Source organism: Breznakia pachnodae (assembly GCF_030814225.1).
GTDB lineage: Bacteria > Bacillota_I > Bacilli_A > Erysipelotrichales > Erysipelotrichaceae > Breznakia > Breznakia pachnodae.
In genome coordinates this window covers 115,343-230,685 of record NZ_JAUSUR010000005.1, presented here as the reverse complement: position 1 = coordinate 230,685, position 115,343 = coordinate 115,343, and the positions used below count along the sequence as shown (strand labels likewise).

118 protein-coding genes, 2 pseudogenes and 1 other annotated feature (2 of these 121 running past the window's edge) are annotated in these 115,343 nt (G+C 31.1%); of the genes and pseudogenes, 92 read left to right on the top strand and 28 right to left on the bottom strand.

From position 1 onward, the window contains the following. Positions 1-632: the final stretch of a DEAD/DEAH box helicase gene (locus J2S15_RS14215; protein ID WP_307409456.1), read on the top strand. The gene continues 2,620 nt to the left of window position 1, outside the view; the window shows 632 of its 3,252 coding nt (coding positions 2,621-3,252); its start codon lies off the left edge, out of view; it ends in the stop codon at positions 630-632. Positions 633-740: 108 nt separating this feature from the next. Here the strand turns inward: J2S15_RS14215 and J2S15_RS14210 are convergent, their stop codons facing one another. From J2S15_RS14210 to J2S15_RS14200, 3 genes are all read right to left on the bottom strand, one after another. Continuing rightward, complete coding sequence (locus J2S15_RS14210) at positions 741-1,496, bottom strand: alpha/beta fold hydrolase (protein ID WP_307409454.1); 756 nt, start codon at positions 1,494-1,496, stop codon at positions 741-743. 149 nt (positions 1,497-1,645) lie between these two features. Continuing rightward, the gene (locus tag J2S15_RS14205; protein WP_307409452.1) at positions 1,646-2,149 is read right to left on the bottom strand and encodes a MerR family transcriptional regulator; all 504 of its coding nucleotides are present in this window, start codon (positions 2,147-2,149) and stop codon (positions 1,646-1,648) included. A 1-nt stretch (position 2,150) separates the two neighbouring features. Further along, complete coding sequence (locus tag J2S15_RS14200) at positions 2,151-2,462, bottom strand: hypothetical protein (protein WP_307409451.1); 312 nt, start codon at positions 2,460-2,462, stop codon at positions 2,151-2,153. A 431-nt stretch (positions 2,463-2,893) separates the two neighbouring features. Here J2S15_RS14200 and J2S15_RS14195 point away from each other — a divergent pair, with 431 nt between their 5' ends. From J2S15_RS14195 to J2S15_RS14180, 4 genes are all read left to right on the top strand, one after another. Further along, positions 2,894-4,084: a coenzyme F420-0:L-glutamate ligase gene (locus tag J2S15_RS14195; protein ID WP_307409449.1), complete on the top strand. Its 1,191-nt coding sequence runs from the start codon at positions 2,894-2,896 to the stop codon at positions 4,082-4,084. A 12-nt stretch (positions 4,085-4,096) separates the two neighbouring features. Continuing rightward, complete coding sequence (guaA, locus tag J2S15_RS14190; protein WP_307409447.1) at positions 4,097-5,389, top strand: glutamine-hydrolyzing GMP synthase; 1,293 nt, start codon at positions 4,097-4,099, stop codon at positions 5,387-5,389. A gap of 263 nt (positions 5,390-5,652) precedes the next feature. Continuing rightward, on the top strand, positions 5,653-6,081 hold the full coding sequence (locus tag J2S15_RS14185; protein ID WP_307409446.1) for a MarR family winged helix-turn-helix transcriptional regulator: 429 nt from the start codon (positions 5,653-5,655) through the stop codon (positions 6,079-6,081). Continuing rightward, the gene (locus tag J2S15_RS14180; protein ID WP_307409444.1) at positions 6,074-6,934 is read left to right on the top strand and encodes an NmrA family NAD(P)-binding protein; all 861 of its coding nucleotides are present in this window, start codon (positions 6,074-6,076) and stop codon (positions 6,932-6,934) included. Before J2S15_RS14185 ends, J2S15_RS14180 begins: the two co-directional genes overlap by 8 nt. 137 nt (positions 6,935-7,071) lie before the next feature. On the opposite strand, the gene J2S15_RS14175 is transcribed toward J2S15_RS14180, so the two are convergent. The 5 genes from J2S15_RS14175 to J2S15_RS14155 all read right to left on the bottom strand — a co-directional run bounded on the left by J2S15_RS14175 (position 7,072) and on the right by J2S15_RS14155 (position 12,772). Then, positions 7,072-7,395, bottom strand: a complete 324-nt coding sequence (locus J2S15_RS14175; protein WP_307409441.1) for a hypothetical protein — start codon at positions 7,393-7,395, stop codon at positions 7,072-7,074. Positions 7,396-7,412: 17 nt separating this feature from the next. Next, the gene (locus J2S15_RS14170; RefSeq protein ID WP_307409438.1) at positions 7,413-7,760 is read right to left on the bottom strand and encodes a hypothetical protein; all 348 of its coding nucleotides are present in this window, start codon (positions 7,758-7,760) and stop codon (positions 7,413-7,415) included. Between the two features lie 939 nt (positions 7,761-8,699). Then, positions 8,700-8,864, bottom strand: a complete 165-nt coding sequence (locus tag J2S15_RS14165) for a DUF3173 family protein (protein ID WP_370872548.1) — start codon at positions 8,862-8,864, stop codon at positions 8,700-8,702. A gap of 6 nt (positions 8,865-8,870) precedes the next feature. Further along, the gene (locus tag J2S15_RS14160) at positions 8,871-10,898 is read right to left on the bottom strand and encodes a hypothetical protein (protein WP_307409437.1); all 2,028 of its coding nucleotides are present in this window, start codon (positions 10,896-10,898) and stop codon (positions 8,871-8,873) included. Between the two features lie 521 nt (positions 10,899-11,419). Then, a complete protein-coding gene (locus tag J2S15_RS14155; protein ID WP_307409435.1) occupies positions 11,420-12,772 on the bottom strand; it encodes a hypothetical protein in 1,353 nt (450 codons plus the stop codon). Positions 12,773-12,999: 227 nt separating this feature from the next. Between J2S15_RS14155 and J2S15_RS14150 the strand changes: the two genes are divergently transcribed. Both J2S15_RS14150 and J2S15_RS14145 read left to right on the top strand, forming a co-directional pair. Next, complete coding sequence (locus J2S15_RS14150) at positions 13,000-13,503, top strand: RNA polymerase sigma factor (RefSeq protein ID WP_307409433.1); 504 nt, start codon at positions 13,000-13,002, stop codon at positions 13,501-13,503. Continuing rightward, positions 13,500-14,549, top strand: a complete 1,050-nt coding sequence (locus J2S15_RS14145; protein ID WP_307409431.1) for an anti sigma factor C-terminal domain-containing protein — start codon at positions 13,500-13,502, stop codon at positions 14,547-14,549. The genes J2S15_RS14150 and J2S15_RS14145 overlap by 4 nt, the downstream gene beginning before the upstream one ends. Positions 14,550-14,697: 148 nt before the next feature. On the opposite strand, the gene J2S15_RS14140 is transcribed toward J2S15_RS14145, so the two are convergent. Beyond that, the gene (locus J2S15_RS14140) at positions 14,698-15,126 is read right to left on the bottom strand and encodes a hypothetical protein (RefSeq protein WP_307409429.1); all 429 of its coding nucleotides are present in this window, start codon (positions 15,124-15,126) and stop codon (positions 14,698-14,700) included. A 1-nt stretch (position 15,127) separates the two neighbouring features. Further along, positions 15,128-15,343 (bottom strand): helix-turn-helix transcriptional regulator, encoded by a 216-nt coding sequence (locus J2S15_RS14135; RefSeq protein ID WP_307409427.1) that lies wholly within the window; start codon positions 15,341-15,343, stop codon positions 15,128-15,130. 312 nt (positions 15,344-15,655) lie between these two features. Here J2S15_RS14135 and J2S15_RS14130 point away from each other — a divergent pair, with 312 nt between their 5' ends. From J2S15_RS14130 to J2S15_RS14110, 5 genes and pseudogenes are all read left to right on the top strand, one after another. Beyond that, on the top strand, positions 15,656-16,186 hold the full coding sequence (locus J2S15_RS14130) for a hypothetical protein (RefSeq protein WP_307409425.1): 531 nt from the start codon (positions 15,656-15,658) through the stop codon (positions 16,184-16,186). 122 nt (positions 16,187-16,308) lie between these two features. Continuing rightward, the gene (locus J2S15_RS14125) at positions 16,309-17,646 is read left to right on the top strand and encodes an HNH endonuclease (RefSeq protein WP_307409423.1); all 1,338 of its coding nucleotides are present in this window, start codon (positions 16,309-16,311) and stop codon (positions 17,644-17,646) included. A 312-nt stretch (positions 17,647-17,958) separates the two neighbouring features. Then, complete coding sequence (locus J2S15_RS14120; RefSeq protein ID WP_307409421.1) at positions 17,959-20,010, top strand: metallophosphoesterase family protein; 2,052 nt, start codon at positions 17,959-17,961, stop codon at positions 20,008-20,010. A gap of 633 nt (positions 20,011-20,643) precedes the next feature. Then, positions 20,644-21,234 (top strand): annotated as a pseudogene (locus tag J2S15_RS14115) (recombinase family protein). A gap of 300 nt (positions 21,235-21,534) precedes the next feature. Continuing rightward, entirely contained in the window at positions 21,535-22,569 is a 1,035-nt protein-coding gene (locus tag J2S15_RS14110) for a GNAT family N-acetyltransferase (protein WP_307409420.1), read from the top strand. A gap of 48 nt (positions 22,570-22,617) precedes the next feature. Here the strand turns inward: J2S15_RS14110 and J2S15_RS14105 are convergent, their stop codons facing one another. From J2S15_RS14105 to J2S15_RS14080, 6 genes are all read right to left on the bottom strand, one after another. After that, positions 22,618-23,391, bottom strand: a complete 774-nt coding sequence (locus J2S15_RS14105; protein WP_307409418.1) for an EFR1 family ferrodoxin — start codon at positions 23,389-23,391, stop codon at positions 22,618-22,620. A gap of 4 nt (positions 23,392-23,395) precedes the next feature. Further along, positions 23,396-23,830 (bottom strand): MerR family transcriptional regulator, encoded by a 435-nt coding sequence (locus tag J2S15_RS14100; protein ID WP_307409416.1) that lies wholly within the window; start codon positions 23,828-23,830, stop codon positions 23,396-23,398. 122 nt (positions 23,831-23,952) lie between these two features. Next, the gene (locus J2S15_RS14095) at positions 23,953-24,315 is read right to left on the bottom strand and encodes a rhodanese-like domain-containing protein (RefSeq protein WP_307409414.1); all 363 of its coding nucleotides are present in this window, start codon (positions 24,313-24,315) and stop codon (positions 23,953-23,955) included. A gap of 3 nt (positions 24,316-24,318) precedes the next feature. Continuing rightward, positions 24,319-24,840, bottom strand: a complete 522-nt coding sequence (locus J2S15_RS14090; RefSeq protein ID WP_307409412.1) for a MarR family winged helix-turn-helix transcriptional regulator — start codon at positions 24,838-24,840, stop codon at positions 24,319-24,321. A 196-nt stretch (positions 24,841-25,036) separates the two neighbouring features. After that, entirely contained in the window at positions 25,037-25,759 is a 723-nt protein-coding gene (locus J2S15_RS14085; protein ID WP_307409410.1) for an SDR family oxidoreductase, read from the bottom strand. A gap of 63 nt (positions 25,760-25,822) precedes the next feature. After that, positions 25,823-26,434: a TetR/AcrR family transcriptional regulator gene (locus J2S15_RS14080; protein WP_307409408.1), complete on the bottom strand. Its 612-nt coding sequence runs from the start codon at positions 26,432-26,434 to the stop codon at positions 25,823-25,825. Positions 26,435-26,808: 374 nt separating this feature from the next. Here J2S15_RS14080 and J2S15_RS14075 point away from each other — a divergent pair, with 374 nt between their 5' ends. Beyond that, a complete protein-coding gene (locus J2S15_RS14075; RefSeq protein ID WP_307409405.1) occupies positions 26,809-27,003 on the top strand; it encodes a winged helix DNA-binding protein in 195 nt (64 codons plus the stop codon). A 90-nt stretch (positions 27,004-27,093) separates the two neighbouring features. Continuing rightward, positions 27,094-27,788: pseudogene (locus J2S15_RS14065) on the top strand (SDR family NAD(P)-dependent oxidoreductase). A 38-nt stretch (positions 27,789-27,826) separates the two neighbouring features. Here the strand turns inward: J2S15_RS14065 and J2S15_RS14060 are convergent. Beyond that, positions 27,827-28,732, bottom strand: a complete 906-nt coding sequence (locus J2S15_RS14060; protein ID WP_307409399.1) for a magnesium transporter CorA family protein — start codon at positions 28,730-28,732, stop codon at positions 27,827-27,829. Positions 28,733-29,219: 487 nt separating this feature from the next. Between J2S15_RS14060 and J2S15_RS14055 the strand changes: the two genes are divergently transcribed. Beyond that, the gene (locus J2S15_RS14055) at positions 29,220-29,708 is read left to right on the top strand and encodes a helix-turn-helix domain-containing protein (protein ID WP_307409396.1); all 489 of its coding nucleotides are present in this window, start codon (positions 29,220-29,222) and stop codon (positions 29,706-29,708) included. 179 nt (positions 29,709-29,887) lie between these two features. Further along, on the top strand, positions 29,888-30,535 hold the full coding sequence (locus tag J2S15_RS14050) for a hypothetical protein (RefSeq protein WP_307409395.1): 648 nt from the start codon (positions 29,888-29,890) through the stop codon (positions 30,533-30,535). Between the two features lie 14 nt (positions 30,536-30,549). On the opposite strand, the gene yhfZ is transcribed toward J2S15_RS14050, so the two are convergent. Beyond that, the gene (gene yhfZ / locus J2S15_RS14045; protein WP_307409393.1) at positions 30,550-31,461 is read right to left on the bottom strand and encodes a GntR family transcriptional regulator YhfZ; all 912 of its coding nucleotides are present in this window, start codon (positions 31,459-31,461) and stop codon (positions 30,550-30,552) included. A 168-nt stretch (positions 31,462-31,629) separates the two neighbouring features. On the opposite strand from yhfZ, the gene J2S15_RS14040 reads away from it, so the two are divergent. From J2S15_RS14040 to J2S15_RS14010, 7 genes are all read left to right on the top strand, one after another. After that, positions 31,630-32,787, top strand: coding sequence for an alanine racemase (locus J2S15_RS14040; protein ID WP_307409391.1), 1,158 nt, complete (start codon positions 31,630-31,632; stop codon positions 32,785-32,787). Further along, the gene (locus J2S15_RS14035) at positions 32,780-34,012 is read left to right on the top strand and encodes a phosphopentomutase (protein ID WP_307409389.1); all 1,233 of its coding nucleotides are present in this window, start codon (positions 32,780-32,782) and stop codon (positions 34,010-34,012) included. The genes J2S15_RS14040 and J2S15_RS14035 overlap by 8 nt, the downstream gene beginning before the upstream one ends. Next, positions 34,005-34,379: a PRD domain-containing protein gene (locus J2S15_RS14030; protein ID WP_307409387.1), complete on the top strand. Its 375-nt coding sequence runs from the start codon at positions 34,005-34,007 to the stop codon at positions 34,377-34,379. Before J2S15_RS14035 ends, J2S15_RS14030 begins: the two co-directional genes overlap by 8 nt. A gap of 1 nt (position 34,380) precedes the next feature. Next, entirely contained in the window at positions 34,381-34,749 is a 369-nt protein-coding gene (locus J2S15_RS14025; protein ID WP_307409385.1) for a DUF2620 family protein, read from the top strand. 3 nt (positions 34,750-34,752) lie between these two features. After that, a complete protein-coding gene (locus J2S15_RS14020) occupies positions 34,753-36,069 on the top strand; it encodes a YhfT family protein (RefSeq protein ID WP_307409383.1) in 1,317 nt (438 codons plus the stop codon). Positions 36,070-36,078: 9 nt separating this feature from the next. Continuing rightward, positions 36,079-36,984, top strand: coding sequence for a phosphotriesterase family protein (locus tag J2S15_RS14015; RefSeq protein ID WP_307409381.1), 906 nt, complete (start codon positions 36,079-36,081; stop codon positions 36,982-36,984). 64 nt (positions 36,985-37,048) lie between these two features. After that, positions 37,049-37,780, top strand: a complete 732-nt coding sequence (locus J2S15_RS14010) for a tyrosine-protein phosphatase (RefSeq protein ID WP_307409380.1) — start codon at positions 37,049-37,051, stop codon at positions 37,778-37,780. A 56-nt stretch (positions 37,781-37,836) separates the two neighbouring features. Here J2S15_RS14010 and J2S15_RS14005 read toward each other — a convergent pair whose 3' ends face one another. Next, entirely contained in the window at positions 37,837-38,559 is a 723-nt protein-coding gene (locus tag J2S15_RS14005) for a DUF5131 family protein (protein WP_307409378.1), read from the bottom strand. A 177-nt stretch (positions 38,560-38,736) separates the two neighbouring features. Here J2S15_RS14005 and J2S15_RS14000 point away from each other — a divergent pair, with 177 nt between their 5' ends. Then, positions 38,737-39,135, top strand: a complete 399-nt coding sequence (locus J2S15_RS14000; RefSeq protein WP_307409376.1) for a helix-turn-helix domain-containing protein — start codon at positions 38,737-38,739, stop codon at positions 39,133-39,135. An 89-nt stretch (positions 39,136-39,224) separates the two neighbouring features. Here the strand turns inward: J2S15_RS14000 and J2S15_RS13995 are convergent, their stop codons facing one another. After that, complete coding sequence (locus J2S15_RS13995) at positions 39,225-39,896, bottom strand: flavin reductase family protein (protein WP_307409374.1); 672 nt, start codon at positions 39,894-39,896, stop codon at positions 39,225-39,227. A 161-nt stretch (positions 39,897-40,057) separates the two neighbouring features. On the opposite strand from J2S15_RS13995, the gene J2S15_RS13990 reads away from it, so the two are divergent. From J2S15_RS13990 to J2S15_RS13925, 14 genes are all read left to right on the top strand, one after another. Further along, entirely contained in the window at positions 40,058-40,444 is a 387-nt protein-coding gene (locus J2S15_RS13990) for a hypothetical protein (RefSeq protein WP_307409372.1), read from the top strand. A gap of 207 nt (positions 40,445-40,651) precedes the next feature. Beyond that, on the top strand, positions 40,652-42,100 hold the full coding sequence (locus J2S15_RS13985) for a hypothetical protein (protein ID WP_307409370.1): 1,449 nt from the start codon (positions 40,652-40,654) through the stop codon (positions 42,098-42,100). A gap of 133 nt (positions 42,101-42,233) precedes the next feature. Continuing rightward, positions 42,234-43,331 (top strand): hypothetical protein, encoded by a 1,098-nt coding sequence (locus tag J2S15_RS13980; protein WP_307409368.1) that lies wholly within the window; start codon positions 42,234-42,236, stop codon positions 43,329-43,331. Between the two features lie 586 nt (positions 43,332-43,917). After that, positions 43,918-45,300 (top strand): PTS transporter subunit EIIC, encoded by a 1,383-nt coding sequence (locus J2S15_RS13975; RefSeq protein WP_307409366.1) that lies wholly within the window; start codon positions 43,918-43,920, stop codon positions 45,298-45,300. A 90-nt stretch (positions 45,301-45,390) separates the two neighbouring features. After that, positions 45,391-47,709: a GH39 family glycosyl hydrolase gene (locus J2S15_RS13970; RefSeq protein ID WP_307409364.1), complete on the top strand. Its 2,319-nt coding sequence runs from the start codon at positions 45,391-45,393 to the stop codon at positions 47,707-47,709. A gap of 146 nt (positions 47,710-47,855) precedes the next feature. Continuing rightward, positions 47,856-48,908, top strand: coding sequence for a Gfo/Idh/MocA family protein (locus J2S15_RS13965; protein WP_307409362.1), 1,053 nt, complete (start codon positions 47,856-47,858; stop codon positions 48,906-48,908). A gap of 9 nt (positions 48,909-48,917) precedes the next feature. Continuing rightward, entirely contained in the window at positions 48,918-49,832 is a 915-nt protein-coding gene (locus J2S15_RS13960; RefSeq protein WP_307409360.1) for a sugar phosphate isomerase/epimerase family protein, read from the top strand. Positions 49,833-49,850: 18 nt separating this feature from the next. Beyond that, positions 49,851-50,954 (top strand): Gfo/Idh/MocA family protein, encoded by a 1,104-nt coding sequence (locus J2S15_RS13955; RefSeq protein ID WP_307409358.1) that lies wholly within the window; start codon positions 49,851-49,853, stop codon positions 50,952-50,954. Positions 50,955-50,966: 12 nt separating this feature from the next. Next, positions 50,967-51,401, top strand: a complete 435-nt coding sequence (locus tag J2S15_RS13950) for a C-glycoside deglycosidase beta subunit domain-containing protein (RefSeq protein ID WP_307409356.1) — start codon at positions 50,967-50,969, stop codon at positions 51,399-51,401. 9 nt (positions 51,402-51,410) lie between these two features. Continuing rightward, entirely contained in the window at positions 51,411-52,397 is a 987-nt protein-coding gene (locus J2S15_RS13945; RefSeq protein WP_307409354.1) for a sugar phosphate isomerase/epimerase family protein, read from the top strand. Positions 52,398-52,421: 24 nt separating this feature from the next. Then, a complete protein-coding gene (locus J2S15_RS13940) occupies positions 52,422-53,072 on the top strand; it encodes a histidine phosphatase family protein (protein ID WP_307409352.1) in 651 nt (216 codons plus the stop codon). Further along, the gene (locus J2S15_RS13935; protein WP_307409350.1) at positions 53,069-54,052 is read left to right on the top strand and encodes an ROK family glucokinase; all 984 of its coding nucleotides are present in this window, start codon (positions 53,069-53,071) and stop codon (positions 54,050-54,052) included. Before J2S15_RS13940 ends, J2S15_RS13935 begins: the two co-directional genes overlap by 4 nt. Continuing rightward, positions 54,039-54,530 (top strand): PTS sugar transporter subunit IIA, encoded by a 492-nt coding sequence (locus tag J2S15_RS13930; protein ID WP_307409349.1) that lies wholly within the window; start codon positions 54,039-54,041, stop codon positions 54,528-54,530. Before J2S15_RS13935 ends, J2S15_RS13930 begins: the two co-directional genes overlap by 14 nt. A gap of 16 nt (positions 54,531-54,546) precedes the next feature. Continuing rightward, positions 54,547-55,020, top strand: coding sequence for an IolE/MocC family protein (locus J2S15_RS13925; protein WP_307409347.1), 474 nt, complete (start codon positions 54,547-54,549; stop codon positions 55,018-55,020). 51 nt (positions 55,021-55,071) lie between these two features. Here J2S15_RS13925 and J2S15_RS13920 read toward each other — a convergent pair whose 3' ends face one another. After that, a complete protein-coding gene (locus J2S15_RS13920; protein ID WP_307409345.1) occupies positions 55,072-55,665 on the bottom strand; it encodes a hypothetical protein in 594 nt (197 codons plus the stop codon). A 184-nt stretch (positions 55,666-55,849) separates the two neighbouring features. Between J2S15_RS13920 and J2S15_RS13915 the strand changes: the two genes are divergently transcribed. Further along, entirely contained in the window at positions 55,850-56,824 is a 975-nt protein-coding gene (locus J2S15_RS13915; protein ID WP_307409343.1) for a helix-turn-helix transcriptional regulator, read from the top strand. Between the two features lie 10 nt (positions 56,825-56,834). After that, the gene (locus J2S15_RS13910; protein ID WP_307409341.1) at positions 56,835-57,587 is read left to right on the top strand and encodes a GNAT family N-acetyltransferase; all 753 of its coding nucleotides are present in this window, start codon (positions 56,835-56,837) and stop codon (positions 57,585-57,587) included. Positions 57,588-57,629: 42 nt separating this feature from the next. On the opposite strand, the gene J2S15_RS13905 is transcribed toward J2S15_RS13910, so the two are convergent. Next, on the bottom strand, positions 57,630-58,646 hold the full coding sequence (locus J2S15_RS13905; protein WP_307409339.1) for a LacI family DNA-binding transcriptional regulator: 1,017 nt from the start codon (positions 58,644-58,646) through the stop codon (positions 57,630-57,632). A gap of 281 nt (positions 58,647-58,927) precedes the next feature. Here J2S15_RS13905 and J2S15_RS13900 point away from each other — a divergent pair, with 281 nt between their 5' ends. From J2S15_RS13900 to J2S15_RS13800, 21 genes are all read left to right on the top strand, one after another. After that, positions 58,928-60,259: a PTS transporter subunit EIIC gene (locus tag J2S15_RS13900; RefSeq protein ID WP_307409337.1), complete on the top strand. Its 1,332-nt coding sequence runs from the start codon at positions 58,928-58,930 to the stop codon at positions 60,257-60,259. Positions 60,260-60,300: 41 nt separating this feature from the next. Further along, on the top strand, positions 60,301-60,777 hold the full coding sequence (locus J2S15_RS13895) for a ribulose-phosphate 3-epimerase (protein WP_307409335.1): 477 nt from the start codon (positions 60,301-60,303) through the stop codon (positions 60,775-60,777). A gap of 226 nt (positions 60,778-61,003) precedes the next feature. Further along, a complete protein-coding gene (locus J2S15_RS13890) occupies positions 61,004-62,464 on the top strand; it encodes a family 1 glycosylhydrolase (protein WP_307409333.1) in 1,461 nt (486 codons plus the stop codon). Beyond that, positions 62,464-62,943, top strand: coding sequence for a PTS sugar transporter subunit IIA (locus J2S15_RS13885; protein WP_307409331.1), 480 nt, complete (start codon positions 62,464-62,466; stop codon positions 62,941-62,943). Before J2S15_RS13890 ends, J2S15_RS13885 begins: the two co-directional genes overlap by 1 nt. 1 nt (position 62,944) lies before the next feature. Beyond that, complete coding sequence (rpiB, locus tag J2S15_RS13880) at positions 62,945-63,394, top strand: ribose 5-phosphate isomerase B (RefSeq protein ID WP_307409328.1); 450 nt, start codon at positions 62,945-62,947, stop codon at positions 63,392-63,394. Position 63,395: 1 nt separating this feature from the next. Further along, positions 63,396-63,881: a VOC family protein gene (locus tag J2S15_RS13875; RefSeq protein ID WP_307409326.1), complete on the top strand. Its 486-nt coding sequence runs from the start codon at positions 63,396-63,398 to the stop codon at positions 63,879-63,881. 42 nt (positions 63,882-63,923) lie between these two features. Further along, positions 63,924-65,375 (top strand): glycoside hydrolase family 1 protein, encoded by a 1,452-nt coding sequence (locus tag J2S15_RS13870; protein ID WP_307409324.1) that lies wholly within the window; start codon positions 63,924-63,926, stop codon positions 65,373-65,375. 111 nt (positions 65,376-65,486) lie between these two features. Beyond that, entirely contained in the window at positions 65,487-66,092 is a 606-nt protein-coding gene (locus J2S15_RS13865; protein WP_307409322.1) for a TetR/AcrR family transcriptional regulator, read from the top strand. Then, a complete protein-coding gene (locus tag J2S15_RS13860; RefSeq protein ID WP_307409320.1) occupies positions 66,082-66,834 on the top strand; it encodes a DNA alkylation repair protein in 753 nt (250 codons plus the stop codon). Before J2S15_RS13865 ends, J2S15_RS13860 begins: the two co-directional genes overlap by 11 nt. Positions 66,835-66,927: 93 nt before the next feature. Beyond that, complete coding sequence (locus J2S15_RS13855; RefSeq protein ID WP_307409317.1) at positions 66,928-67,932, top strand: MerR family transcriptional regulator; 1,005 nt, start codon at positions 66,928-66,930, stop codon at positions 67,930-67,932. A gap of 15 nt (positions 67,933-67,947) precedes the next feature. Next, on the top strand, positions 67,948-68,559 hold the full coding sequence (locus J2S15_RS13850; protein WP_307409315.1) for a DUF6273 domain-containing protein: 612 nt from the start codon (positions 67,948-67,950) through the stop codon (positions 68,557-68,559). A gap of 123 nt (positions 68,560-68,682) precedes the next feature. Beyond that, positions 68,683-69,450 carry an ABC transporter ATP-binding protein gene (locus J2S15_RS13845; RefSeq protein ID WP_307409313.1) on the top strand — a complete coding sequence of 256 codons (768 nt, stop codon included), beginning with the start codon at positions 68,683-68,685 and terminating at the stop codon, positions 69,448-69,450. 3 nt (positions 69,451-69,453) lie between these two features. After that, positions 69,454-71,706, top strand: coding sequence for an ABC transporter permease (locus J2S15_RS13840; RefSeq protein WP_307409311.1), 2,253 nt, complete (start codon positions 69,454-69,456; stop codon positions 71,704-71,706). Between the two features lie 17 nt (positions 71,707-71,723). Beyond that, on the top strand, positions 71,724-72,599 hold the full coding sequence (locus tag J2S15_RS13835) for a helix-turn-helix domain-containing protein (RefSeq protein WP_307409309.1): 876 nt from the start codon (positions 71,724-71,726) through the stop codon (positions 72,597-72,599). A gap of 18 nt (positions 72,600-72,617) precedes the next feature. Then, positions 72,618-73,154: a GNAT family N-acetyltransferase gene (locus J2S15_RS13830; protein WP_307409307.1), complete on the top strand. Its 537-nt coding sequence runs from the start codon at positions 72,618-72,620 to the stop codon at positions 73,152-73,154. Positions 73,155-73,229: 75 nt separating this feature from the next. Beyond that, the gene (locus J2S15_RS13825; RefSeq protein ID WP_307409306.1) at positions 73,230-73,478 is read left to right on the top strand and encodes a TIGR04076 family protein; all 249 of its coding nucleotides are present in this window, start codon (positions 73,230-73,232) and stop codon (positions 73,476-73,478) included. A 251-nt stretch (positions 73,479-73,729) separates the two neighbouring features. Next, the gene (locus tag J2S15_RS13820) at positions 73,730-74,581 is read left to right on the top strand and encodes a PRD domain-containing protein (RefSeq protein WP_307409304.1); all 852 of its coding nucleotides are present in this window, start codon (positions 73,730-73,732) and stop codon (positions 74,579-74,581) included. Positions 74,582-74,607: 26 nt separating this feature from the next. Further along, positions 74,608-76,005: a PTS transporter subunit EIIC gene (locus J2S15_RS13815; RefSeq protein WP_307409302.1), complete on the top strand. Its 1,398-nt coding sequence runs from the start codon at positions 74,608-74,610 to the stop codon at positions 76,003-76,005. Positions 76,006-76,014: 9 nt separating this feature from the next. Beyond that, the gene (locus tag J2S15_RS13810; RefSeq protein ID WP_307409300.1) at positions 76,015-76,497 is read left to right on the top strand and encodes a PTS sugar transporter subunit IIA; all 483 of its coding nucleotides are present in this window, start codon (positions 76,015-76,017) and stop codon (positions 76,495-76,497) included. A gap of 16 nt (positions 76,498-76,513) precedes the next feature. Then, on the top strand, positions 76,514-77,995 hold the full coding sequence (locus tag J2S15_RS13805) for a glycoside hydrolase family 1 protein (RefSeq protein ID WP_307409298.1): 1,482 nt from the start codon (positions 76,514-76,516) through the stop codon (positions 77,993-77,995). 48 nt (positions 77,996-78,043) lie between these two features. Continuing rightward, positions 78,044-78,868, top strand: coding sequence for an HAD family hydrolase (locus J2S15_RS13800; protein ID WP_307409296.1), 825 nt, complete (start codon positions 78,044-78,046; stop codon positions 78,866-78,868). 97 nt (positions 78,869-78,965) lie between these two features. Here J2S15_RS13800 and J2S15_RS13795 read toward each other — a convergent pair whose 3' ends face one another. From J2S15_RS13795 to J2S15_RS13780, 4 genes are all read right to left on the bottom strand, one after another. Next, entirely contained in the window at positions 78,966-79,790 is an 825-nt protein-coding gene (locus J2S15_RS13795; RefSeq protein ID WP_307409294.1) for a sensor histidine kinase, read from the bottom strand. An 88-nt stretch (positions 79,791-79,878) separates the two neighbouring features. Continuing rightward, complete coding sequence (locus J2S15_RS13790; protein WP_307409292.1) at positions 79,879-80,622, bottom strand: ABC-2 transporter permease family protein; 744 nt, start codon at positions 80,620-80,622, stop codon at positions 79,879-79,881. Then, positions 80,615-81,529 (bottom strand): ATP-binding cassette domain-containing protein, encoded by a 915-nt coding sequence (locus J2S15_RS13785; protein WP_307409290.1) that lies wholly within the window; start codon positions 81,527-81,529, stop codon positions 80,615-80,617. Before J2S15_RS13785 ends, J2S15_RS13790 begins: the two co-directional genes overlap by 8 nt. A gap of 94 nt (positions 81,530-81,623) precedes the next feature. Next, complete coding sequence (locus J2S15_RS13780; protein WP_307409288.1) at positions 81,624-82,289, bottom strand: response regulator transcription factor; 666 nt, start codon at positions 82,287-82,289, stop codon at positions 81,624-81,626. A 192-nt stretch (positions 82,290-82,481) separates the two neighbouring features. On the opposite strand from J2S15_RS13780, the gene J2S15_RS13775 reads away from it, so the two are divergent. The 14 genes from J2S15_RS13775 to J2S15_RS13710 all read left to right on the top strand — a co-directional run bounded on the left by J2S15_RS13775 (position 82,482) and on the right by J2S15_RS13710 (position 97,988). After that, a complete protein-coding gene (locus J2S15_RS13775; protein WP_307409287.1) occupies positions 82,482-82,907 on the top strand; it encodes a LytTR family DNA-binding domain-containing protein in 426 nt (141 codons plus the stop codon). 1 nt (position 82,908) lies between these two features. Continuing rightward, entirely contained in the window at positions 82,909-83,382 is a 474-nt protein-coding gene (locus J2S15_RS13770) for a DUF3021 family protein (protein WP_307409285.1), read from the top strand. Next, positions 83,382-84,227, top strand: coding sequence for an ABC transporter ATP-binding protein (locus J2S15_RS13765; RefSeq protein ID WP_307409284.1), 846 nt, complete (start codon positions 83,382-83,384; stop codon positions 84,225-84,227). The genes J2S15_RS13770 and J2S15_RS13765 overlap by 1 nt, the downstream gene beginning before the upstream one ends. Beyond that, positions 84,228-84,917 (top strand): ABC transporter permease, encoded by a 690-nt coding sequence (locus tag J2S15_RS13760; RefSeq protein WP_307409283.1) that lies wholly within the window; start codon positions 84,228-84,230, stop codon positions 84,915-84,917. Positions 84,918-85,030: 113 nt separating this feature from the next. After that, positions 85,031-85,537, top strand: a complete 507-nt coding sequence (locus tag J2S15_RS13755; RefSeq protein ID WP_307409282.1) for a GyrI-like domain-containing protein — start codon at positions 85,031-85,033, stop codon at positions 85,535-85,537. 152 nt (positions 85,538-85,689) lie between these two features. Next, the gene (locus J2S15_RS13750; RefSeq protein WP_307409281.1) at positions 85,690-85,989 is read left to right on the top strand and encodes a YciI family protein; all 300 of its coding nucleotides are present in this window, start codon (positions 85,690-85,692) and stop codon (positions 85,987-85,989) included. Positions 85,990-86,049: 60 nt separating this feature from the next. Then, positions 86,050-86,514: a hypothetical protein gene (locus J2S15_RS13745; protein ID WP_307409280.1), complete on the top strand. Its 465-nt coding sequence runs from the start codon at positions 86,050-86,052 to the stop codon at positions 86,512-86,514. A 161-nt stretch (positions 86,515-86,675) separates the two neighbouring features. After that, a complete protein-coding gene (locus tag J2S15_RS13740) occupies positions 86,676-87,281 on the top strand; it encodes a MarR family winged helix-turn-helix transcriptional regulator (RefSeq protein WP_307409279.1) in 606 nt (201 codons plus the stop codon). Between the two features lie 24 nt (positions 87,282-87,305). Next, entirely contained in the window at positions 87,306-89,282 is a 1,977-nt protein-coding gene (locus J2S15_RS13735) for a cation:proton antiporter (protein ID WP_307409277.1), read from the top strand. A 48-nt stretch (positions 89,283-89,330) separates the two neighbouring features. After that, positions 89,331-89,548, top strand: a binding site (T-box leader). Positions 89,549-89,629: 81 nt separating this feature from the next. Further along, the gene (gene ileS / locus J2S15_RS13730; RefSeq protein ID WP_307409274.1) at positions 89,630-92,740 is read left to right on the top strand and encodes an isoleucine--tRNA ligase; all 3,111 of its coding nucleotides are present in this window, start codon (positions 89,630-89,632) and stop codon (positions 92,738-92,740) included. Between the two features lie 236 nt (positions 92,741-92,976). After that, entirely contained in the window at positions 92,977-94,359 is a 1,383-nt protein-coding gene (locus tag J2S15_RS13725) for an RNA polymerase sigma factor (protein ID WP_307409272.1), read from the top strand. 24 nt (positions 94,360-94,383) lie between these two features. Then, positions 94,384-96,252, top strand: a complete 1,869-nt coding sequence (locus tag J2S15_RS13720) for a leucine-rich repeat domain-containing protein (RefSeq protein WP_307409270.1) — start codon at positions 94,384-94,386, stop codon at positions 96,250-96,252. 209 nt (positions 96,253-96,461) lie between these two features. Then, positions 96,462-97,406 carry a hypothetical protein gene (locus J2S15_RS13715; protein WP_307409268.1) on the top strand — a complete coding sequence of 315 codons (945 nt, stop codon included), beginning with the start codon at positions 96,462-96,464 and terminating at the stop codon, positions 97,404-97,406. Between the two features lie 42 nt (positions 97,407-97,448). After that, positions 97,449-97,988 (top strand): hypothetical protein, encoded by a 540-nt coding sequence (locus tag J2S15_RS13710; protein WP_307409266.1) that lies wholly within the window; start codon positions 97,449-97,451, stop codon positions 97,986-97,988. A gap of 57 nt (positions 97,989-98,045) precedes the next feature. Here the strand turns inward: J2S15_RS13710 and J2S15_RS13705 are convergent, their stop codons facing one another. Beyond that, positions 98,046-98,579: a helix-turn-helix domain-containing protein gene (locus tag J2S15_RS13705; protein WP_307409265.1), complete on the bottom strand. Its 534-nt coding sequence runs from the start codon at positions 98,577-98,579 to the stop codon at positions 98,046-98,048. A 410-nt stretch (positions 98,580-98,989) separates the two neighbouring features. Here J2S15_RS13705 and abc-f point away from each other — a divergent pair, with 410 nt between their 5' ends. The 16 genes from abc-f to J2S15_RS13625 all read left to right on the top strand — a co-directional run bounded on the left by abc-f (position 98,990) and on the right by J2S15_RS13625 (position 114,280). Beyond that, the gene (gene abc-f / locus J2S15_RS13700) at positions 98,990-100,528 is read left to right on the top strand and encodes a ribosomal protection-like ABC-F family protein (RefSeq protein ID WP_307409263.1); all 1,539 of its coding nucleotides are present in this window, start codon (positions 98,990-98,992) and stop codon (positions 100,526-100,528) included. 134 nt (positions 100,529-100,662) lie between these two features. Beyond that, positions 100,663-101,055, top strand: a complete 393-nt coding sequence (locus J2S15_RS13695; protein ID WP_307409261.1) for a DUF1801 domain-containing protein — start codon at positions 100,663-100,665, stop codon at positions 101,053-101,055. 82 nt (positions 101,056-101,137) lie between these two features. Continuing rightward, the gene (locus J2S15_RS13690) at positions 101,138-102,082 is read left to right on the top strand and encodes an XAC2610-related protein (protein ID WP_307409259.1); all 945 of its coding nucleotides are present in this window, start codon (positions 101,138-101,140) and stop codon (positions 102,080-102,082) included. Positions 102,083-102,248: 166 nt separating this feature from the next. Next, entirely contained in the window at positions 102,249-102,572 is a 324-nt protein-coding gene (locus J2S15_RS13685; protein ID WP_307409257.1) for a PadR family transcriptional regulator, read from the top strand. A 13-nt stretch (positions 102,573-102,585) separates the two neighbouring features. Beyond that, positions 102,586-103,242 (top strand): permease prefix domain 1-containing protein, encoded by a 657-nt coding sequence (locus J2S15_RS13680; protein ID WP_307409255.1) that lies wholly within the window; start codon positions 102,586-102,588, stop codon positions 103,240-103,242. A gap of 9 nt (positions 103,243-103,251) precedes the next feature. Then, a complete protein-coding gene (locus J2S15_RS13675) occupies positions 103,252-104,379 on the top strand; it encodes a DUF4097 family beta strand repeat-containing protein (protein WP_307409253.1) in 1,128 nt (375 codons plus the stop codon). 80 nt (positions 104,380-104,459) lie between these two features. Next, a complete protein-coding gene (locus tag J2S15_RS13670) occupies positions 104,460-105,857 on the top strand; it encodes a hypothetical protein (protein WP_307409251.1) in 1,398 nt (465 codons plus the stop codon). A 116-nt stretch (positions 105,858-105,973) separates the two neighbouring features. Next, the gene (locus J2S15_RS13665; RefSeq protein WP_307409249.1) at positions 105,974-108,196 is read left to right on the top strand and encodes a glycoside hydrolase family 3 protein; all 2,223 of its coding nucleotides are present in this window, start codon (positions 105,974-105,976) and stop codon (positions 108,194-108,196) included. Between the two features lie 99 nt (positions 108,197-108,295). Beyond that, a complete protein-coding gene (locus J2S15_RS13660; protein WP_307409247.1) occupies positions 108,296-109,231 on the top strand; it encodes a hypothetical protein in 936 nt (311 codons plus the stop codon). 98 nt (positions 109,232-109,329) lie between these two features. Next, on the top strand, positions 109,330-109,794 hold the full coding sequence (locus J2S15_RS13655; RefSeq protein WP_307409245.1) for a DUF8821 family protein: 465 nt from the start codon (positions 109,330-109,332) through the stop codon (positions 109,792-109,794). A 109-nt stretch (positions 109,795-109,903) separates the two neighbouring features. Beyond that, positions 109,904-110,779 carry a hypothetical protein gene (locus J2S15_RS13650; protein ID WP_307409243.1) on the top strand — a complete coding sequence of 292 codons (876 nt, stop codon included), beginning with the start codon at positions 109,904-109,906 and terminating at the stop codon, positions 110,777-110,779. Positions 110,780-110,804: 25 nt separating this feature from the next. Further along, the gene (locus tag J2S15_RS13645) at positions 110,805-111,416 is read left to right on the top strand and encodes a hypothetical protein (RefSeq protein ID WP_307409241.1); all 612 of its coding nucleotides are present in this window, start codon (positions 110,805-110,807) and stop codon (positions 111,414-111,416) included. A 34-nt stretch (positions 111,417-111,450) separates the two neighbouring features. After that, entirely contained in the window at positions 111,451-112,020 is a 570-nt protein-coding gene (locus J2S15_RS13640; RefSeq protein WP_307409240.1) for a hypothetical protein, read from the top strand. Between the two features lie 66 nt (positions 112,021-112,086). Beyond that, positions 112,087-112,704: a hypothetical protein gene (locus J2S15_RS13635; RefSeq protein WP_307409238.1), complete on the top strand. Its 618-nt coding sequence runs from the start codon at positions 112,087-112,089 to the stop codon at positions 112,702-112,704. Between the two features lie 103 nt (positions 112,705-112,807). Continuing rightward, a complete protein-coding gene (locus tag J2S15_RS13630; protein ID WP_307409236.1) occupies positions 112,808-113,332 on the top strand; it encodes a phosphatase PAP2 family protein in 525 nt (174 codons plus the stop codon). 30 nt (positions 113,333-113,362) lie between these two features. Further along, entirely contained in the window at positions 113,363-114,280 is a 918-nt protein-coding gene (locus tag J2S15_RS13625; RefSeq protein WP_307409234.1) for a diacylglycerol/lipid kinase family protein, read from the top strand. 44 nt (positions 114,281-114,324) lie between these two features. Here J2S15_RS13625 and J2S15_RS13620 read toward each other — a convergent pair whose 3' ends face one another. Continuing rightward, the gene (locus tag J2S15_RS13620) at positions 114,325-115,068 is read right to left on the bottom strand and encodes a YdcF family protein (protein WP_307409232.1); all 744 of its coding nucleotides are present in this window, start codon (positions 115,066-115,068) and stop codon (positions 114,325-114,327) included. A 160-nt stretch (positions 115,069-115,228) separates the two neighbouring features. Here J2S15_RS13620 and J2S15_RS13615 point away from each other — a divergent pair, with 160 nt between their 5' ends. Continuing rightward, positions 115,229-115,343, top strand: partial view of a hypothetical protein gene (locus J2S15_RS13615; RefSeq protein WP_307409230.1) — the 5' end (the start) only. 377 nt of this gene lie beyond the right edge of the window; 115 of the gene's 492 nt are visible here — the first part of the coding sequence; the start codon lies at positions 115,229-115,231; its stop codon lies beyond the right edge, outside the window.

The window sequence follows — 115,343 nt, the reverse complement described above, 5'->3', positions numbered from 1 at the left end:
TGCAGGAATATCTGAATATGCAGGAAGAAAATAAAGTGGCAATGTTGAAGATATTACTTCGTTTACGTCAGATTTGTTGTGAACCACGAGTGCTTTATGACAACATAAAAACAGCATCTTCAAAAATGAAGGGATGTTTGGAAGTGATTGAATCATTAAAAGAAAGTAATAAAAAAGTATTACTCTTCTCTTCCTTCACAAGTATTCTTGATTTGTTAGCTGAAGAATTAAGAAAGAAGGATATCTCTTATCTGATGTTAACTGGAGATGTCGCTAAAGACCAAAGAAAGATACTAACAGCTAAATTCCAAGAAGGAAACACTGATGTATTCCTGATATCATTAAAAGCTGGAGGAGTTGGATTAAACTTAACCAAAGCAGAAGCGGTTATCCATTATGACCCATGGTGGAATTTATCAGCTCAGAACCAGGCAACCGATAGAGCACACCGAATTGGTCAGGAGAATGAGGTTCAGGTATTTAACTTAATTATGAAGAATTCCATAGAAGAAAAGATTCTTCAACTTCAACAAATGAAGAAAAGTATCTCTGATACTTTTGTGGAAAATAGTAAGGGAAGTATTGCGACCATGTCGACAAATGATATTTTAGAACTATTAAAAAGAGATTAACTGATGTAAATTCAACTGTCGCAATTTTTGCGACAGTTGAAAAAGAAGGAATTCATTTCTTGTCACAAGAAACCAATTCCTTCTTTTTGTTTATTTAATATTTATTTTCTATGATTGGAAAAATGCTTTTGCAGATAATGCAAATGCTTCTGCATTCGACAATACCATTGGATGTTCTCCATGTGGATACATCTCAATCATACCATGACCGACTTCATCAGCGATTCCATGGTATTCTTCTTCTAAATCATTTCTCAATAACTCATCTTCAACACTTCCAACCATCAGGTAGGGAACTTGAAGATTTTTTAGTGGATGATGATAGATAGGAACATTCTCTTTCACATATCGTACCAAAGCCATCGTATCTTTTTCAACGATATCCTTCCAGTCATCTCCCTGACACCAAGCGTAGAACTGTGATGCCTGTGGATCATGCACTGCCTGTACTCGATCTCGAATCAGACCACTCATCCAACCTTGATGAAAATCTCTTCCATCAAAACTGTCAGCAATTACTTTCTTGATTAAATCAGGTCGCTCCAGAGCTGCGTTTAACGCTGTATAAGCACCACCACTGGTTCCAAGAAGATTTACCTTCTCATACCCCAAATGTTCAATCAGAGCGATTGTTTGAAGTGCCTGGTCATACCACATCTCTTTGGCGAAGTCATCTACACGCTCAGATTTACCATTCCCTAAAAAATCAATTAAGATTACTTTGAAATAAGGTGTATACAGTGGTAACAGTAATTCAAACATTACTGATGATGCAGTATTACCATGTAATAGAATTAATGGTTCACCACAGTTACTGTATTCTTTGTAATATATATCTTTGTTTTTATATTTAAAATACGTCATTATATGTACCTCCTAAGTTTTTTTATTATAAAAACCAGCAAGGTATTCACATGTTATTACCTTGCTAATAACATGCTGTTGTCCATATGCCCATATTGATACCTCCTTATCCCTAAATTAATTATAACATTCATATAATTTATAAACAATTATTTTTGAAGTAAGTTGATTATAAGCGCAATAATGCCTAAGTAAATGATACTATTAAAGATAATTAAGAAATATTTTAACCATACATGAAAAGGTTTTGTGAAAAATGAAGGCTCTTTTAGGGTATCTTCTTCCACCTTTATTTTAAGTAAATTACTTTGAATTTGATCTAATGATTGTGATGATAATATTTGATTAATCATATTTACTTTGTTTAAATAATCATCGGCTTTTTCATTTAACTTATCAATATTGCTATCTACTATATTAAGAAGTTCTTTCTTTGCATCCTTACTTTTCATTATTGATTTTATATCTTCTAATGCAAATCCCATTTGTTTATAGTGCTTTATGCAGTTTATCAAGATAAGTTCATTATCTGTATAAAATCTCTGTTTGTCTTTTTTATATGCAGGAGTTAATAAATCTATTGCATCATAGTATTGTAATGTGCGTATTGTGACATTAGACTTAGAAGCTATTTCTTTTATCGTATAATTCATTTTATTCTCCCATAGTTTTATACAACACAAACAAAATCATAAATAATGCCATTCCAAATAATAAAAGTTTTATTAATATCGTTAATCTGGAATATTCTTTTTTCGTACAGTAAATTGTATAAGGTTGCCAGTTTCCATTTAAACGCATATTCACAGTATCCTCAATATAATCTTCATCAGTTGAAAAGAAGTCATAATCCAAAATATCAATTGATTCATTTGTTTCTATTGTATGTTTTAGAGCTTCTGTAGAAGCAATTTGTTTTAAGGTTTCATTGTAGTCCTTTTGTAATTGCTTTTCCTTTTCTGACAATAACTGATTATTAAAAGTAGGGGATGAAATTAAGTTATGTATTTGATCAACTGAAAAATCCAGATAACGATAAACAACAATCTGATGAATTAATGCTAAATCATTATCATCAAAGATTCGAATTCCATTTTCATTTCACTTTATTGTTAGAAGTCTCTTTTCTTCATAATAGTAAATTGCTTTTTTGGTGATATTAAATTTATCACATACCATTTTTAATGAATACATACGTAACTCCTCTCACTATTGAATATAGTATTGATAGTGTTAGTATAGTCTATTACGTAAGGGAACTGTCAATATATATTCAAAAATTTACTTTGAATTACAAAAAAGAAAATTTATAGTTTTACTAAAGGGAGTTATCCATTATAATTGATATGTATGATTTTAATCAGATATATATGAATTGAATCAGAAAGGAACATTTTATGGAGAGAAAAATAGGAACAGTATCAAGAGGAGTTCGTTGCCCAATTATCAGAGAAGGTGATGATCTTGCTAAAATAGTTGTCGACAGTGTGTTAGACGCAGCTGATAGTGAAGGATTTAGTTTACGCGATAAAGATGTTATTGCAGTAACCGAATCAATCGTTGCAAGAGCACAAGGAAACTATGCAAGTATTGATGCAATTGCTAAAGATGTGAAAAAGAAATTAGGTGGGGAAACAATTGGAATTATTTTTCCAATTCTATCACGTAATCGTTTCTCAATTTGTTTAAAGGGATTTGCAAGAGGAGCTAAGAAAGTAGTTCTAATGTTAAGCTATCCAAGTGATGAAGTAGGAAATGCTTTAGTTACTTACGATATGTTAGATGAAGCTGGAGTAAACCCATACAGTGATGTATTGTCACTTGAAAAATACAGAGAATTGTTTGGCGAGAACAAACATGAATTTACAGGTGTTGATTATGTAGATTACTACAGTAATCTAATTAAAGAACAAGGTGCAGAAGTTGAAATCGTTTTTGCTAACAATCCAAAAGCAATTTTGAATTACACAAAAAATGTTTTAACTTGTGATATTCATACAAGAGTAAGAACAAAACGTATCTTAAATGCAAATGGAGCTGAGCGTGTATGTGGAATGGATGATATTCTTAACGAATCAGTAGATGGTAGTGGATACAATACAAAGTATGGTTTGTTAGGTTCTAACAAATCGACAGAAGATACAGTAAAACTATTTCCAAATGAATGTTTCGATTTTGTTGAAGATATTCAAAAACAAATAAAAGATAAAACTGGTAAGAACATTGAAGTAATGGTATATGGAGATGGAGCTTTCAAAGATCCTCAAGGAAAGATTTGGGAACTAGCAGATCCAGTAGTATCACCAGCTTATACAAGTGGATTAGTTGGTACACCAAATGAAGTGAAGTTGAAATACTTGGCTGACAATGATTTCAAACACTTAAATGGAGAGGAACTAAAAGAAGCAATTTCAAAAAGAATTAAAGAAAAAGATGATGACTTAGTAGGAGACATGGCTGCTCAGGGAACAACACCTAGACAGTTAACTGATCTTATTGGATCACTATGTGACCTTACAAGTGGATCAGGAGACAAAGGAACACCAATTGTACTTGTCCAAGGTTACTTTGATAACTATACGGAATAAGGAGGAGCATAGATGAAACAAGATATGATTGTTATCCTAGACTTAGGAAGTGTAGAAAACACTACAATAGCAAGAGAAATTAGAGACTTAGGTGTTTATAGTGAAATCTATCCACATGATATTACAGTGGAAGAAATGAAAAAATTACCAAATGTGAAAGGTATCATTCTAAGTGGTGGGGAAAACCGTGTGGTTGATGGTACACCAGTAGATATTGATCCTGCAATCTATGATTTAGGTATTCCAATGATTTCCATTGACCATCCAACTTCTAAAACCGAAACGAAGTTAGATAACTTACCTACAGAAGATGAATTAAAAACATTTGTATTTGATGTATGTAAATCAGAAGCAAACTGGAATATGAAAAACTTTGTTGCTGATCAAATTGAATTAATTAAACAACAGGTAGGAGACAAGAAAGTCCTTCTTGCACTAAGTGGTGGAGTCGATTCATCAGTAGTTGCTGCGATGCTAATTAAAGCAATAGGGAAGCAATTAGTATGTGTACATGTAAATCATGGTTTGATGCGTAAAGGGGAGTCAGAAGACGTTGTTGAAGTATTCAGAAACCAATTAGATGCAAACTTGATTTATGTTGATGCAACTGATCGTTTCTTAGATAAACTGGAAGGTGTATCTGATCCAGAACAAAAACGTAAAATCATTGGTAATGAATTTGTTTACCTGTTTGATGAAGAAGCAAATAAACTGGAAGGAATTGATTTCCTTGCACAAGGAACAATATATCCGGATATCGTAGAAAGTGGAACAAAGACAGCGAAGATGGTTAAATCACACCACAACGTTGGTGGATTACCTGAAGGTATGAAGTTTGAACTAGTTGAACCTTTATACCAATTATTCAAAGACGAAGTAAGAGCTTGTGGAATTGAATTAGGATTACCACCACATATGGTATACCGTCAACCTTTCCCAGGACCAGGTCTTGGAGTAAGATGTTTAGGAGCAATTACCAAAGAACGCTTAGAAGCTGTTAGAGAATCTGATGCAATTCTAAGAGAAGAATTTGAAAAAGCAGGATTAGACAAGAAAGTATGGCAATACTTTACAGTAGTACCTGATTTCAAGTCAGTAGGTGTGAAAAACAATGAACGTTGTTTTGAATACCCAGTAATCCTACGTGCTGTAAATACAATTGATGCAATGACTGCAACAATTGAGTTACTAGACTGGGAAGTGTTACTAAAAGTAACAGATAGAATTGTAAAAGAAGTAGCAAATGTAAATCGTGTGTTATATGATTTAACACCAAAACCTACTGGAACGATTGAGTGGGAGTAGAGAAGAAACTAAGAAACGTCGATATTATCGGCGTTTTTTGTTGATTATAGGAGGTGTGACAATAATTTCTGAATTTCGTTTTTACTCTACTAGACTGGGAACAATGTATTTAATTATTTATATAACCAAATACTAGGTGATTTATGTTATAGCTTTCATAAAAAGATTCAAAAGAAAGAGACAAAAATATTGACATAGTAAACTAGATGTACTATCGTATCTATATAGTATACTCGATGTACTATATAGATAGGAGTATAAAGATGAATAATTTAATAAAAGTTTCAGAGCAAATTGCTCTGTTTTGCAGAATTAATGTGAACACAAAAAGAGATTTACCTATTCGTTCTAGTGAAATGGGTATGTTAATTTATCTTGTAAAGACTGAAGAAGAAAAAACACCCAATGGTGTTGCTCAATTTTTCCGTTTTACAAAAGCAATGGCGACTAATATGGTAACTTCTCTTTCATCAAAAGGATATATTACAAAAAAGCAATCTGAAATTGATAAGCGTAGTGTCTACCTTGTTCCTACAAATAAAGCAATTAAGCTTGTTGAGAACACATATGATGAATACTTTAAGTCAATGTCAACATTAAGAAAACGTATGGGTGAAGAAAAATTTGAAAATTTAGTAATGCTAATAGAAATGGCAAATAATATATTATTGGAGGAAAATAAAAATGGGTAGAATCTTAGTTACAGGAGCATCTGGAAATGTAGGAAAATATGTTGCACATTATGCAATAATGAATTCTCAGGAAGTTACAGTTGCAGGAATTGATGTAAATGCACTTACAGAGATATTCGATGATCGTGCAAAAGTTGCATATCTTGATTTCACTGATTGTAATTCATTTAAAAATGCATTAGAAGATGTAGATAGAGTATTTATTATGCGCCCTCCACATTTAGGAGACCCAGAGGACTTAAAACCATTTATTAATGCTTTAAAAGAAAAAGGAGGAATAAGATTAGTTAGTTTTTTATCATTAATCGGTGTTGAGAAAAATCCTATTCCACCACATCACAAAATTGAGAAGTACATAGAAAAAGCAAACTTACCATATTGTCATATACGTCCTAGTTTTTTTATGCAAAACATTAGTGGAGTTCATGCTTATGAAATTAAACATTTTAATAGAATTGTAGTACCAGTAAAAAAAGCATTGACTAGTTTTATTGATGCGGAGGATATTGGAGAAATCACAGCGAAAGTGCTAAGTGAGCCAGAGTTACATCAAAATAGGGGATATTCGATTACTGGTCCAGAAGCAATCAGTTATTGGGAGGTTGCAAAGGTATTAACAAATGAACTAGGTAGAGAAATTATCTATACTAACCCGAAACCCTCTTTCGCAAAGAAATATTGGATTACTGTGAGAGGTCTAGAAAAAGATTACTCTACGGTTATGGGGATGCTTTACATGATGACCCGTTTAGGAACAGCAAAAAAAGTAACCACTATTTACGAACAGGTGATGGGAAAGAGACCTCAGACATTTGAACAATTTGTAAAAAAGAATAAGGATAGTTGGCAATAATGTAATCGATTAGTGAATTATTTTAATTAAATTAGCAAATTTAAAATTAAGAAAAGAAACTCATAAAAAAATATTACCAAAATTAAAGGTAATATTTTTTTATTAATAAAATAGTTCAGCAAATTCTAATTTGCCATTTACATAATTCCTGAAAAATGTCCGATTATTCCTATTATAGTTCCAAGCACAATAGACATAATAAAAACTGGAATACAACCTTTCTTATCTGCCTTTGATATAAGGATAGTGGTAGGGATAGATAATATGAAAGTTATAAGCCCTCCCTTTAACCACCATAAATTATTTAGAAAATCTAAATTATAAATAATAAAAGGCATAAAAAAATAAAAAGTAAATGCAGATAATATAGCATATTTATCTAGTTTCATTTTGATCATTGGGGCTATATCTATAAACCCTATAATAATCCCTACTAATGATGTTAATAATAATTCATTCATTCCATTATTATCCTTTCTTAAGCAATATTTTCGCCTAATATAATTTTAGGCATTGTAGTTAAACATCTAGTCCATCTTTTATAAAACTTTTCAAGTGCTAATGGATATATTGCTGCATGTGCTTCTTTGCTTTCAAGTACCCAATATAAGACATAGGTAACTTTACCAATATATCTAGTTAATTCAATAGGAGGTTCTCCTTTTTTTACTGCATTAAAATCCTTTTGTCTATGAGTTCTTTTAATATATTTAACGTCAATAACACCAGGTTGTAATTTATAAAACTCGGCTACTTCTTTCATTAATTCTTCTACTTCTTCTTGTTTATCTAATTTTACTTCATAAATACATATTTCATTAAACATAATTTACCTCCACATATTACTGTTTCATTAAGTAATTAACAATTTTATTATATCATAGACCATCTTTGATAAATCGAACTATTGGGTTTATTAAACATCTGAAATTCCAGAAATAAGATAGAAGAAATTGCTATTTTTATTAATGATGTTATGTAAATAGTCATAAGAATCATTTCAATATGATAATTTGAATATATTTTCGTGACTTCCTATTTTTTTTAATTGCTAGTTAAATTTAATAGTAGTACTTAATATGACAATACAGTGACAATAAAAATTTTGAATACAATAAATAATATGGATATTTAGCATTAAATTATAGATGAATAATGATATAATATACTGGAAAACACAAGGTTTATAACATTTAATATCGAGTGGGAGTAGTAGTTGCAGAGTTGAAAATTCTTTATTCATAGAGGTTTTCGACTCTTTTTTGATTTTCATTGTTCTTTTTGATTGCTTTCTTCTTGATAGTTCACAGTAAACTGGCTTAAAAGTGATAATTTCGATCAATTTACCAGCTATCTCAAAGTTACTATTTGGATAAAGATTTCCATAAATACTTAGTGTTGTTTCAATATCTTCGTGTCCTTCCCGTTCTTTAACAATCAGTAGATTTTCTCCCATACTAACTAATAGGGAGCGTGAGAATGACGAAGAGCATTTATCTTAATCTGATGATATCTACTTTCTTTGTAAAGCGTTCAATTACATGCGCAATTGTATGGTTTGAGTTGAAAACTATTATAACTCATAATAAAATTCTATTTGATTAATTCTTGTTGAATAGCCTGACATTTTTTTAATAATTCAACGTACATTCATCTAATACGATATGACGGACAATAACTTTTGTTTTTGCCTTTACAAACTTATAGTCAGATTAATTTTTATAGTAGAGCGTTTTACTGATTGACAGAACTTCAGTTTCAAAATCTATATCTTCCCATAATAAAAACTGGCTCTCCTTTTAAATTTAATTCCTAGAAGTTCTTCTACAGCTTCACAAGGCACTCCTTCCATTTTTTTAGATTGATAGTAAGTATGATCTTTATTAATTATCAATTGCTTTGATTTTTTGAGAATATCTGCTAAAATCAAGTTTTTTTATTCTTCATTTTCAGTATTAGTGTCTTTGATTTCCTCATTAAGAGTAAGTTCATCATTAATTTTAACAGCATAAATTACTAAGATTATTAAAATATACAAATAGTCTTCATAATTATCATTTACAATTGAACTATGAAGATATTTATTTCTTAAAGCAAGAGCATTATCATATTCTGAATTATTCAGAATATAGTTTAAAAAATCTGTTTCTGGTTTTGAAAATAGTTTATTTTCATAAGTTAATATACCTTCTACAATCATCTCATCAACTTCGCATTGTTGTAGTTCCAATATCATTGTGTTATCTAAAACATGATAATTGTGAATGACTCCAAATTTATATAGATTAGAGAAAATTGTTATTCTTGTTAATTGCTTGATTGTTACACATAAAAATTCCTCTTCATCAATAGAAATTATGTTTTTTTCAATTAGAAGGTCGATGAATTGATGTTGATAGTTGAGAAAATCATGCCTATTAACTCTATTTTTAAGTATAAGTTTGACAAAGTTTTCTTCTGATAAGTTTTCATTAATATATTTTATACTTGATTGGTCTGAAAACAATAGGTGTAGAATTTCTTGAATATCTTTATTTTTTTGGTTTACATAGATATATTTTTTATTCAGAAAACTTTTCATAGAGCTAATTCTAGGAGTATTTTCCAATTCAAATAATTCCGTCTCAATTTCTTTTTCTTCTACTAATAAGTTCCATTGTTTTCTTATATGTTCTTCTACAGTAAATAAATTTTTGGTTTGAATACTCATTTTTTCATCTGGCTTTGCAAAATCTAAACCCAACCAACTTATTTGAAAATTTTCTTCACCATATTTTGTGAAGAAATAATTTATCAAATCTTCAACTCGTGTATTTAATTCTTTTCTTAGAAATGTTTCAAAAACCTTAAAACTTAGCAATGATAGATTATTTTTATTTAAAAAATAGAAACTTGTTTCATAATGCTTTTGTGACTTCACTCCAAAAGACCTTTCAATGGTAGAAGCTTCATGATTGGGAAAACTACATAAATTTGATATCCAGTTGCTTGTAAAAAAACCTTCTAGATACATTAAATAGTTTAATAAAGATTCAGGATCCTTATTTTCCTTAATCCAGTTTAGATCAATAAAACATTTAAAAGCTAAAGTTTCGCTTTCATATTTTTCTCTATCTGTATAAACTGCGATTTTCTGACTGAAACCATTATCAGTAAAAGTTCCATCTTCGTTATAAAAAAGTTTCTTTTCGATTTCTTCTTTTTTCTTTTTTGCTTTTAGTTTTAACTTTCCATCAATATTTAGTTCCTTTATTCCTTGAATTCCTTGCTCAATGAGTGCCAAATAATTGCTGTTAGAAAAATCATTATCGATATATTCCCCAAAAAATTGATACATTTCTTTTTTAGTAATATTTTCGGGAATATAATATTTTGTTTTACTTCCAGTAAAGTCACTAGTATAGTTATTTAGCACCAATTCGACATTTCTTGTATCTTTTAGAAATAAATTTTTAATCATTTGAGGATAATTTTGAATAAAATAGTTTGTTTTTAAAAACAACCAGATTGGCAATTCAGTATCTTGAATTGTCTCTTCTAAATGCTCTTCAACAATTCTTTCAGCCAAATTATATTTTTCAAAACATTCTAAATAATCTTCTCTATACTGTGGTATACAGTTTTTTTCACTATCATGTTCCAGAGTTCCTTCTTTTATTTTTTTGTCTATTTCTTCTAAAGTTTCTGAATCACTAGAATTAAACATATACTTAAAATCATTGATGATGTCTGCCTCAGTTTCATTCTCAAAATAAGTAGGAAGTACCTGACATAATTTAGCTTTTACATCTTTTACTTGTTGTTCAGGAAATGCTTCAGGGTAATTAATGTTAATAAAAAACTTCAATACATTATGAAATTCTAGAATATCTATCAGATTGTAGTTTCCTTCTAAATCAATGTTTTTAGCTAACTCAATAAGTCTCTCCATATTAAAAAAATAAGGATATTTTACTTTTTTCATTTTTACACCTCTAAGAGATCTATATTTTTATTTCTCTTTGTTAATCCTTCAAGGTAATTATATCAGGTTATTCTAATAAAAAGAAAACAGGACTTATTTGAAACTTATCTATATAGAGCATAAATAATATGATTTAATTAGAGGACCTTCGATATAGTAATTAGATGTATGTAATTCAAATTGTGAATATTGAAATTGGAGTTAATTTTCAAATAATTAACTTGGTTTGATTAGGTGTAAATTGTACTTTTAATTTATTTCAATAAAATTTACACGGTTTTATTGTCGTAGAAATCTATTGATTTTACTGCATTTTCACTTATAAGATTTACCCTCAAAATAGAGTGGGAATAGAGAAAGTCCAATTTTAATCTGATTTTACACACATTAAAAGAAAAATGCTAAATAGGTGGTTATTATTATTTACTTAAATGAAGGTGATTCTAACCACCTTCATTTAAGTAGGTTTTACTATACTTATTAATTTAACTTTAATATAGAGCAACCAATAAGATTACTTATTATTCATCTTCCTCATCATCAATAATGGCATCAAAATTATTTGTTTTATTTGCATTTCTTATTATCTCCATTACTTTTATCATAGTGTTACTTGCCTGAAGATATGATGGTAATTCCATTGCTTTAGTTAAATTTGGTACTGTTTCCATTACTTTTATCATAGCATTACTTGCCTGAAGATATGATGGTAATTCCATTGCTTTAGTTAAATTAGGCATAGTATCCATTAGTTTTATCATAGCATTACTTGCCTGAAGATATGATGGTAATTCCATTGCTTTAGTTAAATTTGGTACTGTTTCCATTACTTTTATTACAGCATTACTTGTTTGAAGGTATGATGGTAATTCCGTTGCTTTAGTAATCATTTGCATTGATTGCTTAAGTTTGTTCAACGATTTAGCTACTAGAAGATTTGATGAGTTTTGTGAATTATCATTAAGTGGTTCAATATATTTTTCAAGTGTATAGACAATATCATCTAATTCAAAAACTTTTCCTTTTATCACTCTTTCAGCGTATAAAAGGTCTTTATTAATTTTATCAATTTCCTTTGACCATGTTTTATATTTTTCATATTTAATTTTTTTATTATGTGCAACATGATTTCTATATTTAGAAATCTTAGTTATTGAGGGAAGTAAATTTTCTAGTGACTCATAATTACTAAAAAGTTCATCCCAAAGTGGTTTAGGTTTCAAATCATAAAGCTTATCTCTTAACTCGTTTTCTGACATTTTACTAATCTGCTCTACATCTAACGAATCTAATATTTCAATAGGTTTAGAATCATTTGGTTTAGTAAGAAAATTAGTTAAATCGTAAAATGTCATGTGATTCAATGCTTCTTCATTCATCACATCTCCCCATCTTCCACCTGTATTTTTTTTCACTCCATCTCTTATATCTTTTGACATAGTTTCATCAACCCAATTAGAATTAAAAGTTTTAAAGAGAATTATATAGATTAATTGTCTAATTCTTCTTTCAAAAATACCAATTTTCTTAAAAAGTTTATGACAAAAATAATTTGAACTATCATCATAAAGTGTTGTGATTCCATATTTCTCTCTCATAGATGTATTCAAGAGCATACCATCTATTTCGCTAAGAACTTTTGCATTTTTCTCATTTAAGCCTTCAATTTCAATTTGTAGGTATCCAATAGTTTTATTAAAATCATAACTATGTGAGTAATTTACAACATACTTCGTTTTATTCATTTCAAAAAATATTCTGTTTTCTGTAGATGACGGAAAGAGTCCATTTATATATACTTCTAAGGACAAACTATAAGATATTTTACTATCTTTAGAGATATCCTTATTAAAAAATATATAATCAATTTTCATATTGCAACCCTCCCTTACTTACATGATTATTATACACCATTATATCTAATCCTTGCATATAAGAGTATTTATACGATAATTAATTGATTTCATAGACACTGTAGAAAGAAATAAATATATTATATTATCGTAATATTAATCAAATAAAAAGTTATAAAACTAACTAAAATATGAAATAATTGAAATTAAAGAGTAACTAAAACGTTGTAATTATAGAGGGGAGAAATATGAGCAATAGTAAAGCATGGATGTATGATATTTACATCACATACAGAAAAACCTTATTTCTTTATGCATTCTCCCTAACTAAATCAAAGGCGGATGCAGAAGATTTAGTATCAGAGACATTAACAAAAACCCTAGTAAAATATGATTTCAAAAATCCAAATATTGAAGCATGGATGTTTAGAGTTATGAAAAACTGTTTTCTAGATAAAGCTAAGAAAAATAAAAGAATTTTGGATGAAGGACAATATAATTTAGATTGGATAGAAGATCCATATGATGCGACTGAAAACTATATAGAAAATGAAAATAAAAGATGGATGTATTCTAAAATCTATAAACTTCCGCAACGAGATCGAAATATAATGCTTTTAAGTTTTACCAGTAATTTGGATGACGAACAAATAGCAGAACTGCTAGGAGTGAAGTTGAATACAATTCGAACGATAAGATTTCGTGTTAAAGAGAAACTAATTGCAGAGGCAAAGAAAGAGAGGTTATTATGAAGAAAAATGATAAAAATATAGAAGAGTTACTTGAAGATAAACCTAATATAAATAAAGATGAAGTGTTCAAGAAAACAAGAAAAGGTGTGAATCGAAGTTTCTACAAAACATCAATTATATCCGTTATACTTGTATTGGCAATTCTTTTTGCTGGCTATCAAGGAGTAAGGTTTGTTAAAAAGCAAATAACCTATAATCCTATGAATGAAACAATTGAAGGTGTTACTCCAAGCACTAAATCACAAAACTTCCAAACACTGATGAAAACATATTTTGACCTAGCAATTCCTGACTATGATTATATTGGATCAAGTAATGATGATTCTTCTATTGATTATGGAAATGGGAAATATAAGTTTAGTGCAAAGGCTATAATCCCATATAAATCAGTATTGACAATGAATGTTGATGTATTCGTTAATGATGGAAAGATTTCTTTTGAAGATGATCTTATAATTCCAGGTCTAACGAAATATTATGATTTTAGTAAAGAGAGTTTAACCGAAAAAGAAAATCAAGACTGGAAAGAGAACAAGGAAATAGCGCTTGAAGAGTTGGAGAGCGGAGCACCTCAAGACTTACATGCAATAAGCAACATTTCTTTTAGCCAAGAATTAACCTTATCAGAATTAGAAAAATATTTAGAAGATATGGATGGTGTTACACCAATATATGCAGTTACAATGATTGCAGACAATGGCTATACTACACTTGGATTTAAATTTCACGAGGATGAAAAGGGAACTATGTTTAATGTAGACACCACATCAGAAAGTTTAACCACATATACCAATTCTAAAGAGTGGCTTGAGCATTATCAATCAATGCTTAGTCTCATATCCAATCATGAGGATTTCTTAAATGCTTTTCCTAAAATAAATGATTCAAAATTGACAATGAATCAAATTAATAATGAATTAGAAAAAGTGAAGAATAATGAAATTAAAGTTAAGGGAATTATACTAGAAAGTAAGTATATAGATATTGACAAAGTATTAAATCATGAAAATACTGGTTATGCACAAATACGAGTTTATTTAAAATAACTAGTAATGCGAATAGTAGTGATATGGAAATAAGGCAGAAAACTGATTGTGGAGATAAATGAAATTAGTCTTTGTATTGAAAAATTAATTATATTCAATTAGTTTCAGAAAAAAGTTAGGATTTGAATATATCCAAATCGCTAACTTTTCATGTGTTATCTCGGTTTTTGTATTTTCTCCATTCTATTATTCCAAATACAGTTTCTATAAGAAATGCAATAGCTAAAGGAAAATATGAAATCCTATCACTAAACAAGAAACTACTATTACTTGATGTGAAATATATTATTGCTTCGCGAAATAGATTTAATCCATTTATCAAAAAGAATAGCATAACAAAAAAATAAGTGGAATTAAATGATCCAACTATAATATAATATGCATCATTTACGAACTGGTAAATAACTATAAAGGTTAAAGAAACCCCTAATATAAACATAAACTGTGAATGCATACTTGAAAATAAGTCTTCAGGAAAAATAGAAATGATTAATAATAATGCAATAACTAAGACAAATGCATAAGCTAAACTTTTCCATCGAATCAAACCTTCTCTCTCATCATATGGTCTTGGCATATTAAAATCTCCTTTCATCAGTAACTAAAGTAAATATATCCTCTACAGTAGTATCAAAAAAATGTGCAATTTGTAGTGCTAATTCTAAACTCGGATTATATTTTCCAGTTTCAATAGCATTTATTGTCTGTCTAGAAACATATAATAAATCAGCAAGTTTACCTTGAGAAATACCTTTTTCTTCACGCATCTCCCGCATTCTACATAACACTTCCATTGCACCACCTCCTGTCAAGTTTCCTTTACACATGTAGCACCAAAAAAATATCTATTTTTTGTATTAAGAGTTGTACAATGATGTTTATGATATATTATTAAGTATAGAACTAGATAAATGAATTATTATTTTCTTTTTTTGTGGGATTTCAAATTATAGATAAGAAGTAATAGTTATTTTCAATTGAAGTTATTTAAATCAAAAGAAATATATTGGAAATCATAGGATTTATAAGATTTAATATTGCAGAGAATCGAGCTAAGATAAATCAATATATTTGTGATATACTTTGTTAAGTAAAGGGGGAAATAGATGAATCTTTTAGATATGAAATATAATGGCTTCCTTATAGATACAAATGTTTTAATTGGTTTAGAGAAAATGGAAGACAATGCATTGAAGTTATTAGAGGAGCTAAAAGAAAATGATAAACTCATAATTTGTGATATTACATCAAAAGAGCACACTAGCAAAGAAAGGTTTTTAAAACGGTATCCAAAGTTAGAGTCGAGAATACAAATAATAGAGACTATTCAACCAATTGCATTGAGTGATTATAAGCGCAATCGAGATTGGTTGTGGGATAAAATGCTGTTTGAGTCTAATAGTCGATTAGATAAAATTATTAGTATTATAGAAACAGAATACAAAGAGTCACTTCATTTAGAAACAGTAGAAAATGTTGCCAAAACTATTAATTCAATTCATAAAAACGATATAGAGATTATGATAACTGGATTATATTATGGATTGCATATATTAACTCTAGATAAAGGAATGAAAAATAAATATATTCGTTCAAGGATAGAGCTTGAACAGTGGTGTCAAAAGAATAAGTTTTAGGTATAAAATAGACTCTATATATTGTATTTTTTTAAAACGAGATTGTTACCTATAGTATAGTTTGGAACATATGACAATAAAAAAGTAGTGATAATAGATAAAAACAAAGAAAGGGAAGTTCAATGGATATAAATAGAAATGAATTTTATAGTCAATTTAAGAAAACTTTTGATAATGATGAAAAATTAAAAATAAAATATAGATTAGGAAAGAAACAAGTTAGTTATTTTGATGTTCATTTCAAAGAAAAAAATTTGCCTTCATTAATGCATTTCTGCATTAGATATTACCCTGATCAACATAATTGCATATGCGAGATTTATATTGGAAAAGATAGAGATGATGAAGAATATAATAGGAAAGGGAGGAAGATTTATAATCAAATAATTAGTAAAAAATATCTCCTTGAAAAATTAGTTCCATTAAAATTAGAGTATAAAGAAATACTTGCCGGAAAAGAAAACTCAGCAAAAAAGATATGGTGCAAAGTAAAATTTGGAGATGATATAAATTCAACTATAAATACTCTAATCGAAGTGATGGAAAAACTATACGAAGGAGTGTCTTTAGCAATGGAGGGCTTTGGATTAACAACGATTCATAATCGTGAAGAATGGATAATTTCTGCTTCCCCTCAAAAATATGATGTTATTAACTCATTTAATGATTTAGTAATCATTGATTGGACGAAAACCAATGCAACGAAAAATATTAAAGAAGGTGATATAGTATATATTTATGTAAGTGTACCAAAGTCAAAAATTATGATAAAAACAATATGCGTTGAGACTAATAGCCAACTTCCATTAATTGATGATAACAAATATTACACTAACAATGAGATAGAAGTAGGCGATAAAGAATATTTTCATTTAAAACACATAAAAACAATTGATGATGATAAACTATCTTTGTCTTCTTTAAAAACTGATGGATTACTAAAAATGCATGTACAAGGGTCACTAAAGAAATCAAGTAAAAATAAAACTGATCTCTTTAATTATTTGAATGATTGTTTTAATGATACAGAAGAAGTATGTAGCAAAATTTATATTGAAGAGGCAATTAGAGGCGTTCCAGAAAAATATAAAGAGACAATTATTAAAGCTAGAGTATGTCAAAATTACTATCGCAACACACTAATAGATAAATATAAGTGCAAATGTGCTCTTTGTAATATAAATAAAAAAGAATTGCTAATCGCTAGTCATATTAAGCCATATGCTGAATCTGATGAAAGTGAGTTTTTAGATAAAAACAATGGTTTATTACTTTGTGCTAATCATGATAGACTATTTGATAATTTTTTAATTAGTTTCAATGAAAATGGAAAAATAATTATATCTTCTAATATAGATAAGTCTTTATATTCAGATTTAAATATCTGTACAGAGATGGAAATTGAATTAAACAATGAAATGAAAAGGTACTTAGAATATCATAGAAAAAAATTATTATAGTTAAACAATAATATTTAATTTTCCATTTAAATATTATTGTTTAATAACCATTTTGTATGGTTAACTGAAAATAGTTGAAAAACTAAAAAGCATTTAAATTGAGCCGTCTTTGACTATTTAATAGTGGTGGCTCTTTATTTTGATTTTTCTTTGTTTTTTAATTTTCGATAATTATTAATAATATTTTTTATATAATTCATTAAGCTAATATAGATAATAGTAATACGAATACGATAATCTTTTAAAATCTTTTTGATCAGATTAACAATATTTCTTTGTGGTAAAATATAACTAATAGAAAGGTAGTTAATCATGAATGAACTAAAAAAACTGGATGAATTAGAAAAACTAGAGTTTAGAGTAAATTACTTAGAAGAAAGTCTAAAAGACCAAGATTTAAGTGGTTATGGTCGTGATTGGACTGAGAAAGAAATAAAAAAAGTAAAGCGTGAAATTAAAGAAATTCAAAAATCCTTAGGAGTCTCAGTAATTAAAAATACTATCAACACGTTTGATGGATTAGACGATTTGTTAAGCCGCTATCCTGAAAATAGAAGGCGTCCAGTAAACAAAGTTATTCATGGAGGCTCCTACTTCAATCTAGTTTATAACCTCAATGAGAGAAAAATAATAATTAAAAAGAAAGATGAAATAATATTTTCAGCAATTCCATATGATACAGCAAGGAACTATATTCAAAAGGCAGCTATTTTAACGTTATTACATCCAGAATCAACTATAGAATATATTAAAAATCATAAACCAAACTTGATGACGTATATTAAACAATCACTACGACAAGTAGGAAAATCGACTAATTTAGCTAATCACTATTATCAAGAAATTTTTAATTATCCTTTATTTATGATGCAAATTTTAGGAAGGATGCTACAGCATGAAGAGACAGGACCTTTATCTGCTAACTTGCCTGGAAAGTTTTTATATGATGTAAATCAAAATACTGGTATTACGGGATATTTAGTTGAATTTCTAAAATTTGTGGTTGAATCAACTATAGAATTACCCATCGCTACAGATGGAGAGAGGGTAAATCTGGTGGAAAATTTTAAAAATGGAGAATTGATAAATTCTGTTTATGCTCAAGCTTATATTTCAAGTTATTCGATCCCACATTTAAGTCTATTACCTGCTAAATCACAAATCGAAATTAAGAAAGAATTAATGACTGTAGAAAATAGTGCTGTCGATCTATATAAACCAATGCTACGCTCAAATGTAGGAATTGCATTAAGTAATGTTAGAAAGAACTATGTAGCGCACAGTATCCATCCCTCAACCTTAGAACCATTGTTTACCAATATACTGATGACTAGAAATAATAATTTAATAAATGTAGTTTCTGATATTCACTCTATAAATGGAAAAATCCCTTTTCAGAATGATAATTTTAATATTATAGCCGGAGATTTATCTGATTCGGTTGTTGAAGATATGAACATGGAAGGAATAATAGTAATAGGAAATCATGAACTGTCAAATATAGTAAATAATGATACAGAAAAAGAAAGTGAATTTGATGATTATAGAGATGAATACTGGTTTAAGAAATTGGTTGAGAATCCGGATGAGTCTTGGCCATATTTACCTATTGGAAATAGTTCTTTCTATGATGTCATTAAGCTTAAACTTTCTTCTCGTTTTCCTAACATGAGTATATTAAATAATGAAGTATTCTATTATCAAGACATTAGGTATATAGGTTTAACAGTACCCGTTGCTTTAGTAAAAAGAAAGTTAGAATCACAGCAATTTATGTATAAAACGCTAAAAAGACTACTTTGTGATGATAATATTACTCCAACAATCATTGTATCTCATGCACCATTATTCAATGAATTAAGTATGCTTTCACCCAAAAGTAGTGCATATAATGCCGACAATTTTTGCTCTCTAAAAGAGCTTCTTAATATTTTTAAAGAGAATAATATAATTGGGGCGATACATGGTCATCATCATATTTCTGCTTCAAGAGGTAGAGAAAAAAATGTTGAGTTTGTTGGAAAGAAGTTTTTTGTTGTGTGTTCAATATATTCAAAAATGAATACAGGATTAGAATTACAATCAATTATAAATCAATTTGTAAAACAATCTAAGGGGGAAAAATATAGAAAGTCACCAATTGCAATTAATCATTTAAAGAAACTTGAGTTAATTACTTATAAACATGATACAAATATTGATGATATTGCAAATATATATCGAGAAAAAAAGGGAAACAAAACTAAATTTACAGTTGAGAAGACAATTGCTAGGAAAAGGTATAGAAAAAGATTTGATAATATTAATGATGCAATTGATTATTTGAATGCGTTAAATATAAAGCTTTTTAAATCCAATGAGTAATGTATTTTAAAAGTATTGAAATGATTCTACAAGTAAAGATAGAAATAGTGAAACAGTATGTTTTATCCACATGAGTACTGACGAAATCAGTATTAAGAAGCAAGTGTTAATTTTAAGTAATACATTTTTAAATACAGATATTGTATAAAAACAGTATCTGTTTTTTTATTTCAACATTTAAAAAATACAAAATTTAAGTGAACGATTTTAAAAAAAAACCCGACTAATCTATGGCGATGTTTTTAAATATAATTCAGAATAATAAATAGAGAATCTTTCCACAACATAGAGGGAATTATTAGAGCATTATAGGGAACAAATGATATTGATATCTTACATCAAATACTTATTAGAATAGCTGGTTTATAAGGGGAACTGGCAGGTGAAAAAACGGCAGTAAACGTAAATAATTCTAATGAATAAAACAGTTCAAAAGGGCGATAATTACTTTGAATTCCAACAGATATTAAATCTATAAATAATGTCTAATTTGTAATAAACAGGAAAGGTTACATACGATTTTCATCATGTTACTCTTAAAATTCAAAAAGAGTAAATCAAATGACGAAGAGCTAAAATTTGTGATATCCTAGCGAATATATGCTTAGGGGGTACTAGGAGGTATGAAAGGTTATGAAACAGTACGGGTATGTAAGAGTATCAACAAATGGGCAAAATATAGAACGACAAATGACAGCAATGGAAAAGGAAAATATTCCTAATAATCAAATTTTCGTTGATAAAAAATCAGGAAAGGATTTTGATCGTAAAGCATATAAGAGAATGCTTAGAAAATTAAAGAAAGGTGATACTGTCTTTATCAAGTCAATCGATCGTTTAGGTCGAAACTATGAAGAAATAATTGAACAATGGAAAAACCTTACATCGAATAAAGATGTAGATATTGTAGTTATTGACTTTCCATTACTAGATACAAGAAATCAAGTGAATGGATTAACAGGTAAATTTCTATCAGGTTTAGTATTACAAGTATTATCCTATGTGGCAGAAGTGTAAAGAGAAAATACAAGACAGCGACAAGCAGAAGGAATTCAGGAAGCAAAGAAAAAGGGAATACGATTCGGACGCCCTGAAATAGATAAACCAGATGAATACGAAGAAGTATTAAAACTATGGGAGTTGGGAGAAATCAGTCAAAAAGAAGCAGGAAGAAGATTAGATGTAAGTCATCATACGTTTGTCAAATGGGCAACGATGATATAACAATTTAATAGATTACAGAGAGTTCTAGCAGTTATGTTATAAACTCTTTTTTTGTGTAAAGTCGAATTTTTAGAAAAAACAGCACATATTTTGTAAATTCATGTCATATATAGACACAAAAATGTCATAAAAAGCATAAAAAAAGTGCTAATTAGCACAAAATAATGAATAAAGTTTAAATAAATCGGGAGAAAATGTATACTTTAAACTTAAAGGACTAGAGTATATAATGATTATTGTATTGCTCTTTATTAATTTGAGTAGTTACATGAAAAACAAACTGAAAAGAAAGGATAATATATGGGATTAATAGGTTTTATTAGAAAGAAATTAGGTTATTCAACACAAAGTGAATATACTAGCTTAAATACATTTAATGATGATGAAGAGCTTATAACTGAGGACATAGAAGAGGATGAAAAGACTAATGATTATTTAAGAGACGTAGAACAGTATGATATATTAAATGCATATTTGTCATCAGAAGTGAAAAATATTAAAATTAATCCTTGTATTGGTGCTTCAGGCAGTAATGAATATATGTATGAATTAATTGAATATTGTCTTGATTTTACACGTAAATACTTACGACTAAAGTTAAAATTAGTCCTAAAAGGGAACCAAGTTTTCTATTTCTCTCCGACATTTTCTAATATTGAAAGAATTAATTCAAGTGGTGGTAAGTTTTGGATAAATGTTAAAACTGGTGATCACACAGATACTTATCGATTTTTTGTTTATCTAAATGAAGGAGCGACATTAGAAAGAGTAGAATATAATTCGAAATCAATGAGAGGAAGATATGAGCGAACAGTGGTTGTACCTTATTATGAGTTTCTTAAAAAAGTAGATCCGCTGCAATATCAATTAGAAAAAATAAAAGAATCTTATTTAATGGGTGAGACTAATGATGAAAATATTTATATTAGAAAGTTCACTGGAAAAGATAATAGAAAATACGCATTGTTTTTAAAGTATAATTTTGGTGAAAAATCACCAACAATATATTATATAGATTCTAATGGTGACACCCCTGGAATGCATTTAGAATTTAGATACAAGAACGAGTATGAATTGAATGATGTTCCTCTGGAAGCGGATTATATAGAAATCGTTGATATTGTATTGAGTAATCGAAACATTGGAATTGGATCGCATATAATGAAATTATGTAAAGATATTGCTGTAGAATATGGATTTAATTATATATGGGGTTCATTGTCTATGGTAGATGAGCAAGATACAAATAATAAAGAAAGAAGAAATCATTTTTATGATAAGCATGGGTTTCAAATTACTGGAACTAAAATTAAATGTGTTTTAAAAAATGACTAAATAAATAAGAGGTAGCCAGATTGATATGGTTACCTCTTATTATATAGGCTAAGAATTGTTATTTTCGAACAACTCCTGATGAGTAATGGTAGGATTTCTATAACGTCTCCGTTTTTGTGTTAACTGCTTATAGTTAATTGCTCGTTTTGGGCAGTACTGCATACAAGCAACACACTGTTCACAGTGATGATTGAATACTGGTTTGTTATTCTTATCAAGGGTTATGTTCTTTACTGGACATACCTTCTTACAGATACCACAGGATATGCAATCATCAGAAACAGAGAAATGTTTATCTTTGGATGGGACACTCCTGACACGTAGCTTGTAATACCAGTTTAGTGGCGGAACACCATTTGGTACTTTATTTGTACGTCTATGTTTAATATCATCAATAATAGGCTGAATCAATTCCATTGGCTTTTCAGTCTTTTCTTTTACCTTTTCACTCATATTATACATAACAACATAATTAGAGAACATAACAAGCTTAGCACCATAATCTAAAGTAACATCTTTAACAGCAAGTAATTTCTTTACCTGAGCTAGCGCATTGCCAGCCATAGAGCCATACGTTGTGATTGAATACACATAACTATTATTATGTATATTCAGCTGTGAAATGAACTTATGGACTTGTAAGGGGATACCTTGAAAGTACGTTGGATAGACGAAACCAACGGTGTCATATTCCTTATCTAATTGGTAGCCATTTTTACTCATCGATTGTATTTCACAATTCACAAATGATTTTGCTATTTCTTTAGTTGCTTGTAGGCAGTTTCCTGTGCCAGAAAAATAAAATATAATATTATGTTTCATATTATCAATCCTCTTCCTTATTGATTTCATCATAGATACTAGATACTAATGTATTTACAACTTCTGGATTTTCTTTCTTTTCATGTTCTAAGGTATGAACTGATAGTTCAATTAAACGTAATATATATTGATATACTTTAATTGCTTTTTGTGTTTCCACTTCTTTTTTATTTAGTAATTCAATTGTACATTTAATTGATGTTGCAGCATTCTTATCATCTTGCTTATTATTTAAGATCTGTTGAATCTCACTTAAAGCAAAACCTCCATATTTAAGTACAGATATATATTTTAAATCCATAATTTCTTCTTGCGAATAACTTCGATATTTATTATCTCTTCGTTTTGGTTGAAGTAAACCAATACGATCATAATAACGTAATGTATCTCTAGGTATCTTCAACATCTTTGATACTTCATTTACAGTATAAGTAGCCATAGTAAGTACCTCCTAAAGCAAGTATAACATTGGAGTATGCTCACATGTCAATAATGAAAAAAAGATAAAAAAAATTATAAAAAAAGCGCCAATTTTGATAGGCGTTTTCGTTATATTATCAATTAAAGAGTTTCAATAGGTAGATTCATACCTTTCCATCCCTCGATAGCTCCAGCTAGTTCATATGCTTCAAAACCAGCTGATAACAAGATAAGTAAAGCTTCTTTACCTAACGTTGTTCCACCGTTCCAATCATAAACTACATAAGTTTTGGTTTTGTCTAACTCATCTAGGTGATTAGCCAATTCTTTTGCTGGAATTGCTATTGCACCTTTGATTTGGTCTTTTTTCACTTGTGCTGGGGCATTACGAACATCTAATACTACATATGGTGAATCAGCTTTTCCGATATTTTCTAAAACAGTAAAGTGATTGATGTATAAGCTAAGGTAAGTTTCTAATAATTCAATTTTGTTTGATTGCATAATTTATTTCTCCATTTCTAAAGTACATGTTTCAGTGCCTTCCTTAATTTTTCCAAGTAGATATGAAAATTGTTTGATTTCTTCATTAGTAAGACTGCCAAGTAATTGATGGACAGTATGAAAATTCTTAGGTAAAAATTCTTCTAAAACATTCATTCCCACTTCAGTAAGTTGTACAGGGATTGATCGTTTGTCATAAGCAGAAACACTTTTCTTGATTAAGCCTACTTGTTCCATTGCCTTTAACAGTTTGCTAACTGTAGCTTTCGTAGCACCTAATTTCTCTGAAATAACAGAAGGTAGTAATTCATGATCTGGTGCTTGCTTTAAAAACATTAAAATAATAAATCTTGATTCACTTAAATTACTCTTATCAAGAACTTCATCATATACTTTTTGCATATTACGATAAGTCCATTGAAAATCAAGAAATAACTCAGTTATAGTAGAGTCTAATTCTGAAACGTTATTCAATAATTGAATTCGCTGATTACTTGGACGATCAACAAATGAAAATTTTTCCATAAACAATCTCCTTACATATAGTTAGCCGGCTAACTATATGTAGATAATAACATAGCAAAAAAGGTTAGTCAATATGAAAAGTCATTGTTTTAATTCAAAAAAGTAGCTGTAACAAAATAGATTAATCATCTGATTAATCTATTTTGTTACAGCTACTTTATTATACTTTAAAATGTATAAGGATGATGATTCAATATTAAAGTGTTAACCTTCCAGCGAATTTCAATAACTTACTCATTCCTGGTTGGATTTCCAGTTTATTCTTTTTCATACCTTTAATTGTTACAGTAACTACTTTAGGTACATCCATCGTAGGAAAACGACTACTATCATCATTTTCTTGATCATCACGATTAAATAGAGGTTTTGAAGTTTTAGGTGGAGCAACTTCAAATACTTTTACACTTGTATCTTTTAATTGTTGACGTAGTGATTTTGTGTAAGTATGAAGTCCTATTTTTGCTGCACTATATATAGGAGCTTTTGGGAAAGATATAAATGCAAGACCAGATGAAACATTAACAACAGCAGATGTAGTCTGTTGTTTTAGATGTGGCAAGAATTCTTGAGTCATTCGAATGGGGCCATTTAAATTAACATCAATTTCACTACATACTTTATCATATTCAGTATCATTAAAATCGATTGCACGCATAATTCCTGCATTGTTTATTAATATATTTAGGTTAGGGAAGTCTGTTGTCACTTTTGAGTAAAGTTCCTTAATTGCTTGTGGATCACTCACATCACTTTGATATATGTGAACCTCTGGCAAATCTTTTTTAGTTGCCTCTAACTTAGACATATCTCTACCTGTCACAATAACTGTGTTACCTAATGAAGTTAATTGCTTTGCCATCTCAAGACCAATTCCTGATGTGCCACCAGTAATTAATATAGTATCTGATTGTAAATTCATTTTAGTTTTCTCCTTGTTTTATATTTTAAATATAAATAAATATTGATTCAAATTTTTATAGTATCAACCTTGTATGTTACTCCATTCATTACGACCTTTATCAGTTAGTAATGGAGTAAGTAATGCCCAGACTGTTTTTCGAAAATCTGGAGTTTCATTTTTAAGTTCTTTATCCAATGCATCTTGCTCGTGCCAACGAGTAAGTAGAAATAATAAAGCTGAAATCAGAGATTCGTATTGCCCATCATACCAAGGTGGATTTATTAAACCAGTCTTTTGTAGATTGTCTAGAGTAGTACTTAAGATATGTTTGTTATCTTGGAACACCTCTGCCTGAAGCTTCTTAATTGGTTCACTTATCGACGATAATTGCGAATATTGTCGGAAATAATATAGATGCTGTTGTTGTAATTCTTGAGTATGAATCAATAATGTATCCACTTCTTGCAAATTTGTCGCAGGAACTAATATCATTTCTTGAGTATGCTTTTCAAGAATGGCAGCTTCAATTAATTCTAGTTTACTTTTATAATAATAAGCAAGATTTCCAACACTAATATCCAGTTCTGCTGCAATATCTCGTAATGATACATTATTATATCCACTTTCTGTAAATAACTTGCGTGTAGCAATCAATATATCTTCACGTGTAGTTTGTTTTTTTCCTTTGCTCATAAGATACCTCCATTCACAGTTAGAACACTTGTTCTAATTCGATTATAGAACAAGTGTTCTAACTTGTCAATAATCATTTTATATTTTGAAGATCGTGAAGAGGAAATTCTATAATAATTAGAAAGACCAGTTTTATTTATATACCTTAATGTAAGGGAATGTAGCTCTAATAATTGACAAATGATTATTGTATGACAACATTATAGTATTGTTACAATACTATATTTGAACAATACTATACAAAGGAGATCATAATATGTATTCAGTAGATGATTCAATGAGTTATCAGTTGATGAAGTTGGTACATGTATTAAATAGTTCACTTCAAAAAGAATTAAAAAAAAATAGAAATTACTACAGCTAACTATGGAATTATGTTAGTTGTTCATGAAAACCCAGGTATTACACAAACAGAAGCAGCAATTGCTAAAGGAATGGATAAAGCTACTTTAGGACAAATGATTGATGTTTTGGAGAATAAAAAACTTATAGTAAGTGAGGAAACAAATGGATTTGATGTATGGAAATTAAAAGATTATATTGATGATAAATTGGGTGAAAAAATATAAAGCCAAATCCTTATTCTATACTAAAAAATAATATTTGGTATTCTTATAAGAAAAGTTAGTAATTCACTATAAACACAGGAGGAACGAAATATGACAATTACATTTATTACAGGTGGTAACACAGGACTAGGCTATGAATCTGCCAAACGTTTAAAGAGATTAGGTCATAAGGTATATATTGGTTCTAGAAATGAAGAAAAAGGAAAAAAGGCAGCGAATGAATTGAATGTAGAATATATTGTTATTGATGTAACAGATGAAGAGTCTGTAAAAAAGCTGCAAATGAATTATTGAAAAGAGAAGGGCATATTGATGTCCTGATCAATAACGCTGGTATTTCTGGTGGAAGAACTACACCAAGAGAAGTGACAGTAGACATAATGGAACATGTTTACCAGACAAATGTATTTGGCGTTGTGAATGTGACTCATCATTTTCTACCATTATTAGATAATTCAGAACATCCAGTTATTGTAAATGTGAGTAGTGGACTTGGCTCATTTGGCACTATATTAAACCTAGAGACAATAGAATCAAAAGTAAATACTTTGGCATATAGTTCTTCAAAAGCTGCGGTATCCATGTTGACAGTTCAATATGCAAAAGGATTACCACATATGCATATTAATGCAGTGGATCCAGGACCTACAAAAACTGGAGAACAGTTTAGTAGAGGAGCGCAGACACTAGAAGAGGGAACTGATGCAATTGTTAAAATGGCTACAATCGACAAAGATGGACCGACAGGAACGTTTGTAAATAAAGATGGTATTATACCTTGGTAAAAGAAAAAGAATTCTTCAGTCAAATTTGAAGAATTCCTTTATTTCATTAATTTATGGAGAATAAAAGAGAGTAGTAGCCAAAGAACAAATGCTAAGACTATTGTAACAATCCATCCAAAAGGTTCGTTTTCTAATGGCAGTGGCATATTCATACCAAAGAATCCTGAAATTATAGTTGGAATTGTTAATAGAATAGATAATGCAGTTAATACTTTCATAGTATCATTTAGATTGTTATTTAAAACATTATTATAGGTTCCAGATAATTGCTGTAAGATTTGTGAAGCAAGTTTAGTCATTTCAACTAATTGTCGAGCTTCAATTAAAGCATCTTCAAATTGCTCTTTTTCACTATCATTTAGAACACGATAAATCATATGGGTTTTTACTTGTTCTAATAAAACGACATTTTGTCTAGTTGCTGATACAAAATAAACAATACCAGTTTCTAAATCAGATAAAGACAATAAATTTTTCTTTGTTGTTTTCTCTTTTAGTTTGTCATTAATAGTTTTACGATCACTATTCATTTCTTCAACCAGAGGAAAAAATGCATCTGAGATAATAAATAAACTACTAAATAGAAATTGAAAAATACTAATATCAGTATTTAATTCTAAATGCTGTTTCATCTTATCAACAATATATTCATTTTTATTATTAGTAATCGTAATTAATTTAGTGTTTTTAATAATAAATGTCATTGGTATTGTTTCATAATGATCATCTATTTTCTCTTGATTAGGAACATTAAAAATTAAAACAAATGTATCATTCAACTGATCATACTCTAAATGGGGACGTTCATTTCTATCCAAAGAGTAAGCAATAATTTCATCATCAATCTCATATTCTTTATATGACTTTGATAAGTCACCAATATCATCTGTATTTATGTTAATCCAGTTATACATATTTTCATGGAAATCTATTTTAGTAATCATAATTATCAACTCTCCCTTTTATAATCAAACCATAATTATTATATCAGCAACTCCAAATAAAGCCATATAAATCAATGTTATAATATTGGTATTTTAAAAGTGAAAATCTATTTCTAAAGAAATCTTAAGAAAGTCTGGATATACACTGTTTCCTATAGTAGAAAATTATTTACTGGCTTAGTGTTATTAACTGATTGACACTAATTTGATGCTTTGTTATTATAAATATGTAAAAAGAGCAAATCTTTTTTACAAACTGAGTGGTCGAGAATGGCTAAACCACATTAAATAATAATATGCGCATTAATAAACGAAAGTACTAGTTTAATAAAGGACTGGTACTTTTTTGTTTGAAGGAGATTAATGAAAAAAGACAAGGAATTAGAAACTATAAAAATTAGTAACAAAGGCAACTCAATGAAACGTTGAGTTGCCTTTATATTGCTATACCGTAAAAATTAAGTATGATTTAGGTAGAGGTGATATTATGTTTAAAGAAAATTTAAAAAAGCTTCGCATGAAAAGCAATCTTTCACAACTACAACTAGCAGAAATGTTACATGTTAAACCACAAACCATTTCTAAATGGGAACTAGGTAAAAGTGAACCTGATTATGAAATGATAGAAATGTTATGCAATATTTTTAATGTTGATGCAAATAAACTGTTAGGAATAAAAAAACCAAAACGAATTACAAATCTTTTCATAAGCAAAAAGGAATTGAGCAAAGTAGAAAAATATATAAATGCTAATCGTTATTGGATAAGATTCACTGCTATTTCTCCGACAAAGAAACAGCTACAGAGAATAGGAGAATGGGAATATTATAAAGTGGAACCTAAGCAAGGAATTTTTCGAAATTCAAAAGACAAAGATGAAATTATTAGTTTGCTTAAAATACTTTTTGAATGCAATGATAATGATTTTGATATATACGAATTGAAAATGCCTCAAACTGTTCCATATGGATTTTAGATGTCATTTAACCATTAGCAGACAATTATGATAAAGAATAATGGGGATAAACATACATAAAATTCTTATACTGTTTGAAGAGAATAATTAATTTTATACTGTTTTGTCTTTTCTAAAGTTTTGATATAATCAAAACTATAAGTATATTATTTGATAATAGAATGTAGAAAGGAACAATTATGACGCGTGAAGAACAAAAGTATCTAAAACTAATGAAGAAAACATATGAGAGTACGATTCGTTCTTGCGGCAAAAAGCATGGATACAAGATGATCAATGGATATGTGTATAAAGTTATAGATAATATGATATATGAATTATTAGTGTTTGTTCCACCAGTAAAACTAGGAAAAAGTATCAAAATTAATTTGTGGTGTAAACCAGTAGCGCTGGATGACATCTATTGGGATGTATTTGATATGAAAGAAGTTGCAGATAAAGAACCATTTAGTTTTCATGTACAAGGAGCATTTACAGCAGATTGTTTACAGTTACAGCAATGGGAAGTTTCTATATCAGGACCTGAAGAGATGGGAAATGTTCTTGATTTTGTATTTGATCAGACAGAGCAGTATTTAGAAAAATATAGTTCTGAAATTAAAACAATGAATGATTTTAAAAACATGATTAGTGATAATTCTTATCACACTTTAAATTATATTTTATGTGAGATATATGAGCATAATTATCAAAAAGCTTTGGATATAATAAATATTCAATTAGCCAATGGTGATACTGGAAAATATGTTTGCGGATCTAAGGGAATTATTGAATATGCGAAAGAATATTGTGAACAAAGAATAAATAAAAAACAGACACTCACATAAATTGTGAGTGTCTGTTAATATACTGGTAACATTTGCTTTGAAACTACTTTCTCTTGAATGTTGATTACTTCATTGATATCAATTAGTTGAGAAAGCAGAACTCCTATTTCAGGACGTTCCAGGCTTGTAATAACAACTGCCTCAGAGTCAGCATTGTTATCAACATCGATTGGTAAATACTTGAAGTCCGGATAACGTTCCACAATTTCATCAATATTCCAAACCGCCGCATCAATTTCTTTGGTTGATATTTTTTCCATGATCTGATTATAGTTTAGTTTTTTTAAGTTAACCTTATAACCATTAACAACCTTATAAGTAAGTTGTTCCTGATCAATCGAGTTCATATCAATACCGAGTGTAAGACCATCACGTAATACTGTTTCTATGTCTTTTGCGAAAACAATACAGTGACCAGAGAGGTAGGAGTGTTCTCCAAAACTTTGAATAATCTTAATTGCTTTTTTGTTGTGAATTGCAAGTTCTGCAGTATACTTTGACACAATTGAAAAATCATAACGGCCACTTTCGATCATATCAATCCTGGAGTTTGATCCAGACATATAAGCAAGATTAATTCGTAGACCAAACTGATTATCTAAAACGGTTTTTAAACCAGTTGCCAATCCTTCATATTTCTTTGAATAGGGAAGTGGCATTACTCCTATCACAAATGAGATATCTGCAAACTCCAAGAGTTTATAGATATCTTTTTTTAATAGATAACTTCCCATATGTCCTTTAGAGACAGTAGTAATTGCTTGATTAGATTTTAAAGTTTCTAATGCAATTTGTACGGTTCCTCTTGCAACATCTAATTCTTTCTCAAATACACTGATTGTAGGAATTCGCTCATCTGTATCTAGAGCGAGAAAGAATTTTGCTAATTTAATGATTGCCTGACCATTCTTGTTATAGATTGACATTAAGTGTACTCCTTTAACTACATGTATTTTATCATAGAAAAATCATATTTACTATGGATTATGACGAAAATACAAAAAAATGTATATTAATATTGACAACGCTTTCAAAAGGAAATACAATGAAGGTATCAAAATACAAAAAAATGTATATTGAAGAAAGGAGGATGCATGTTTTTAAATAAAGTGATAGATAGAAATAAGCAATTGGTTGATTGTGCAGTTCAATTAAGCAAAGACTTCAAGATTCGTCCTGATACATTTGTAGTTGATGTTGATCAGTTCAAAGAAAACTCTAAAATTATGTTAGATGAAGCAAAAGCAAATGATGTGAAGTTATACTTCATGTTAAAGCAGTTGGGTAGGAATCCATACTTGGCTAGAATTTTAACTGATATGGGTTATTCTGGTGCAGTTGTTGTCGACTATAAAGAAGCGGAAGTATTAATGCAGCACAATATTCCAATCTGTAATGTTGGTCATTTAGTACAGACACCAAATTATCTTATTGAAGACTTGATTGTTTATGGTGTTGATTACTTCACTGTATTTTCTATAGAGAAAATCAGAAAAATTAATATGTATGCAAAAAAACATAATGTTGTTCAAAAACTTATGTTACGAGTAATTGATGATAGTGATTTAATCTATAGTGGTCAAAAAGAAGGAATATTGTTAAAAGACTTTGAAGAGTTGGTGAAACAAGTAAAAGAACTTGAAAATGTTCAGATTGATTGTTTAACTGTATTTCCTGCAATTTTATTTGATAGTGAGAAACAAGCATTTGTTGAAACCGAAAATCTGAATACAATGAAGAAGGCTGAATTGATATTAAATAATCTTGGAATAAAAATATCAGAGTTGAATGTTCCTTCTGCTACCTGTACCAGTTCCATTCCGCTAATTAAGCAACTTGGTGGAACCATTGGTGAACCAGGTCATGGACTTACAGGGACAACGCCTGGTCACGCTGTATTGGACTTAGAAGAAAAAACAGCAGTTGTATATGTCAGTGAAGTTTCACATAACTTCAAAAATCATGCTTATTTCTTTGGTGGGGGATTCTATCGCCGTGGACATTGGAAAAATGCATATGTTGTGAAAGCAAAAGGAGAGGCAGTAATTGATGAAGTTATCTTACCAGATTTAGATAGCATTGACTATTACATTGGACTTCAAAACAATCATGAAATAGGAGATATCGTAATTAGTGCATTTCGCTTTCAAATGTTTACCAGTCGAAGTGATATCGTTCTAGTGGAAGGGATTCATAGTGAGCAACCACTTACGATTTATCGATATGGACCACTGGGAGAACGCCATGAGTAATCGATTCATTGTAGTTGTCTTAGATAGCTTTGGTGTTGGTGAGATGAAAGATGTTGCTGAAGTGAGACCACAAGATGTAGGAGCAAACACAGCGTTACATTTATTAGAATCAAGTGAATTGAAAAGTTGGAATACCCTTATTGATTTAGGTTTAATGAATGCAATAGATACAGAATTACCTGTGTTCAAGAAATCATCAACAGCAATATGTGGTATTGCTAATTTAAAACACTACGGAGCAGATTCCTTCTTTGGTCATCAGGAAATTATGGGGACAAATCCTAAAAAACCATTATTCTCTAAATTGTCAGAAGTAATTGATGATATAGAGATTACACTAAGAAATGAAGGATACCAGACCAAACGAATTTATAAGGATGGAAAAGAAATATTGTCAGTAAATGATTGTATGTTTGTTGGTGATAATATTGAAACTGATTTAGGTCAAGCCTTTAATGTAATCGGTGCAATTGATTTATGTGGATTTGATGAAATTAAAAACGTAGGGAAGATTGTTCGGGGACAGGTTAAGGTAGCAAGAGTGATTGCCTTTGGTGGGTCTGGTGTGAGTTATCAGAATCTTGTAGACAACATAAAAGTATTTGATGAGTATATCGGTGTTGATGCACCAGGCTCTGGTGTATACAAAGCGAATTATCATGTTGTACACTTAGGTTATGGAGTTGATGAGAAAGTACAGTTACCATATCAGTTACATAAAAAAGGAGTAGATTGTTACTTCTATGGAAAAGTTGCTGATATTGTGATAAATCCATCACATCATAATTATTCATGTGTTGATAGTAGTGAATGCTTTGAAAAATTATTAGATGATATAAGAAAGAAAAAAGATGGATTTTATTGTTTGAATATTCAGGAAACAGATTTAGCTGGTCATGCACAAGATGTAAAGCGATATGTAGATCGAATCAATCTTTGTGATCAATATCTAAATAAAATCATTTCTGAACTTGATACAAATGATATTCTGTTGGTATGTGCAGATCATGGAAATGATCCAACAATCGGTCATGCCAAACACACTAGAGAAAAAGTACCATTATTAATTTATACACCAAATCTAAAAGATGTCTCATTAACTATTGGCGAGCGAGATACTCTTGCAGATATCGGAGCTACAGTTGCAGAATACTTTGATTGTCAGATACAATATGGTACATCATTTCTACCACTATTAAAGAAAAAGGAGAATCATTATGAATGAGTTATTAGAAAGAATTGATATGTTATTGGAAATAAACATGGTTACAGACTATGAATATACAGATTTAAAAAAGATAGTCGATATTTTAAATGAACATACCAATGTTCTAATAACTGATGAAACAGCAGGTGTGTTTATAACACATATTGCTGCTGCAATGAAACGCCAGCGCGATAAAGAACAACTAAATCAACTAGAACAAAGTGTAGTTGATGAGATTAGGGGATGTGAAGAATATGTATATGCAGAAGATCTTACAAATAAAATTGTAACTGCAATACAAACATCTTTACCAGAAAACGAAATACATTTTATGTATTTACATTTATGCAATATTTTAAAATCAGATAAGAGAAGAGGTGAATAAAATGAAAATTGCAATTGGAGGACTAAAGAAAGATGAAATGAAAGCAGCAGTATTAGCTGCTAATCCAAATATTGAAGTTATTATTACAAACGATATGAAAGCAATACCAATGCTTAAAAACAAGGAAGTTGATTACTATCTAGGGGCTTGTGAAAGTGGTGGTGGAGCAGCAATTTCTATTTTAATTGGAGCAATTGGTTATTCTAAATGTGCAACGATTTGTAAGAATGGAGAAAATCCAAAAAAAGAAAAAATTGAGAAGATAGTGAATGAGGGAAAAATAGTATTTGGTATGGCACATGACAAGATCGATGTTGCCGCACCTATTTTAATCGAGATATTAAGTGACAGAGAAACAGGGGGACAATAGAACATGTTTGATGGATATTCAGCATTAGATTTTATAGTAGTAATAGCATTATGTGCTTCTTCAGCATTTTTATCAAATATTGGAGCAGCAGTATTCCATGATGGAATTCGTCCAGTAATTCCAGAATTTATTGAAGGGCGTATGAAGCGTCCGGAACTAGCATCAATTGCATTTGGATTAAGTGTTGGGTTTATAGCATCTGTAGGAATCGCATTTACCATTTCAACAAAATTATTAAATCCATGGTTACTCTTCCTATCAACGGATATTTTAGGAATTATCGCACCAAAAAAATGGCTTGCTCCAATCTTTGGAGGAATCTGGGGTGCACTATGTTTATCTAGTTTAGGGATGATAAATACTGCATTAACTTCATTACCAGTTGATATGATTACAGGATTAGGAGCATTAGGTGATCCAGTTATTGCCGGATTCTCATTATTCCCTTTAATTGCAATCTTTCGTCAGTTTGGTGCTAAGAAGGGAATTATCTCTACAGTAGTAACATTACTGGTTAGACAAATTGTAGTTATTACAGTTCCAAATATGACCGATGTATTACAGATGCTTACAGGGATTGTAATTTTGATAGGATTAGCTATCTTTACCGATGTGAAAGCTAAGAAGGAACAAAAAGAAACTGCAGTTGTTGAAGAGGGTGAAAACATCTTTACCCAACGTATTAACCGAATCAAAAAGAATTTACCATTCTTAATGATTACTGGTGGATTAATTGCAGTTGCATGTAATATTGGTGTATTTGCAGGTTCAGAGGTTTCAATTTATACACTTGCAGATGCATATAAATCAGTTGATCCATCAACTACAAGTGAGTTGGTTAATCAGGCAGCATTAGCTGAAACAATGCGTTCGTTAGGATTTATTCCATTAATTGCAACAACTGCAATTACAACTGGAGTATATGGTGTTGCAGGATTATGTTTTGTATATCCAATTGGATACTTAATGCCAAATCCTATTTTTGCAGCAATCGCAGGTGCTGCAGTAATCTTTATTGAAGTTATGGTATTAGGTTTAATTGGTAAAGGGTTTGAAAAACTGCCATCAATTAAAGATGCTTCAGATTCAATTCGTTCTTCAATGATTACCGCAATGGAATTTGCACTGTTGATTGGATCAGTAAATGCGAGTATTCAAATGGGTGGTACTACCGGATTCTTTATCTGTGCAATGGTATACTTTATCAATGAATTAACAGGTACAAAAATTATGAAGATGGCAATTGGTCCAGTGGGAGCAATTACTGCAGGTATTCTACTAAATATATTACATGTTGTAGGTTTATTCCCATTACTGTAAACTAAACATATGATACAAGCAGTAAGAGGAAGTATTCCTAAAGAAGATTTAGGAATTACCATGTCACATGAACATTTAATTATTGATTTAAGAGATGTGAGAAAAGATAATGAATCTTATATCAGTGATGTAGATGTGGTGTGTGAAGAGTTAAAAACAATAAAAGAATTAGGTGTAAAAAGCATAGTAGAATTATCAACAATTGATATGCATCGAGATGTGAAGAAACTGTTAGAGATTTCAAATAGAATGGATATGCATATTGTTTGTGCTACTGGTTATTATTTGCAGGAGTATCATTCAAAATGGCTGCTAGAGGCTTCAATAGAAGACATTTGTGAGGTTTTTAGGCATGAGATAACAATTGGTATTGATGACACGGAAATCAAAGCAGGAGTCATTGGAGAAATTGCTAGTGGATATGATGGTATTCGTGAAAATGAAAAGAAAGTTCTAATTGCTGCAGCAAGAGTATCTAAGGAAACAGGCTGTGCAATTAGTACCCACTGCGATCATGGTCGTTATGGTGAAGAACAGGTAGAAATATTATTAAACGAAGGACTGAATCCAGATAGTGTTATTATTGGACACATGGATTTACTCTTGGATTTAGATTATCATGTAAGAATTTTAAAACAAGGAGTAAACATTGCATTTGATACAGTATCAAAAACAAGTTACCAAAGTGATGAAGATCGAGCAAAACAATTAAAACAACTTCTTGATTTAGGGTATGAAGATCACATTGTACTTTCTCAAGATGTATCAAGAAAGAGTTATTTAGTTAGTGAAGGTCGATTGGGGTATACACCAGTTATGTGTTACTTTGTGGATTTACTGAAACTAGAAGGAGTAAGTGAACAGCAATTAGAGAAACTATTAATTCATAACCCTGCTCGTATTTTAGATTTCTGATATATGAAGATAAAATTCAAATAGTTTATTTCATGCAGCTATTAGATAGAAGGTGAGATACATAGTGGAATTAAATAGACAAAAACGATTACTAGATATTCAAACAGTAACGAATACGCGTGAATTAGGTGGATACAAAACAAAAGATGGTAAAAATACAAGAGTTAAATGTTATGTTCGTTCAGCATCACCAAGTACAATTTCAAAAGAAGATATAGACTATTTATATAATTATGGAATTAGAGCACAGATTGATTTACGCAGTGAATATGAATCAAACCATGCTCCAAGTGGATTAAAAGATTATAAGGATATTGCATATTATCATATCGATTTATTTGATGGAGCGAATATGATTGATATTCCAAATGCACTTGATAGTTATGATGATTTGAGTGATATTTACATTTATATTATTGAAGAGTGTAAAGAAAAAATAAAAGAAGTATTTTTAACTTTATTAAAACATAAGAAAGATACAGTATTCTTTAATTGTTCAGCTGGTAAAGATCGAACAGGAGTCATTTCATCTTTATTGCTAGGTTTAGTAGGATGCAGTGATGAGGATATAATTCAAGATTACTCTGAATCATATGAGAATAATCAACCAATAATAAATGAGTTAAAGAAAACAGTGAACGAAGAAAGAAAAGACTTCTTATACTCAGAACCAGAATATATGGTGAAGTTTCTGAGGTATTTAAAAGAAATATATGGAAGTATCAGAGAATTACTTCTTCAATGTGGCTTAACTACAGATCAATTAGATGAAATAATTAGTCATTTTAAAGAATAAAATAAAAAAATAACAACTAATCATATTTGAAATAGTTGTTATTTTTTAGTGTACAATCAAAACAATTTCTTTCCATCTAAAATATTAATATCTAGTTCTTTCGCCAATGAAGCCTGTTTAAATGGATTTATCTTTTCAACAACATCATCACGTTTGAAAAACGTGCCTGTACTCTTAAACCAGAAAGTTACACTAGCCTTTACACATTGTTCACGAATGCTAAGAATCCAATCATAATCAAGCTCTCTTGCTTCTTTACCGCTCTCACCACTCACAGTAACATGATCAACACCAGAAAGGTAAGGGGTTAAATCTATTGGTCCAAGCATTGGTGAGCATGATATAAATTTACGTTTCATTGGATAAGAGAGAAACAAAGGTAAACGATAATCTGCTAATTCCTGTGTTTCAACAGTGCAACCAATATTTACATTGTCATAACCTTCACCCCAATCAGAAGGAAGTGACTCCATAAAACGATCAATTCGTTTTGTCAGTATTAGAAAATTGATATCTTGTCGCTGCTTTATTATCGTCCATGCTTCTTTACGCCATTCATCAGCCTCAGGAAGAAAGAAGTCAGTGGCAAAGCAGGTAGGCAAAATCTTATCTCCTTTGATGTTGTATTCACCATTGGCTTTTGTTCTTATCGGCCAATCAAATTTATCAGTTTTTGTGATTGTATTTTGTCCATATCGTTTTGCATGAGGACCATAAAAATAACAATTTGTACATCCATCACTTATTTTATAGCATCCTGTCCAGGGTTCCCAGTTCATAAAATTCTCCTTTATGTATCTTTAATAGTTTTATTATACCAAAATTAACAGTTACATTACTTAAAAAGTACAGACTTGTTAAGCTTAGTTGACAAAATGACAACAGATATTTATTGATGAACTACTTATTATACGTTAAAGTTTTATTACATAGATAGATAAGGAGGATTTTAAATAATGAAATTCCATGAAAAGTTATATGACATACGAAGAAAACAAGGGTTGTCACAAGAAGAACTAGGGTATGAATTACAAGTGTCACGACAAACAATTTCAAAATGGGAAACAGGTCAATCATATCCGGATTTTCAAAAATTAGTTATGTTAAGTGATTACTTTGGCATGACATTGGATGAGTTGGTACATGATTTAGATGTGGAAGATATACGAGAGAAAAATCTAACTGATGAGAAAGTATCATCAATGCACATGGATCTTGAAAAGATGAAATATTTGGCAAAATTGATTGCTAAAATCTTATGTGTAATAGGTATTGTTATTTTTTGTGTCGCCATCATTACATTCATTATTCATTTAATATTTCCAGATTTTGATTTTATATGGCAATCTAAATAATTATTCATTTAAACAATCAGCTGTTATAAAACCTCAATAAAATTGAGGTTTTTTGAAATTATGAGAGAAAGTATAATTATTTAATCCACTTATTTTGTAATTAGTGGAAGAGGGATTCCTTGTTCCATTATACCAGGTCCAAACTCTGTTGTTTCTCCAGTTTCTGGATTCGTTGGCTGATCAACATAAAGTAAATAGCCACTCTTACCATATCGACCAAGTTTACTTTGATTATAGTATTCACTGTCCATACAAACATTAACAGCTTTTAATGCGATTGCTACTTCTTTACTACCTTCAAAAAGTTCATGCTCCCATAAAAATTCGCATTCGATATTTAAAAAGCACTCTTTGATTTGAGGCGCATTTACTTTTGATGCAGTTTCTGCCGTTAATCCAGCTGCTGTGATTTCATCAGTATCAAATTCATTATTATGAATTGTTTTAATGCAACGCTCATAGATATCATTTGAAGGAAAGTTTAATACACATACTCCTGTTTCTTTCAACGACTGATACATATGACCACCTTTATCGACTTTGTTCATTATGCAGATAAAGTTACCAGGTCCACTTCCCACAAAAGATGACCATGAATGTAAACAAGCATTTTCTTTACCATTTGCTTTCCAACCAGTGACAACAAATACAAGTGAAGGCATAGCTAATACAAAATCATACCATGACATATTTCCACAAGCTTGCAGGTACTGGTCATTAAACCTTTCTGGTTTTTCAAAAATTGATATTTCCTTTTTCATATTATAGTTCTCCTTTAATTCCATGATAGCATAATGAATATGACAATATACTGTCATATTGGTCAATTATAACTATTGTTAATTACTATCTTTTTTTCTTAATCAGTTTATTATTGTTAATTAATCGGAATAATAGAAATTTATATTCAAGGAGAAACTATATGAATTTTGATATCACCTGTGAACAACAAGATATAGAGTCCCCACTACAGACTACAAAAGAAGTAGAAGAAGCAATCCAATCTTTGTCTACTGATGAAAATTACAGTGATATTCTAATAGAAGTAGAACCTGCGTTTGATAATATCATCGTATTAATGGTTGATTATGTAAGAAAAGAAGAAGGCGGGTTGTTTAAGAAAAAGAAGGTCACGGATATGTACTATCGTGTTCATGCAGTTGTAAATATGCATGAAGAAGAGGATTTTATAAATTACTATTATAAAGCGAGTTCTTATGAAGAAGTTAGAAATATCGTTCTTGATTTTATAGAAGGCAAAAGAACTCCAAGTGTTCATAACTGGACTACAGATAAACGTTTATACTAGAGAGATAAATGAAAGGCTAATGCGAATTAGTCTTTTCATATAGGATATCAGACTAATTAAATAGTTAATGTTCATTCTCGTTTAGTCAGAAAAAATTGCTATTATCATTTATCGTCGTATAATTAAATTGTGTAATTTATCAAGTTTTCAATAAACTAATAATCGTGAGTGAGTAATAGTTTGAAAAGGTGAAAAGGAGATAGCACTATGAGTATTGAAGAAAGAATTCGTATATATAAAAAGAAAAGAAGGATGTATTTATTAGGATTACTAATCGTAACGATTGTTATTACAGCAGCTATTTTTTACTTGATTTCAGAGCCTCATTTTTCTGGAGGGTTCTATATAAAGTATCCAGCAATTTTGATTGGTGGGTTGTTTGTACTACTTTTTGCAGCTTCAATGGGTCGCACAATGTTAATAATCAAAAATGTTAATTCGATAGTCCTATTTTATTCTGAAACTGGAAACATTGATGATGCACTTTATATATTGAAGCAATTAATAGAACAAAAAGGAAATTGGTTTGATTTTAATTTTTTAATGGGTTCATATATTAGTTTATTAAGTATAACTGTTGATGCAAATGAAATTACAAATGTCTTAGGAACCTATAAGAAACGATTGAAATCGTTAAATTCTAATGTAGTTCTAAATATACTTAAAAATTTGATTACCTATCATGAAGATAATGATAGATTTTTTGCTTTCTATGAACTGACAATAAATCAAAAGAAGAGAAGAGTGAGTAAAGCAGTTCGCGAGCAAATGGATCTTCAACAAAAACTTCTACACATTGATTATTTAATGCGTAGTGAACAATATGAACAGGCGCTACAAGAGTTGAATGATTATGAAATAAAACAGGAAGCTGATAAGTTAGTTGTATATAGTAGAAAAGCAACGATTTATTTTTTATTAAATGATCAGGATAATTATCGTCTTTACAAAGAGCAAGCATTTCAGTATTCACCAACCTTAATTGCATATCATAATTTAAAGCAATTAGATGAAACAGGTGAGATTACATATGAACCAATAGATAATGAAGTTTATAAAGGTATTGCGCAAAAGGAAGCAAAAAGAAAACCGATTATATTTGTTTTACTTCTTGTGTGGTTTTCGTTCACGTTATGGTCTATATCTAATTCATATCAAAAAGGTCTTTTAGGTGACACATATACTGATTTTGAAAGGCTATCTAAAGAGTATCTAGATAAGGATGTAGTAGAAATAGGGACTTTGTTTGAAACGGATACTGTAAACGTTGCACTATTTGAAGCATATGATTTAGTAGATGATGATGACAATTCTGCAGAGAGATGGACTAAAAATTTAAGAAAAGTGACAATAGGAGTAATCTATGTAAACGATGATAACGAAATATATAAATACTCGTTTGATGAAATTGATTTGAGTGAAAAAACTGAAGATATTATGCTTGTCTCTCTTGATGGGTATACGATTGTAATTAATGATTCAGATGAAGGAAGCAAGATAAATCAAGTTGATTATAGTGGGAAGAGTTATCCAGTTAAGATTCTTAAAGCAACTGATGGAACAACTGCAACTGGTAGATATAATTACTTTGAAGTAGGACTTGTTGAAGGTGAAGTTGAAGATGCAGTACAGCTATATTTTCATCATGAAGAATAAATAGAGTAACCGAAATAATTATTAAAAGTAAGAAATACAAGAATAGTATTATTAATATTGACTTTGACATCGTGGCGTAGTTTATTCTATATCTAATATCTATTTGATATAGAAAGAATGAAGGATTTATCACATGCAAAAAACAATTAATGAAATGGCTCAGTATATAAAAAATCTAATTCCATCAACTATTCCAGAAACATATGAAATCAAGCCAATGTTTTTTGATATAGCTGATGAAGAAACAATAAGAAATGGAGTTCTTGCTTTTAGAGAACTTCTTTATTCTTTTTGTGACTTATTAATAAATGAAGGAAGTGTGTATGAAAAGCTATCATCTGTTTCAAAGGGGAATGATTCTCATCCAAGTTTACCAAAGAGTTATCCATTCTTGGATTATATTAAAAGTATATTGTTTAATATAGGGTATTATGGAGTATTGAACAACAATAACAAGGAACTCGTATTAGATGATACACGGTTACTTACAACTTCTGTAGGCGTAGATGGAAGAGCAATGAAAGCAAAAATATCTAATTCAAAAGTAATAGAGGTACTAAAATTCTTAAATTGTTGTGGCCTACACTTTATAGGTGTTGACTTAGATGCAAAGAAAATTAATATTACAGTTATTAAAAAATTAAAAATTTCATATCCAAACAATCAGGATACACTGACTGGTTTAAAGGTTATGGCGATTGCTCAAAAAGAGTTATATGAAAAAGGAAAACATGATATATTTTTACGATGTGATTATAGAATATTAAAAGAAGAGGATACAAATGTATTAGCAGTGTTAAAAGATTTTATTGAACCATTATCTATTAAAGTACAAGAATTCACTTTAGAATTACATCAATACTGTCTTGATGAAGGATTAAGGTGTATTGTAGATGTATTCTATCTAGGTGTTCGATTTATCTATTTCTATAAGAATAAAGAAGTATGGACAATTTCTTCATCTATTGATACAGGATATCGAATATTAATTAAAGCAAATAATACAGATCAGTATAGTGATGTTATAAAAAGCTTTACCAAATCCCTACAAGATTTAATTGCCAGAGGATATGGATGTAATAAGAAACTGTTTAATGAACCATGTCAAAAAGGATGCCATGGATTTAGTTTTTCTTTAGATGATTCCATTCTTGATATAAAAGATTATATTAAAATTTGGATTGATAATGAGATATCATATTATAATACAAGTAATTTCATAAAAAAGTAATTTTTATATCATTCTACAATAACTCTTTAAAAATGTATAACTAAAGAGTTATTAGCAGATAATTCACCAATTAAACAGTCTAGAATTTTTTGTACTAGATGGAATGGATTGGATATGATATCTGGTGTAGTTGAAGCTTTGGATGATAAGGAATTTTTGGTAGTTTGATTAATTCGTTACAGATGAAAGTAATGGGAAAGATTTAGATTAGTCTTAAACATTCTATAATTACATAGTATCGTATTTAAATAATGATATAATATATTAGAAGATAAGGTTTATTGCGTTTATTTTGAATGCAATAAACCTTTTTGAATATTTAATAATTTTATTTCTATGCAATTTCAAAGCAAGGGAGAGTAAAAAAAGATATACGATTTTTTTACATTTCGTGTGAATAGTTTAAAAATAAAGTTATTTTTTAGTGAAGTACATGTAAAAAAAGAGAGAGATAAGGTTAGGAAGTTGAGATATGATGTGTATGCGCTTACACGAAAGGGGGCAGCATACTTCATTAGTATTATTTTGTGTGTTAGTAAATCAAAAGTATGTATAAAACGTAATTTCACTAAAAAGGAGAATCATTATGAGTGTTAAAGAAAACGTAAAAACAATAATAGATTTAGTTGGTGGTGTTGATAATATAAATACAATCAGTCACTGCTTTACTAGATTAAGATTTATATTAGTAGACCGTAAAAAAGTAAATGATGAAGAATTAGCAAAAGCAGACGGAGTAATGGGAGTTATTGATGTTGGAGGACAACTTCAGGTTGTTATAGGGAATTCAGTATCAAAGTATTACGAAGCTGCAATTGAAATGTATCCATCAAAAGCTGGTGGAGAAGTAGAAGTTGAAAATGACAATAAAGAAGATATGTCATTTCTTGATAAGATTACTGATATCGCATCTGCAATCTTTGTACCAGTTGTTGGGGTTCTAGCAGCGAGTGGAACTTTGCAAGGACTTATATCATTGTTTGTTACATTGGAATGGTTAGATCCAACAAGTGGAACATATATGGTGTTGTATGCAATCAGTAATGCAATATTTTATTACTTCCCAATATTCTTAGCTTATACAGCAGCAAAGAAATTTGGCGGAAGACCATTTTATGCAATGATCATTGCATGTGTATTGTTATCACCTGAAGTAATTGCAGCAGTGGATGCAGGAGAGAAACTAACATTATTTGCACTTCCACTTACATTAGTTAATTATTCAAAGTCAGTGTTTCCAATAATACTTTCGACATATTTAGCTGCAAAAATTGAAAAAATCGCAAGAAAATTAATTCCGGATATTCTTAAAATGATTTTTGTCCCGCTAGTAGTTCTATTAATTGTAGTTCCATTAGCTCTATTAATCGTTGGTCCAGTACTAACAACTGTAATGTCATTTATTACAGATGGAATTACATCACTATATAACATGAGCCCATTAGTAACAGGAGTTCTTGTAGGTGGTATCTGGCAATTCCTTGTATTGTTTGGAGTAAGTAAAGCATTTGCTTCAATCTTTATCGCAAATCTAGCAACAATGGGATACTGTCCATTAATTGCAATTGTATTCTTCTCATCAGCGATGGGACAAACAGGAGCAGTGTTAGGATTTGGAATGCGTTCAAAGAATAAGAAAATTAATCAGGTATGTGTTGCTTCAGGAGTTTCAGGATTCTTTGGAATTACTGAACCAGCATTGTTTGGAATTAATGTACCTGCGAGAAAACCATTCTTATTTGGTTTAGCTGGAGGAGCATTAGGTGGATTGATTGCTTCGTTAATGGGCGCAAAAGGATATACATTTGGATCTGGTATCCTAGGTATTCCTGCATTAATTGGACCAAGTGGAATCGATATGGGATTCTATGGTGCAATATTAGGTTCAGTTGCTGCATTAGCATTATCATTTGCCTTAACTTACTTCTTTGGATGGAGTGAAGATATTGAAAAGAAATTAAAAGTATAAACGAAATAATTTGTAGACATGTGAAAGGTAAAAGCAAATACTTTTACCTTTTTGCATATAGATTTGATATTATAAAAGAGAGGTTTTATTATGTACAACATATTCAATAGTTTTGATTCAAAGAGTGGATTTCAGATAATAAGTGATATTAAAGATTACCGACATTATGATCTTAATATTGTATTTTTTTATGTTGTATTTGGATCAGTAATTGTAGAGGTGGATGGAGAACCGTTTAAGTTAATGAAAGATGATTTCATTTTAGTTAACTATGGTGAAAAGTTTACCCTGAAACAAAACAGTAAAGAATTAATGCTTTGTGAGATTGAAATTCCATTGTATATTCTTAGAGATTCTCTGCAGAACAATGCAATTCGTTTTGATTGTAATTCAGTTAAAAATGCTGCACTTAATCATACGATGATTAAGCAGACCATCAATACACTTATATCTGCAATCGCAAGTGATAATAAAAAGAATCCATATAAATATTATGAATTAGGATTTAAGTTTCTGGATGTACTTGTAAGTAACTATCATCTGGAAGTTGAAGAAGATGATTATGACAATCGTTTAGAAAGTATTCTAAAGTATATTTATACAAACTATAATGTTCGCTTAAGTCTTGATGATATTGCATCACATTTCTTTATGTCATCCTCTTATTTCTCCAGATATTTTAAAAGTGAAACAGGTAAGAACTTTGTAGATTTCATAAATCATATACGTTTAATGAAGGCTGTTGAAGATGTTGAGAATACAGATAAGAATATAACGCAGATTGCAATTGATCATGGATTTGCCAGTACAACTGCATTTAACAAATTATTTAAGGAAGAGTATAAAGTGACACCTTCTACTTATCGTCAAGAGTATCAAGAAACCCATCAAATCGAACAAAAGGATGATAAGACCTTAGAGGTTGTTGAAAAACTGAAAGAGTTTAATTACGAATATGTTGAAGAACGTATCAATGAAGAAATCACACTTGATGTAACAACTTCTTATCCTCAGCGATTACAAGTAACCAAGATGATGAACTTTGGACCTGCAAACAAATTGTTAGTTTCCAGTGTTCAAGAACAGGTGCTTCGTACACGTAAATCATTGAGAATTGAGTACATTCGAATCAGTGATATCTTTAGTAAGGATATTGTGTCTATTGAAAATGATGAAGTATATTTAGATTATGATAAGATACAAAATATTTTTGAATTTCTTATTAAAAATAATATACAAGTATTAATTGAGTTAGAGACACCTTCATTTGAAGGCTATGAATTAACAAGTCTAAGTGATGAACAATTTGAAGAATATATTATGGTATTTAAAGAAGTGTTTAGAAAGTTCCTTGCTTATATTATTAACCAGTTTATGTTATTAAATGTAGGAAAGTACATGTTTGAGTTAAGTAATCATAGTGGGTTAAATAGTACTCGATATATTAAGTTATATAAGGCAGTGTTTATGTTGTTGAAGAGCTATAGTACAAACTTCACAATTGGAGGAGTAGGCTACAATAATGATACTGATAAACCAAACTTCTTCAGAGATTTAGAAGCATCAAATGTGCAACTGGATTTTGTATCCATGGTCAGTTATACAATACCACAGCTTTCACAGTTAAAAGATTTAGGTAATAACGATAAACTTTATGATGATGTTATGTTAGTAAAAGAACGTTTAGTGGATACCAAATATGAAGATTTACCTCTATACGTAACATCATGGAATTACTCAAAGCAATATCCTGACTATGTGAATGATACATGTTTCAAGGGTTCTTATGTAGTTAAAAGTCTGCAAAGTGTATCAGATGAAGTAGACGTTATTGCCTATGATGGATTAAGTGACTTAGTAATAGATTCCAAGAATACAAATCAGTTACTAAATGGATCTTATGGATTACTAACCAGACAGGGATTATACAAACCAGCATTCTATGGTTATAAATTCTACCACCATTTAAAAGATAATATTGTTAAGAAAGAACATAGTTATATAGCAACAATCGATGATGACTGTAATATGTCAATTTTATGCAACAATTATTGTCAGGTTGAACCATCAATGTATCTTAAGAAAGATAAGATTCATGTGAATGATGTGAATCAGTTGTTTCACAACGAATCAAAGTCTATGCGTTTTCATCTTAGTGGAGTCAAAAATGGTGAGTATGAAGTACGTGCATTCACAATCAGCAGTGAGTGTGGAAGTCTGATTGATGAGTGGAAGAAATGGAATTATCTTAACTTTGTGACTAGTAAAGATATTGACCACCTGGCTAGGAAAGCAAGTCCTGATTTGGCAATTAAACAGGTAAGTGTTACCAATCAGGTATTAACCCTGGATGTGGATTTGTTATCAAATCAAATTACAACTATCTATTGTGATTTAATTAAAAAGTAAAAGACAAAATTCGTGATATGAATTTTGTCTTTTTTTATTTTAGACAATATTTTTGGGATTAAAATCGATATGCGAATGATAAAAAATGAGAAGAATAAAAACCTTAAAATTTATAAAATGAAGACAGAAAAGATGAGGTTAATATTATGAACGTTAAACTAGGAATCATTGGATTTGGAGGCATGGGAAAATGGCATGAACAAAATGCAACCCGTGTAGAAGGTGTTGAAATTTGTGCAGTATGTGAAATTGATGACACTAAGCGAAAAGAAGCAGAAGACTTAGGTTATCCAGTGTACAAAAATGTAGATGATTTACTGGCGAATGAAGAAGTAAATACAGTGTTGTTAACAGTACCAAACCATTTACATAAGGAGATCGCAATCAAAGCAGCGAATGCTGGTAAACATATTATTGATGAAAAACCAGCGGCATTAAATACCAAGGAGTTTGATGAAATGGTTGCTGCTGCAAAAGCAAATGATGTCATTATGACAGTGCATCAAAACCGTCGGTGGGATCGTGATTTTAGAATTGCAAAGAAAGTATATGAAGAACATATGATTGGTGATATCTTCACGATTGAATCAAAACTACATACAGCAAATGGAAGAATTCATGAATGGCATTTGTATAAAAAGTATGGTGGTGGAATGTTGTATGACTGGGGAGTTCACTTAATTGATCAGGCATTACAGATGATGAAAGGTGCCAAAGTATTGAGTGTATTTGGTGATTTGAAAAGCATTATTAATGATGAAGTAGATGATTACTTTAAGATTCTTTTGAAGTTTGATAATGGTATTACATATCACATTGAGTTAGGAACTTATGTATTAAACTATCAACCACGTTGGTTAGTAGCAGGTAATCGAGGTACATTAAAAATTAATACGTTTGCTTGTGATGGAGAAATTTGGAGAACAAGCGAGTTACTTGATAAACTTCCTGCACAGATTGCAGAAACAGTTGCAGGACCTACCAGACAGTTTGCTCCACAACCAGCAGGTGCTCTATATTCAGAAGAGTTACCAGAAGTAGAAACGGACTGGACGGATTTTTATCAGAACTTTGTAAATGTATTGAATGGTAAAGAAGAACAAATCGTAAAACTTGATGAAGTACGTCGTGTGCTTTCAATTATGGAAGCAGTATGGAAATCAAGTGACACTAATGAAGCAATATTATTTGAGAAATAGGAGGCAATTATGAAACTGGGATTAGTGAGTGCAATATTAGATCAGAGTGATTTTAAAGAAATGATTGATATTGTTGCAGAGAATGGTCTGGAATGTGTAGAAGTAGCATGTTGGCCAAAAGGAAAAGCAGAAAGAAGATACGCAGGAGTATCACATATTGATGTAGATAACTTAAATGATCAAACAGCAAAAGAAATATTAAATTATTGCAAGGAAAAGAAAGTGGAAATATCTGCTCTAGCATATTATCCGAATACTATGGATCCAGATGTAGATAAACGCGAGTATTATGTAAACCACTTAAAGCAAGTAATTAGAGCAGCTAGCAAGTTAGGTGTAAAAACAGTAACAACGTTTATTGGGCGTGATCCAAAGAAATCAGTAGATGACAATCTAAAAGATGTTGCAGCCATATGGAATCCAATTTTAGAAGTGGCAGAAGAGTGTGATGTGAATATCGCAATTGAAAACTGTCCAATGTTGTTCACAAGTGATGAATGGCCAGGGGGACAAAATCTTATGACCTCTCCAGCAAACTGGAGAAAGGTATTTGAAATTCTTCCTACTAAACGTTTAGGAATTAATTATGACCCTTCACACTTTATTTGGCAGCAAATTGATTACATTGCACCATTATACGAATTTAAAGACCGTATTTATCATGTGCATTATAAAGATATCAAAGTATACTCTGAAAAACTAAAAGATGTTGGAGTGATGGCAACACCACTTGAATATATGGCACCAAAAGTACCAGGGTTAGGTGATGTTAATTGGGGTAAGTATGTATCGGCATTAACAGATATTGGATTTGATGGATACACATGTATTGAAGTAGAAGACAAAGCATTTGAAAAGACATATGAAGATGCAAAGAAAGCAGTAACAATTAGTACAAAATATTTAAGAAACTTTGTTATATAGAAAGAAAGAGGAAAACATATGAAAAAGTTAAGAGTAGCAATTATTGGTTGTGGGGGAATTGCCAATCAAAAACATTTCCCAGCATTAAAGAACAATGCAGAGTTATGTGAAATGGTAGCATTCTGTGATGTTGTCGAAGAACGTGCAAAGAAAGCAGCAGCTGAATTTGGTGTTACAGGTGCTCAAGTAACAACAGACTATCATGAAGTATTAAAGAATGGTGATGTAGATGTTGTACATATTTGTACACCAAACGTATCACATAGTGAAATTGCAGTTGCCTCATTTGAAGCAAAAAAACATGTATATTGTGAAAAACCAATGTCTCATAGTACCGAAGAAGCTGAAAAAATGGTAGAAGCTTGGAAAAAATCAGGTATGAAATTTACAGTTGGATACCAAAACCGTTTCCGTGAAGAAGTACAAAATTTACATGCTTCTTGTTCAAATGGTGAACTAGGTGATGTTTATTATGGTAAAGCACATGCAATCCGTCGTAGAGGAGTTCCTACATGGGGAGTATTTATGGATAAAGATGCACAAGGTGGAGGACCATTAATTGATATTGGAACTCATGCATTAGATATTACTTTATGGTGTATGAATAATTATGACGTTGAAAGTGTATCTGGTTCTGTATTCTATAAGCTTGGAGGATTAGAACAAGCAACAGAAGGAAACCTATTTGGACCTTGGGATCCAAAAACATATGAAGTTGAAGATTCAGCAATGGGATTTGTAAAGATGAAAAATGGAGCAACAATTAACTTAGAAGCAAGTTGGGCATTAAATATTCTTGAATCTAGAGAAGCGTCTACAACTCTTTGTGGAACAAAGGCAGGAGCAGAAATTCATTCAGGAATGAGTTATTCAAAGAATGAGTTAATTTATAATCGTGGAAAGAATAACCAGTTAATGGAAGAAACATTATCACCAGTAGGAGGAGTAGCTTACTTTGGTGGAGGAGGTGGAGAAGAAGGTTCCATCGACGCAAAACAATGGTTTGAAGCGATTGCTAATGGAACTGAACCTTTAGTAAAACCAGAAGAAGCATTAGCAGTTACTAAGATTTTAGATGCAATCTATAAATCAGCTAAAGAAAACAAAGAAGTAAGATTTTAAGGAGGAAAGAATATGGCTTTCGCAATGAGAATGCAAATAAATGATGAAATTATAAAAAAGGATTCATTTAAGGATATGTATATTAATAAGAAACGTAATGGATTTAGTTTTGATGTTCAACTAGCATATTATCGCGGACATTATTTGTCGGATATCGATTTACTAGAAGTATATATTGATGGAGACAAAGTGAATCAGGAAGCAGTTACGTTTGAATATCGTGGAAAAGAACTGCCAATCTACAAACTGAAAGATGCTGTTACTGAATTTTGGAGTCAGGTAGAACCAGCAACAATTCATGTTATAAGCAAAGATGGATTACCTGTAGGTGACCATGAAATTGAATTAAAACTAATGCTACGTGTTCCATATATGAATATTGGTCCAGGACATAGTTATATGCCACTGGACAGTGGAGATGTATTGAAAGTAAGTATCGAGGAATAGGAGGATAAGATGAATAACAATATTAAAATAGGTGCTACATTATTCTGTTATGGAACAGAATATGCACAATATGAATATGATTTTGAAGAATGTGTAAAGCAAGCGGCATTGGCAGGTGCAACTGGGTATGAAATTGTAGGAACCCAAATGATTCCTTCTTATCCAAATGTTAGTGATGAATTCTTAGGCTTGGTAACAAAACTAAAAGAAAAATATGGAATTGGTCCAGTCGGTTATGGAGCGAACAATGATCGTGGAATGCGTCATGATCGTGACTTAAATGATGATGAAATGTTGGCAGATGCAATTATTGATTTAAAGACAGCAAATCTATTAGGGTGTAAAGTAATGCGTGCACAATATATGTTGTCACCTGCAGCATTTGAAAGACTGGCACCATATGCAGAGTTATATGATGTGAAAGTAGGAATTGAGATTCATAATCCTGAAACACCTACGTCACCAAATATGATGAAGTATTTAGAAGTAATCAAAAAGACAGGTTCAAAACACTTAGGGTTTATTCCAGACTTTGGTTGCTTTGCAATCGCTCCAAACAAGCCACACTGGATGAAAGCAATAAAAGCGGGTGTAAGCGAGGAACACTTACAAATGGCTGCTCAAATGCGCTATGACGAAGTAGATATTGAAGAAGCAAGAGCAAAACTAATGGAGGCAGGAGCACATCCTGCAATTAATGCAACATTACAAGGAATGTATGGGTTTGTTCAATTCAAAAGTAAAGATAAATTACCTGAATTATTAGCAGGACTGGAAGATTTATTACCATACTGTTTTGAAATGCATTGTAAATTTCATTACTTGGATGAAGACTGTGTAGAAGCAAGTATTCCTTATCCTGAAATTATGGATGTAATTAAGAACTCTGCGTTTAGTGGTTATTTGATTTGTGAATATGAAGATGAATTATTTTGTGGTGGTACAGAGTTTACCAAGCGTCAAATCAAACAATTAGAAACGCTTCTAAGTAAATAGGTATAAAAGGATATGGTGTAAACAATGAGTAATAAAATAACGTTATATTTTATTCGTCATGGGGAGACCTATTTGAATAAGTATAAAAAGATGCAAGGTTGGTCAGATGCACCATTAACGCAACAAGGAATCCAGGACGCAATTGCAACTGGTAAACGATTATTAAACCAGAAGTTTGATGTTATTTATACAAGTGATCTTGGAAGAACACTAACAACAGCGAAACTAATTAAAGAAGAAAATATTTATAGGAATGAGACGAACATCATCCCTAAGCAAGAATTCAGAGAAACATTCTTTGGGTCTCTTGATGGAAGTTTCTCCGATTATGTTTATGGAATGATTGCAGAGAAGTTAAATATTGAAGTAAGTGATATTTTTAAGACTTTAAGTTTGGAAGAAATAGCTGATGCTTTAAAAGAAGTAGACAAAACAAAAGAAGCAGAGAGTCAAAAAGAATTTGAACAGCGAATCAATAAAGGTGTTGCTGAAGTTTTAAAAGATAATAAAAATTCAGATAGTAAAGTAATGATAGTTACCCATGGGAATGTGATTCGTACCATTGTGAATATGGTAGACTCAAGTATTCCAGTTAAACAAGAACTGAAAAATTCTGGAGTGACAACGATTGAATTTACTGATGGAAAAGGAAAAGTAGTGGGGTTCAACGAATGAAAAGAAACAGAGTAATTGGGGTTGATTTAGGTGGAACTACTACAAAATTTGGTTTATACAATGATCAGGCAAAACTGCTTCATCAGTGGGCGATTCCAACTGATACTACAAGTAATGGGAGTCATATTTTAAAGAATATGTGTGACTCAATTAAACAAACTCTGAAAGAAAATGAGTTAACAGTAGACTCTTTACTAGGTGTTGGCATTGGTGCTCCAGGAGTTGTTGATAATGAGAATGGTACCGTATGTAATGCGTTTAATCTAGGATGGTCAGATAAACAAGATGTTAAAACAACATTTAATGAACAAGGCTTAACAATACCACTTTATCTTACTAACGATGCGAACTGTGCAGCTTATGGGGAAGGCAATATCTCTAATGATGAGAGTGTCGTCTTTATCACGCTGGGAACAGGTGTTGGTGGAGGAGTTATCATAGACAATAAAATTCTTCAGGGAAATGTCAACAGTGCAGGTGAAATAGGCCATATGAGAAGCTATTTAAACTATGGTTTTACTTGTACCTGTGGTAACGACAATTGTCTAGAGAGTGTTGCCAGTGCAACTGGAATTGTGAATGTAGCAAAAAAAGAAAGTGAAGACTTCAACGAATCTTCACAGCTAAACAAGATGATAAAAGAGAATAAAGACATTACTGCGAAAACAGTATTTGATCTGGCAAAACAAGATGACAAGTTAGCTAACAAAGTAGTAGATTTGATTACATATGACATAGGTGTATCTTGTGGTAATATTGCCAATTTATTAAACCCTAAAAGCATCATTATTGGTGGAGGAGTATCACATGCAGGAACAATGCTATTAGATAAAATAGTAAGCGTATTTAATACAGTAGCATTTCCGCTTGTAAAAACTTCGACTAAAATAAAATTAGCTACCTTAGGTAATGATGCTGGGATAACAGGTGCAGCATATATGGTAATTAAAGGAGAAACAAAGCATGATGAAACTATTTAAAAAAAGTAATGTAAGCGAAAAAACAACTTTGTTTTCTCCTGCATCTGGTAGATTAATGACAATTGAAGAAGTAAACGATCCAATGTTTTCTCAAAAAATGATGGGTGATGGATATGCAGTGTATCCAGATGAAGAACTTATTACTTCACCAGTAGCAGGTAAGATTGTTAGTATCTTTCCAACAAAACATGCGATTGGAATTATGTCAGACAATGGTGATGAAGTAATCTTACACATTGGTATTAACACAGTTGATTTAAATGGAAAACCATTTGAAATCTATGTGAAAGAAAATCAAAAGATTACAAAATCAACAAAGTTAGTAAAAATGAACTTAACAATGTTGGAAGAATTAAATATTGATCCAACTGTAATTGTAGTTATTACAAATTTAAAAGATAATGCAACAATTGAACTCTGTGAGAGTGAAACAGTTGAAAACCAATCATCTGTTGGTGTAATCAAAATTAATAAATAATATAAAGGAGCACTTTATGAGGCTAGTATTGGATACTACAACTTGTAGTGATATGACATTTGAAGAGGTAGTTGATTTTGCATCAGAAAACAAGTTTACTTCTTTAGAAGTTTCTTGTTGTCCTAGATGGAAGTCTCATAGAAAAACAACAGATGCTTGTCATATAGATGTTGAAAACATTAATTATGCAATGTCCATGGAAATTAAAAAATATTGTAAGGATAAGAACATTGAAATATCAGCTCTATCTTATCAACCCAGTGTTGTTGAAGTGAATGAAGAAAATTGTGATGAATATATTCAGCACCTTTATAAAATGATTGATGCAGCTCACTTATTAGGCATAAGTAAAATAATTACGATTATTACATGTAATCAAACAAAAAAATATTATTATACTATGGAAATAGATAAGAAAACATGGAATCCAATTTACTTATATGCCAATGATAAGAAGGTAGAGTTATTATTAAAAACAAATGAATATTAAACAATAAAAAGTTATAGTAAATGATTTTAAACTATAACTTTTTTACATAATCTATTTATTTTGATCGCTTTCATATTCTATAATATATTCTCTAAACCAAACTTCAAATTCATCACTACTAATATCTAAATATTCAAGTATATTACTAATTTTAGAATTTGGATTATTTATATAATCACTTAGATACTTTTCTTTTATGTCTTCATCGCAATCATTACTATATCTGTTACCATCCGTTTTCGATTGTATATAGTTGCAACTTATACTATTTGTTGTGTCTGATACATAGTAAAAGGACTGATTAATTGTGTCTGTACTTAATGCCTCATATACGTGACTTTCGGTATTTCTAAATTGTGAACTGTTAGAATTTGAACGATAAGATGTTGTAATAGTATAAGATTCAATCATAATATTATCACTTTCGATTTCAATATCATAAAAAATATGAATATAAATTGTTTCATCATCTGTTTCTTTTTCAATACCTAAAAATTTATAACCATATGGCTGATCTGTCATCGTACCTAGATAAATATCCCAATCATCATCTGTCAATGTCTCATATACGCTTGTGGAATTCTTGGGTTGTATATTACATGCAGTTAAAAAAATAACTATAAACATAATTAATAGTTTTTTCATCATATCACCTTCAAAAATCTTTCTTATATAAATAACACTTTATTTATATACAAATGGTTTCAGAGAATTATTTATTAACTTATAAAAGTTGCTTGATATTTTAATAATAGCAAGTAAAATCAAGCAATATTTCTAGAAGTTTTATATAATATATATATAAAGCAAGTAAAAGAGGTGAAAGCAATTGAATGAATGGAGAAAACAAATTCAGATAATCATTGATGAAATTGATAAGTGCATCAAGAATTATAATGATGAAGAACTAACCCTACATTATCTTTCAGATAAGTTAGGGTATTCTGAGTTTCATACAACCAGAAAATTTAAAGAGATATCAGGTATGCAATTTAGAGATTATCTTAAGAACAGGAAATTAGCTTTTGCACTAAAAGAAGTTCGAGATAGTAATAAGCACATTTCAGATATTGCATTTAGCTATGGATTTTCATCTCATGAAGCATTCAGTAGAGCATTTAAAAGAATTTATGGGGTTTCACCAACAGAGTATAGAAAACATCCGAAACCAGTTGTGTTACGTACAAAAATAAATACATTTGATCGTTACTTTTTGGGAGTTGAGGAAATGGGTATGATAAAGTCAGTATCTGATATTAAAGTATATTATGTAACAATTCCAGCGCATAAGTATATGCATATTAAGAATTATGAAAGTAATGGATACTGGGATTTCTGGGAAAAACAGAGTGAAATTCCAGGTCAGGACTGTGAAACTATTTGTGGACTACTTGACAGCATCAAAGGAAAATTAGATGATGATGGTGGTAGTGAAGCAAATGCAGGCAGTGGTCAACTTCTAGCATATATCAATGATCCAAAAGGCAGACTTTGTGATTGGGGCTTTCTTAGAACCGAAAGCTATGGGATTCGTCTACCGATTGACTATGATGGTGAAGTGCCTGAGCAACTCTTGATAATGGATGTACCTGAAGCAGAATACATTGTGTTTGAACATGGTCCATTTGATTATGAAAAAGAAAGTCTAATGATTGAAGAAGAGATAGAAAAACAAATGACAGCTTTTGAATCTTCCGATAGTGAGTATTGTTTTGATACTACTACACCAGATAGAATCATTTATTTCTATCATGATCCACAGCGATATTGGAAATATATCAGACCAGTAAAAAGAAGAAAGTGATGGTAGGTAAATGAGTGCTGATTTTATTAATTTAACAACTGAAAACCTTGCGGATGAACACTTGTGTTGTATTATTCGAACTAAGAAAAAACATCCAGGTGTTGAAGCAAAACGACAATGGTTGTCAGGGCGATTAAGCGAAGGTCATATATTTAGGAAACTAGATGCGAAAGCAACTGGGTTCATTGAGTATGCACCTTTAGAGACTGCCTGGGTACCAATTGTAGGTGATAACTATTATTACATTTACTGTTTATGGGTATATGGTAGTGAATGCAGAGGTAAAGGCTATGGAGAAGCGTTAATGGAGTACTGCATTAATGATGCAAAGGAGAAAGGGAAGTCAGGTATTTGTATGCTTGGTGCGAAGAAGCAAAAAGCATGGCTTGCAGATCAGATGTTTGCCAAGAAGTTTGGGTTTGAGGTTGTTGATACAACGGCTGATGGGTATGAATTACTGGCTTTATCATTTGATGGAACAACACCAAGATTTAGTGAACATGCTAAAGAGCAAATAATTGATAGGCAAGAACTTACAATCTATTATGATATGCAGTGTCCATACATTTATCAGTGTGTAGAAAAGATAGAAGCATATTGTAAAGAAAATAAAATTCCAGTATCTTTAATTAAAGTTGATACTTTACAGATGGCAAAGGAATTACCATGTGTATTTAACAACTGGGGAATTTTCTATAAAGGTAAGTTTGAAACAGTAAATCTATTGGATATTTCTCATGTTAAGAGGATTTTAAAAAAATAAAAGCAAATGAATAGAGCGTGATTTCTATCATTTGCTTTTTGTTTACGATTTTCTTGTTGTATCTCTTTCGATTATATTATGTTCGACGATAATTTTAGTATCATCCAACGCTTCTTTATTAATAAGTTTTAATAAACACTCAGATGCAATTTTAGCAAGTTGTGTTGTATTTCTTGCAACAGAAGTAATGGAAGGAGTAGGTAACTGAGAATATAGAGAGTTATCCATCCCTGCTAGTTTTACTTTGCCTGGAATATCAATGTTATTTCTTTTTAGTGCAGTAAGTGCACCTAATGCCAAACGATCTCCAGTTGCAACAATTCCATCAAATTCTAATTTATTATTAATTAACTCGCTAATTAAAATTTCGGATTCAATATAACTCTTATCTTGTCCAGGTAATCTGAAGATACTAGTAGGTTCGAAATAAGGTAAATCATGAGCTTTCAAAGCATCTTGGAATCCAGTTAAGATTCCATTTTCACTGGTTCTGTATACATTAAAACTTTCTAATGTAATCAGGATTATTTTTTTACACCCTTGTTTAATAAGATGTTCACTTACATCATATACGATTTTATAATAGTCGTTGGTAATAAGGGTAGGGTTTTGTTCATCAAATGGCTCCCGATCAATACTGACAACAGGGATGTTACCTAACATATTTTCCTGTTGGCTTAGGATACCAGCAACATTAATAACTCCATCTACTTTCTTTTGAACCAAGTCATGCAGATACTCTTTTTCTAAATTAAGATCATCATGCGTGTTACATAAGTAACTCGTATACCCATGTTCATGAAAAAAGTCCTGTACATCCATACAGATAGTAGAGAAAAAATCATTGCTTACATTAGGAACCAGAATACCTATAGTATTCGTTTTTGCCGTTCTTAGACTTTTTGCAGTCTGATTTACAACATATCCCTGTTCTTCAGCAATTTTCTTTATATTATCAATTGTTTCCTGAGAATACTTTCCTTTGTTGTTAAGTATCTTTGAAACAGTACCAGCAGAAACGCCAGCAATTTTTGCAATATCATATATTGAAACAGCCATAATATCACCCTTTCTGTGATTATTATAACAAATTCCAACAATCAATGCAATCGATTGTTTTATTTGCGTTATAATAGAAGTAGAAAGAGTATAAAATAACATAACAATTATACATATACTGCTTATTTAAAGACTTTATCCATTTTAGACAACAAAATGCAATCGATTGCATTTTGTGTTGACAATACAAATAAATAGGTTTATTCTATAGGTGAGCAATCGATTGCATTAATTATTTATTTCGATTTCCACAAAGGAATCGATTACCCAAGGAGGACATTATGGAGTATAAAGTTTTAGCAGCAGAGATTATTGAATTAATTGGATCAAAAGATAACGTAGCTTCAGTATTCAATTGTGCTACACGTTTACGTTTTAAATTAAAAGATGATAGTCTTGTGCAAAAAGAAGAACTTGAAAAACTTGAGGGAGTAAAGGGAATAGTAACAGGAGCAGGACAATTCCAAATCATTATTGGAAGTAAAGTTCCTATCTTGTGTGAAGAAGTTAAAAAATTATTAGATTTATCTGACACAGTCGTTGAGACAAAGAAAATGAATCCATTGGATATGGCAATCGATACAATTTCTTCTATATTCTCACCAATGTTACTTGTTATGTGTGGTGCAGGGGTATTAAAAGGTTTTATATCTTTACTAGAATATTTTGCAATTTTAGATGTAACAAGTGGAGCTTATATATTGCTATATGCAGCATCTGATGCAGTGTTTAATTTCTTGCCATTTATATTGGCAGTAACAGCAGCTGAAAAATTTAAGGCAAATAAATTCCTTTCATTAATTATTGCTGGATCAATGTTTTATCCATCAATTACAGCATTAACAGATACTGACTTATCATTCTTTGGACTTACATTTACAGTAAGCAGTTTCGCTAGTTCAGTATTACCAATTATATTTACTGTTTATTTACAATTAAAACTAGAAAAAGTATTGAATCGAATTATTCCAGAATTTGTATATCCATTCCTTATGCCATTTATATGTTTATTAGTATTGGTTCCTATTGTATTTATTGTAATTGGACCAATCTTCGCTGAAGTATCTTCATGGATGAGTACAATTTTCTCTAACTTATATAGTTTTAGTCCAATTTTATTAGGAGTTGTATTGGGGTTCAGTTGGAACTTTATGGTTATCTTTGGAGTTCACTGGGGAGTTGTGCCAGTTATCTTAACAAACTTAGCTGTTCTTGGATATGACATGATTATTCCAATGGTTGGACCAATTAACTTCTGTATGGCAGGAGCAGCATTTGGAGTATTCTTAAAAACGAAAAAAGCAAATGTTCGTGCAGCAGCAGGTACTGGAGCATTAACAGCAGCATTTGGGATTACAGAGCCAAGTATCTATGGTACGAACTTAAAATATAAACGTCCAATGGTATTGGGTGGTATTGCAGGAGCTGTAGGAGCATCCATTACATGTTTAGGTGGAGCGCAAGGAACAGCAGTTGTTATTCCTTCAATCCTAACATTTACTGCTTTTATGAATGACAAAGGATTTGAATTCTTATTAATTGGTACAGCAGTAGCATTTGTACTTGCAGCAGTATTAGTTTATTTCTTTGGGTATAACGATAGCATGGAGTAAGGCAATGAAAATTGCCTTTCTTTAAAAGAGGAGGAATTATGATGGAAAGAATTTTGTGTCCCAGCATGATGTGTGCTGATTATGGAAGTCTGAAGAATGAAGTAATCGCATTAGATAGTGCAGGAATTGATATCTTTCATTGCGATATTATGGATGGATCATTCGTTCCTAATATGACAATGGGAATTATGGATATCAAAACAATCAGAAAGTATAGTGATAAACCAATTGACTGTCATCTAATGATTGAAAATCCATCATCGAAAGTAGATTGGTTTATTGATGCTGGTGCCGATATCATCTACATTCATCCAGAAAGTGAACGATATGTAATAAAGACCTTGGCATACATTAAATCAAGAGGAGTGAAAGCAGGTATTGCGCTGAATCCAGATACCAGTATTGAAACGGTTATGGAAATGCTGAATCTTGTTGATTATGTCATGGTAATGACTGTGAATCCTGGATTCGCAGGACAGACATTTATTGATTTCACAAAAGATAAAATAAAAAACTAGCATCACTAAAAGATGCTTATCATTTCAAGATTATGATTGATGGTTCCTGTTCACCACAAGTGATACAAGAATGTGAAGAGATTGGTGCAGATGGCTTTATCTTAGGAACAAGTGCTTTGTTTAATAAAGATGAAAGTTATAAAGACTTAATTCATAACTTGAGAGATCTATAAATACTAATGATTACGATAACAACTATATTAACAGATGTAAAGGAGTGAATACAATGAGTTTTCCTAAAGAATTTCTGTGGGGTGGTTCCATTAGTGCAGCACAAGTAGAAGGTGCTTGGAATGAAGGTGGAAAAGCGCCTGTTCAGGTAGATTATGCAGCTGCAGGATCAGCCAGTAAAAATAGAAAAGTATATTATCAAAATGATAATGGAAGTAAAGGTAGTGTTCCAATTACTTCTCATATACCAAAAGATGCAGAGTATAAGTTATTTGATGACATTCATTATACCAATCATGTAGGATCTGATTTTTATCATACCTATAAAGAAGATATTGCCTTATTTGCAGAGATGGGTTTCACAACCTTTAATACAACAATTTCATGGGCAAGAATTTATCCAAATGGTACCAAAGGCGGATTAAACAAAGAAGGTGTAGAATTTTACCATAACGTATTTAAAGAGTGTAGAAAATATAATATAGACCCAGTAATTACGTTATACAAATATGATGAACCAATATATTTTGAAAAAGAATATGGAGGGTGGACAAATCGTTCAATGATTGATGAGTTTGTTGCCTTTGCAAACGTTTGTTTTGAAGAATATGGTCAATATATTAATAAGTGGATTACCTTTAATGAAATTAATGTACATCTTATCTTTACCCAAGTAGGATTTAACACGATGGTAAATCAGATAAAATATGAAGAGTTACATAACCAGATGGTAGCTGCAGCAAAAGCAGTAAAACTGGCTCATGAGATTGATTCGAATATGAAAGTAGGATGTATGATTGCAGGCTTGTGTGATTACCCATTTACCTGTGATCCAAAAGATGTGTTGGAAGCACAAAAATATTTCCAAGATAACTTTGCATATTGTGCAGATACGATGTTGAGAGGTTACTATCCTAGTTATGCAAAAAGAATATGGAATGAAAAAGGTGTTGATTTAAAGATTAGTGATGAAGACAAGATGATTTTAATGGAAGGTCAATCTGACTTTATATCCTTCTCATATTATATGTCGTTATGTGTTACAACTCACAAAGATGAAGGAGAAGTAGGTAAAGGTAATGTCTTTATTGGTACTAAGAATCCATACCTGGAATATTCTGATTGGGGATGGGCGATGGATCCTGTTGGATTTAAATATTTCTTACATCTATTAAATGATCGATATCAGAAACCATTGTTTGTAGTTGAAAATGGTCTTGGTGCATATGATAAGCTAAGTGATGATGGCAAGATTCATGATGACTATCGTATCAAGTATTTAAAAGATCATATTACATCAATGAAAGAAGCAGTTGAAGAAGGTGTGAATCTATTTGGATATACAACATGGGGTTGTCTGGATTTAGTAAGTTTCTCAACTGGTCAGATGGATAAACGATATGGATTTATCTATGTTGATATGGATGATAAAGGAAATGGAAATCTTCGTCGTATTAGAAAAGACTCATTCTACTGGTATCAGAAAGTAATAGAAAGTAATGGTGAAATTTTATAATGGGACTGTTTGATAAATTTAAGAAAACTTCATCCAGTGAATTAACAGCACCATGTAATGGTAACTATATTGATATTACAGATACAAATGATGAGATGTTTAGTTCAAAAATGTTAGGAGATGGAATTGGAATTATTACAAGTGATTCTGAATTATATTCTCCAGTTGATGGAGAAGTAACAATGATATTTCCAACCAAACATGCATTAGGAATTAAAACCAGTAACAACATCGATATCCTTCTGCACATTGGTATTAATACGGTTGAATTAGATGGGGAACCATTTGAAGTACATGTTAAACAAAACCAGAAGGTACAAGCAGGAGATCTATTAGTTGATGTCGATTTTAAAAAGATAGAAGAAAAAGGTTATGATGCAACCCTAATGGTTGTCATTACCAACTCAGATGACTATCCAGACATTGAAAAAAATCTAGGAGAAAAAGTTTTGGGTGAGAAAGTAATGAAGGTTAATTAATATGAAAATAGGAATTGGAAATGACCATGTTGCTGTTGAGATGAAAGAAATCATTAAAACGTATATTGCTGAGACTTATGGTTATGAAGTGATTGACTTCGGTACCAACAGCAGTGATCGATTTGATTATCCACTGAGTGGTGAAGCAGTAGCCAATGCAGTGGTCAATAATGAAGTAGATAAAGGAATCTTGATTTGTGGAACTGGTGTTGGAATTAGTCTTGCCGCAAATAAGGTAAATGGAATCAGATGTGTAGTCTGTTCAGAACCATATAGTGCTAAATTATCAAGAGAACACAACAACACTAATATGTTGGCGTTTGGTGCCAGAGTTGTTGGTAGCGAACTAGCAAAGATGATTGTTGATTCATGGTTATCAGGTAAGTTTGAAGGTGAACGCCATCAAAGCCGAATTGATATGATTAGTGAAATAGAAAGAAGGCAGAGATAAAATGGAATTTAAATCAATTATGCATGTATCATTCTTTACGAAAGATTTAAATGCAATTCGCGATTTTTATGAAAATAAATTAGGGTTAAAAGCAAAAATGGTAATTCCATTTGGTTTATATAAAGGAACAGGAAGAGGGCCGTTTGCTGAAATGGCAGAAACAAAAGATGAAAATGATACAGCGTTTATCTATATTGAAATAGCACCAGGTCAGTTTTTGGAGTTCTTCCCAGCAATGGAAAATCAGATTGAACATAGTAAGTGGAATGAGCGAATGGATTATTCTCATTTTGCATTACTTGTTGATGATATATATAAGACAAGAAAAGCGATGGAAGCAAAAGGAATTGAGTTTGATACTGAAATCAGTAAGGGACCAACAGGGACTTATCAAATGTGGTTACAAGATCCTGATGGAAACAAGTTTGAGATTATGCAGTATACAAAAGAGTCACTTCAGGTTTTAGGATATAGAGAAGAATTTTAAAAATAATAAGTAGTAAATGTATTACTTGGAAGGAGCGTGAGCATGAGTTTTAGAAAAGATTTTTATTGGGGAGGTGCTACCTGTGCAAACCAGCTTGAAGGAGCTTGGCAAGAAGGTGGAAAAGGTATTGCTTGTCCTGATTTGTGTACAGGGGGAAATGTAAGTGTACATAAAAGAATAACTCCAGAATTGGAAAAAGAAACTTTTTATCCAAGTCATGATGCGGTTGATCATTATCATCGTTATAAAGAAGATATTGCATTATTTGCGGAAATGGGATTTAAAATGTATCGTTTTTCAATTGCCTGGACTAGAATATTTCCAAATGGTGATGATGAGAAACCTAACGAAGAAGGACTAAAGTTCTATGAAAATATTATTGATGAATGTCTGAAGTATAATATTGAACCATTAGTAACAATTTCTCACTATGAAGTACCATTTAACTTAACTAAAAAATGGAACAGTTGGGTAGATCGTAGAACAATTGATTGTTATTTAAACTATTGTGAAGCAATCTTCAAAAGATACAAAGGTAAAGTAAAATACTGGCTGACATTCAATGAAATCAATAGTGCAACTACAAAGATGGGAGCATTCCTGAATCAGGGAATACTAAATGAAATTAAGACAATGGATTTTCATGATCAGGTAGATATTCCTAATCATCGTTTCCAGGGATTACATCATATGTTTGTTGCAAGTGCATTAGCTACTAAGATGGCTCATGAAATAAGTAGTGATTATCAGATAGGATGTATGCAAATTTTTATTCCATATTATTCATTAACTTGTAATCCTGAAGATGAATTAGCTACACTGCAAGAGAGTCAAATTACAAATTGGTTTTGTGGTGATGTTCAATGTCGTGGTAAATATCCTAGTTATGTTTGGCGTTACTTCAAAAAGAATAATATTGAAATTAATATAAATGATGAAGATTTAGAGATACTGGAAAATGGAACAGCTGATTTCTATACATTCTCTTACTATATGTCTAGTTGTCAAACTGCTGATCCAACGATTGAAAGTGGAAAAGGAAACTTACTAGGTGGAGTTCCAAACCCTAATTTAAAAGCAAGTGATTGGGGATGGCAAATTGATCCAATTGGATTAAGGATTGCACTGAATGAAATCTATGATCGTTACCAGTTGCCAATCTATGTAGTCGAAAATGGTCTGGGTGCTTATGATGAAATTAGCGAAGATGGTAAGATTCATGATGAGTATCGAATTGATTATTTAAGAAAACATATTGAACAAATGGAAGAGGCAACAGAAGATGGTGTAGATCTTAGAGGATATACAACATGGGGTTGTATTGATATTGTAAGTGCTTCAACGGGTGAGTTAGCTAAACGATATGGTTTTATATTTGTTGAACGATACGATGATGGAACAGGAGATTTCTCAAGACATAGAAAAGACTCTTTCTATTGGTATAAAAAAGTAATTGAAACCAATGGTGTTGAGTTAGAATCACTACTAAAATAATAGTTTAAACAGGTTGTAATGTATCGTACATTACACCTTTTTATTTGCTAATTATATTTACATACATACTGTATGTATGTTATTGTTTAGATAAAAGGAGGTTACTATAGAATGGAAACAAAAGAGAATAAAAATAATCTTGCTTCTATAGCAACTACAAATAATTTAATTAAAATAGCACGAAGACATTTTTCAACTTATGGTTTTGAAAAGACTTCTTTAGAGGCGATTGTTAAAGAAGTGAATATGACAAGAGGTGCACTTTACCATCACTTTAAAAATAAGAAAGAACTATTCCTTGCTGTGTTAAGTCAGGTGCAAAACGAAGTTGGAGAAAACGTAGAGAAAGAAGCGATGACATCAGAAGATGTATGGGAGCAGTTAATCTTAGGTTGTATTGGTTTTGTTGAAGCAGCGACGCTTGAGTCAAACAAACGAATATTGTTAATAGATTCACTGAATGTTGTTGAATGGGAAGACTGGCGAAAAATGGATAATGAGAATTCAGTAACTTTGCTTAAGGAACAATTAGAGGTTGTAAAAGAATCAGGAGTATTAGTTGATTTAGATACTACTTTGATTGCTCATATGATTTCTGGTGCACTAAATGATTTATCTTTACATCTTGCTGAAATTAAGATGATAAGAAAAAAAGAAATGTATGAGTATATCAATCATTTATTAAAAGGACTTAAGGTGAATGAAAATGAAAGTTAAAGATTACTATGATATTGAATATAGCTATATGTTAGCTGAGAAGTTGAAGTCAGTTTATCCTGATTTTAATACTGAATTATTTATTTCTTTACTTCAAGAAAATCTTGAACAACTTGAGTTTAATGATCGACAGGAGTTGCTTGCAAAATCCTTACATGAAACACTGCAATTAGAGTATGCAGATGTAATTGCTATATTTACAAAGATATTAGGACCTGAACTAGAAGGTAGTCTAGGAATGTTTACGCAAGGATATTGGTTATGGCCACTTGGAAGATATGTTGAACTATATGGTGATGTTGATTTTGAAGTTAGTACGCAGTTCAGTAAGGAACTTACCAAACGATTTACCAGTGAGTATTGTATGCGACCAATTATTTTAAAGTACCCAGAAAGATCAATGAAGTTATTATTAGAATGGAGTAAGGATGGTAATAAAAGAGTTCGGCGTTTAGCTAGTGAATGTATTCGAATTCGATTACCTTGGGCAAAAAAGATGTATGTTGCACTTGATTACTATGATATGTATGTTGAATTACTAACGAATCTTAAAGATGATTTAGATAAAACAACACAAAAGAGTGTTGCTAATAATTTAAATGATTTATTTAGAGAGGTTCCAGATAAATTTGAAGAAATAGTTCGTACTTGGTCAGTTGAACCTGTTAGTAAAGAATGTCAGTGGGTGATTAAGCATGGCTCAAGAACAAAAAGAAAGAAGTTGGAAGCAAATAATAATTAATGATAGTAAATTGTGTTTAGTTCTTGAATAGGTATTGACTCAAACACCGTGTCGCACTTTACGATATAAACAGTATTAAGAAAGAGGTAAGTGATGGAATTACAAACAGTAAGTCAGGTGTCTAAAGAATATGGAGTATCGACAAGGATGCTTCGTTACTATGAACAAGTAGGATTGCTTCATAGCCTACGTAAGGAAGGCTATGCTTATCGTGTTTATGATAATGATGCCTTAACTCGTTTACAGCAAATAATCGTCTTACGTAAGCTAAGAATTCCTGTGAAACAAATTATCCGTATATTGAATAATTCAGATGCAGTTCAGGTGGTGGAAATATTCAGGGAAAACATTGATCAGTTAGATGATGAGATTACAGCATTATCTACAGTGAAATCTATATTGTTACGTTTTGTAGAGGAAATAAGAGAAAAGACAGATGTAAGTTTGCATTTGTTAAGTGATGATACTTTACTTTCAGTTATAGGATCTCTTTCTTTTTCAGATAATCAGATAAAGAAAGTGAAAGAGGAAATATCAATGGAAGAATTAAATAAAGCAGATCAGAGTTTAAGTAAGATAACAGATAAAGATGTTCGTATCATTTACTTACCTCCGATGACAATGGCAGCAGTATATGCTTCTGGAGAAGGATGCGAAGGAGTAACTGGTGATTTGATTAATCAATTTGTAGTTGATAATAACTTATTAGATATCAAACCAGATTTAAGAAGTTTTGGTTTTGACTGTCCTATCGAGGAGCCAGAGATTGGAAGAAAATCACATCGCTATGAAATGTGGGTGAGTGTACCTGATGATATGGAAATCCCTAAACCATTTGTAAGAAGAGAGTTTAAAGGTGGTTTGTATGCTGCCCATGTATTGCGCTCATGGGACTTTCAAGACTGGCGATTATTAGGTGACTGGGTCAAAGAAAGTGATAAATATGATAATGATTGGGGATCATCTCGCTGGCAGTCAAAGGAAACCTTATTTGGACAAGGTTTAGAAGAAACATTGAATTTTTATAATTATGCGAGAAAAGGATTTCCAATGCAGGAAATGCAATTGGATTTACTATTTCCAATTAAAGAAAAATAATAGATGGAGACAAATATGAAAGCAGGAGAACTAATAACATTTGGTAATTATGAATGGCGTGTGTTAGATGTACAAAGCGATAGGGTATTACTTATCACAGAGGATATGATTGGTCAACATCCCTATCATAATAAAGCAGGTAATGTTACATGGAAAGATTGTGAACTTCGTTCCTACTTGAATACTGAATTTTATAAAACTTTTAGTGAAGAAGATAGGAAACGTATAATTACTGTAATTAATAAGAATCCAAACAATGAATGGTATGATTCAAATGGTGGAGAAGATAGCAAAGATAAAATATTCTTATTGAGTATTGAAGAAGTTGCATGTAAGTATTTTGGGGACAGCAGTACGCTACTGTATAATCCAGGCAAGAATCAAAAATACTGGTTTCAAAGAAAAGATGAAAATAATAGTAATCGAAGATCGAAGTTTGGTGGATATGGTTGGTGGTGGTGGCTTCGCTCACCAGGACGGGATAACAAAAGGGCAGTATACATTTGGGGAGATGGTAATATTGGTATTCAGGGAAATGGAACATACAAGTACAGCAGTAATACCATCCATCCAATAACTAAGGATAATAGTGGTGGAATACGCCCTGCTTTATGGATAAAACGATAGAATATATTGGAATGCTACGATAAGTAGCATTCTTTTTTGTTTGATGTAAACACATGTTTCTAGTTGTTTGCTTTTAAATGAATATACTTTGAATTAGGGCAGATATGCCATATGGAGGTAACAGTGGAAAAGCATAAGAATGTAATTATAGAAGCAAGTAAATTAAATAAGAACTTCAAAACAGGTGACATAGAACAACAAGTAATCAGTGATATGAATATTACTATATATGAAGGTGATTTTACAGTTATTATGGGTTCATCAGGAGCTGGAAAATCTACTTTGATGTATGTACTATCTGGAATGGATCGAGCAACAAGTGGATCAATTGTATACAAAGGTGAAGATATTGTTTCTTACAGTGATGATAAGCTTGCAGTATTTCGAAGAAAGAATTGTGGGTTTGTATTCCAGCAGATGTATCTGCTAGAGAAAATGAGTTTAATTGATAATGTGGTAACAGCAGGTAGCCTAGTTGAGAAGAATAAATCATTAGTAAAAGAACACACAAAAGAATTATTGAAAAAAGTAAACATAGAAGAGACGTTATGGCATAAATTTCCATCACAGATTTCTGGTGGAGAAGCACAACGAGTAGGGATTGTAAGATCACTTATTAACACACCAGCAGTTGTATTTGCGGATGAACCAACAGGAGCATTAAATTCCAGTAACTCCGATGTGGTATTGGATGTCTTTTCAAAAATTAATAATGAAGGACAAAGTGTAATTATGGTTACGCATGATAAAAAGTCTGCATTAAGAGCAAATCGAATAATCTATTTAAAAGATGGAAAAATCTTTGGAGAACTTAAACTAGAAAATTACAACATTAATGATCATCACAGAGAAGAATTGCTAAATAATTTTTTAGCAGAGATGGAGTGGTAGAAGATGAAGAAAGTATTACAGTTATCTTTCTATCGTTTAAGAAAGGATAAGAAACAGTTTTTATTGTTAGGAGTGATCTTATTACTGACGACAATTATTACAAATCTATCATTTACCCTTTTTATGAATGTAGGAAATGTATATGATGAAATGTTTAAAGAAATGAATACAGCAAATATACATGTAGCAATCGCAAAGCAACAGGATAATGAAGTATATGTTAGTGATATTAAAAATATGGACTTCACAAAAGAAGTGGAAACTAGAGAAGGACTTCTTAGTATGGCAGTGGCTGAAGATTTTCAGGATACTGATTTTGAAATGCAGACTATTTTCTACGATATTGATGATAATCATAAAATGAACAAACTAGAAATAACTGAAGGGAGTGAAAAGAAAAATCAGGATGGTATTTACTTACCACTTTATATGAGTGAACTAGGAGAATTTAGTGTTGGTGATCATATTTCATATAGAATAAATGATGCTTCATATACTTGGAAAGTAAATGGAAAAGTTCAGGAAATGCAGTATGGAAACTATGGTGCAGGAACAATTGGAGTGTTTTTATCAGAAAATGAATATGAAAAATTAAGTGAAGATAACCAATGTAGTTTAGTCCAAGTATATTCTATTCAGACAAATCAGGGTGCAGATAGTGAAAAGGTTACTAAAGAGATAACTGATTATTTTTCAGAACATGATATATCTGTGTTGCAGGTAAACTACGATAGTGCAAATAAACAGGTGCGTACCCTATTTACGAATATTCTTGTAATGGTGTTGTTTGCCTTTGCTTTGATTGTACTGTTTGTCAGTCTTTCTTTAAGTAAGTTCAAAATTAGTAATACCATTGAAATGGAAACAGCTAACATGGGGGCACTGAAAGCATTGGGATATACAAGTAACAGTATTATTCTTACACTGGTAATACCTTATGTACTTGTTTGTGGTATTACCCTACTAATTGGAATTGTACTTTCAAATTTATTACTGCCTTTAGCAGCAAGTCTCATTGGTTTTCAGGCAGGTATGTCGTTAGAGATAGGTATAAACTGGCTTTCTATGATTATAACCTTTGTAAGCATAGAACTAATGACCATTTTGTTTACTTACTTTGGAGCTGCAAAGATAAAGAAATTACAACCAGTTACTGCCATTAGAGAAGGTAGTACTGGAAATGGTAAAAGAAGAAATGTACTTATAATCTTGGTGTTATTCTTTATGACGCTATTAATGTCATTTGCAGGAACTTTATTCTACAATATTGTGATTGAAACTAATAACTTCACATCTACCTTATCTGAAGAAATGCCATCGGTGATTATTCATACCAATGAAACTACTGCAGAAAGTATAAAAAATGATATACTATCAATGGATGAAGTAAAAGATGTTATGTTCTATTCAATCGAAAAAGTAGAAGTAGAAGATACAACTATTCAGGCATTTGTGAGTGAAGACTTTAGTAAAGTTTCAAATGACTTATGCTATGAAGGAAGAAGCCCTGAAAACGAGAATGAAATTGCCATTGGAAATAGTCTTGTTGAAAGTGGAGGCTATAAGATTGGTGATATGATTCAAGTAAAACAAGAAGACCAAACAAAAGAATATAAAATTGTTGGATTTATACAAAGTGTGAATTATCAGGGGAATGTTTGTGAACTAACTAATACAGGTTATGCACGACTTTCAAATGATACGAATTTTACATCACAATACATCTATGTAAAAGATGGTGTAAATACAGAGAAACTTGTAGATAAGATTGAAGTTCAACATAAAGGAGAACTTACAAAAGTAATCAACTATGAAAAATTAACACAAACAACAAATGATATGTATATCACAGCAATCAAAGCAGTAATGATTGTCATTGTACTAATTATTATGTTGATTATCTGGTTAGTATTATTTATGGTGATACGCTCACTGATTATTCAACAGCGAAAAGAACTTGGTATATATAAAGCAATTGGGTATACAAACAAGCAACTTCGATTAAAACTTGCAAGTAGTTTCTTGCCAGTTGCAATACCAACAATTGTTATAACTGCTTTATTAGGACTATTCTATATGGAAATAATATGCAATGTATTGTTTCAAAGTTTAGGTGCAATGAAAAACAATTTGGAGATATCATTTGTAGTATTATTAATAGCGGCACTCATTATAGTGGTACAGACATTTATTATAAGTTTTTTATTAACAGTGCCAATTAAGAAAATATCAGTATGTGAATTAATTAAGGAATAATAGAAACGGAGAACTTTATGGATTTTGGAGAAAAATTAAAACAAATCAGAAAGAAAAGAAATCTTTCACAAGAACAATTAGCAGATGAAATGGGTGTATCAAGACAAGCTATTACAAAATGGGAAACGGGCAGAGGTATGCCTGATATTGAAAATATAAAGATTATATCTGAATTGTTTAAAATGTCTTTGGATGAACTAATTTATGAAGAGAGCAAAGAAGATATACAAAAAGAATTTACTTATCAAAGTGAAATGATTTATGATATTGATCAACATAAGAAGATAGACATAAAGATGATAAATGCAAAGAAGATTATTGTAAAAGGTGGGGAATCAGAAAAACTGAAAATCATTTTATCTTCACAAACAATCGAACATTTAGACTCAATTTATAAGATTAAGATTGAAGATAATAATCAACAACTAGATATAAAGTGTATTCGAAAAACTGATAAGATAGTATTTGATGAGGAAGAAGAACTTACGATTTCGATTATAATACCTAGGTCTGGATTGAATCGATATGAGTTGGATTCAAAAACAAAAGAATTATCATTAGAAGATCTGCAAGTACACAGATTAGAGTTTGATGGAAAAGCAGATCAAATTTCAATAGATGAACTGGATGGTAGTTTTGAATTCACTTCCAAAAGTGATTGCGAACTGATGTTGGGTAAATGGAATGGTTCTATAAACTTATGTCAGTTCAAAGCAAAGGCAGTTGTATATGTAAATCAAGAAGCTGAGTTTAAATTGATTGATAAAGGAAGAAAAAGTAGTGTCATCTGGAAACGGAATGGTGAATATATAGAAACACCTACTATAGAGAGTAATAATACCGTTCAAATTAGTAGCTACAAATCGGAAACAATTATTGATATATTTGAATAAAAGAAATGGAGGTCCATTATGTTAAGACAATATAGAGAAAGTGATTTTAATGAACTATTAAGACTACGATGTCTTTTGTACACTGATTATACAAAACAGGAAATGCGTGAAGAAATCACAGCATTCTTATATCATTCTGATAATAATCGTTTCAGGAATTATGACAAATGGACCTGTTATGTATATCAAAACGAGGATGGAACATTGGCTGGTTTTATTGATGTAGGATTTGTATGTGCAAAAGATTATAAAGAGTTGTTAGACAATTTTAATAGGACAAACTACTATGATCAAATACAACTACTTCTCTCTAATAATCGACCAATCCCAGTTGTAGAATCATGGTATGTGGATGAAAAGAAACGAGGATTCCATATTGGAATGAGGCTGATGAATCAAGCAGAGAAGTGGGTAAAGGATAATGGTTATTCATTTATATTATCTGATACGGATGATTTTAGGGAAGTTTCAAGAAAGGCACATAAATCATTTGGATATGTTGAGTATTGTGTTGATACCAATTTGATTCATTATTATTACAAACATATTTACTAAATATTGAAATGAATTAAATGAAATTAATAAATAAAGATTTTATTATAATGTAGTAAGAAATGGACGGTGTAGAGAATGTCAAAAGTAAAATTAACTGTTATTGAAAGTAAATGCAGATGTGGTTATTTAAAAACTGGAGATGAGTTTGTTGTTGGTGATTTATGTCCTCCTATTTGTCATGAATTGTGGAACGATATATATCCTTCAGTGTATGTTTTACAAAATGGTGGTGACTTAGATTATGGTGTTACACGATCTAAACAATTTGATATAAAATGTCAGGATCAACATAGAGTTTGGATTCATGGAGAGGTTATTGATTAGGTTTATTATTAGCGGATATTTAAGTGAAACTGATGCAATAAACACAAAGATTCTAAAAGTGTGTTGACAAATTGTAAGCGCTTATAGTAGAATGTGGGAGAACAGAAAAGAAACAGACTTGTTACTTAATCATAGTTATTAAGGCAAATTCAACGAACAATTACTGAGATGTAATTGTGGGTTTGGGTTTGTCTTTTTTGTCGAATGAAAGGAGGAGAGATAGATGCTATGCACTATTTTTATCTGTAATTATGTTTAAAGAAAAATTAATAGTAAAACGAGTAATTAACAACAATATTGTAATTGCAGAAAATCGCAAAGGCCAAGAAGTAGTTGCGATTGGTAAAGGACTTGGATTTCATAAGCACGTGCATGATGTTATATTTCCAAACGAAGTCCAGAAAGAATATGTATTATTAAAAAATTCAAATTATATTTTTCAGACGTTAGAACAAATACCGTTTGAGATTATTGAATTAACGCAACGAATTATTGATGTTGCGCAAGAGGAGTTACAGAATACATTTAGTGTAAATTTAGTAGTTGCTTTGGCAGATCATATTAATTTTAGTATTAATCAATACCATGCAGGACTAACGGTACCAGTTCTTGTGAATGAAGAAATCAAAAGATTCTATAAAGAGGAACATACAATTGGAAAGAAAGCGGTTCAAATGATCAATGAAGCGTTTGATATTCAACTAGGTAATGAAGAAGCAGTTTCCATTGCATTCCACTTAATTGTTGCAACAGAAAAAAGAAGTAATCATGACTCTGTAATGATCATGAAAGGTGTTACTGAAATTATTGATATTATCGAAGAAGATCTACAGTTTACTTTAGATGAGGAATCAATAGCATATTCAAGATTTATTATTCATTTAAAATATTTTATGAGAAGCATCCTATTTGAACAAGTCAAAATCACCAATGATTCGTATATTGAAATTCTTTCTCCATTAGAAGAGAAAAATGAACAAGCAGTTCGTTGTGTGAAAAAGATATCTGAGTATGTTTTGAAGAATTATGATTATAAAATGTTGAATAAAGATCGTTTATATTTAACGATTCATATCATTCGTGTTTTAGATAGAGAAGAGTAAAATCATGAAAGGAGGCTATGTTTATCATGGCTAAGATAGATTATGAAGTATTAACGGATGACATAATGGAAAGAGTTGGAGGACCAGAAAACATTCATACTGTTTCGCATTGTGCAACACGTTTACGTTTTGTATTAAAAGACAGATCAAAAGCAAAAGAAGATGAATTGAAAAAATTGCCTGGAGTCTTAGGGGTTGTTTATGGTTCAGGACAATTCCAAGTTATATTAGGGGAAAACTTATTTCCAGTTTATGACACAATCATGAAGAAATATGATTTAGAAGAAGGAGATGCAGTAGACGAAACTCATACTGAAGATTATGCATTAAAGAAAGATGATGAAAAAAGAGGTGTAAAATATTACTTTGATAAAGCAATTCAATTTATGTCTGCATCCTTAACACCATTTGTTACTGTGCTGTTTGGTGCAGGAATGTTACGTGTAGTATTATCGTTGATTTCTTATTTCAATGCTGATTTAGCTACATCATCTACTTATCAGTTATTTAACTTTGTTTCACAGACACCATTCTACTTTATGCCAATATTAGTAGCGTATGGTGCTTCAAGAGTATTAAAGTCAAATCCAGTATTTGCAATGACAATTGCAGCTGCATTATTATATCCTGATTTCACAGCGATGGTAAGTGCAGGAGAGCCAGTAACAATGTTAGGAATACCAGTTACATTAGTAACTTATTCTAGTTCATTATTACCTGCAATCTTTGCTGCAATCCTATGTGCGCATCTGGAGCGATTATTCTATCGAATTATTCCTGGATTCTTACGTTCAGTATTCGCACCACTATGTGTATTCTTAATTGGATATCCAATTACAATCTTAATATTAGGGCCAGCAGGAGTAATTGTTGGTGGTTGGATTGTTTCAGGTATTACTTGGTTACAAGGAAATGTTGGAGGATTTGCTCCAGGTATTATTGCAGCAGTTCACCCATTCTTAGTAATGATGGGAGTAAATATGTTGATGGTTGCACCAATGACCGAATTATTTACAGCAACTGGATTTGATAATGTATTCCGACCAGGTTGGATATTGCATAATATTTCAGAAGGTGGATCATGTCTTGCGGTAATGTTGCGTACCAAAGATCCAGCAATTAAGTCCAATGCTTTAGCGGCAGGATTTGGAGCAATTATTTCAGGAGTATCTGAACCAGCATTATATGGGATTAACTTGCGTTATAAGACGCCAATGATTGGAATGGTAATTGGTGGATTTGTAGGAGGAGCAACAGCAGGGATTTTAGGAGCGAAGGCTTTCTCAATGGGATATTCAAGTATCCTAGGGGTTGTGATTTTTGAACAGACAATATTTGCAATAGTTATTGGGGTTGTAATTTCATTTGTTGTATCATTTGTGATTACATTTATTCTATACAAAGATGAAGTTGTACAATCGTAAGGAACTATAATGTTTGGAATTTTTAAGAAGAAAAATATTATACCTGAACATGCAATTGTTGCTGTTACAGATGGAAATCTCATCCCCCTAGAAAAAGTTGCGGACCCAGTGTTCTCGCAAAAAATGTTAGGGGATGGTATTGCAATAATTCCAAAAAATGAAGTTATTGTAGCACCTTGTAATGGAAAGATAACAATGATTTATCCAACCCTTCATGCATTTGGAATTATCAATGATGAAGGTGTTGAAATATTAATACATATTGGAATCAATACTGTTAATTTAAATGGTAGAGGATTTAAACGATATGTTGAAATAAATGATGAAGTGAAGGCTGGAGATAAAGTCATCAGTTTTTACGCAGAGTATTTGATTGAAGAAGAGTATGATTTTACAACAATCGTCATTTTCCCAAACTGTCAAAAAGAATTAAGCAAAAAGACAGATGGTTATGTCCGCAAAGGAAAAGATGTTGTTGTTAGCTATAAGTGAAGGAGGAGCAATAAACGTGAAAAGTAGTAAAGATATAAAAGTACAAGAAACATTTCCAGAAGGATTTTTATGGGGAGGAGCGACTGCTGCGAACCAGTATGAAGGAGCATACAATGAGGATGGGAAACTACCATCAGTAGCTGATGTGCAACCGCATGGAGTATTCGGATATCCAGATCGTAGTGCAAAGTATTATCCAACTCATAAAGGAATTGATTTTTATCATCATTATAAAGAGGATATTGCTGAATTTGGGGCCATGGGATTTAAAGTATATCGTACAAGTGTAGCGTGGAGTCGTATCTTCCCAACAGGTGAAGAAGATCAACCAAATGAAAAAGGACTAGAGTTCTATGATAAAATGTTCAAAGAACTAAAAGACAATGGTATGGAAATCATGATTACGATTTCGCATTATGAAATGCCTTTACATTTAGCTGATAAATATGGTGGTTGGAAAGACCGCAAAATGATCGAGTTCTTTGATAAATTTGTTACAGTAATGGCAAAGCGCTGGAAGGGGATTGTAAAGTATTGGCTGACATTCAATGAGATTGGAAACAATATTCATAAAATGGAATGGATGACTGCAGGTATTGACCCAACAACCAGCACATTACAAGATAATTATCAGGCATCCCATCATCAGTTTGTTGCCAGTTCAATGGCTGTGAAAACAATTCATGAAATTGATCCAGATGCTAAAGTAGGTTCAGTAATTGAGTATAAAACTATTTATCCAATGAGTTGTGATCCAAAAGATTCTTTAGTTGTCACAACTGAAAAACAAAGAGGATATTTCTTCTCAGATGTTCAAATTCGTGGTGAGTATCCAGGATATGCTTGGGAATACTTTAAAGATAATGATATTGAAATTGAATATACTGATGAAGATATGGAGTTAATTAAAAACTACCCAGTAGATTTCTTAAGTTTTACTTACTATCGCTCTCGTATTGCTTCTAAAGATTATTTAGAATCTGTACAAAAAGAAACAAATAGTTCAGATAAAGAAGTAGAAGGAGATACGTCTTATCGTGGTGATGACAATATTCTAAATACAGGGAAAACAAACCCATACTTGGAGCTAACACCATCAGGATGGTCAGTTGATCCAGATGGATTATATCTAGCGTTAGAAGACTTGTATGGACGTTACCAAGTACCTATTTTTATCGCTGAGAATGGATTAGGTGTAAAAGAAGAACTGATTGATGGTACAGTAAATGATACCTATCGCATGGAATTCTTGCGTGATCATATTATATCGATGAAAAAAGCAATTCGTAATGGTGTAGACTTATTTGGTTATGCATGGTGGGGACCAATTGATATTGTTTCAAATGGTTCAGGTCAAATGTCGAAACGTTATGGATTCATCTATGTTGATCGTAATGATGCAGGAGAAGGAACATTAAAGCGTTATCGTAAAAAATCATTCTACTGGTATAAAAAAGTAATTGCCAGCAATGGAGAAGACTTAGAAATAGATAAATAAACAAAAGCCTGTTATCAGGCTTTTCACTTTATAGAGTAAGGAGATAAAATGGTTATTTTTTTGGATGTAGATGGAACGTTAATAAACTATGAAACTGTTCTCCCTGAATCAGCAAGATATGCGATTAATAAGGCGAGAACAAATGGACATAAAGTATATATATGTACAGGATGTTCAAAGTTTGAAATAGAAGTGAAAAACTGGAATTTAGAATTGGATGGAATGATTGGTGGGAATGGATGTTATGTGGAAAGTAATAATACGGTTGTCATGCATGAAACGCTATCACTTTCTCAATGCAAACAATTTGTTGATTGGTGCAATCAAAGAGACTTAGCATTCCGATTGGAATGTAATGAAGGTATTTACATAAGTGAAGGATATGAAGAGAAATCAAAAGAAGCAAGATTAAAATATATCGAGGGAATTGATGCAGTATTAACTAAAGATAAAATTGTTCCAATGAATCCTTCAATGATTACTGGTGGTGAATTACTACGGAGTAATGTAAATAAAACTGGATTTGTACTAAAGTCCTATCAAGATTATTTAGATGCAGTAGAAGAGTTTGATGATTTGAATGTAGGTACTTGGGGTGGAAAAGGAGAATATGCTTTGTATGGGGATACAAGTCAAAAAAACATCAATAAAGCGCATGCTATAGAAGTGTTACTAGACTATTTAAAAATTGATAAATCTAAAACGATTGCATTTGGTGATGCTAAAGTTGATATACCAATGTTTAAAGCCTGTGGTTATAGTGTAGCGATGGGAAATGCTGGGGAAGAAACAAAACAGGTTGCTGACTATATTACGGATGATGTGGATAATGATGGATTATTAAAGGCGTTTGAGTATTTAAAACTAATTTAAAATTGGACGGATAATAAAAGCTGAAGTTCTATAAATGACTTCAGCTTTCTTATACATACGATTTGTACAATTTCAAATGGAACTATTATAGTTTAATCTAATCATCTTCATTTAGAAATGATACACTGATAGATAATTTATTATGTTCATAACTTGCCATTATTGTTCCATTCATTTTACTAACTAATTCTTTTGTGATACCTAATCCTAAGCCAGTAGAATTTTCAGCAGTGTTGAGCGTATAATAACGATCAAACAATTGTGCTACCTGAATTTGATTTAACGTAGAAGCAGTATTTGTGATTACAATTTCACCTGTCTCAGTTAATTTAATTTCTAAATCACCATCACTATATTTAATCGCATTGCTCAAAAGATTGGATAGTACTCGAGATAACATAGAAGCATTTAAATATCGTGTTATCTTTATTTTATCCATTCGAATAACAGGGTCAATATCTCGTTCTTTCAATTCTACATAAAACTGAGCGATACTTTCTTCCAATGCATTATTTAGTATAACACTTTCTCTTTCTTGCGGAGATTCAGAATTAATAACTACAGAATAGCGGAAAAGTTCTTCGGTTAACTGCTTCATCATTTCAACTCGATTGCTAATGATACCAATATAACGCTCAACTTCACTTGACTTGTTTTCTTCCTCCAACAAATCTAAATAACCACTGATTGCAGTTAGGGGAGTACGCAAATCATGAGAAATATTGGTAACAGAATCTTTAAGTTGTATATTCCCATTTAGATACTGCTGACGTTGTTTACGAAGTAAACGAAGTTGTTTATTTAACTCGTTTGTGAATTGCTTTATCGTTTTATCATTTGATGATATTGAAATAAGGGCATTAGATTCATTTTCTAAATGATCCATGAGTTCTACATTGATTTCATTTATACTTTTTTTCATAACTAAAATTTTAATAATAAGAACAATTACTATTAATGATAATAAAATACATAAAACCCAAGGAAGCATCATCGTTCATCACCAACCTTTATTTTAAATCTTTTTTCCTGAAAATATATAATCCTAAACTTGTAAGAATAACTGTAAGAATTAGAGAATATATAATTAAATGCCACAGTTCATTTGTACCAAGCGAAATAATTTGAAATGTCTGACCAAATGGGTTGAATTCAAACAGAAATAGAAATACCTCTCTACTGATACCTGTAAACATACCTGGTCTAGAAAGTGAATAACATAAGAGGCCTACAAAAAGTAATATAAAGGCTGTTAGTATACTTATAATTGAAGTTCTTGATTTACTTGAAGATAACATACCAACAAAGCTAAAGATTGCTATATATGTAATGCAGGAAAACCATCCAGTAACTCCAATTAGAATAATTTCAGTTACATTACTATTGATTGATATATTTGTAAGTAATCCAAAAAGACCACCAGTTAATGCCCATGCAAGGTATATAGCTGTTATTGCAATTACTCCTGTAATGAAGTTAGCCAGATAAATACTATTTCTTTTATGTCCTACAATTAGTTTATTGCGTATGGTACCATCACTATATTCAGTTCCAAGATAGGAACTGAAGAAGATAGAGGTAAGGATACCTATTACTTGAAGTGAAAGGAATAGTGCAATATGTAAATACGTGGAACCTTGACTTATTAGTAATGAGCATAACATACTTACAATTGAAACCATTATAAATATTGTTATCCAAAATGCTTTGGTAATCCAAAGCCTGCTTAAATTAGCTGATAATAATTTATACATAAGTATCACCATCAATAAGACTCATATAGAAGCTTTCTAAGTTTTCACTTCGTTCCTGCATTGATATTACTTCACAATTCACCTTTTTTAATGCCAGTACAAATTGAGTTACTTTAATTTCTGTATATATGTCAGCATGAGTATCAGAATAAATTTTGTATTCAACATTCATTTCATCAAGCACTCTTGTAAGCAGTTTTGTATCATTCACTTCTACATGAATACATTTCTTGTAAAGCGTATGTAATTCATCAGCACTTATTTCTTTTACAATGTGGCCCTGATCAATAAAGCCATAATGGGTTGCAAGTTTTGATAATTCATTAAGAATATGACTTGATATTAAAATAGTTATTTGTTGTTCACGATTAAGTTTTAAGATTAACTCACGAATCTCTATAATTCCTTGTGGATCAAGACCATTCACTGGCTCATCTAATATCAGAAAATCAGGATCGCCTATAAGTGTTATAGCAATTCCTAATCTTTGTCGCATACCTAAAGAAAAGTTTTTTGCTTTTTTCTTTCCTGTATCTGCAAGTCCAACCAATTCTAATGTTTCTTTTAAACCATCATAAGATGGCAATCCCAGTATTTTATACTGTTGTTTTAAGTTATCTTCTGCAGTCATTTCTAGATAAATAGATGGATTTTCTACTACTGCACCCATTCTTCTTCTGGCTTTTACAATATCTTTCTCATCACTCTTTTTACCATATAACATATAATCTCCAGATGATGGGTATTGAAGACCACAAATCATTCGAATTAATGTTGTTTTACCTGATCCGTTTTTTCCAACAAATCCATAGATTGAACCTTTGGGGACATTCATTGTTAATTCATCTAATGCTTTAAAATGTCCATAACGTTTACTTAGGTTCTTTGTTTTAAGAATGTATTCCATAAGTTAAAACCTCCTTCATTTTCTTTGACACCATTATTCTAACAATCAAATGTAAAGAAAGTGGTAAAGAAAACAGTAAAGAAATAGTAAATATTTATTCCGATGTAAGTTTAAAACCAATTCCCCAAACAGCATCAATATAATCTTTATTATTTATATTACGAAGTTTTCTGCGTAAATTACTAATATGCATTTTCAAAGAACTTTCATTACAATCAGGTGTATCCAAACTGATTAAATCCAGCAAACTAGATTTTGTAACTACTTGAGTAGGATTTTGCATTAATATTTTTAAAATTGCATATTCAGTTCTTGTTAGTTTTACTTCAACATCATCAATGGTTGCCGAGTGAGTTGTTATATCAAGTTTTATTTCATCATAGGTCAAAATAGATTTTGTTATTGTGGTATTTGAAGTGCGAAATTGAACAGCGATTCTGGCTAATAACTCTTTTTTATTAAATGGTTTCGTTATATAGTCAACAGCACCACTAAGTAACAAATTAACTTTGTCATCAATATCAACTTTAGCACTGACAACAATAACTGGAATTCCTTTAATCTGAGTTAATACATCCTCTCCACTTATACCAGGAAGCATTAAATCCAATAATATCAGATCTGGAATTGAGTGCTTAAGAAATAGTATTGCTTCACTTCCAGAATATGCACGAGAAATCGTATATCCTTCTTTTGTAAGGATTTCTTCAAGTACATTTCCAATATGTATATCATCATCAATTATTAATATATTTTTCATATTGCCCATCTCCATTTCTTTTGCGATAAAAATTCAGTGTTGTTTCTTTATAGTATAACGCATTATGATAGTAAATCAATTTTGATATGATGATTTATGGTTTATGCACGTTAGTTTTTGATTTGTGTATCTTGGTAAAAAAATCTTGATAAAGAAAGCAGAATGGTAAATACTTACATTGAGGAGGAGATTATGAAAACAATAGACAATAATGAAAAAGAATTGAAAGTCACTGTACAGTGTGATAATCATGAAGAACAAGATAAGTTGTTAAGTTTTGTGAAACATTTCAATTCCAAAATATATGTACAAAAGAATGGAAGGGAATATATTCTTTCCATGGAAGATATCTACTATATCGAATCCTTAGAGAAAACAACAATTATCTATACTCAAAATGACAGTTATGTTTCAATGATGTGGCTATATCAGATTGAAGCAATGTTGAGCGATGATTTCGTTCGTATTAATAAATCAACAATTATAAATTTATCATATCTGAAAAGTATGAAATCTGATATAGGTTCTAGAATTCGTTTAGAGTTTAATAATGGAGATAAGTTTATGGTAACTAGAGCATATGTAAAAACATTTAAAAGAAAGTTAGGAGGAAATTAAAATGACTAGCAAAAACAATTTAGAAAAATTTATGTATTTAACCTTTATGGCATTTACTACGGCAATAACAGTCATTACATTAATTGGTGTATTTGCTGGTGATGAAATTATTTCCTACTCGACATTTTATGTGAATGGTGGAGTTTCTCTTACTGCCATTGTGCAAATCTTAGTATTAGCAGTTATAACTGCGCTTATCAATATTATTTTTGATAGTGAATCCTTAGTAGCTAAAGTAAGAGTATTGTATTTAACGCTTATAAAGCTATTCTTAATTCTATTAATCGCAACTGCATTTATCTTTATATTCAAATGGTTTCCAGTGGATGAAGTCTATGCTTGGATTAGTTTTGTTGCAATGTTCTTAGTATGCTTTATAATTGCTACCATTGCCAGTGTACTTGTTACTAGAAAGAAAGATAAAGAGTATGAAGAGATGCTTACTAAGTATAAAGAAAGAGCAGGAAAAAAGTAATGAGTGTAATCAATATATCAAATTTATATAAAAGTTTTGGTGATAAAGAAGTGCTGAAAGGAATTGATTTCAAAGTGGATGAAGGAGAGATACTAGGTGTACTTGGTCCATCTGGTGCAGGCAAAACAACACTAATTGAAATCATGATTGGTCATTTAGAGAGTGATAAAGGAATTAGTAAAATATTTGATGTTAGTTCTACGCAGTTAAAAGATGATTCTTATTCAAAGATTGGTACTGTATTGGATGAAGCAGGTTTATTTGACCGTTTGACATGTAGACAAAATCTTGAAATATTCAGAAAGATTTATTCTATTGATAAAGATGAAGTGAATACAGTTTTACAAAAAGTTGGATTATACGAAAGTTCAAATGTTGCTGTTGATAAGTTATCCAAAGGGATGAAACAGAGATTAGTTCTTGGACGTGCAATTATGCATAAGCCAAAACTGTTATTTTTGGATGAACCTACGTCTGGCCTTGATCCAAGTACTAGTCAGTTAATTCATAAATTATTATTAGAACTAAAACAAAAGGGAACTACGATTCTCTTAGTTACACATAATATGCAGGAAGCTACTGACTTATGTGATAAAGTTGCATTTCTGTTTGATGGTAAAATCATTGAGTATGATACACCAACTAGAATTTGTGATAAACATAATGAATTAAACCAAATAAGTATTGTGACTAACCATGATAAAGAATTTAAAGTACCTAACAATAAAGAAAGCTATTCAGAAATTCTAAATGCATTGAAAGATGATGAAATTAAATCAATACATTCAAGTGAACCAAATTTAGGTGAAGTATTTATATCACTAACAGGAAAGGAGTTGATTTAAATGAGTGCTACTAGAATTAATGCAATAATTTATAAACAAGTACAAGATACATTAAAGAATAAATCAATTCTAATACAGTTTGTAATGTTTCCTGTAATGGCTTCAATCTTAACCTTTTCAGCAAAAGACTTTGGTTTAGAACCTAGTTTCTTTGTGAATATGTTTGCAGCGATGTATGTAACCATGGCTCCAATTATTGTAGTATCTACAATTGTTAGTGAAGACAAAGAAAAAGGAGCCTTGCAGATGTTAAGGATGTCCAATGTAAAGCCATTTGAGTATCTGGTAGGCGTTGCTTTATATGTATTTGTATTATGTGCAATAGGATTATTATTTATGGCAATTGTAGGAGGGTATACATCAAATGGAATGATAGTATTCCTACTGGCGAATATGGCAGGTCTAATTATATCAATTCTTATTGGATCAATTATTGGACTGTTATCTCCTAATCAAAGTGCCAGTAGTGGATTATCTGTACCAGCAATGCTTATATTTTCGTTTTTACCAATGTTATCAATGTTTAACTCTTCAATTCACAATTTCAGTAAATACATTTATTCTCAACAAGTGAGTGATATTATTAGTACACTTGAAGTTAATGTGACAAATATAATAACATTAGTAATAAATTTTGTGATTGTGTTGGTATTGTATCTAATAGTCTATAAAAAGTATAAATTTAAATAATAAATTTGAGATAGTTTGTGCTATCTCTTTTTGTTTACATTAAAAATTTATAATGATATTATTTGGTTAATATTAAGGAATCCATAGTAAATATCAATGAGGAGAAATGACAAATGAGTAAATTAAGCAATATGAGAGGAATAGAAATCAAAAAGTTCCGTGCAGTTTCATCAGGAGAAAAAACATTAAGTGAATTATTTGGTGATAATGGATTTGACACTTGGGTTGAACAAAATAAACACTTATTGAAGGATCATTCATATGAACCAACTGATTTTATATGGCATCTCGATGCTGATATAAGTTGGGATAAAGGTAGAAATATTTATATAATTGCAATCAAGGATGAAGTAACTGCAGAGGATCTTGCTCCTTATGAACTATTTGAATTTCCTGGAGGGATGTATTTAGTTGCTACTGGTGATGAAAGTGATAATGAAGATTTAGAAGAAACGATTAACTGCATGATGACTTGGATTAATAATAGTGATGTATTTGAATATGGTGATTTCCCTAAAAGTGGAATGTGTAATATGCCAAATCCTGATGGTAATTTTGATAAAGCACTTGGCATTGCTCAACAGCAGATTTATTTACCATTAAAGTTTCGTGATAAATAAATACAACATTATAAAGAAAACAGTAAAGATTTATTAAAAGTCTTAAAACATTGATTAAATAGTGATGTTTTAAGACTTTTTTCTTATTGTTATTATAGATAGTGAATGATAGTATTAAATTAATTAAGTTCTAATTAATTTGGAGGTAATATATGGAGAAATGGGTATATGTAATGTTTATTGAGAAAACAAAAACGTATAATCGAATCACAAAGGCAATTGTAGAAAGTCATGTGGAGAATCTAAGAAAATTAGATGAGGAAGGACACATGGACTACTGTGGGGTATTTAAAGGATATCCGGGTGTTGCAGGAATGGTGATTATCAAGGCTGACAGTTATGAAGAAGCAGAAGCATTATGTAAAAGAGAACCACTTGTGATTGGTGGGTATGCAACTTATAAACTGAAGGCATTACAAGTAGCTAATAGTGATAATAATTACTTATTGTAGTGTAGAGAACATTCTAGAAATAGATATTGTCTAATAAATATGAAACAAGGAGATATAAAAATGGCAAAAAAAGTAAGTGATGAAATATGTTTAGAAAATGTTGAGAAGATGAAAGAATTGTTTTCTGATGTAATTGGTGATGCGGATCGCTTTCGTGTAGTTTATGGATGCGGAGTAGATGTTGGAATGATGAATTTTGTAGTAGTAAGAAAGACAACATATACTTATGCAAGTTATGCAATTGGGTTTGATGAAACTGCTAATGAAATTGTAATTTTACCAATCAATCGTGATTTCAGTTCTTATGGAGATCCAATTTATGTAAAGAAGGATGAAGTAAAGAAAGCCAAGATTAGTATGTTTTCTAAGGAAATTAGAATTCAATCAAATAAATTTCCTAAAAAGTATATAACATTTACTGTTCAGGAAATGTTGAATCAGGACCCTGATGAAGTTGCAATTTGTGTAAAACAGGAAGAAGAAGCAAATGCTTTTCTTCAGTTCTTTAAAACTAAATTTTCATAAATAAATAATTTAAATGATGCTTGAAAGCAGTAGAAATACTGCTTTTTTTGTTTGAAACAAAAAAGATGTACAGGTACCTTTAATAAAGTCCTTGACTTTTCTAAAGGTACCTGTAATAATATATTCGTAAGGTACCTGTAGAAAGTAAGAGGTAATGAATTATGGAAAATAAATATATTGAACTTTACGATAAGTTAATGCAGTTACAATGGTTGCTACGTCGTCAACAAATGGAGCATTATGCTCAATATGGACCAACTGGCGATCCAACTCGCGGTCAAGGAAGAGTATTGGCAATGCTTAGAATTAAACCAGAAATAAGTACAAAAGAATTAACGTATCTGTTAGGGATTCGTCAGCAGTCTTTAAATGAACTTTTAAATAAGTTGGAGAAAAATGGATTTGTGAAAAGGGTGCCATCAGCAGATGATAAGCGAGTAATGATGGTTATACTTACTGAAAAGGGTAAGGAAGAACAATCGAATGAAATGGACTATGAATCAATTTTTGATTGTTTGGATGAAGATGAAAAAGAAAAATTCAGCGAATATTTAGATCGAATGATTGAAGCTCTAGGTAGTCAAATAGAATTTGATGAGGAAGAACTTGAAAACTGGGAGAATTTACGCAATTCTTTTATGGAAGGTGGAGAATTTCCACATCGTGGGCCTCATCGTCATTTCTTTGGTGGTGGTCCTATGAGAGGTGGGCGTCCTCATGGAAGACGAAACGATAAAAGAACAAAAAATAGTGAAGAAAATAAATAGTAAATAGTATAGGAGGGTATACCAATGGAATTATTTATATATATACTTGTGATGATGATAGCTATTTTGCTATCAAATATTATAAATCGGTTTTTACCATCTGTACCTGTTCCGTTTGTTCAAATTATGTTGGGAGCATTTATTGTGATGCTCCCTTTAAATTATCATTTAGAAATACACCCTGAGTTGTTTTTTACTCTATTTGTTGCACCACTTGTTTATCTAAGTGGAACAACGATCAATAAGAGCACTGTGTGGAGTTTAAAGAAGTCGATTCTTAATACATCTGTTTTGTTAGTATTAGCTAGTGTTCTTCTTGTAGGCTATTTACTTCATATGATGATTCCTAGTATTTCAATTGCTGCAGCGGTTATTTTAATATCTGCTTTAGGACCAACAGATGATATTGCAGTAGATTCTGTTGGTAAAAGATATTTAATTCCGGGTAAAATGTTGGAGTTGTTGAAAGGTGAATCTGTATTCAATGATGTAAGTTCTTTAATTCTCTTTCAAATAGGAATTACAACAATCCTTACAGGAACATTTTCTCTTGTTGATTCAGCTACTAGTTTTCTTTTAGTGGGAGTTGGTGGAGCAGTTGTTGGTACCAGTTTATCATTTCTAAAAAGGGGAATCATTAAATGGATTCGTCATCAAGGAATTAAAGATGAAACAATATATGTTTTATTGGGTCTTATTACTCCATTCTTAGTATATTACATTGCTGAGTTATTGCATGTAAGTGGTATTCTAGCAATCTTTGTAGCAGGAATGATTTACTCCTTTGAAAGCAAACAAGATAACCCAGATATAGTAAATGAAAAAATTACTTCTGATAATGTATGGAAAGTATTATCGTTTGTTTTAGAGGGAATAGTATTCTTAATTCTGGGAACACAAATTCCTGAGATTACGACATCATTATTAAGTGGTAACAATGCAATGAGTATTCAGGTAATTCTTGTTTATGTAGTATTAATTATGCTACTTTTATTTATTATTCGCTTTTTATGGGCGATGGTTACATTACCTAAGGATGTATGTGAAAAAGAAGAAAAAATTAGTAGATTAAAATCATGTTTTATCTTTAGTTTGGCTGGTGCGAGAGGTTCGGTTACATTGGCAAGTGTATACTCTATTCCACTTGTACTTAGTGATGGGAGTGTCTTTCCACAAAGAGACTTAATGATTATATTAGCTATGGGAGTCATTCTATGCTCAATGATTTTAACTTACTTTGTATTACCTTTATTAGTGGAGAAAAAAGGAACTGCAGAAGATGATAATAAGGAGATTTATTTAAGTATGTTGAATAATGTAATTAAAACACTAGAAAATGAATTTCTTTCCACATATAAATCAGAAGGTGAAGTAGTTCTTAGAGATTACATGAAACGGTATCGTGAACTTGAAAGTTCAATAACTACAACTAAAAAGAATGATGATGAGATTCATAAATTAATGTATCAGACGTTTAAATGGGAAATTGAAAACGTACAAAAGATGCTAGATAATGATGAGGTATCAAAAGATATGGGTGAATATTATATCTACATCTTAAATGATCGATTGAATCGAACAAATAGTCATAAGATTTATCATATTATTGGGTTTCTTGAACAAATTCGTAATCTGAGACTAATTTTGAAAAGTAGAAAATTTGCAGATCAGGAAGAAATGTTTAGGATTATGATTCAAAATGATGAATATGTAATTGAGCAATTAGACAAGATGTTAGAAAAAGAAGATTCTGAACTTGTAAGATATTTAAAATCAAAAATTGAGGTTTCAATTGCTGAGAAAAGAGGTAGGAATCAATATGCACAAGGACGAGATAAAGTTCAGCTGGATAATGATGTTGTGTTGCAAATTCGAAAACGAGGCTTGCAGCTGGAAAGAGATAGAATTCAAAAAGAGTATGAACAAGGAACAATTGACTGGAAGAGTGCAAACACAATGCGGAATAATATTGCATTATTAGAAATGCAAATTGAATTATAGTAACTAGGAATTGACAAACTAATTTCAATATACTAGTATATGAGTAACCAAATAGCGTTGATAGAGACAGTAATATACATCTAAAATTCAAAGCGAGTCAGAGATAGTGAGAGTCTGATAAAAGTAAGATCTATATGAACATCCCTCTTGAGTTGCAGACTGAAAAGATATGAGTAAGTTTTGCCGGTGTCCTCCGTTACAAGGATAGCATATGATGGTATGTGAAATAGGTGGTACAATGATAGTTCAAGGCTTTCATCCTGATTTCAGGTGAAAGTCTTTTATTTATTTGATAACCTAATGCCTCAAGTAAGCGTTTTGGTAAATTCAAATAAGGAGGAATTACAATGTACAAGAAAGTAGAAAACAATTTGAATTTTGTAGAGAGAGAAAGAGAAGTAGGAAAGTTATGGAAGAATGAGAACATCTTTCAAAAGAGTATTGATAATCGTAATGGAAAACCAATCTTTACTTTTTATGATGGACCACCAACAGCAAATGGAACCCCACACATTGGCCATGTTCTTACAAGAGTAATCAAGGATTTAGTTCCGCGTTATCAGACAATGAAGGGAAAGAAGGTGTTAAGAAAGGCTGGTTGGGATACTCATGGTTTACCAGTAGAGTTAGAAGTCGAGAAACTTCTTGGGTTAGAAGGTAAAGAACAGATTGAAGAATATGGAGTAGAAGCGTTTGTTGAAAAGTGTAAAGAGAATGTATGGAAATATAAGGAAATGTGGGAAGACTTCTCGCAGCTGGTTGGATTCTGGGCAGATATGGATAATCCATATGTTACTTATCATAATGAATTTATTGAATCCGAGTGGTGGGCATTAAAAGAAATTGCTAAGAAAGGGTTGTTATATAAAGGACATAAGGTAGTGCCATACTGCCCAAGATGTGGAACATCATTATCTACTCATGAAGTATCACAGGGATATAAAGATGTGAAAGATACAAGTGCATATGTGAGATTCAAAGTGAAAGGTGAAGATGCATACTTTCTGGCATGGACAACAACACCTTGGACGCTACCTAGTAATGTGGCTCTGGCTGTAAATCCACACCAGACATACATGAAAGTAGAAGTTGATGGAAATATGTATTATCTGGCAGAAGCACTCTTAGACGAAGTATTAGGTGTACCATATAAAGTACATGATAGATTTGAAGGAAAAGAACTGGAATACAAAGAATACATTCCTTTGTATGAACAAGAAAATTTAACTAAGAAAGCATACTTTGTAACATGTGCAGATTATGTAACGTTAGATGCTGGTACAGGAATTGTCCACATAGCACCAGCTTTTGGTGATGATGATTCTAAGGTAGGAAGAATCTATGACTTACCATTTGTTCAATTAGTAAATGAGAAGGGTGAAATGACAGGGAACTATCCTTGGGAAAATATGTTCTGTAAAGATGCAGATAAACTTATATTAGAGGATTTAAACAAGCGTAATTTATTATTTGGAACAGTAGAACTTGAACATAGCTATCCTCACTGTTGGCGCTGTGATACTCCACTTATTTATTACGCAAATGAAACCTGGTTTATAGAAATGACGAAAGTACGTGATGATTTAATTAAGAATAATAAAACAGTTAACTGGTTACCAGAGAGTATTGGAGAAAAACGATTTGCGGATTGGTTAGCAAATGTCCAAGATTGGGGATTGAGTAGAAACCGTTATTGGGGAACTCCATTAAATGTATGGGAGTGTTCTTGCGGTCATCAACATGTAATTGGTTCAATCCAAGAACTGAAGGAACTATCAGATAATTGTCCTAAAGATATTGAACTACATCGACCATTTATTGATGAGGTAACTATACCTTGTGAGAAATGTAATTCAATAATGCATCGAGTAGAAGAAGTGATTGACTGTTGGTTTGATTCTGGTGCAATGCCGTTTGCACAGTGGCATTATCCATTTGAGAATAAAGAGTTATTTGATGAAAATTTTCCTGCTGATTTTATTAGTGAAGCAATTGATCAGACTCGAGGCTGGTTTTATTCACTGCTAGCGATTTCAACAATCCTATTTGACAAATCTGCTTATAAGAATGTGTTGGTACTTGGACATATTCAAGATGAAAATGGCCAGAAGATGAGCAAATCAAAAGGGAACTCAGTTGATCCATTTGAGATACTAGAAGAATATGGTGCAGATGCAGTACGTTGGTACTTTTATGTTAATAGTGCACCTTGGTTACCAAATCGTTTTAATAAGAATACTGTAGTAGAGATTCAAAGAAAGTTCTTAGGAACACTTTGGAATACTTATTCATTTTTTGTATTATATGCAGATATTGATAAATTCAATCCGACAGAATATAAATTAGATTATGACAAACTGTCAATTATGGATAAATGGGTATTATCAAGACTTAATTCTGTTGTGAAAGATGTAGATGCGTATCTAAATGAATACAAGATTATGGAAGCAGCACGATTGATGGAAACATTTGTAGATGAATTAAGTAACTGGTATGTACGTAGAGGTAGAGAGCGTTACTGGGGCAAAGATATGTCAGAGGATAAAGTAAATGCTTATATGACGTTATATACAGTATTGGTAACTTTTGCGAAACTGGCAGCACCAATGATTCCATATATGAGTGAAGAAATCTATCAGAACTTAGTTGCTTCTTTTGATAAAGATACGCATGAAAGTATTCATTTATGTGGCTATCCTATAGCAAATACGAAATGGATTGATACTAGTTTAGAAGAGCGAATGAAACTGGTTCAAGAAGTAGTAGTTCTGGGAAGAAGTTTACGAAATACTTCAAATTTAAAGAATAGACAGCCATTACAAATACTATACATTAAAACTGCAAACCAACTGACAAATGATGAATTGAATATAATTAAAGATGAGTTAAATGTAAAAGAGGTAGTATTTACGAATAATACAAGTAAGTTTATGACGTATCAGTTTAAACCACTACTAAAAACATTAGGTCCAAAATATGGAAAGGATATAGGCAAAGTAAAGGAACTACTTCAAAGTGTTGATGGTAATCAGTTTATGGAAGGGTTAGATAGTAATGGAAAAGTGACAATTCAAAGTGAAGACACTAGTTATGAGTTCACAAAAGATGATCTGATTATCGAATCAGTAGCAAAATCTGATTTTGTTGTAACTGATAGCAATGGAATTACAATTGCATTATACACATATCTAAGTGATGAACTTGTTGAAGAAGGTACAGTTAGGGAAGTGATTAGTAAAATCCAGAATTTAAGAAAAGAGAATGGATTTGAAGTTATGGATACAATCCAAATAGCAGTGAATGCAAATAATAACTTGATTTCAACAATTCTAAATAATAAAGAAACAATTATGAGTGCTGTATTAGCAACAAGTTTAGAAGTAAAAGAAGAAACTAGTTTTATCTCACTTAATATTAATGGAGTTGAATTATTGGTTAATTTGTATCGAAATAAATAAAACAAGGAAGGGAAAGACCAATTTGGTCTTTTTCTTCTGGAATAGTGAACGATTTTCAAATATAATACGACTAATAAAGAGATAGGGATTGGTAAATAACGATATATTTTAGGAAAAGAAATTTTGGGTTTCAGGGAACCTGATTTTTCTTTTGTAAAAAAGATAACTTTTTTGATCAATAACTTATCTACTTAATAAGGGTAAGTGGATTAGTAAACTGAAGGAGGGCGAATAAGATGAAAGACAAGGGGCTTACCCAAATTGTAGAAGAGGTTCAAAAAGACTCAAAACAATTTGAATTACTATATTCTCGTATAGTTAAAAAAGTATATTACTGGTGTTTTACAATATTAAAAAATGGTTCTGAGGCTGAGGATGTAATGCAGGAATCAATGATTTTAATCTATAAGAAAATCCATACACTGAAAAGTCCAGAATACTTTAATTCCTGGATGTATCGACTAGTAACCAACTGTTGTTATGGATATCTAAATAAAAAGAAAGATTTAGAGTTTTCGATTAATGAAGATTTTGATGATGGATTTGAATCAAGATTTACAGAATCCAGAAGAGAGTATCTTCCTAAAGAAGCATATGACTTAAGTGAAACTAAGCAAATCATTTCAGATATTATTAATGAATTACCAAGAAAGCAAAGAGAAACGATTATTCTGTTTTATCTTGAGGAGTTGAAAATAGATGAAATAGCAGATATCTTAGATTGCTCTTCAGGAACAATCAAAGGTCGTTTGCATAAAGGAAGAAAAAATCTAGAAATGCAGTTGAGTGAATATCAGGAAAACAACAAGGTCAAACTATACAGTGTTCCTTTATTATCAATTTTGGCACTCATTCTTTATGAGCAACGAGAGACAACATGTAGATATGTAGACTTAAGTTATCATAAAAGTTTATTTAGACTTTCATGGTTCAGCAAATTCACAACATTATTACCAAAACTTACAGTTGTAGTACTAAGTGGTGTCGTGTGTGTAAGCGCTGCTACGTTATTTCTGACTTCAGATACAAATAGTACGGGTACGATAGAAGATGATTTTAATGTATGTGGATTAAACGAAACTCAATCACCAAGAGAAGATACGAAGAGTATAAATACAAAACCAAAAGGTTATCAGCTGATATCAACAGTCACACGTGATACAAACTTAACAAGAGGCAGTGTCAAGGTTCGTATTGAGCTTAAAAAAGATATTGATAGGGATGAAGTGAAAATATTGAGTAAAGATGATGAAGTGATGTTTGATCTAAAGAACAACCAAATTGTATTTCAGGTAATAGAAAACGGTAACTACATTGTGTATGTGAAAAGTGAAAAACTAGAAGTTAATATCAATAATATTGATGCTTATGCACCAGAATTAGTTGAGGTTTACAATCATGAAAAATACCTGCAACTTGATATTAAGGACGAAAAATCTAAAATAGATTTTGAGAATTCTTATTTAGAACATAATGGAAAAGAATATCCAATCAAAGATAGTTTTATAGTTGATGGCAAATTTTCAGGAGAATGTTTTATTGTGTTGACCGATAAGGATTCAAGAACAGTTAGATATACGATGAATTTTAGTGAAATTGAAGAAATAAATAAACAGTAGTATTTACTGCAGAGGGAGAAGATAATGAAAAAGATTGGAAAAATATTTATAATAGTTAGCTTTATTTTTATTAGTGTTATTCAAATAAGCAGTACAAAAGTTCAAGGATATGTAAATCAAACATTTTATGTAGCAAGTGATCTGGTTTCTTATCGAGTGCTGAGTGAAGAAGGTGCAACAGGTACAGTTGAAGTTGTGAAATTTGAACAAGCTTATGTACCTGTTCAAAAATATGTGCTTAATCTTCCAGAAACGGTTGATTATAATGGTGTTACATATACAGTAGTTTCAATAGCGGATAAAGCATTTGCACCAAGCTGGAATGGATATTATCAAAGTAGAATGATTGGAGAAGTTGTAATACCAGATACAGTAACACATATTGGTGAATATGCATTTAATGGAAACGAAATTACTTCTCTTGTGCTTCCAAATAATGGAATAACAATAGGAGATTATGCATTTCTAAGTAATAAATTAACAGAAATTACATTTCCGGAAAACATAGGTTCAATTGGAAATGGAGCGTTTGGATTAAATCAGGAGTTAACAAGTATAACGTTCAGTGAAGGGTTTGCACAAAATGCAAAAAGCAATGTGTTTGATTACAGTGCAGTAGAAACATTAGTAATACCTTCATATATGAAAGAGATACCTGCTGGTTTAATGGCTAGAAGTGCATATTTAAAAAATCTTACAATAGAAGAAGGTGTAACTCATATTAATAACAGTGCGTTTAATGGTATGTTTGGTGGCTCAATAACAGAAGTTACTCTTCCAGAAAGTTTGGAATATATCGGGGATAGTGCATTTGCATGTCATCCTATAGAAAGTATAAGGATACCTAAAAATGTTCAGCATATTGGAAAATATCCATTTCGATATAGTGAAATAAAATCAATATTTTTAGATGATGAGAATGCTATAGACTTATTTCTAGACCCAGCATCACCTGATGTATTAACTCAGACTACAGATACAGTAACTGATATTTATGCGGCAAAAATAGTTGCAAATTATACAACAGACACTTTATTAACTAATGATATTAATGAAAATGATACAGTAGAATTTAAACTTACAGATCTTGATACTGTATATAAAGTGATCAAACAGTATAATGGTGAGACAAGTGAATATGTTGACGCTGATTCAACTTTAGCTACAGTACCTTGTGATTTTAGTATTCCACTTGTAATTGAATGGTACAAGGATGATGTATTAATTGATGGAGAAACAGGAACATCACTTACACAGACTATGGATGAAGCAGGAGACTATAAATATTATGCGAAAGTCAACGGGATAAAACTAAATGACATCGATGTAATAGTTACTGCTGTTCCTGAAATTACTATATCTATAAATCCGAATCAAACTGAAGTTATTCAGGGAGCAAGTGCAAGTTTTACAGCAACACTCGAAAATGATACAGCAAATGCTGGAGTAATATGGAGTATTGAGGATGCAAAATCAAAAGATACAGCAATTACTCCTCTAACAAAGTCAACATCACAAGCAACACTTGTAGTTGGTAAAGATGAAATAGTAAATTCAGTAATAACAATAAAAGCAACTTCAATAAGTGATCCTACAAAAGTAGCAGTAGCTACCATAACAGTAAAGAAAAAAAAGGATCATTCAGTTAAACCGACAGATCCTACAAAACCAGTAGATCCAATTGACCCAGTAAATCCAGTTAGTCCTTCAAAACCTGGAACTCCTTCAGTTCCTAGTGTAAAGCCAAGTGTGGTTCCAAACACAGAAGTTACTGATGTATCAAATGGAGTGAATACCTTTGATACTACAACGACTATACCTTATGGTTTATTAGTAATACTTTCAACTGGTTTGATAGTATTAATTGGTAGAACTAGAAGAATTAAAGAATAATATAAATATGCATAAAGGTCAAAAAACGCCTATATAGTTGTGTATTACCCGCCCTTCAATATACAATATTATAACCCTTTGTGCATGCTGAGATAAGGCAATATAGATGTGTAGTTTTACGACTAAATCTATATGCCTTTTTTGTAGATGTATAATTATTTCTTTTGTTTTGTTATAATTTGAATGTTAGTTGTTTGGAGGGAGAATACATGGATTTTTTTGATTTTAGCGGAATAAATATTGGTGATGAAAATAGTCCTGAAAGATATAGTGATATTATTCTGGTTATTATAAAATTATCTTTAACTGCTGTATTGGTTGCAGGTGTTTTCTTGGTAAAAGGAAATGATTTATTTCCAGATATAATATCAGATACTGATAATGATTTTATTGTTATAAGTTCAATTGTAGTAAGTACATTTATAATTATTCCATTCGTAATGAAAACTAAATTTTTCCGTTTGCAAACTGATAACAAATATTTATATTATAGTAGATTTAATAAACCTATAAAATTTGAAATTGAAAAATGTTACTTTTTTTACCGTAAAGTAGGATTGGTAAATTATTTATGTATTGTTGACGATAATGGTGAATTTTTTGCATTAAAATGTCCTAATGCCTTTAAAAAGAATATTGAAAGTTTTATATTGATATTTTTAACTCCTTATATGATGGGAAAAGGTCTTTGTGATTACGAAAGTAATCATATTGGGATTAGTAGTGGTGGCATTGTAATGTTGATGGTAAAAGCATGCATATTTATATTTTTATTTGGAGCATTTGATATGTTCCATAAATATATAGAATACGGAAACATTATTTCAGCTTCTCTCTATATAATATTATTTTTATATTTATTTGTTTATAGAATTTTTACATACATATTTCTAGAGAATAAAGTTTTGTTTAATTATTTTATATTTAATGAAAAGTATTTTTATTCAAATAATAGTAAATATGAAATTAGTACTCTTAGCAGGGTAATTGTGAGACAAAATGAGGTATATAGTATTTCTGTTATGAGAGATAAAGAGATAGACTATCTAGAGTTATTTTGTATCTATTACAAAAAAATATGCAATGTAGTTGATGAATTTGAAAATGACTTGAATGAAGTGTTACAGAAATACCCTAGAATAATTCGAAGTTAATTACTATGTGTGAAAAAAGAAAGATAAATAAATGGTGAGTTAATGATATTATATAATAGTGTTTACGAAGTTGAAATTACTGAGATTACGAAACTTGAATTAACTACTTTCAAATATGATAAGATATTTGATTATATGAAATTGATTGATAGTGAATTCTCAAAAATTTGGAATATATTTATCAATAAATCAAATATGATTCTTGTAGCTCATATGAGTGCTCCATGCAGTTGTATATTGCATGAAAGTGAATTAATCATACTTTTAGATGGTTATATAGTGATACTGGATTTAAATACATATGAGATGACCGCGATTGATGATTTTAAAAATCATGGATGTTTCTTTGCTATATATGAGTATGATGAAGGTTATATAATCCATGGCGAATTAGAAATTATTAAGCTATCTAACGATTTTAAAATAGAGTGGTCATTTAGTGGAAGTGACATATTTGTAAGAGCTGATGGAACAGAGTGTTTTAGAATCATAGATGATAAAGTAGAGGTTAGATGTTGGGATGGTCTTGAAGTGTTATTAGATATCAAAGGAAAGGTGATAAAAGAAACCTATAATAAATAAATGCCCACTTCAAAAAGTGGGCATTACTGTGTAAATATTTACATATAATTAATTGAATTAAATTTTACCAAACGGTGGTTTCGTAATTTTGCCATATTCATCTGATCTCATTACTCTGACTTCACCAGAATAGATTTCCTTCACATCACTAAGATATGATTTCATAACTGGAGTAATCAAAACAAAATCAATTTCTTCATTTTGCAATATATCATTTATTTCTGTTCTTTTTGCTGGTCTCCAATCATATTCTGGATATACTTTCGTAATGTTTTCTATTAGGTCTCCAGTTGCATAGTCAAGCACTGGTTTGTAATTATGACCTGGAATTTCCTGTGTCCTATAGTTGTGTACAAATAAGATTGCTTTTTTCATAGAATTCTCCTTAATTATGGTATCTGCAAGCAGTTGATCAAACGTGATTGCAAATATTCCTTTTAGTTGTAAAAGGTATTCCAAATTTGGTGTACTTTTATTGAGTTCCCATTTCGAAATTGTCTGTCTGGAAACATGAAGTTTGTCAGCCAAGTCCTCTTGTGACAGGTTGTTGGCAGTTCTAAACATCTTGATATTGGCTCCTATATCTAACATCACTGTATCATCTCCTTTTGTCTTGGTAAAGTGAATCTATGTAACTTATTTGTTGCATCTTAACTATACAATATGCAACGAAACGTTGCAACTTTTCGAAGTGCTTATTTCATTGAAAATATACTAAAGTTTCTTATTTTGATAATCATATGTTATAATTATGGATATTGTCATAAGGAGGTGAAAGACAATGGTAACTTGTACGAGAGAGCTTACAAAATATGAAATAAATTACTTTGATGCTTTTTGTCGTACAATAACGTTTACAAAGCTTCCATTAATCATGGGACGAGTGCGTCCAAAATAGGAGGAATTGTAAAAACCGTTGTCTTTCAAATCTGTAAAGCCTGGTTTTTAATCGGGCTTTTTTATATGCAATTCCTCTACTTAAATTAATGGAGGAAAATAATATGAAAATACAAGTAAACAATTTAATAAAATCTTATGCTGGAGATGTTATTTTAAATGATCTTTCACTGGAAATAGTGAAAGGTAGTAAATCAGCAATTGTTGGTGAGAATGGTGCAGGAAAAACAACATTATTAAAAGTGTTATCAGGAGAAGAACATTATCAAGGTGGTAATGTAATCATTCCTAAAGATATGAGTGTTGGTTATATGATGCAGGTCTTTCCAAATGTAAAAGAATCTAGTAAGGAGTTTATCCTTTCGGCTTTTAAAGAGTATTGTTACTATAGTAAAAAACTAAAAGAATTAGAACTACAAATGATGGATGCAGAGAACTATGATGATATTTTTGAAACATATACAAAAACATTTGAAAAGTTTGAACAAGTTGGTGGATATGAATTAGAAAATAGTTTAGAATCTTATGCTAAAGGTCTTAATGTATACGATATACTAGATCAACCATTTCATACATTGAGTGGTGGACAAAAGACACGTATTGCCTTAGTTCAATTGTTATTACAGGATTATGAAGTGCTCTGTCTTGATGAACCTACCAATCATTTGGATGTAAATGGAATTGAATGGTTGGAAAGTTATTGTCAGAATACTAGTAAGACACTAATTGTTGTATCTCATGATCGGCAGTTTCTCTCAAATACTGTTTCTGTGTTTTATGAAATAGAGGATGGTCAGGTTGTAACCTATCATTGTAATTATGAGCAATATCGTAAAGAACGTCATGAACGCTATCTTCGTATGGTAATGGACTTTGAACAACAACAAAAAGAAATCAAGAAATTGAGACTGATGATTCGACGTTTCCGACAGTGGGGGAATGAATCAGATAATGAAGATATGTTTAAGAAAGCAAAGGCTGTAGAAAAACGATTGGAACGTATTGATAAACTTCCCAAACCAATCGAAGTAAGAAATCAGTTAGAGTTCAAATTAAAGAATTCACAGTTAGGTAGTAAGGATGTTGTTATCGCTAATAATCTAGAGATAGGTTACGATGTACCATTAGTAAATACTTTGGATTTTACAATTCAAAGAGGAGACCGATTGGCAATTGTTGCACCAAATGGGAAAGGGAAAACAACCTTATTGAAAACTTTATTGAAAGAAATAGAACCTCTAAGTGGAACGATTCAGTTTGGTGCCACTGTAGATGTTGGTTATTTGCCACAGGTTGTTAAATTTGATGATCACAAAGAGCGGATTTTAGCCTATCTTCGTCGAGTATGTGAACTAGATGAAGAAACAGCCAGACGTTCACTAGCACGCTTTGGGTTCTATCAGGGAGATATGTATAAATATGTATCAAGTCTTAGTGGTGGCGAACAAGTGCGCTTAAAACTCTTGGAAATTATGCTGAGCGAATGCAATTGTATCATTCTTGATGAACCAACCAATCATCTGGATATTGCCAGTTGTGAAATCATTGAAGATATACTATCGAAGTTTGAAGGAACAATTATTGTGATTAGTCATGATCGAATGTTTTTAAATAAACTGCAAACGAAAATGATGTACTTATAAGTAATGAAAGAATGATAGTCAGTCGATTATCATTCTTTTTCTTTGAAGTGTCAAAAGTTATTTAATTGATTCAAATACTAATGTTTGCTAGGATAAAAGTGTAAGAAATAACATATATTGATAGGAGAAACTTTATGAGAAAATTTGATAATATTAATGTTGATAATACGTTTATGGAATATCCATCACTATATCGCAAAAGATTATTAGAATTAAGAGATTTAATTTTCGAGACAGGAGATAGAATTGATAAAACAAATAAAATAGAAGAAAGTTTGAAATGGGGACAACCATCATATACTTGTAAAGGTGCTAGTCCAATACGCATTGATCGTTTTGAAAAAGATAAGATAGCAATGTTCTTTCATTGTCAGACTACATTAGTCGAAACATTCAGAAAACTATTTACTAATGATTTAACATTTTCTAAAAATCGTGCAATTGTATTGGAACCAAAGAAAGAGTTACCTGTTGAAGAGTTAAAAATTTGTATCGAAATGGCACTGACATACCATAAAAAGAATTAGGTTGCTATAAAATGAAACTATCTGTATTAGTTATTCGTATGACTATTAGAAAGTTGATTATAAAAAAGTGATGAAGAAAAAGATGAAGAGGATAAATATTATACTATGTTTTCTTGTATTGATAGTCATGAGTGGGTGTAGTGCTATTTTTGATGTTGAAATCAAAACAACTGAGAAAGAAACTGAAATAAGTGATGTAGAAGATAGAGGAAACACCTGTGAACTTATTGGTAAAGAAAAAATAGAGATAATAAAGCTAGAAAAAGAAACGTTAGAGTTATCTGAAGAAATAGAGCCTGATGTTATATATACGTTTTATTTTAATTATCAGATTGAAAAGACTGTAGAAACAAAACTGAATGCAAATAATGAATTGTATACTTATGAACATGGTATATATAGTGAAGTAGATGTTGAAGTTTACGATGGGCAGGGAACACGAATACAAACGATATCATACGAAGTTAATATCTATGCTGATGAAGCGATTTTCAGAACTGCTGTTATCGATGACATACAAATAGTAGATTTTAATTTTGATGGTTATCCAGATATTCTGAGTAAAAAAGAAATAGGTGGTAATAAAGGTAACTTTTCTTGTATTGGATGGATTTACCAACCAGAAACGGGATTGTTTATAGAAGCAAATATTTCAGATATAGTTAATATGTCCATCGATAATGAACATGGAATTCTTCGTAGTGAGAATAATTCAGGAGGAATCTATTCCTTTTATATTTACAAATTTCAAAATGATAAGTTTGAGTTGACAAATCAGTTGGTATTAACACATCTGAGAGATAAAGAGGTGGATATAGAAACGCTTGATTATAATTATATTGAACTTGCACAAGAAGTAATAAAAGTAGAAGTTACAGAAAATAGCAATGGAACAATGCAAGATGTATTTCCATTAAAAAGTGATACACCAGAAGGTAGGCAACAAATAATAGATTACTTATATAGTGAACATTCATTATGGGTAAATGATAAGGGGTATATTGGACCCTTTAAAGCAAGTGAATAATTTATAATCCCAGAAAGATCAGAAATGATCTTTTTCTTTTCTAATGGTTTTGTATAAATTGTATATTTCATAAGTTAATATACTTATATTTTCGATATACCTTGACAGGCGAGGTATATCGATGTATATTATAGTGGACAAAGATAAGAGAAAGGAGGAATCTGTAATGTCAATGACATCAGATATGCTTCGTGGAAATACAGAAACAATTATATTAGCTCATTTATTAGAGAAAGATAGTTATGGATATCAGATTAATAAAGATATTTTAACGAAAACGAATAATCTTTATGAGTTAAAGGAAGCAACATTGTATTCTGCATTTAGAAGACTGGAACAAGAAGGAAAAATAAAATCTTATTGGGGTAATGAGGATAGTAGTGCAAGACGTCGTTACTATGCAATTACTGAGATAGGGAAGTTAGCATATGAAAAACAAAAAGAAGAGTGGAAATTAACAAAGTCGATTATCGATAAGTTAATTAAATAAGGAGGACAGAGGTATGAATGAAGAGTTAAGAAAGTATTTAAATGAACTATTTAAAGATGCACCAAAGACACGTGCAACTTATGAATTAAAAGAAGAATTGATTGCGAACTCAAATGATCGTTATTTTGATTTGGTAGAAAGTGGAGTGCCAGAAGATGAAGCTTTACATATTGTAATAGAATCAATTGGTGATATTGATCAGTTGTTTGATAGTGTAGAACCAAAAGAAAAACCAAAAGTAAATGAACAGGATTTAAAAAGGAAAGCTTTATTTAAAACGGTTGCAATTGGATTGTATATCTTTGGTTTTATTCTATTGCTGGCGATTGAAGAATTCACCAGAACGGATTCATTGGGGTTTATCGTTTTTCTAATAATGGCGGCAATTGCCACTTGTATATTAGTATATGATGCAACTGCTTATCCTAATTATAAGAAGCAGGATGATACAGTAGTGGAAGATTTTAAAGAATGGAATCACAACAAAAGGAAGAATAGTGAGATCAGAAGTTCTGTACATACTATTATATGGATGAGTACATTAGTAATTTACTTCGTTGTTAGTTTTCTAACAATGGCTTGGTATATTACGTGGGTGATATTCCTAATTGGTGTTTGTGCCAGAGCAATTGCAGATCTTATGCTTCAAACAAGCAGAAATGACTATTAGGAGGATACGATGAGAAATACAAGAAGAGTTTTAATTGGTATCCTTTGTGGAATCATCCTAGTTCTATCAGGTTTGTTAGTTTATGTAATAGGATTTCGAGGTGACTTTGGCTTTGTAGATGGAAACTTTAAAGCAGAGTTAATCAATACCCAAAGTGCTTCAATTGAAGGAGTTACCAATATTTCAATTGATGCATATAGTAGTGAAGTAATCTTCATCCAAGGAAAGGGAGAAGAAATAGAAATTAAGGAATATGCATCGAATGCGAAAAAGGATACATTTGTTGAAGTCGATAAAAATGGTGAAGAACTACATATTGAAGTAGATGAATCGGCATTTAGATCATTTATGGTATTTGGAAGCAATCAACGTTATTTTGAAGTATATTTACCAGAGTCATACAAAGGTGAATTGAATATTGATAGCGACAGTGGTGATGTTACGTCAAGAATGAATTTGGAATTATCAAACTTTAAAGTTGATACATCTAGTGGTTATATTGATGTGAAGAGTGTAAAGTCAAGTAATATTACTTTTTCAACAAGCAGTGGTGATGTAGATGCCAAAACATTAGAAGGAAAAATTGATATCAATACTACAAGTGGATATGTTGATGTGGAAACTAGTATTGGTGATATGAATGTGAATACAAGTTCTGGAGATGTTGACTTGATAAGTACTGAAGGTAATTTAGACATTAATACCTCAAGTGGTTATGTATCGATTGATTCTGGAAAAGGTGATAAACGAATTAAAACGAATTCAGGAGATGTAGATGTTAATAATAGTGAAGGTAATTTGGATATTAATACCTCAAGTGGGTATGTGGAAGCCATTGATATTGTTGGAACAGCTACTATTACAACTTCTTCAGGCGATATTGATGTAGATTTTGTAGAAGTTACTGGAGATGTAAGCCTAAAGGCTACAAGTGGATATATTGTATGCAGATGTCCGGAAAACACAGCATTTACTTTTAAAGCTGATACCAACAGTGGAGATATTGAAACTAACTTTGATGATGGATTAAGTTATTCAAAAGGTGGAGATAGTGCTGAAGGTAGTGTTGGTGAAGATGCTAAAATTAAGATTACACTAGAAACAACAAGTGGAGATATAGATTTATCTAGAAATTAAATAGATGTAAGAAGAAGTAATGAATGTTACTTCTTTTCTTATGCTATACTAGTTATATTAAAGATAACGGAGAGAATAAGATGGATTTATTTAAGAAAAAAGGTTCTAAACATATATCAAAAATAATCATATTGCTGATAGTATTTGTTTTCCTTGTTTTTATCATAGGTGCTCTTACAATCAGACAGTCAGTTGATGATGCTAAGTATACAATGAAAAAAGAACTACTACCTGTTTCTACTGTTTCTGTAGATTATGCAAATCTTAGTGATAAGGTTAAGGATGGAATTGATAAAATAGATCCTTTGGATGAAGAATTCATTCATAAAATTGCTGATTTAGAATTTGTCGACTATTATGACTATCATACTACCTATTCCTTTTCAACGAAAGAGTTGAAATCATACTATGGAGAAGAGATGGATGAGGGTTTTTTTGAACTGACTGGTGTTGAGTATCCAAATATTATGGATGTAGAAGAAGGTATAATGACGTTGGTTGATGGAAGAACCTTTAGTGAAGTTGAAATAACTAATGGAGATAATGTAGTTGTAGTCGCGCAAGAATTTGCGCAATTGAATAAGTTATCAGTTGGGTCAACTTTTAAATTCTCTGAAGTAATCTATGAACCAGATGTGGATGAAGAGGGGAAGATAGTTGGAGTTAGTGATGATGCACCTACAATTGCAGTAATTGAGCGCGAACTAAAAGTGACAGGGATTGTGAAACAGATGAATCCAGATCAAACTACCAATAAAGAATGGCAGACTGGAATGAAAGAAAATGTTATCTATTGTTCCAATAAATTGATTACAAATATTGAAGATACTTATACAGGAGTAATGGCAAATTATGGAGAACTTCCAGGAAGTCAGGATATTTATATTGAGCCGATCTTTGTATTGAAAGATAATTCCATGTTAAATGAATTTAAAGAGGAAGTGAATGAACTGATTCCTGAATATTATATGATATCGGATACATCAAATGCTTTAAATGAAATCACAACATCTATCGATCAACTAAATAGTAATTTGAACATAGGATTATATATTGCTATTGGCTTTAGCCTTATTATGCTTTGCTTGTTAATGATTTTTATTCTCAAAAGAAAACGACAAGATATCGTTAAAAATAATAAAATAAGCAGTAGTGCTTTATTTAAAGTTACAATGAAAGTAATTGCAATCATTATAGCTGTTGCTACATTAGCAATACCAGTTGGAACTACTTTAGGTAATAAGGTGTTAAATGATACTGTTACTACACAGCAAATACCAAAAGAAAATGATTATGAATCGTCTTATGGCTATAGTATTCAAGAATATGTGCCTAACTATACAACTAAAGAACTTACAAATTTATTTGATGATTCATTCGAAATTTCAGCAGTCCTTATATTTTATGGGATTACTGTTATTTTGTGTCTGATATCCACAATGATTTCAGGGATTTTTATATTTTCTTTAAAGAAGTGAAATAATATTCAGTTATAGTATAAAAAACTGCTATATCAAAATGCGATAATATACGTTAAAATAATAGAGAGAAACAATATATTTCTCTCTATTTTATATTGTGGGAAGGAGCAATAATGAAGAAATATACAATTGAAACATATAATGATCATATAATTTATAGGAATAATAATGGTGCAACAATCGCAATTGCACGAGATAGTGAAGTGGATATAATTGAAGATGATGGATATGCGTTTAAAGACTTAGATGGGAATGGTATATTAGATCCTTATGAGGATTGGCGTTTAGATTATGAAACACGGATTGATAATTTAATTGAAAAAATGAAAATAAAAGATATTGCTGGACTGATGCTGTATAGTTCACATATGAGTGTGACGGTTGAGAATACAGGAATGGGTGCATTCTTTGCTGGCACCTATGGGGGGAAATGTTACGATGACAGTGATGTGGATATCTGGGAACTGACAGACCAACAGAAAGAATTTATTGTGAAAGATTATGGACGACATATTTTACTTACACAAGTGGATTATGCTGAAATAAGTGCGATGTGGTCAAATGGAATACAATCATTTTGTGAACGACAACGCTTAGGTATCCCAGCGAATATAAGTAGTGATCCAAGACATACTGCAAGTGCTAATACCGAGTATGATGCAGGAGCAGGAGGCGATATCTCGATATGGCCACAGCCACTGGGATTAGCTGCTACGTTTGATAGCGAACTAGTTAGAACGTTTGGTAAGATCGCATCAAAAGAATATCGAGCAATTGGAGTTACAACTGCACTATCACCACAGATAGATTTAGCTACAGAACCAAGATGGTCACGATTTAGTGGGACCTTTGGTGAAAATACGAAACTTGCAACAGCAATGGCTGAAGCATATTGTGATGGATTTCAAACCACTGGAACAGGTGGTTGGGGAAGTGATTCTGTAAATGCAATGGTGAAGCATTGGCCAGGAGGTGGAAGTGGTGAAGCTGGAAGAGATGCTCACTTTGGCTATGGTAAGTTTGCAGTCTATCCTGGTAATAACTTTGATGAACACTTAAAACCATTTATCGATGGAGCGTTTAAACTTACAAATGGCACAAACTACGCGAGTGCAGTTATGCCATATTATACAATTTCTTATAATCAAGATAAAAAGAATCATGATAATATCGCAAATGCATTTAGTGAATATATCATTGATGACTTATTAAGAAAAAAATATGCATATGATGGTGTTGTATGTTCCGACTGGAATGTAATCTTGGACATTGATCAGATTGATTCATTCCTTACTGGTAAAAGTTTTGGCGTAGAAGATTTAAGTTTGTCTGAGCGTTATCTGAAGGCTTTATTAGTTGGTGTTGATCAATTTGGTGGAGTAAATAAAGTAGAACCTATTATGGAAGCATATAAACTGGGGAGTGAAAAATATGGTGAAACAAACATGCGCAATCTCTTTGAGGATTGTGCAAGACGTTTGCTGAGAAATATATTCAGATGTAATTTATTTGAAAATCCTTATTTAAATCCACAGGACAGTGACTTTTTAGTTGGATGCCCTGAACATATGGATGAGGGATATGTAGCACAGCAGAAATCGATTATATTACTTAAGAATAATGAATGTTTACCAATGCAGAAAAAGAAGAAGGTATATATTCCTAAACGCAGAATTCATGAAAGCATTGACTGGTTTGGAAGAGTATCACCAGCAAGAGAAGAACATCCATTAGACTTTAAGTTAGTAGAGAAATATTATGAGGTAGTGGAAGATCCATCGTTAGCTGATTTCTCCATTGTATGTATTGATTCACCAAAAACCGTAGGGTATAAAGATGGAGAATATTATCCAATATCATTACAGTACAAACCATATACAGCTAAAGGTACACGCATCGAGAGTATTGCAAGCGATAAGCGAGATAAAGTAGTAAACCGCAGTTATGAAGGAAAGACAACTGTACCTACAAATAGTGAAGATTTAGATATTATTCTTGAAACTAGAGAAGCAATGCCGGACAAACCAGTAATTGTTGTATTGAACGCAGCAAATCCTACAATTGTTAAAGAATTTGAAGATAAGATAGATGGATTACTTGTTCATTTCTCTGCCCAGACACAAGCGATTTTAGACTGTATCTGTGGTGATTTTGAACCACAGGCATTATTGCCTTTCCAAATGCCAAAAGACATGCTAACGGTGGAACAACAAGCTGAGGATGTTGCAGGAGATATGGAGTGTCATGTTGATACTGCAGGTAATGTCTATGACTTTGCATTTGGTATGAATTATACAGGTGTTATTCAAGATGAAAGAGTAAATAAGTATAAATAGTAATTGTATAACTAAGGATAATAGATATCGATATCTACTATCCTTTTTTGCTATAATGAAATCAGGCAGTATATAAGTAATAAGAATGGAGGAAATATAATGGGAACATGGGGAGCAGGAATTAAAGATAATGATACATCAATGGAAGTATATGAATACTTCTTTGAACAATATAATCAAGGTGAAGAACCAATTAAGATAAAGAATGATCTATTGGTAAAGTGCAAAAGTGATTTAGAAGATGTAGAAACAAAATACGATGTATTGTTTTCTTTGGCCTTATGTCTGTGGGAAACACAATCGTTAGATGATGAATTATTTATGGAAATAAAAGATATTCAAAAAAATGATTATGATTTAGAGGTCGCCAAAGCTATGGGTGCAGATAAAATCTTTCTTAAGCAAAGAGAAAAAGCAGTTGCAAAGTTGATTGAAAAACTGTCAGTCCCACGCACGAAAGCTAAGAAGCGAATAAAACCGCCTATACAAATTGAAGGACCTTTTAAAACTGGTGATGCTTTGTGCTTTCAATATCCAAATGATGATTATGGAATAGTTGTAGTAGCTACAAGTGAATTCTTTAAGAAGAAAGGAGATATGCGCTTTATTTACACAGACTATGTATCAAAAAAGAAACCAACAGTTGAGGATGTGCTGAATTCCCATTTTATTGGTTTTGACTGGTCTATGAATTTAATTGGACAACAGGGAGAGAAGTATGCTACATCTAATGGATGTGCAGCTACATTCTCTTCTAATCAGTATAGTTATAATAGTGCTAATAATCGTGAACGTTATTTTGATTTCTATACACGTTTCTTTGAACCTGTATTACAGTTACCAGTTTATACACAAGTATTCTTTAATACCTCATGGGGGAGTTGGATGAATACAGAAGATATGGAAAATTATCATGACTTTGAATTAAAAACCAAAGAAGTGTTAAAACATTGTTATGAGAATAATCTTGAATCCAAATATAGAGGAATATCAAAAGAAACAATTCGAGAATTTAATGAATTACTAGTTAAATAATTCTTTCAATATGTTAATGATTTAGCTTCGAGCATATACTTTGCTTATTATGTCTAGCAGAACTATAATTTCCTTATAGATGGAAAGGAGTGGTGACTATGGCTTTTGCAGTAGAATTTGATAATGTTTCTACCGTTGGCTTACAGTCTTCACCAGTCGCGTCTGCATTAGCAGGTTTACGCGCAAATGAAGCAAGATATTTGAAAAATAAATACAATCATGAGTTTGTTGTTGAAGAAGCAGATAAAGACACAAAAACTCTTGATTATGTAAATTCTATACTAAAGAAGGAAAGAGATATTGAATTCTCTTCTAGACCACTAGAAACTTCAATGTTTCAAGTTGATAATATTCAAATGGCTTATGTATTTTATGAGAATGGACTTGAAGTGAATGTAATGTATACGATAAATGATTCCAAGAAACGAGCTGTCGGTTTTAAGTTATCAGAAGGAATGGAAGTTCCAAAAGAGTTAGAGGGTAAATTTAAATTTGCAAGACAAAAATCAAAATTAGCAGGGTCGATTCGAGGGTCATTCTTTGTGATAAAAAATGAGTATTAATTAAAAATCCAGTCATAACTATTGAGTATTTAATTGCGACTGGATTTTATTTTGGATTGACATCAAATGTAGGGAACTATATGATTAAAATAATAGGAGATTTGTTCATATGCAAAATTTACGACCAGCAGATTACTTTCAAAATGCATTAGAAATAATTTATAGTTCTTATAAAGAAGATGGTTATAAATTATTGAAGTCAAATGTCATAAAAAAGAAAAATAAGGATTTTGTATATCGATTGAGTTTTTATAGCAGTCATTATAACTATGTAGATAATAACTTACATAAAGGAAGTGTTATACTTGAAGTATATTGTATTGTTGAATACAAAGGTGAGAGAATTTATTCATTTCAATTTAGTGAGCCACGAAGTGCTTCTAATCGATTTGAATTATTAACAGCTGATTTGACTTTAAATGAGGAAGTACTTAATTATATTACAGATAATATTAATAAATATTTCATTTCTATTGTGAATAAAATTGAAGGTGAAAAGGATGATATCTTTGAAAATCTTGAGTTATATCCATTAATTCAGCCAGATGATTATAGTTGGACAATTCAGTATAACGAGAAGTTTGTTGAATTATTTGGAACGAATGATACATTAAACGAATACAGAGATAATAAAAAACTATTTGATAGTATACCAGAACGTACGAAAAGAAATTCAGATTCGTATTTCTACTATATTAGTAGTAAAGGATATTTGAATGATAAAATGCTTGAGGTTGATATAGATGATATTTTGAATTACTTTTATGATAAATTGAGGACGAATGATTTATTGATTCCAGAGTACATAGAAGAACGATACAACCTAGTTCAACAGTTCGATAAAGAAGATGTAAAAAGAAGGTTTGTGGATACATATGCTTTTGTATTGTCAGTGATGGATATTTTAAAAAAAGAAAAAGTAGTCTTACAAAAAGATGAAGATAGTTTATCAAAACTGCATAATATAATGTTTAAGGGGAACTAAAGTAAAATAATTATCGGAGGGAAGAATGAAAAAGATAATTCTTAGTTTAATAAGTATTTTTGTATTGACTGCATGTCGATTGTCTGATATTGAAACGGAAAAAGAAAAAACTTCTAATGAAGATAACGAGAAGTTGGAGTTAGTTATTAAAGATGTCAATTATGAGATATACTGTGATTCACAGCATCAACATTGTGAGTGGAGTATTAACTATGGAAAAGATATCACGTATGAGGGTAAAAGTAGTGCTGGAATACCTAATATTACAAATGAAAATGGATTAATAACAATTAAGAAAGGCGCAGGGACAGGTGTGTTTTATAAAACATACTACAGTCAAAATTATAAGCCAAAAACATATTATAATCCACTAACAAACTCTAGTACCTATGTTGCAGTAATTGATTATGATGTAATTAAGAATGAAAAAGTATTGGAGATTGTCATTATAGATATATTTTCTGAAACTGAAATATCAAGATTCAGGTTGGATACGCAAGACATTGTTTTAATGGGAGATGAGTTTACTATGATTGATCATATTGAAATAGAAGATGGTGATTTAGATAGTAAGCATATTGTGATTTCGTATTATAATAAGGAAAATGTATTGATATCGGATATTGTTTATTTTTGAGTAATTAATATAGAGATTTATAAAGGAAAAGAAAATGGAAAATAATTGGATAAATGGTGGGCCGTTTCTGGAGGTCAGTTTTGTATTGGAAACTACAGATAATAGTTGTGAAACTATAATGGGGTTGATAAATAGTTTTAATTCGTTACCTATTTCTATAGAAGTTCAAAAGAATGATTTACAGACAAAACTATTAGAATTTGAAAAAGGTTACAATTATGATGACAACAGAACTATTCATAACCTAAACTTAAATGGATATATTTACATTAATAAAAAACGCAAAGTATTAATTGAAATTACTAGGATTTCAACTGCTTTAGTGCTTGTAGATTTTATTTTTTTTGGATCACAGTTTGATGTTGAAGAATGGAATCAGGTTGGAATTCAAAAAAGTGAATATATATTATTTTATCAATTGCTCGATGAATTGTTTAAAATATATAGTTTTAAAATTGGTTGTGTTGAGATAGAAGACAATGTATTAAGTCTGTTTGATGTATTTGTGGAATATCCTGATGAACAATATAATATAGATAATTTAGATTTCAATAAAGTTAAAAACAATCATAAACCACTTTACGTTAAGTTAAATGAAAATTGACATTCAAATTACTCTGAATGATGAAGTGATAGTGATACAATAACGCTAGATAAGGAAGGTATGATTATGATAGAAAGACTAGCAACCAATTTAGGCAGAAATGATGAAGAACCTAATATTGAGTTAGCAGAAGAATTAGTTAAGAATGAAGATGCAGAAGGAATAAAAGAAATTGTTGGTGGGTTAACTCAGAAGAAGGCGATTGCCAATGATAGTATTAAAGTGTTATATGAAATAGGCGAAAGAAATCCAAAGTTGATTAGAGATTATGCAGATGATTTTTTAAACCTATTGACTAGTTCCAATAATCGATTGGTATGGGGAGCTATGACTGCATTAAATACGATTGCTGAAGAAGTACCAAGTGCAATTTTCACGCAGATTGATAAAGTGATTAGTGCTTATAAAAATGGCAGTGTAATTACGATTGATAATAGTATGTCAGTGTTTGCGAAGGTATGTATGGCTGATAAACGATATGAAGTTGCAATATTTCCTATGTTAATGGAACATCTTAGAACTTGTCGTGCAAAAGAAATTCCACAACATGCAGAAAGAATTTCAATCTGTATAAATAGTGATAATAAAACTGAATTTTTAAAAGTATTAGAAGAACGTAAAGATGAATTATCTATTTCACAATTAAAAAGAGTTCAAAAGTTAATTAAAGATTTAGAGAAGTGATTACTAAGGTAGTCATTTCTTTTCTTATTGATTACCTTAATGGAAAAACTTAGGAAAACCAGTTATCATATAAACAATAGATAATTAATAGAGGAGGGATAATGTGTTAGAAACGATTAATGATTGGGATCATATGATTCTATATTTTATTCAGGAACACTTACGCTCTGGTTGGTTAACCGTAATCATGAAGTACATTACAATGCTATCAGGAGTGTTTTGGATTATAAGTGCAATCATATTGATTTGTTTCCAGCAGACACGCAAATTAGGACTGCAGTCACTCGTTTCGTTATTGATATGTGCAGTTATTGTACATTTAATTTTAAAGCCTGGAGTGGCTAGAATAAGACCATATGAGTATTTTACTGATTTACAGGCATTGATTGCTTTTCCAAGGGACTTTTCGTTTCCTTCAGGACATAGTGCAAGTGCATTTGCTGCAATTGGTGCGTATATGAATATAGATAATACTTATATAAAGATATTTCTTGTGGTATTGGCATTTCTAATAGCGTTTTCAAGGTTATATGTTGGAGTGCATTATCCAAGTGATGTGATTGTTGGTATCATTATTGGTTGCTTATGTAGTTTTGGAACTCATTTAATATTTACGAATATACTTTAAAGGAAAAGGGATGCAAGGAGGATAAGGACAGTGAAAAAGATTTCAATTATATATAATCCAGAATCAGGTTCTGGAGAATCAGAAAAGAATGCAAAAAAAGTAAAAGAACAATTAGAACAATCAGATAAGTATAAAGATATAGATATACAAATGCATGCAACAAAGGACAGCAAGGATGCTTATAAATTTGCAAAGAAATGTTCGCAGGAGAAGTATGAGTTAATTGTATCCATTGGTGGTGATGGAACAATCAATCAGATTGCTGGAGGAATTATCGATGGTGGTAATCACTCCAAATTAGCCATTATGCCACTTGGCACAGTAAATAATATGGCAAATGCATTGAAGATACCAACTAAATTTGAAGATTCAATTAAAATTGTAGAAGAAGGAAATATTCGAAATATTGATATTGCTAAAGTAAATAAAGACTATATGATTAGCAGTATGACAATTGGATTACTTGCTGATGCAGCTATTAATGTAACCTCAGAAAAGAAAAGAAAGTTTGGACCACTAGCCTATGTGATTGATTTTCTTAGAGTGCTTAAGAAATATCGAGGTTATTCACTAGTAATCAAGCATGATGAAGGTGAACTAAAAGAACGAATCATGTTTTTACTTGTGACAATGACAGATTCGGTTGGAGGAATGTCTGCATTTACACCAGATGCTAAAGTTGACGATGGCTATATGCATGTATTGACAATGTCAAAGCTTTCAATAGGTAAGTTAATTCGTTATCTGCCTAAGTTACTTCGTAGTGATTTTTCTGATATGCCTGAAATTCACTATTTTCAGACTTCAGAGATGACGATTGAAAAACAAAATAAAGATAAAAAGAAAAAAGTACAGACAAGGATTGATGGTGATCCAAGTAGTTCGGTTCCAATTAAGAGTAAAGTGTTGAAACAAGAATTAAAAGTACTTGCTCCAAAAGAGTCATAAGAAAACCCAGATTTGAAATATTCTTCAAATCTGGGCTTTTTGTTTTAATCGAACACAACTGTTTTAATGACAGAGAAATATTCTCTTATATAACTTGAAGTAAATCCTCCAAATATCTTTTGTGATGGAGAACTGTAAGCATTCATTCCAAGTTTATCAGCAATTAACTTTGCTCTAAATGAATGAAAGTTATTAGTAACAATTAAGAATTTGGCATCTTTGTCGTCAACCAGCGCATAAGATTTTTTTAGATTCTGATAAGTGGTGTAAGAATTGTCCTCAAGAATAAGCTTATCTTTTGGAACACCTAAATCAACTAAATAGTTTCTCATAACTTCTGCTTCACTATACTCATCATTCTCTGCTTTTCCACCACTGCAAATAATAGTAGCAGAAGGATGTTTCATATATTGTTCATATGCTTCATCTAAACGATAACGAAGTGCAGTACTCGGTTTATCTTCTTTAATTGCAGCACCTAATACAATAATGTAATCAGGTTTGATATCATCTTTTTTAAACCCGTTAACAATCACCAGTGATTCAATGGCTACAAAGCTAATAATAAATGCTATAACTACAAATCTGCATATGTATCGAAATGGTTTTGGTAAATCACCTAATATATTTTTTTGTTTTCTTAAACAGATAATTGCATAAGCGCTTAATAAAACTCCTCCAATAGCTAGCAGAATGGTAAAGATATTAAACCATGGAAACATGTTAACTACGCAGAGAACCCCTACAATCAGATAACATATGTATTTTACTTTTTGAAATTTATTCATATCATCTTCCTCGCAGTTTTCATTGTATCAAATCATCAACGACAAATAAAGAAATGATGGCTTACATTTACCTAACAAAACTGTAAGATAAATGTAAGCGAAGGAAATGGAAGAAACAGATATTCTACTTTAAGATGTAATTACACGAGGAGGAAGAGTTATGAGAAGAATATTGCTGTTTTTAATTATTCCATTGTTTTGTCTAGCTGTTGGTTGCGCCAACGCAGAAAACAATAAAGAGAAGGAAGAATTTATGTCGCCAAAGATTGAAGACC

Excerpts from the sequence above, each read along its gene's own strand:
- J2S15_RS14210 (WP_307409454.1), bottom strand. The coding sequence starts at position 1,496 with ATGACGTATTTTAAATATAAAAACAAAGATATATATTACAAAGAATAC.
- J2S15_RS14205 (WP_307409452.1), bottom strand. The coding sequence starts at position 2,149 with ATGAATTATACGATAAAAGAAATAGCTTCTAAGTCTAATGTCACAATA.
- J2S15_RS14195 (WP_307409449.1), top strand. The coding sequence starts at position 2,894 with ATGGAGAGAAAAATAGGAACAGTATCAAGAGGAGTTCGTTGCCCAATT.
- guaA (WP_307409447.1), top strand. The coding sequence starts at position 4,097 with ATGAAACAAGATATGATTGTTATCCTAGACTTAGGAAGTGTAGAAAAC.
- J2S15_RS14185 (WP_307409446.1), top strand. The coding sequence starts at position 5,653 with ATGAATAATTTAATAAAAGTTTCAGAGCAAATTGCTCTGTTTTGCAGA.
- J2S15_RS14180 (WP_307409444.1), top strand. The coding sequence starts at position 6,074 with ATGGGTAGAATCTTAGTTACAGGAGCATCTGGAAATGTAGGAAAATAT.
- J2S15_RS14175 (WP_307409441.1), bottom strand. The coding sequence starts at position 7,395 with ATGAATGAATTATTATTAACATCATTAGTAGGGATTATTATAGGGTTT.
- J2S15_RS14170 (WP_307409438.1), bottom strand. The coding sequence starts at position 7,760 with ATGTTTAATGAAATATGTATTTATGAAGTAAAATTAGATAAACAAGAA.
- J2S15_RS14160 (WP_307409437.1), bottom strand. The coding sequence starts at position 10,898 with ATGAAAAAAGTAAAATATCCTTATTTTTTTAATATGGAGAGACTTATT.
- J2S15_RS14155 (WP_307409435.1), bottom strand. The coding sequence starts at position 12,772 with ATGAAAATTGATTATATATTTTTTAATAAGGATATCTCTAAAGATAGT.
- J2S15_RS14150 (WP_307409433.1), top strand. The coding sequence starts at position 13,000 with ATGAGCAATAGTAAAGCATGGATGTATGATATTTACATCACATACAGA.
- J2S15_RS14145 (WP_307409431.1), top strand. The coding sequence starts at position 13,500 with ATGAAGAAAAATGATAAAAATATAGAAGAGTTACTTGAAGATAAACCT.
- J2S15_RS14140 (WP_307409429.1), bottom strand. The coding sequence starts at position 15,126 with ATGCCAAGACCATATGATGAGAGAGAAGGTTTGATTCGATGGAAAAGT.
- J2S15_RS14135 (WP_307409427.1), bottom strand. The coding sequence starts at position 15,343 with ATGGAAGTGTTATGTAGAATGCGGGAGATGCGTGAAGAAAAAGGTATT.
- J2S15_RS14130 (WP_307409425.1), top strand. The coding sequence starts at position 15,656 with ATGAATCTTTTAGATATGAAATATAATGGCTTCCTTATAGATACAAAT.
- J2S15_RS14125 (WP_307409423.1), top strand. The coding sequence starts at position 16,309 with ATGGATATAAATAGAAATGAATTTTATAGTCAATTTAAGAAAACTTTT.
- J2S15_RS14120 (WP_307409421.1), top strand. The coding sequence starts at position 17,959 with ATGAATGAACTAAAAAAACTGGATGAATTAGAAAAACTAGAGTTTAGA.
- J2S15_RS14110 (WP_307409420.1), top strand. The coding sequence starts at position 21,535 with ATGGGATTAATAGGTTTTATTAGAAAGAAATTAGGTTATTCAACACAA.
- J2S15_RS14105 (WP_307409418.1), bottom strand. The coding sequence starts at position 23,391 with ATGAAACATAATATTATATTTTATTTTTCTGGCACAGGAAACTGCCTA.
- J2S15_RS14100 (WP_307409416.1), bottom strand. The coding sequence starts at position 23,830 with ATGGCTACTTATACTGTAAATGAAGTATCAAAGATGTTGAAGATACCT.
- J2S15_RS14095 (WP_307409414.1), bottom strand. The coding sequence starts at position 24,315 with ATGCAATCAAACAAAATTGAATTATTAGAAACTTACCTTAGCTTATAC.
- J2S15_RS14090 (WP_307409412.1), bottom strand. The coding sequence starts at position 24,840 with ATGGAAAAATTTTCATTTGTTGATCGTCCAAGTAATCAGCGAATTCAA.
- J2S15_RS14085 (WP_307409410.1), bottom strand. The coding sequence starts at position 25,759 with ATGAATTTACAATCAGATACTATATTAATTACTGGTGGCACATCAGGA.
- J2S15_RS14080 (WP_307409408.1), bottom strand. The coding sequence starts at position 26,434 with ATGAGCAAAGGAAAAAAACAAACTACACGTGAAGATATATTGATTGCT.
- J2S15_RS14075 (WP_307409405.1), top strand. The coding sequence starts at position 26,809 with ATGTTAGTTGTTCATGAAAACCCAGGTATTACACAAACAGAAGCAGCA.
- J2S15_RS14060 (WP_307409399.1), bottom strand. The coding sequence starts at position 28,732 with ATGATTACTAAAATAGATTTCCATGAAAATATGTATAACTGGATTAAC.
- J2S15_RS14055 (WP_307409396.1), top strand. The coding sequence starts at position 29,220 with ATGTTTAAAGAAAATTTAAAAAAGCTTCGCATGAAAAGCAATCTTTCA.
- J2S15_RS14050 (WP_307409395.1), top strand. The coding sequence starts at position 29,888 with ATGACGCGTGAAGAACAAAAGTATCTAAAACTAATGAAGAAAACATAT.
- yhfZ (WP_307409393.1), bottom strand. The coding sequence starts at position 31,461 with ATGTCAATCTATAACAAGAATGGTCAGGCAATCATTAAATTAGCAAAA.
- J2S15_RS14040 (WP_307409391.1), top strand. The coding sequence starts at position 31,630 with ATGTTTTTAAATAAAGTGATAGATAGAAATAAGCAATTGGTTGATTGT.
- J2S15_RS14035 (WP_307409389.1), top strand. The coding sequence starts at position 32,780 with ATGAGTAATCGATTCATTGTAGTTGTCTTAGATAGCTTTGGTGTTGGT.
- J2S15_RS14030 (WP_307409387.1), top strand. The coding sequence starts at position 34,005 with ATGAATGAGTTATTAGAAAGAATTGATATGTTATTGGAAATAAACATG.
- J2S15_RS14025 (WP_307409385.1), top strand. The coding sequence starts at position 34,381 with ATGAAAATTGCAATTGGAGGACTAAAGAAAGATGAAATGAAAGCAGCA.
- J2S15_RS14020 (WP_307409383.1), top strand. The coding sequence starts at position 34,753 with ATGTTTGATGGATATTCAGCATTAGATTTTATAGTAGTAATAGCATTA.
- J2S15_RS14015 (WP_307409381.1), top strand. The coding sequence starts at position 36,079 with ATGATACAAGCAGTAAGAGGAAGTATTCCTAAAGAAGATTTAGGAATT.
- J2S15_RS14005 (WP_307409378.1), bottom strand. The coding sequence starts at position 38,559 with ATGAACTGGGAACCCTGGACAGGATGCTATAAAATAAGTGATGGATGT.
- J2S15_RS14000 (WP_307409376.1), top strand. The coding sequence starts at position 38,737 with ATGAAATTCCATGAAAAGTTATATGACATACGAAGAAAACAAGGGTTG.
- J2S15_RS13995 (WP_307409374.1), bottom strand. The coding sequence starts at position 39,896 with ATGAAAAAGGAAATATCAATTTTTGAAAAACCAGAAAGGTTTAATGAC.
- J2S15_RS13990 (WP_307409372.1), top strand. The coding sequence starts at position 40,058 with ATGAATTTTGATATCACCTGTGAACAACAAGATATAGAGTCCCCACTA.
- J2S15_RS13985 (WP_307409370.1), top strand. The coding sequence starts at position 40,652 with ATGAGTATTGAAGAAAGAATTCGTATATATAAAAAGAAAAGAAGGATG.
- J2S15_RS13980 (WP_307409368.1), top strand. The coding sequence starts at position 42,234 with ATGCAAAAAACAATTAATGAAATGGCTCAGTATATAAAAAATCTAATT.
- J2S15_RS13975 (WP_307409366.1), top strand. The coding sequence starts at position 43,918 with ATGAGTGTTAAAGAAAACGTAAAAACAATAATAGATTTAGTTGGTGGT.
- J2S15_RS13970 (WP_307409364.1), top strand. The coding sequence starts at position 45,391 with ATGTACAACATATTCAATAGTTTTGATTCAAAGAGTGGATTTCAGATA.
- J2S15_RS13965 (WP_307409362.1), top strand. The coding sequence starts at position 47,856 with ATGAACGTTAAACTAGGAATCATTGGATTTGGAGGCATGGGAAAATGG.
- J2S15_RS13960 (WP_307409360.1), top strand. The coding sequence starts at position 48,918 with ATGAAACTGGGATTAGTGAGTGCAATATTAGATCAGAGTGATTTTAAA.
- J2S15_RS13955 (WP_307409358.1), top strand. The coding sequence starts at position 49,851 with ATGAAAAAGTTAAGAGTAGCAATTATTGGTTGTGGGGGAATTGCCAAT.
- J2S15_RS13950 (WP_307409356.1), top strand. The coding sequence starts at position 50,967 with ATGGCTTTCGCAATGAGAATGCAAATAAATGATGAAATTATAAAAAAG.
- J2S15_RS13945 (WP_307409354.1), top strand. The coding sequence starts at position 51,411 with ATGAATAACAATATTAAAATAGGTGCTACATTATTCTGTTATGGAACA.
- J2S15_RS13940 (WP_307409352.1), top strand. The coding sequence starts at position 52,422 with ATGAGTAATAAAATAACGTTATATTTTATTCGTCATGGGGAGACCTAT.
- J2S15_RS13935 (WP_307409350.1), top strand. The coding sequence starts at position 53,069 with ATGAAAAGAAACAGAGTAATTGGGGTTGATTTAGGTGGAACTACTACA.
- J2S15_RS13930 (WP_307409349.1), top strand. The coding sequence starts at position 54,039 with ATGAAACTATTTAAAAAAAGTAATGTAAGCGAAAAAACAACTTTGTTT.
- J2S15_RS13925 (WP_307409347.1), top strand. The coding sequence starts at position 54,547 with ATGAGGCTAGTATTGGATACTACAACTTGTAGTGATATGACATTTGAA.
- J2S15_RS13920 (WP_307409345.1), bottom strand. The coding sequence starts at position 55,665 with ATGAAAAAACTATTAATTATGTTTATAGTTATTTTTTTAACTGCATGT.
- J2S15_RS13910 (WP_307409341.1), top strand. The coding sequence starts at position 56,835 with ATGAGTGCTGATTTTATTAATTTAACAACTGAAAACCTTGCGGATGAA.
- J2S15_RS13905 (WP_307409339.1), bottom strand. The coding sequence starts at position 58,646 with ATGGCTGTTTCAATATATGATATTGCAAAAATTGCTGGCGTTTCTGCT.
- J2S15_RS13900 (WP_307409337.1), top strand. The coding sequence starts at position 58,928 with ATGGAGTATAAAGTTTTAGCAGCAGAGATTATTGAATTAATTGGATCA.
- J2S15_RS13895 (WP_307409335.1), top strand. The coding sequence starts at position 60,301 with ATGGAAAGAATTTTGTGTCCCAGCATGATGTGTGCTGATTATGGAAGT.
- J2S15_RS13890 (WP_307409333.1), top strand. The coding sequence starts at position 61,004 with ATGAGTTTTCCTAAAGAATTTCTGTGGGGTGGTTCCATTAGTGCAGCA.
- J2S15_RS13885 (WP_307409331.1), top strand. The coding sequence starts at position 62,464 with ATGGGACTGTTTGATAAATTTAAGAAAACTTCATCCAGTGAATTAACA.
- rpiB (WP_307409328.1), top strand. The coding sequence starts at position 62,945 with ATGAAAATAGGAATTGGAAATGACCATGTTGCTGTTGAGATGAAAGAA.
- J2S15_RS13875 (WP_307409326.1), top strand. The coding sequence starts at position 63,396 with ATGGAATTTAAATCAATTATGCATGTATCATTCTTTACGAAAGATTTA.
- J2S15_RS13870 (WP_307409324.1), top strand. The coding sequence starts at position 63,924 with ATGAGTTTTAGAAAAGATTTTTATTGGGGAGGTGCTACCTGTGCAAAC.
- J2S15_RS13865 (WP_307409322.1), top strand. The coding sequence starts at position 65,487 with ATGGAAACAAAAGAGAATAAAAATAATCTTGCTTCTATAGCAACTACA.
- J2S15_RS13860 (WP_307409320.1), top strand. The coding sequence starts at position 66,082 with ATGAAAGTTAAAGATTACTATGATATTGAATATAGCTATATGTTAGCT.
- J2S15_RS13855 (WP_307409317.1), top strand. The coding sequence starts at position 66,928 with ATGGAATTACAAACAGTAAGTCAGGTGTCTAAAGAATATGGAGTATCG.
- J2S15_RS13850 (WP_307409315.1), top strand. The coding sequence starts at position 67,948 with ATGAAAGCAGGAGAACTAATAACATTTGGTAATTATGAATGGCGTGTG.
- J2S15_RS13840 (WP_307409311.1), top strand. The coding sequence starts at position 69,454 with ATGAAGAAAGTATTACAGTTATCTTTCTATCGTTTAAGAAAGGATAAG.
- J2S15_RS13835 (WP_307409309.1), top strand. The coding sequence starts at position 71,724 with ATGGATTTTGGAGAAAAATTAAAACAAATCAGAAAGAAAAGAAATCTT.
- J2S15_RS13830 (WP_307409307.1), top strand. The coding sequence starts at position 72,618 with ATGTTAAGACAATATAGAGAAAGTGATTTTAATGAACTATTAAGACTA.
- J2S15_RS13825 (WP_307409306.1), top strand. The coding sequence starts at position 73,230 with ATGTCAAAAGTAAAATTAACTGTTATTGAAAGTAAATGCAGATGTGGT.
- J2S15_RS13820 (WP_307409304.1), top strand. The coding sequence starts at position 73,730 with ATGTTTAAAGAAAAATTAATAGTAAAACGAGTAATTAACAACAATATT.
- J2S15_RS13815 (WP_307409302.1), top strand. The coding sequence starts at position 74,608 with ATGGCTAAGATAGATTATGAAGTATTAACGGATGACATAATGGAAAGA.
- J2S15_RS13810 (WP_307409300.1), top strand. The coding sequence starts at position 76,015 with ATGTTTGGAATTTTTAAGAAGAAAAATATTATACCTGAACATGCAATT.
- J2S15_RS13800 (WP_307409296.1), top strand. The coding sequence starts at position 78,044 with ATGGTTATTTTTTTGGATGTAGATGGAACGTTAATAAACTATGAAACT.
- J2S15_RS13795 (WP_307409294.1), bottom strand. The coding sequence starts at position 79,790 with ATGAAAAAAAGTATAAATGAAATCAATGTAGAACTCATGGATCATTTA.
- J2S15_RS13790 (WP_307409292.1), bottom strand. The coding sequence starts at position 80,622 with ATGTATAAATTATTATCAGCTAATTTAAGCAGGCTTTGGATTACCAAA.
- J2S15_RS13785 (WP_307409290.1), bottom strand. The coding sequence starts at position 81,529 with ATGGAATACATTCTTAAAACAAAGAACCTAAGTAAACGTTATGGACAT.
- J2S15_RS13780 (WP_307409288.1), bottom strand. The coding sequence starts at position 82,289 with ATGAAAAATATATTAATAATTGATGATGATATACATATTGGAAATGTA.
- J2S15_RS13775 (WP_307409287.1), top strand. The coding sequence starts at position 82,482 with ATGAAAACAATAGACAATAATGAAAAAGAATTGAAAGTCACTGTACAG.
- J2S15_RS13770 (WP_307409285.1), top strand. The coding sequence starts at position 82,909 with ATGACTAGCAAAAACAATTTAGAAAAATTTATGTATTTAACCTTTATG.
- J2S15_RS13765 (WP_307409284.1), top strand. The coding sequence starts at position 83,382 with ATGAGTGTAATCAATATATCAAATTTATATAAAAGTTTTGGTGATAAA.
- J2S15_RS13760 (WP_307409283.1), top strand. The coding sequence starts at position 84,228 with ATGAGTGCTACTAGAATTAATGCAATAATTTATAAACAAGTACAAGAT.
- J2S15_RS13755 (WP_307409282.1), top strand. The coding sequence starts at position 85,031 with ATGAGTAAATTAAGCAATATGAGAGGAATAGAAATCAAAAAGTTCCGT.
- J2S15_RS13750 (WP_307409281.1), top strand. The coding sequence starts at position 85,690 with ATGGAGAAATGGGTATATGTAATGTTTATTGAGAAAACAAAAACGTAT.
- J2S15_RS13745 (WP_307409280.1), top strand. The coding sequence starts at position 86,050 with ATGGCAAAAAAAGTAAGTGATGAAATATGTTTAGAAAATGTTGAGAAG.
- J2S15_RS13740 (WP_307409279.1), top strand. The coding sequence starts at position 86,676 with ATGGAAAATAAATATATTGAACTTTACGATAAGTTAATGCAGTTACAA.
- J2S15_RS13735 (WP_307409277.1), top strand. The coding sequence starts at position 87,306 with ATGGAATTATTTATATATATACTTGTGATGATGATAGCTATTTTGCTA.
- ileS (WP_307409274.1), top strand. The coding sequence starts at position 89,630 with ATGTACAAGAAAGTAGAAAACAATTTGAATTTTGTAGAGAGAGAAAGA.
- J2S15_RS13725 (WP_307409272.1), top strand. The coding sequence starts at position 92,977 with ATGAAAGACAAGGGGCTTACCCAAATTGTAGAAGAGGTTCAAAAAGAC.
- J2S15_RS13720 (WP_307409270.1), top strand. The coding sequence starts at position 94,384 with ATGAAAAAGATTGGAAAAATATTTATAATAGTTAGCTTTATTTTTATT.
- J2S15_RS13715 (WP_307409268.1), top strand. The coding sequence starts at position 96,462 with ATGGATTTTTTTGATTTTAGCGGAATAAATATTGGTGATGAAAATAGT.
- J2S15_RS13710 (WP_307409266.1), top strand. The coding sequence starts at position 97,449 with ATGATATTATATAATAGTGTTTACGAAGTTGAAATTACTGAGATTACG.
- J2S15_RS13705 (WP_307409265.1), bottom strand. The coding sequence starts at position 98,579 with ATGTTAGATATAGGAGCCAATATCAAGATGTTTAGAACTGCCAACAAC.
- abc-f (WP_307409263.1), top strand. The coding sequence starts at position 98,990 with ATGAAAATACAAGTAAACAATTTAATAAAATCTTATGCTGGAGATGTT.
- J2S15_RS13695 (WP_307409261.1), top strand. The coding sequence starts at position 100,663 with ATGAGAAAATTTGATAATATTAATGTTGATAATACGTTTATGGAATAT.
- J2S15_RS13690 (WP_307409259.1), top strand. The coding sequence starts at position 101,138 with ATGAAGAGGATAAATATTATACTATGTTTTCTTGTATTGATAGTCATG.
- J2S15_RS13685 (WP_307409257.1), top strand. The coding sequence starts at position 102,249 with ATGTCAATGACATCAGATATGCTTCGTGGAAATACAGAAACAATTATA.
- J2S15_RS13680 (WP_307409255.1), top strand. The coding sequence starts at position 102,586 with ATGAATGAAGAGTTAAGAAAGTATTTAAATGAACTATTTAAAGATGCA.
- J2S15_RS13675 (WP_307409253.1), top strand. The coding sequence starts at position 103,252 with ATGAGAAATACAAGAAGAGTTTTAATTGGTATCCTTTGTGGAATCATC.
- J2S15_RS13670 (WP_307409251.1), top strand. The coding sequence starts at position 104,460 with ATGGATTTATTTAAGAAAAAAGGTTCTAAACATATATCAAAAATAATC.
- J2S15_RS13665 (WP_307409249.1), top strand. The coding sequence starts at position 105,974 with ATGAAGAAATATACAATTGAAACATATAATGATCATATAATTTATAGG.
- J2S15_RS13660 (WP_307409247.1), top strand. The coding sequence starts at position 108,296 with ATGGGAACATGGGGAGCAGGAATTAAAGATAATGATACATCAATGGAA.
- J2S15_RS13655 (WP_307409245.1), top strand. The coding sequence starts at position 109,330 with ATGGCTTTTGCAGTAGAATTTGATAATGTTTCTACCGTTGGCTTACAG.
- J2S15_RS13650 (WP_307409243.1), top strand. The coding sequence starts at position 109,904 with ATGCAAAATTTACGACCAGCAGATTACTTTCAAAATGCATTAGAAATA.
- J2S15_RS13645 (WP_307409241.1), top strand. The coding sequence starts at position 110,805 with ATGAAAAAGATAATTCTTAGTTTAATAAGTATTTTTGTATTGACTGCA.
- J2S15_RS13640 (WP_307409240.1), top strand. The coding sequence starts at position 111,451 with ATGGAAAATAATTGGATAAATGGTGGGCCGTTTCTGGAGGTCAGTTTT.
- J2S15_RS13635 (WP_307409238.1), top strand. The coding sequence starts at position 112,087 with ATGATAGAAAGACTAGCAACCAATTTAGGCAGAAATGATGAAGAACCT.
- J2S15_RS13620 (WP_307409232.1), bottom strand. The coding sequence starts at position 115,068 with ATGAATAAATTTCAAAAAGTAAAATACATATGTTATCTGATTGTAGGG.